Below are 102,291 nucleotides of genomic sequence, written 5' to 3'. Positions count from 1 at the left end.
AAACTCTCAATGAAATCTCACTATCCCGCATACGCGAGACAGATAAACTGGCGTGGTGTGTGTTTAGTTTTCAAGGAGCGACGCTGCCGTTCGAGGCAGCCCAATCAATATATCACAGCTTACACTTCATCGTCAACCGGTAAGTTTTGCATCGCTCACTCGCTGGCGAGAAACAGCTTCTTACCGACTGTGCTGCTTGGCGTCGCAAACTGCGCCGTCCGAAGCGGCATCGACTACTATACTACGCAGTCTCACGTTTGTCCACTAGAAGATGTTGGTGCAAAGCCATCATCTGAAGTGAACCTGAAGACGCGTAACTCTGCAAGATGAAGGCCGCTGAATCAGCGGCGAAAAGGATGTTAACACCTTTCGCCGCACGTGTCAAGAGGTCCAGCCAATCTCAAAGTATCACTCTGACCGCTCACGCATCAGCGGGAAAAGCAACACATCGCGAATAGACGGTTGCCCTGTAAGCAACATCACCAAGCGATCGATCCCGACACCAAGCCCCCCCGTCGGCGGCATGCCATGCTCCAGCGCGGTCAAAAAATCCTCATCGAGTTCCTGAGCTTCCTCGTTTCCGGCCTCTCGTTCCCTAAGCTGAGCCATGAAGCGCTCTCTTTGGTCAATCGGATCGTTTAACTCACTGAACGCATTCGCGTGCTCGCGGCCTACAATGAAGAGCTCAAAGCGATCTGTGAAACGCGGATCGTCCACGTTTTTCTTCGCAAGTGGTGAAATTTCCACGGGATGGCCATATACGAAGGTAGGCTGTATAAGCTTGTCCTCAACCCGTTGTTCAAAAAACTCGTTGAGGATGTGGCCATAGGTCATGTGCTCCTCAAAACGGACTCCATGTTCGCGGGCGATCGCGCGCGCAGCGTCGTCACCATGAATCGTTCTGAAGTCAACCCCTGTATGCTCAAGGACGAGGTCGAGCATATGAGCACGGCGCCATGGCGTCTCGAGGTCGATCTCATCTGCGCCGTACACAAGGTGCAACGACCCCGTCACGGTCAACGCCGCGTGGCGAATCATGGCTTCCGTCAGATCCATGATGTCATGGAAGTCCGCGTACGCTTCGTACAATTCAAGCATCGTGAATTCCGGGTTGTGTCGAGTCGACACACCTTCATTGCGATAGACGCGCCCTATTTCGTACACTCGTTCCAGCCCACCGACGATCAATCTCTTCAAGTGCAGTTCGATCGCAATTCGCAGATGAAGTTCCATGTCCAATGCGTTGTGATGTGTCAGAAACGGCCGTGCATGCGCACCGCTGGCAACCGCGTGCAGTGTCGGCGTCTCGACCTCAAGATACCCTCGATCCGCCAGGAAATCACGAATCGCCTGAATGATACGCGATCGCATGATAAAAATCTGGCGGACGTCGGGGTTTACAATCAAATCGAGATAACGCTGGCGATAACGGGTTTCAATATCCTTGAGACCGTGCCACTTTTCCGGCAATGGGCGCAACGCCTTTGCCAACACAGTGATCTGCTCCGCAAGCACGGTGACTTCCCCGCGATTCGTACGAAAGACTGTACCTTCGACACCGATGAAATCGCCTAAATCCAGCAACTGAAATATGTCGTACTGCGCCTCGCCCAAGACGTCGAGCTTCGCGTAGATTTGAATGTTCCCGGTGAGGTCGTTGAGTACAGCGAAGGTCGCCTTACCATGCCCGCGACGCACCATCATGCGACCGGCAATGCGAACACGCAACGACTCTGCTTCCAGCTGGTCTTTGTCCTTACCCTCGCCAAACGCGAGAATGTCAGCTGCATGGTGTGTTACGGCGTATCTTGTGCCAAACGGATCGACCCCGCGCTCGCGGAGCGCGTTCATCTTTTCCATACGCATTTGTACCAAATCGTTATCTTCCAAGATGCCACTCCCCTTGTATGTATCGTTGCACATAAATGGACGAGGCCAAGCCTCGTCCCGAGTCCATCGATCATGGCAAATGATTTAACGTTTGATATCGAGAATTTTGAACTGAATGACGCCTGCAGGGACATTGACCTCAACGATGGAACCAATCGTCTTGCCAAGCAGCGCCTTGCCGACAGGAGATTCATTGGAAATCTTGTTCTCCGCAGGATTGGCCTCTGCCGAGCCAACAATGGTGTATTGCACGTCCTCGTCAAACTCCACGTCGCGAAGTGTCACCGTCGAACCAATACTGACCACGTTGGTATCGACTTCGTCTTCATTGATAATTCGCGCATTGCGCAATTGCTTTTCGAGCGTCATGATACGCCCTTCAATGAACGCCTGCTCGTTCTTAGCATCCTCGTATTCCGAGTTTTCACTGATATCTCCGTAGCTGATAGCCACCTTGATACGTTCCGCCACTTCACGCCGCTTCACGCTTTTCAGGAGTTCCAGTTCTTCCTCGAGTTTCCTCAGACCCTCCGGCGTCAAAAGAACTTCTTTTTCTGCCATATGCCTTCTCTCCTTTACACAAGCCAGTGAACGATTCATATGCGACAAGCGTGCCTACCATGAATATGGCAGCACGCACATTCTAAGGGCCATCGCTGTCGAGAAGACGCCGTGCGAGAGGCTGTCGATGATCTATGCGCCATTATAGAGACGGCCCCACAGATTGTCAACGGACGTTCCGCCTGGCTTGAGTGTCATCATTGCCCACAACGTCCGATGCGGAGCGACCGAAAAGCTCATCTTCACTAACTTGCAAGATACGAGATATTTCGCCGACCAACTGCGGTGTGGGAACTCGCGTCCCACGTTCCAACGAACCTACAATGGCCACACTGACTGCCAACTTCTCAGCCAATTCGATCTGCGTCAGGTTTTTCAGTTTCCGGAATGCCCGTAGCTTTCTACCAAAAACGTCCGACATATCGCACCTCTTCTCCAACCTGCAAAGACTTTGCGAGTTGCCCCACGCGGATCCCCCCCAATCCAAGGCGGTCCGGCGTAAGATCGGCCAGCGGAACGATCACAAACGCTCGCTCCCACATTCGCGGATGGGGAATTTGCAAATCGGAAACGCAGTAGTAGTCGTTGTCGTACAACAAAATGTCGAGATCGAGCGTGCGTGGTCCAAATCGAATCGTACGCTCACGCCGCGCCTGCTGTTCAAGACGAGCAAGGTACTCGAGCAACTCACGCGGCTTTGCGGTGGTGCGCAGGTGCACGACCATATTGAGAAACTTGTCTTGGTTCGCATATCCGACGGGATCGGTTTCATATACAGGTGAACATTGCACAATTTCCCCAATATCACGCAATCCGCACACTGCGGCGTCGAGATGAAACAAGCGCTTGCCCACATTGGATCCTGCACCAATGTAAACATCATGTACCCCATCAGGCGCCTGAGGCATGAACAATCGCCTCCATCATCCGACACAAGCGAACCGTCTCGCGTACGTCGTGAACACGAACCATTTCCACACCTTGCGCTACGGCGTAAGCCACCGTCGCAAGACTGCCCTCGAGCCGTTCGTTCACCGGCAACCCCAACACGTTGCCAATCACCCGCTTTCGGCTCGTCCCAAGCAGGACTGGGTAACCCAAGCCGCGAAACTTGTCGATCTCGCGAATGCACTCGAGGTTTTGTGCTTGAGTTTTCGCAAACCCCACCCCAGGATCGACAATGAGCTGACTCTGCTTGACTCCTCTCTGCAGGAGGCGATCAATCCCGTAACGTATTTCCGCCAAGAAGATGTCGACGGTGAGCGATGGCTCAATCCCTGTACGATTGTGCATATACACGTACTGTAAGCCTGTCTCCCGTACCGTGCGGGCCATCTCCGGATCCGCAGCAGCAGACACGTCATTGATGATCTCAACGCCCATTTCAGCAGCTTGGAGCGCCGTCTGCGCGTGATAGGTGTCGACAGAAATGGGTACCGAGAGCTTGCCGCACAGCCGGGCAAGGACAGGCTTCAAGCGCTGCCACTCCGTGTCGGGATCGAGGGCCGTGAACCCTGGGCGTGTACTTTCCGCGCCAATGTCGATCACGCCAGCCCCTTCTTCAACCATAGCAAACGCTCGCTCACTCGCCGCGCCTGGATCGACATAGCGTCCCCCGTCGGAAAACGAGTCTGGCGTCACATTCAGGATGCCCATAACCAGTGTCATACGGTTCCTTCACCCGTCTCCTCGACACTTGCCTGCAATGTTGCAATCATCGATTCGAGTTCTTCCTCTTCGAACGTGTACACGTTCCCGCAGAAGTGACACGTGACTTCCGCAATGCCCTGTTCCTTCCGGATGGATGCAAGCTCGTCCGCACCTAAGCTCAGAAGAATTCGCTTGATGCGCTCATACGAACATTTACAGCGGAAGCGAACATCTTGCATGGCTAAAATCTGTGCGTCAGGACAGAGCTCATGCAGCAAGGCTTCCGCACTTGTATGCGACTCGAGGAAAGACGTGACGCTGGGTACTCGTTGCAACCCCTCTTCGATATAGGCAATATCCTCCTCACGGTGATCCGGCATCAATTGGACGAGAAAGCCCCCGGCAACGATTGGCGCATCATCTGTATCCACGAGCACACCCGCGCCAACGGCAGACGGCGTCTGTTCGGACGTTACAAAATAATACGTAAAATCGTCGGCGATCTCGCCTGATTGCAGTTCACTGCTGCTGGTGTAATAATCTCGCAGTCCAGTGTCCCGAATGACGTACAAATGACCGCTTCCGACAGCGCCGCCCACGTCCAGTTTGCCAGCCGCATTGAGTGGCAGATCGACATATGGGTTGTCCACATAGCCGCGAACATCCCCGTTTGGCAGAGCCTCCACCCAAATCTGGCCAACCGGACCGTCACCTGCGACTTTCACGGTAAGCGACTCTTCATTCTTCAATAACATGGCCATCATCGCCGAGATGGAGGCCGTTCGACCCAGCGCGGCTGTGGCTACAGGCCATGTGTCATGTCGTTTTTGTAATGTGCGAACAAGTTCTGTTGTTACACAGGTGAGCACACGCACACGGCCGTCGCGGGCGATAGCTCGAATGATTCGATCCGTCGTCATGGTATCTCTCCGCCTCCGCATCTTGGTCAGCACTTCTCGTTAAGATTCACAGGCTTCAATCCAAATATCAGCCACGTTTGCCAGGTCGATTTCATAGGGGGCAATCACTTGGCCATACTGGTCTTCGATGGCCCGGACAACCGGAAACTGAAGATTTTGCGAGGGCCGCACAACAACGGCAAGATGCCTATTCGATAACCGAACGGACATGCCGATTGGGTAAATGGAGATGGTCTCACGAAACGCCTGTACCGCCGAATCCGAAAACCGCCCCTTATCGTGATCCTGCTGAATCATCCTCAGTGCATCATGAGGCAAAAACGCACGCCGATACACCCGGTTTGCGGTCAGCGCCTCGTACACGTCAGCAACCGCAGACAACTGGCTGAATAGATGAATGTCCCTGCCCGCCAGCCCGCTCGGATAACCGCTGCCATCCATGCGCTCGTGATGCTGCAACGCAACGATGGAAGATCGCGCGGAGATGTCACCCTCCCGGGTAAGTATGTCATAGCCGAGCTGAGCATGGCGCTTGATTTCTTCGAATTCCTCATCCGATAAGCGCCCAGGTTTCTGAAGCACGCGGGAATCAACGCACAACTTACCCACATCGTGCAGTAAGGTACCGATACCCAGGTCAATCAACTCCGATTTTGTAAGCCCCATGTGCATCCCCAACGTAAGTGTATAAAACGTTACATTGACGGAATGGTGAAACAGTTCTCCATCTGCCACATACACCGAGCTGAGTTGATCGCCAGCACCGCCAGTTTCCTTCAATTGTGCAATGACATCCTCGACCACGGGAGCGAACGATTGGCGTAACCGTTTCGGCTGCACGCAAGGCGTGAATTGAGCCGTGGCCAGTTCGTGCAGCGTGTCGTACGTCATGCCGAGCAATTGTACTTTCGTGCGCTCATCGACGATTTCACGCACCAGAATGTCGTCAGTCGCCTGATTTTCGATACACACAGCTCGGACACCCACCTCACCGAGCCGACGAATCAGACTCTCGGTCAGCACAACGCCCCGTGCCAACAGGGTCCTTCCTCGCTTGTCCGCCACCCTTTGTGCTAACACAGAGTCTGGCTTAACGTATTGTAAGGCGACCCATCTCACGGGACAAACCCCTCCATCGCAAGATCATGATTGTTGTCGAATCCCATATGTATTTCACAAAAAAGCCTCCGAGTTCCTGCCTCGGAGGCACAATTTGTGATACAAATCAGCCGCAACTTTCCATAATTTCGCGAACCTCTTGTTCATCAATTGTCTCTTTTTCCAAGAGGCGTTCTGCCAACGCATTCAGGCAAGCACGCTTTTCCGTCAGGATCTTACGTGTACGTTCATGGCAGGCCTCGACAATGTCCCGCATCTCTTTGTCGATTTCAAACGCAACTTGATCGCTGTAATTCTGCTCGCCCTGCAAATCCCGGCCCAAGAAAATCTGGCCGCCTTGACGGCTCCCATACTGCAAAAGACCTAGTCGATCGCTCATGCCGTACTCGGTAATCATTTGACGAGCTACAGTGGTCACGCGCTCCAGATCACCAGAAGCGCCCGTACTGATTTCCCCGAAAACAATTTCTTCGGCGACCCGCCCGCCCAACGTCATACAGATTTCATCGAGCATTTGCTGCTTCGTAATGAAGTACCTGTCCTCTTTCGGAAGCGATAAGGTATAACCTCCAGCCATTCCGCGCGGCACAATGGTCACTTTATGTACTGTGCGCTCAGGCTGCACGAAATAACCAACCACCGCATGCCCTGCCTCGTGAAACGCAACCAACCGACGCTCCTGTTCGCTCATCACGCGGCTTCGCTTCTCAGGTCCCGCCATCACGCGGTCAATAGCTTCGTCGATGTCACCTTCGGTGATTTCCCGTTCCCGTCTCCGCGCGGCCAATAAAGCGGCTTCGTTCAGGACGTTTTCGAGATCGGCACCGGTAAAACCAGGCGTGCGTTTCGCGATTGTCTCTAAATTAATACCTTTGGCAAACGGCTTGTTTCGCGCGTGCACGCGCAAAATTTCCTCGCGTCCCTTGACGTCCGGTCGATTGACAACAATTTGCCGATCCATACGTCCAGGCCGCAGCAAAGCCGGATCGAGAATGTCGGGGCGGTTCGTCGCCGCAATAATAATAATTCCCTCATTGGCAGAAAAACCGTCCATCTCCACGAGCAGCTGGTTCAGCGTTTGTTCGCGTTCATCGTGTCCGCCGCCGAGACCCGCACCGCGATGACGACCCACGGCATCGATCTCGTCAATGAAAATGATGCAAGGTGCGTTCTTCTTGGCATTGTCGAACAAGTCACGCACGCGAGAAGCACCGACACCTACAAACATTTCGACGAAATCCGATCCACTGATACTGAAAAACGGTACGCCCGCTTCACCTGCAACTGCGCGTGCGAGCAGGGTTTTGCCGGTGCCCGGCGGTCCAACGAGCAAAACACCTTTTGGAATGCGGGCACCGAGTGTCGAGAAACGCTTCGGATCCTTTAAGAAATCGACGATCTCTTCGAGCTCGGCCTTTTCTTCATCCGCTCCCGCGACATCCGCAAACGTAACCTTCCGCTTCTCCTCAGAATAGAGGCGAGCCCGGCTCTTGCCGAAGTTCATCACGCGGCTGCCCCCGCCCTGGGCCTGATTAAACAAGAAGAACATCAGGATGAACAGGAACACAAACGGAACCACTTGCTCTAAAAACGAAATCCAGACGCTGCCACGAGGCTGCGGCGTCACGTTGTACGAAACATTGTGGTTTGTCAAGAAGGGACCGAGGTTATTGTCATACAGGGCTCGCGTCTCAAACTTTTGCCCATTTTTCAACGATCCATCGATGGTCGCGGTCAGCCCCTCCGGTGTCACCTGCACCGTTCCACTGATGTCTCCATCTTTCACGTACGTCACAAATTGCGTGTATGGAATTGGCCCGCGCGCCCGCTCTGAACCAGTCAGATATTGCACGACGCCAACGAGTACCAACAAAATCAGCACGTATAACAGGATGCTCCGGTAAAAACGGTTCATGCCTTACCTCCTCTCGGTCATGGCGCGACTATTGTACCATACCCATATGGGCGTTCCTAGCAATCGTCAAGCCTGTTTCGGCTCATCCGATTCGCCTGTCGCATAGATGTCAGATTTCAACACGCCGACGAACGGGAGGTTGCGATACCGTTCCGCATAGTCGAGTCCATAGCCGACAATAAATTCATTAGGCACGGTAAAACCGTAGTAATCAGGGACGATATCCACCTTGCGGCCGCCGGGTTTGTCGAACAAGGCTACGATGCGAACCGATGCCGCTTGCCGGCGAAGCAGCGTATCCCGTAAATAGGCAAGCGTAAGCCCAGTGTCGACAATGTCCTCGACAATAATGACGTCCCGCCCCTCAATCGGCTTGCCAAGGTCATTTAAAATGCGAACCGCACCGGAGGATTGCGTGGAAGCGCCATAGCTTGAAATCGCCATGAAGTCCATCTCCATCGGAACCGTTACCCGCTTGACCAAATCGGCCATGAACAGTGCTGCACCCTTCAAAATACAAATAAACAGCGGATTTTTATCGTAGTAGTCCGCGCTCAACTGTGCGCCTAACTGGCTCACTTTTTCTAGAATCGTTTGTTCATCAAATAGGATGCGTTCCAAGTCCGGATGCATGAGTGCCTCCCAAAACATCTGTGATTTCATTATCATACGCTGACCCTTTGCATCACATGTCCGTCCAGCGAGACCTAGTCCTGGAATCTCGATGGCCGCGCAAACAATGCGTATCCTCCGCCCGTGTCATCCCACCTTTGTACATCCGTACGCACAGCGCCTGGGATCCAGACAATCCTGCCGGCCACGCGAACTATGGGCCAGCCGGGACGGAGCCGACGCGGAATTTTGCTGTCGGAAAAAACGTCCTGCAATTTCTTGCTCCCTGCCAGGCCAAGCGGACGAACGCGAACACTGGTTGGCAGGCCGCAGACGATTTCCACAAAATCCACGTCGGGCACATATGCCCGCCAAGGCGATCTGCGTGGCTGTGGCGGAAGCTTCGCGATTGGAAGCGCGCGAAAACGCCAGAACACGCCTGCAGATGCAAATGACAACTGCCGCACGTGCACCAAGTCCCATTGTGCAATCGAGCGAGGACCTCGCGTCTCATGGTCATGCGGCAATGCCTGATGTCCTATGTATATGCGCCCGTACTCTCGCCAAGCGCCTAGACCGTGCGGCAAGCTCACGGCGGCCGAGGCGGTATCCTGGCGCAGGGCTAGCGTCCGAATTGACTCGACGTGTGAAAAAAGCCAATCCCGCGCGCAGAAACAATTCAATAGTATGTGAATAACCCTGCGTTGTAAAGAAAGGTGAAGCCCGGCAAACGCTTCGGTCGAGATTTCAACATCATGCCCGGATCTGCGCACGACCACCTGTTCCAGAGCACGCTCCGCCTGTTCCTGCAAAAACGACTCGTCTGCCTGTAATTGTTCGGTCAAATCAAGCGTTCTCGCTTCGACTGCAGGTTGCAAGGCTGCGAGCAATGGCAGCAGTTCATGCCGAACACGATTGCGAAAGAACCGCGTGTTCGCGTTCGTCTCGTCTTCGCGAAACGGGACATCCCACATGTTTGCGTATTGTACAATCTCGCTTCGCCTAACCCGTAGCAAAGGTCGAAGCAATGGTACGCCCTCCCGAATTGCGGCAGGGCGCATAGCTCCTAGACCCGCCAATCCCGATCCGCGAAGCCAACGCATGACAAACGTCTCCAACTGATCTCGACTGTGATGAGCAACCAAGCAGACACCATGCGGGTACGATCTCGCCCTTGCCAACAGGGCCTCGTAGCGAACGCGCCGCGCGGCGGCCTCGATCCCTTCGCCGTGGCAGTCCTTCACCTCAACGGGGACGACCTCACAGAAAACCCCTAAACGAGAACAATAGGACGCGACAAACTGCGCGTCGTCGGCTGAGGTTGGCCGCAGGCCGTGATCGACGTGTACGACAGAAAAGCCGCCCAAAAGCGGCTCACTTCCATGCATGGCGCGATGGCACAACTGAAGCAGTACCATGGAATCGACGCCACCCGAAACGCCAATCACCGCATGGGCGGACTGAAGTTGGTGTGTTTTGCAGAATTGCGCAAATTCGCGTTCAAGCTGGACGTTGTTCAATCGCTGTCCGCGCCTTTCGGTGTCATATCCATCATTGTAGCAAATACGCCGCCCGACTTCCTCGTCCGCCCGGCCAAAGCACTCTTTTATATCAGGCGCAAATACAGCGCCCATGCACAGGCAGTCGACAATGTTGCGCTCGCAAGGCTGCCCCACATCAACTTGGCAGACCAATCGGTTCCATCAGGCTCCTTCGGAAGCGGGATACTTTGAATGGCCCTTGCCAATGTAGGTGCATCTGTCACAGAACCGCGCAACACTTTTTGTAAAAGACTTCGCCACCCCGGCTCTGCCACTTGCAAGATGGCCTTATTGAGCCATGCTCGCCGCTGTTCTTGGGATTGACTGAACACGTTCGCAGGTGGTTTGACGTCAAGCGTCAAAGCCATAAGTGCGACGCCGATGAGATCGTACTGCGCCGAAGCGCGGCGCTCGCATACGCCCCAAAACGCGCCGTCCGAGGTTGGCGTGAACTGCCGCACGGCTTTGCCAAGGGGGGTAACACCCCCCGCATCGACAAAGCGTACGCGCATGTCGTCAGAGGAATCCACCAGGATGTTTTGTGCCTTCACGTCACAAAATGCATATCCGGTCTCGTGCAGATGGGCCAAGCCAGCGACGATCTCGTGCAACACGCGCTTGCGATCCGCCGGTCTCAAGCCGAGCCAGACCTTGTCCAGCGGCTTACCCCCGACGCGTTCCATGACGTAGAAATATTGCGCGTGTGGATGATCGCTATCGTCAATTTGCTGTGGCGCAGGAAACGAGGAACGGGCACCTTTCACACGCTCGAGCAAAGACCATTCGAACGCGACTTGCCCGGCGCCCTCACAGACTTTCATCGCGCCCGGCAGTCCGTCGTCGCGATCGACCGCGTAGACGACGCCATTCGCACCAACGCCCAGGCACCCGCGGATGCGCCAGCGACGGCCTGTCCACTTCCCGACGATCCAAGTGCCGCTTGGAATCTGCACTTGTGACTTATCGGTCATGCAAAGTCACGCCTTGGCCCATCGGCCTCATCTACGGTGCGCTGGCGGTCGATGATCAAGGATGCTGCATAGTCGATTGCCGGCCCCGTCGGCGTCCCCCCGCGCGCAACCAATGCCGATTCGAGAGAGGCCACATCGACCTTGTTCGAAAACGGCTGCACAAGTCTTGTCGATTCCTCTCCTTTCCCGGGAAAACTCAGCACAGCGACCTCAAGCGATCCTGTGCGAACCTGCAGAGATAAAGAAAGATCGCGTACAGCCTCGCGCACAGTGGGAATCTTGTCGCGCATGCTGGCACTCATGTCGAGCGCGACAACCAGTTGCAATGCGATCTCTTCCTCGAGTTTCGCCACAACCTGCATCACGCGCGAGCGTTCCGCGGGCGGTAGATCCTCGGTCGTCTTTCCCATCACCGACATGAGTTCCTGATTCACCACCTGCTGCAGCGTCATCTGCATCGTCTGATGCGTCATCATCTGCGCGGTAGCGGAAATGTCCGCCGGCTGGACGATCCGGCACATACCGCCACCGGCGTCCGCTATGGACTGTGCCTCTTCATACCCTTTTTGCGCCGCCTCGCCGTCGCCCACGATGCCAATCACGTTGACGACAATCCCTCGGCCATGGGCTCGCCTTGCGGCGTCCACCGGATCCGGCCCAATATTGGAGCACCCGTCGGTGATCACGAGAATTTGTCGAATCGTTGCCTCTTTACCCAACGAATCCACCTCCGTATTTCTAGCTAGTTGCCAGTATCGCCGATGAACGGGTGGTTCATTCCAAAAAAGAGAGTAGATTCGCTTGTAAAAAAAAGCGCGGCCTTTTAAGCGCCGCGCCTGTTCTTGTGTGGTTTGCGCAGACTCGGGATGTTCGGCAGTTTGATGGCCGCCCACTCCTCTTGACTGCGTTCGACAACGGCCACGACAACGGTCATATCATCGCGCACAAGCCCGTGATTCATCCGCACCGCGTGTTCAATGAGTTCATCGGCAATCGCCTGCGGTTCCATCACCGCAAGATCCGCAATCGCCTGCTTTAACCAGCTGTCACCGTCGTACCGATGCGGTGGAGCGTCGTACAGGCCGTCCGAGACGAGGATGAGGATATCGCCCGGATACAACTGCTGCTCAATCGCCTGCACCTCGATGTCCTGCAGAATGCCAATAGGTACGTTGCTGCCGGTAATTTCGATCACCTCGTCGCCCCGTTTCACATAGCTGGGGGCCGAGCCGACCTTTAAGAACTCCGCCTTCGCGTTGAATAGGTCGATCAACGCCATGTCCAGGGTCGTGAACATCTCGTCTCGAGATCGCAGTAACAGGGTCGAATTGACGGTGCGGATGGCCAGTTTCTCGTCAAAGCCAGCTTTCATCAACTTTTTTAACAGATCGATGGCCGCTTTCGATTCCTGGCGTGCGCGCTCGCCGTTGCCCATGCCGTCGCTGACAGCCACGGCGTAGCGCCCATTACCGAGATCGACAGTCGTATGAGTGTCCCCGGAAACCAAGCGACCGTCGCGGGCAACGGCAGCAACCGCGGTGTTCACCTGGAACAAGCGCGCCGAAGCGAAGACGCTCGTGCATGGTCCTCCCCCTTCGGACACATGCACATGGGAAACGGAGATGTGTTCGCCCAACACACCGGACAATAGCGGCGCAATCATCTTCGCTGCCGTCTCGTACGCCCCCTCGGTCGGCTGCACGACTTCGATCTCGACCTTGCCAGGTTCCAGACTGACGATGTGCACATCGTCAACGTATAGTCCGAGCTGTTCCAAAGCTCCTAAGATTTGCTCCTCATCGGACAATAGTGTCTGTTGTTCGGCATCCAGCTCACGAGCCATGGTGCGCACGACTTCTGCCACCCCGGAGAGTTGAGCCGATAGCAAGGTCCGTTGCTCGCGCAGCTTCTGTAACCACTTTGCGTCGCGGTGCGTGATGTCGAGGTTGTACCGCAGCGTACCAATCAACGGATCGAGACGGATGCATCGTTCGCGCAACTCTTGGCTGGGAACGGCGCGACGTCCGCCGGACATTTCGAGATTGCGCAGCGTATTGGCGATGGCGTGATACGTTTGCACGCTCTCTTTCTCCCAGCAGCGCGATCGCCTTGGACACAACGAACATACCGTCTGCCGAGTCGCCTCGACCATTTGTGTGACAAGCTGCTGAGCCGTCTGAAATTCGCTGTCGTTTGTATCGGCGAAGCTCTCCGAAAGTTCATCGAAAACCAGACTAACCTCGCTGATCTTCTCCGTCAGAAGAGCGTGAACGCGATGAGCGCGGGCACGCTCCTCCGCCGAGTGCTCCGTGGTGCCAGGCACGAACGAGCGCAATTCGCGAGACAGGCTTGCTGGTGTGGCCAGAAAACCGATGGAAGCGACAACAGCGGCCATCATCTGATCCAAAAGCAGCGTATATCCATGTGCATAGGTGAGTGTCAAAACGGTCGTCGCCAGCACAAACGACAACGCGATCAAAACCTTGTGCGTATCGCGCAACAACCCGCACAATAGCCCCGCAAATCCAAAGATCGCGACTTCTGGCAGCGAAGACTGGTGGTTCAGCAGCGTGAGCATGCTCACAGCAATGGCGCCCGCAGCACACATACCCATCCCACCAGCACTCATGACGAGCACCAACCAGTCGACGGCAACGAGCGCAACGGGTATTCCATGCACCTGCAGACCATCAAACCCCATGATCACGGAGGCAATCAAAATGATGACACTTAAGAGTTGTTCATAGCGCAATGTTCGCGAGGTTTCCTGACCGACAAACAAGTTCATGCACTGGATGAAGATCAGCGATAATATGGTGACCAAAGCGCCTTCGGCGAAGCTCACAAGCACTTCGAGCCCGGTGATTCCGGTGCCATACATCCCGAGTTTCGCCAAGAAGCCAACTCCGCCTGCGGCAATCGGGATCCACATGAAGTCGGTGGATGGACGGCGAATCACAAAGCGCCGAACGAGCTTGTACAAAACGAGAGAAACAAACATCAAAAAGCCACTGTCGATACCTGTGGTCAGCGCTCCGATGACGGCCGCATAGGCAGGCCAAGCGCGGCGTTGGCCTGCGATCTCGGCAAGTACGGCGAAATAAGCAAGGCCAAATGGGGAGACGACGTGATCGATGTTGGCTCGTCCGAGCAATAAGCCAAGTACAGCCAACAGGGCGACGCGCCGCCACGCCCGCCAAGTCCACCGTGGGGAGACCGCCGTACGAACGGGCGCTTGTTGGTTCTGATGGCGCTTATGAAGCGATGAGAGTTGGACCATGAGACGTAACTCCCTCCTCGAATGTGTATGGCCATTATACGGGTGGTATGCCTGAATAATTTGTCAAACGGCGTCCGTGGGGGGAACAAAAATTGTGACATGATGTGCGAAGGTTCGCATGAGAAAGGGAGAAAGCGACATGGAACAGACACCATCGCGCGAACGCATGGACTGGCACACGTTCTTCGCATCCCAGAGTCGGGTGATGGCGGCGAGATCGACATGCCCCCGACTCGCTGTGGGATGTGTTCTTGTGCGCGAAAAACGCATGATTGCCAGTGGCTACAACGGAAGCATCCACGGCGATGAACACTGTCTGGACGTCGGATGTAAAGTGATTGGGGGACATTGTGTTCGGGCTGTCCATGCCGAACAGAACGCGCTGCTGCAGTGTGCCCGCTTTGGTATTTCCACCGAAGGCGCAGACTTGTACGTGACACATACGCCGTGCCTACACTGCACCAAAAGCCTGATCCAAGCCGGAATTTCCAGGGTGTTTTATGAAGTTGAATATCGACCAGATCCCTATGCACAGGAACTGTTGAACAAAGCGGGGATTCTCGTCGAGCAGGTTGTAAGCAGGCTCGACCTTCTCGTCGACCTTCGCGAAGGGCACAGATGACGTCGATTTTCGGCGTTCGAGGTTGAAGAATGCGGATTCTGGGCGCAGATTCGAGGCATTGTGCGTAGACTAACAACAAACACCGAAGAACCGCGGCATACGCCGCGATGGGCGAGGTGAAGTGGAATGCCAGAATGGCTTCGCAGTCAGCTCAGGCGAGCGTTCCTCAATCGCGATCGAAAGTCCATCCTAATGCTCAATCAAGCGTTCTACCGTTACCGCCAGACGCGAACATAAAACGGGCGGCGGCATTTGGCCGCCTCACCCATTTTCATGTTTTTCACGTGAGCTGGCAATGCGGCCATTGAACTTGTTGACGATACGCGAAAAGACATCCTCTGTGACGGGGCCGAGTTGGGCTTTGTACATATCGAGCGATATGTGACACCCGTCGCGGTCGTTCTCTTCATCAAAGGCTAGGATCACGCGTTGGCCGTCGGACAACTCGTATTCTAAATAGTATGTATCCACAGTAAACCAACCTCTCCACAACAAAACACCGGGCCTTACTCCGAAGCCCGGTGTTTTGTTGGTGCATTAGCCGCGGCGTCCGCCGCGTCCACCGCGTTTACTCTCATTTCGACGAAGCGCTGAAAGGCGCTCTTCACTGTCTTTCAGAAACCGGTTCATGATTTGTTCGAAACCCGGTCGCCGCCCGTCGCCGCGATGGCCGCCTCCTCGCGGTCCGCCGTGTCCACGCCCCGATTGGCCGCTATTGGAAGACTCATTGGCCTGTCGAATGGAAAGGGCGATTTTCCCGTCCCCGCCGATACTGATGATTTTTACGGTGACTTCGTCGTCGACTTTTAAAAAGTCGTGGACGTCCTTCACGTAGCTGTCCGAAATCTCGGAGATGTGCACCAACCCAGTTGCGCCCTCGGGCAAAGTTACGAAAGCCCCGAACTTCGTGATGCCTGTAACTTTCCCTGTCACCTTGCTGCCGACCTCAATGGCCATAAAGACGTCTGTTCCTCCCTGTTCGCATAAGACGAAAGAATCATTTCTGATGAGTGCGAAGCTATCCAACGAGTCATCCTTGGATCAGGATATCCTCTTTGCAAGAATGGAACACAAGGACCGACTGCGAATTACGACAATCTTAGCCTGTATGACCATTCGGTTGCAAATCGAACGGAACTTGATTTGGCAACACCAAATTCTGATGCTCCGTTGCGTACTTTTCAATATACGATGGATCATTCAATTGTTGCTTCTCTTTTTGAAGGGTTTGCTGCTGTGTCTGTATGCGGTGCAGTTGATTTTGAAGCTCGACGCTTTGGGCCTGAAGTTGCTTCAACTGAGGACGCTCCGCATGTAGAAAGTACACTGCGGCCCAACCACAAATGACGATCATCGCAAGATAGCGTACGCGCATCCACGGATGCCGAACGATTCGGCTTCTAGGTTGTTGCTCGGCACCATAACGTTGACGGTCTGCTCGCACGAGTATACGCTCCCTCATGGACGTTGACAAAGCTGAGGACTACTGTATCGGCTTTCGAGTACGCCCTAACCATTTCGCTGTCAGATGCCAAAACTCCTCTTGCCACTGCAAAAGTTTTTTCCGCCAGCCGGCTTCCTTGCCCACATAGCGGCGGATCGGAAACGTTAGTACCAGGAGGATGATGAACAGGAGCTTGGCAATCGCGTCCTCCAACCGACAACCGAGCCCGTACAACAGCTTTGCCAAACCGCTCAACAAGCGCCAGGCCCATCGTGCAGGTAAACCGAACAGCATGTACAACGCGCGTCCAAAAATTACCACAACGACGCGCATCACGTGCAAAATGGCAAAGGCACTACCCACGACCCACCGCCTCAAAAGCAGGCGATACAAAGTGTACCCAGCGACAAGCAGCAAGAATGTCCAAATGCGAAACGTACCGGAGATGGTGCGATACGTGCAAACATATACGACAACAGCGGCGACAAGCCAAAAGGCGAGATCGAAAAGCGGCCGCAATCGGCGCAACCAACGCGATGCGCCCGTGATGGTGTTGTAAAAGTCGAACGTCGCCCCCATGGCCATGCCACACAGGACCATCCAGACGACATAAGTGGCGTTTTGCGCAGTATTCATCGCAACAACCGCCCCATCAAGCCCCTCTGCTTCCCATCGTCGTAGACAATGGCTCCGATCTCGCCCTCGATGCAGACTATGCCTGCATGCCTATCAAACTGTTTCATATGCAGCGACTGCCCTGCAATACGCATATTGCCTGCCGTGGTCGACAATTCAAACGCCTGGACGTCAAAGCTTTCGACGCGCTTGACTCCCGTGATTTGCAACTCACGGCGCCCCGTCAAGTGCACATCGTGTTCCTCCGCCGCAGCCATACCGCCACCCCCATCGACCCAAGTCGTCCATCTTCAGTCTATGAGAGCATTTGTGATATAGAACGGCGGTATATGCAAAAGGACCGATCCGTGTGCAACGGATCGATCCCCTGACTCAACGAGCGACGTCGTCTTCGTCGTCGACAAACGCGGCATCTACATGATCTTGGCGCGTCTCCACAGCGATGGTGTCATACAGCGAAGCAGCCTCATCCCGGCGTGGATTCTCGGCCAGTTTGCGAACGACGACCGTCATGGTCTTATTACCATAGCGAATGATAAGTTCGTCGTCGACCGCGACGTCTGTCGATGCTTTGGCTGTGCGCCCGTTGACACTCACACGTCCAGCGTCGCAAATCTGCTTCGCCAGCGTCCGACGCTTGATGAGACGCGATACCTTGAGAAACTTATCGAGGCGCAAGGCTTACCGCGTGCTCTCCTTCAGCTTGTTGCCTGGTTTAAAGGCAGGAACGGTAGACGCCGGGATCTCAATGACTTCACCGGTCTGCGGATTGCGGCCGGAGCGCGCCGCGCGCGAACGGGTCTCGAATGTACCAAAGCCGATGACCTGCACCTTTTCACCCGCAGCCAGAGCTTCCTCAATGGTGTCGAAAACGCTGTTGACGGCCAATTCGGCGTCCTTTTTCTTCAGACCGGTCTTCTCGGCCACCTTGTTTATCAGTTCCATCTTATTCACTCGCGAGATACCCCTTTCGTGGGAATGTCGGGAATCTAATTCGTCCTTCGCCGCAGGAATCCTGCTAGTTTTCCCTCGGAAGCGTTATTTTTGCTTCATTCCAGTAGCTATCGAGCGTTTCCGGCGATATCTCTGCCCAAGATTCGTTACCTTCCGCCACACGCCGCTCCACGTACTGAAACCGATGGATGAACTTACGCGTCGCCTCTGCCAATAACGTCTCGGCATCCAATTGGAGAAACCGGGCCACATTGACACACGCAAACAGCAAGTCCCCCAATTCTTCTGCCACCGCTGCATCACGCCTGCGATCGCGGACAAGCTCGATTTCAAGTTCATTCATTTCCTCTTTTATCTTTCCCCATACATCCTCGAGCTTTGTCCAGTCAAATCCGACTTTCGCCGCCGCAGTCTGAACAGCCTGTGCGACCATGAGCGCAGGTCCGGCAAAGGATACAGCGGCGAGCGTACTCTGCCGACTCTCTTGTTTTGCGTGCTCTTCCTCTTTTACACGCTCCCAAATGGCGTTCACTTCGTCCACGGATTGCGCGGTTCCCTCGCCAAACACGTGCGGATGGCGCCGTACCAACTTCTCCGATAACCGGGCGAACACGTCGCGGACGTCAAAGTCGCCCACCTCGCTCGCAATCTGCGCGTGCAATAACACCTGCAACAGCAAATCGCCAAGCTCTTCCGCCAGATGATCCGGATCTCGCTCATCGATAGCCGCAGCGACTTCGTACGCCTCCTCGATGACATACTTACGCAGCGATTCGTGCGTCTGTTTTCGGTCCCATGGGCAGCCATCCGGCCCCCGCAACGTCTCGACAATCTCGACGGCGGCAAAGGGATCGCGCCAGGTCAACTGCGCGTCCTGTACCGGTGGGACGTAGACTGTCGTCAAATGATCGATCCAATCGAGCCTGTCCAGTTCATATAATGGCACGGTCTCAAGCCGCTCTTCGCCTGCGACTCCGGCGGCACGAACCACCGTCACTTGGTAGTCGTCCGGGTAAACGTCCATGAGACTCAATTTCACATCAGTTGCCACCTGTCGTTGATAGACCTGGGCGATAAGCGTATGTACGCGCGGATTCAACAATCGACTCGCCGGTTGCGTGCCATCGAGCAACAACAGCCCTTCGATAGGATCGATCCGCAGACGGGACGCCGCAACATCGAGAAAGCTCTGCCCCGGTCCGATTTCGATCACAACGTCGGAATCGGTCGTTGTGAGCAGAAGCTGCACACTCAACTCCGCGATCAACGGGTGCCCTGGCACAGCGTAGATGACGTGATCGTGCGTTTTCGCGCGCTCCCGCACCCGCTTAGCCATGCGCGCGTAAGCCTCGTCAAACGTCTCGCTCGTTTCGTAGATGTCGTCGAGCGACTCATACTCGACGCCAAGTTCAGGCAACGAGGCAACGACCGGATGCACAGCCGTACGCAATATTACAGGCCATCCGGACTGTAACAAACGGTATGTGCCAACGGGCAAACCGTCCACATCCCCCGGACCGAGCCCTACCACATGCACGATTCCCACGACAAAACCGCCCTTTCCCTTCGTCGACATGTCATTGGCCAGTATAAACAATCCTTCACCAGAGTTGAAATCTCCATACGCTGAAAGGCCTGTTGCGGGAAATCCTGCAACAGGCCTTTTCAGAAAAACACCAGACGATTCCAAACTCCTGCGGGCAACTTCATTATTGCTCCATCTGTTTACCAAGAAAGCCGGCTGCCGTTTCGGCAAGCTTTGTTTCAGTCTCTCCCATCCGCACATTCTCTTCGCGCGTCACCAGGATGACTGCGCCAATTGGATCGCCAGCGGCAATGATGGGAGCGATGACGCGTGCGCCAAATCGTTCGCTTCGATCCTTGACAATCGAGTAATCGGCGGGTGTAGAGTTGATCACCGTTTTGCGATCCTCCATTGCCTGTTCGACGTCTTCGCTGACTTGCTTCTCAAGGAAGTCCTTTTTTGAAGCACCCGCAACTGCGATAATGACATCGCGATCGGCAATCATAGCGATATGTCCGGTCGTCTCCGCCAACGAATCGGCGTATTCCTTCGCAAAGTCGCCGAGTTCGCCAATCGGCGAGTATTTCTTCAAAATGACTTCCCCGTCGCGATCGACGAAGATTTCTAAGGGATCGCCTTCGCGGATCCGCAACGTGCGTCGAATTTCCTTCGGAATTACAACACGACCGAGGTCATCAATTCTCCGTACGATGCCTGTAGCTTTCAAGAAATGATCCCTCACCCTCATGAAGTTTGGTGCAACGGATGTCTGACGTGACTGTATTATGTGACACCATATGATCCTCTATGCACCAAGGAAGCATGAGGGTTGTCGTTAAACGCCGGCCACTTCCTCCTGCGCTTTGGACTGGCGAACCATCTCCAGATAATCGCGCAAAAATGCGGTAAGCTTGTTCAAAATCTCTTCTCCAGGCATACCCTTTGTGCGGAACGCCACGAAGAAAAGACCGTTGGGTCGGCTGGTCGGCTGCCCGTGATGCTTCATCGCCATCGCCAACGCTTTGCTGTAGTCCACGGGGCGCGACTCATCGTTGCCAAAGCGAACGGCCGTCTCCGCCCCATGCACAGAGATTTGATCGACGCCGGAGCTGGCGGCGAGGCTCTTTAGGCGCGTGACATTGAGAAGATTGCGCACCTCTTTTGGCAGGTCGCCATAGCGATCCTCCAGCTCTTCTTCGAGATCGTCCGCCTCCATCAATGTCTGAACCCCACGGAAACGTTTATACATGGCAATTTTCTGCGCGGAATCGGAGATATAGGTATCCGGAATATAAGCTTCAACCGGCAGATCGATCGTCGGTTCGACGCCTTGTGCCACTTTTTCTCCACGCAATTCGCGAACCGCCTGCGCCAGCATCTCGGTGTACATATCAAAGCCGACAGAATTGATAAATCCATGTTGTTCCGCACCGAGCAGGTTACCCGCGCCGCGAATGGACAAATCGCGCATGGCAATTTTAAAGCCGCTGCCAAGTTCGGTGAATTCCTTGATGGCGGATAGCCGCTTTTCCGCGACCTCAGTCAGCACCTTATCCCGCTGGTACGTGAAATACGCATAGGCAATTCGATTCGAACGGCCCACGCGGCCGCGCAATTGATACAGCTGAGAAAGCCCGAACTTATCGGCATCGTAAACAATTAACGTATTGACGTTTGAAATGTCCAGACCAGTCTCGATAATGGTGGTCGTGACGAGAATGTCGATCTCGCCTTCCAGGAAGTCGAGCATTACGCGCTCGAGCTCCGCCTCCTGCATCTGCCCGTGGGCAACAGTCACGCGGGCGTCCGGCGCCATCTCCTGTACCCGTTCGGCCATGCGGTGAATGTTGTGAACCTGGTTATAGACGAAATACACCTGACCGCCCCGCCCAAGTTCGCGCTCCAACGCCTCCCGTATCAGCCCCTCATTGTACTCGACAACATACGTTTGCACAGGAAAGCGATTTTCTGGCGGCGTCTCGATCACGGACAAATCGCGCACGCCCATCATCGACATGTGCAATGTCCGTGGAATAGGTGTCGCAGTCAAGGTAAGGCAGTCGACATTGGCGCGCAACTGCTTGAGCCGTTCCTTGTGCGTCACGCCAAAGCGCTGTTCTTCGTCGACGATGAGAAGTCCCAGATCCTTAAATTGAACCGACTTTTGCAACAGTCGATGGGTTCCGATCACGATGTCGACGGAGCCGTCCTGCAACCCCTTGACACAAGCCTGCGACTCTTTGCGCGAGCGAAACCTGCTCAACATATCGATGGTCACCGGAAACCCGGCAAACCGCTCTTTAAATGTCTCATAGTGCTGTTGCGCCAACACGGTTGTTGGCACGAGCACGGCCACCTGCTTGCCATCCATGACGGCTTTGAAGGCAGCCCGCACTGCGACTTCCGTCTTGCCGTATCCGACGTCTCCGCACAACAGCCTATCCATCGGCCTTGCCCGCTCCATGTCGCGCTTGATATCCGCAATCGCGCGCAGTTGATCCGGAGTCTCCTCGTACGGAAACATGTTCTCAAAATCGGCTTGCCACGGCGTATCCGGCGAGAATGCGTGTCCTGGCGTCGCCTCGCGCTGCGCATAGAGCTTGACGAGATCGGCCGCGATGTCCTTGACCGTCTTGCTCACGCGATGCTTGACCTTCTGCCATTCGCCGCTGCCGAGATGGTGCAGTTTGGGTTCCTTTTCACCAGAACCGACGTAGCGTTGAATTTGATCGATTTGATCGACCGGCACGTACAAGCTGTCGTTGCCCGCGTAACTCAAATACAAATAATCGTTGTGCCGCCCCTCGACTTCGAGCGTTTTGATGCCCATATACTTGCCAATGCCATGATTGACATGGACGACATAGTCGCCGACATTCAATTCCTGATAGCTTTTAATTCGCTCGGCGTCTGAGACGTTTGACCGCGTGCGCCGATGCTTGCGCTTGGCAGTAAACACCTCGGTCTCGACGATGAGGGCGATATGCTGCATCGGCAATTCAAAGCCACTCGACAGGTTCGCGACGACAATCTGCGGCACCTTTGCACCCGGCGTGAACGACTCCGCTTCGTCCGCGTCGATCCGGTAATCGTCCAACACCCGCGCGAGGTGCTCCGCCCGCTCCTTGGTCGCGGCCGCAAACACGACGTTCATCCCGGCGTGTTGCCAACGTGCGACCTCCGCCTTCAAGACGTTCATCTGGCCGTGGAAGTTCTGCATGCTTCGTGTCGTTAGATTGACTACCTGCCCAAAGCGTGCGCCGGCCTGGCTGCGGGTGAACGTCGAAAAGTGCACCTTCGCTTTCGACAATTCTGCAATCTTCGCGTCATAGTCGATGGCCTCGACGGTCCCAGATAACACTTCGCCTCGCATGAGTGCTCCTGACAGCCACTCGTTGAACTCCTTTTCGAGAGCCTGCGCGCGCTCGAGCAAGCGCGAGGTCTCGTCGAGGCAGACAAACGTCGGACCAGTGACGTGATCGAACAGCGTGTCGACGTGCCCATCAAGCAGCTTGCGGTAGCGGGCTAGCCCTGGAAATGCCTGACCGCTCTGCAATTTGCGCAGGTCCGCACCAATTGTCGTCTGCAGGCGATCGCGCACATCCGCATCCGTGGTCGTCCGCACGCGGGACTCCAAGTGTTCAGCGACGCGTTCCCCCACCTCGGCCGCGACACCAGCAGGAACTGCCAGGTCGATGGCAGGGCCAAAAGATACTTCGTTCAACTTCTCAAGGGAACGCTGTGTTTCGGGATCGAATGTGCGAATCGAGTCGATCTCGGTGTCAAACCACTCGATTCGATAGGGCTGTGTAGCCGCCATCGGAAAGACATCCAAAATGCCGCCGCGAACGCTGAACTGTCCGCGACTCTCAACCAAGTCCACGCGTTCGTAGCCGCCTTTTAGCAATTGCTCCGAGACAGCGTCAAGCGGCTGATCGGCCCCAACCTCGAGGTGAACCAGCGTTTGGATAAACTGACTGCGCTTCGTGATAGGCTGCCACGCGGCCAAAAGCGTTGTGATCACGACAACAGGGCCCTCCGCAACGAGGGCCTCCATGACGTGCAACCGATCCGACATCACGTCGGTTGAAGCTGCGATATAGTCGACCAAAGCGTTTTCGCGCTCTGGGAACAGATAAACGCGCGCATCTGGAAGATATTCTTTTAGGTCTTCCCAAATAGTTTGCGCCTGACTCGCCGTATGCGTCACCACGACCATCGACTCAGGCCCACGGGCATTGCGCAATGCGTACAGCGCGGCCATCGTCAGTTGGCGAGCCGCGCCCGTCACACCCGTGACGAGTGCGTCGTTGCGCCGTGGCCCCATCCCGCCGGCCAACGCTTGTAGCGCGTCATCAGCAGCCATGAGTTGGACGAGACCTTTCACGCTACTCCCCCTCCCAGTCCGCGCACAGATCTGGATCTATTGAATGATGCTGCCCTCTATCAAGAGCTCTGGATGCATAGCAACCGCTTGTTCGCAGGCGTCGCAAACGGTTTGAATCTCATACTTGTCCGGGCCCGCATGAATCACGTCGCGCTGATGTTCAACATCCAAATGGTGCAACCCAAGCCGTGAAACTGCGTCGGCATATGACCAAGCTTCGTGATCAACGACGCCGACCGGCTGCTTACAATACCGGCATACGTATTCAAAGCGCATCTGCGCCACCCCCGACAACGATGTCTGCCACTAGTATGGGGGTAGAACAAAATGGACATACGTCACAAGCCAAAATTGCATGAACAAGCCAATCCCTCTAAAACGAGACGCGGTTAAATTTGTTCATCGCCTGTTCAAAACCGTGCTCAACGGCATACACCGCCGCATCCCCAGCTGCCTCGGCCGCCTTTTCGACCCGTACGCGCTCCGCTTCGGGAAAGGTGCCAAGGACATAGGGAATGATGTCCGAGCCGGCCGGTGGACGCCCGATGCCGATGCGGATACGGCAAAACGAATCCGTTCCCAACGACTGTATCAGCGACTTCACACCGTTGTGTCCGCCCGCCGAACCGCGGGCGCGCAACTTGAGTTGGCCCGGCAGAAAATCCATGTCGTCGTACATCACCAAGATGTCCTGCTCAACGTCCAGTTTATAGAAGCGTGCAATTTCAGCAGCCGCAACTCCACTTACGTTCATATACGTCTGCGGTTTCACGAGCAGAACCGGTTCGCCCGCAACCCGCGCTTCGCCAATGAGCGACTGGAATTTGGCGCGATCGACAACGACGCCGAGCTTTTGGGCGGCGCGATCAATCGCCCAAAAGCCGACGTTGTGCCGGGTACGCTCGTATTTGAAGCCTGGGTTGCCAAGCCCAATGATTGCTTTCAAAAGACTGTATCCTCCTGTGGCGACCGCGCTCAGTCGAACAGTTGACTGATAGAGCGCTGCGTGTGCACGCGGATGATGGCTTCCGCAATCAACTCGGCGACAGACAACACGCGAATTTTATCGATCCGCTTGTGCTCCGGCAGAGCAATGGTGTTGGTGACCACGACCTCCTGGATCTCGGACTTCGCGATGCGCTCAACCCCGGCGCCAGACAATACCGGGTGAATGCAACAGGCGTACACGCCTTTCGCGCCCCGCGCCAACAACTCGCTGGCGCCGGCGGAGATGGTTCCGGCGGTGTCGATCATGTCGTCGATGAGAATGGCGGTCTTGCCCTCAATGTCGCCGATGATATTCATCACTTTTGCCTCGTTGACTTCGGGGCGCCGCTTATCAATGATGGCCAAGGGTGCCCCCAGCCGCTCAGCGAAGGCTCGCGCCCGCGTCACGCCGCCCATATCTGGCGATACGACGACCGGGTTATCGAGTTGCTTGTCCAGAAAATAATCGGCCAAAATCGGCATGCCGATCAGATGATCCAGCGGGATATCGAAGAAGCCTTGAATTTGGCCTGCGTGCAAGTCCATGCAGATGACGCGGGACGCCCCTGCTGTCTCGAGCAGGTTCGCGACCAATTTCGCCGTGATCGGATCGCGAGCCCTTGCCTTGCGATCCTGGCGCGCATATCCATAATACGGAATGACGACGTTGATGGTTCGAGCCGACGCCCGCTTGACGGCGTCGATCAAAATCAACAACTCCATCAGGTGCTCATTGACCGGCGCGCTCGTCGGTTGAATGATGAACACGTTGCTACCGCGAACGCTCTCGCCCAGCTTGATCTGCACTTCGCCGTCTTTGAAGCGGCTGACCTTGCACTCGGCCAAAGAGACGCCAATGTAGTCGGCAATTTCCTGTGCCAAGGCTGGATTGGCGTTTCCCGTGACAAGCTTCAAGTCGCTGTCAATGGCCACTATCGTCCCCGCCTTTCACGAGATTCTGGTTCTGTTTGCGCGCTTTCCAAGCTCGCACATAGTTCGGCTTGGTCGTTTGCGGCACGCGGGCGATGACAAATGCGTCATCCCCTACGTCATCCGTGACGGTCGATCCGGCCGTGATATACGCTCCCTCGCCAATGGCGAGCGGTGCGATGAGATTGACGTTAGATCCGACAAAACTGTTGTCGCCAATTACCGTCCGATGTTTGCGTTCGCCGTCGTAATTGACGGTGATGACGCCACAACCGACATTCACATGGCTGCCAACGTCCGCATCGCCGACGTAAGCCAGGTGACTCACCTTCGTATCATCGCCAATCCGGCTGTTTTTGACTTCGACGAAATCGCCAATCTTTACGCGCTTACCGACCCGTGAACCCGGTCGCAGATAGGCAAACGGTCCAACCTGAGCCTGCTCGCCGATTTCACTCTCCACCGCAACCGCATTCTGTACCACAGCGCCCGCCTCGACCCGCGTATCGACGAGTCGGGTATGCGGACCAATCACGGCTCCTTCACGAACGATGGTGCGACCGCTGAGCAATGTCCCGGGCAACAGTGTAACATCCGGGGCGAGGACAACGTCGGCGTCAATATAGGTATGATTCGGATCGACAATGGTTACACCTTCGCGCATCCACCGCCTGGCAATGTTGCTGCGACAAATCTGTTCAACCTGCGCAAGTTGCGCGCGATCGTTCACGCTGGCAATTTCCAAGGGATCCTCGACCGTCCGGGCGATCACGCGTTCACCGCCGGATCTCAGGATGGCAAGCGTGTCCGTCAAGTAATATTCGCGCTGGGCGTTGTCGGCCTTGAGCCGACCCACCGACGATTTAAGGGCATCGCGGCGATATGCGTAAATCCCTGTGTTGATCAACCGATGCTGCCGTTCTTCGGGAGACGCGTCCTTTTCTTCGACGATGCGAAGTACACCGCCCTCGCCGTCGAGAAACACGCGCCCCAAACCCGTTGGATCGGGAACAGAAGCCGTTAACACGACGGCCGCCGCATCACTCGTTTCTCGCGCCTCAAACATGCTTGCGATGGTTTGCGGGCGGATGAGTGGCGCATCGCCATACAACACGACCACCGTATCTGTATCCGAACGCAATGTGGAAAGAGCCGCCTTGACGGCGTCGCCCGTGCCGAGCTGGGCCGCTTGCACCGCGATATCCGCACGCCCAGCGACCGCTGCCGCCACGCGTTCCCGCTGCTGACCGACGACAACGACAATTTGGTCGACGCCCACCTCTTCCAGTGTGTCGAGAATATGGTGAATCATCGGTTTTCCGCAGACCGGATGCAACACTTTATGTGTCTGCGATTTCATGCGTGTGCCATGGCCAGCGGCCAACACGATGGCACTTCTCGTCATTCGGATCTCCCCCACAAAACGTAAACACTGCGGATCTTGACTCATGTTGTCGAAACCCAGTGTACCCGAAGGACATTTCCGATTTCAATTTGAAACGCCTCTGTAGACAAAAAAGCCCTGGCATTTGCCAGGGACTTTTCAAACAAGATTCAGAAGTTGTTCGAAAAGAAGCCCGTCCCGTCCTAGGGATGTGCTTCACCCGGTCGATTCACCGACCACTTGCTCTTCCGGTTGGATCACTGCGCCGGACTGTTGCGCATCACGGAAATACGCATCGAGGACTGCTTGTTGAATTTTTTGACGTGTCGATGCAGAGATGGGATGCGCGATATCCCTGAATTCGCCGTCTGGTGTCTTTTTACTCGGCATCGCAACGAACATCCCATTGTTCCCATCAATAATTCGAATATCGTGCACCACGAATTCGCTATCAATGGTAATAGAAGCAATCGCCTTCATACGGCCTTCTGTCGCAACCTTGCGAAGCCTTACATCGGTGATTTGCACCCTTTTCACCACCCTGATGTCGCGATTGGTCAGTTCTACCTAAACCACCAATTCAACATCGAGGCGGTAAACTCCTGCATCAAACGTCATACATTATTCAAAAATTTACGTGCATGTGGCAAATTAACCACGATACGCAATCAGTTCGATCTCAACTCTTGCGCCGCGCGGGAGTGCCGCAACCTGAACGGTTGATCGCGCAGGCCGATGCTCGCCAAAAAAGCTCGCGCAGGCCTCGTTGACGACCTGAAACTCTGCGAGATCGGTCATAAAAATAGTCGCCTTGACGACTTGCTCGCGCGTGGCGCCCCCAGCTTTGAGGACCGCGTCCAAATTCGCAAACACCTGTGCCACCTGCTCAGAGATACCGCCTTCCACCAGATTGCCTTCCTTGGTCAGCGGTATTTGTCCCGAGGTATACAAAAACGGGCCAACACGCACAGCCTGCGAATAGGGGCCGATTGCAGCAGGTGCGTCATGGGTTTGAATGATGTCCATCGTACATTCCTCCTAAAAGGGCTTACGGGCCCGTCGTCATGATTCAGATAACGGATACGGACAAACCTCGATACCAGCTTCACTGACTTGGTTCACTTGCAGCAGTGCCACGTATGAATCGACCATCTTTGCCACGGGCATTGCAGTCGCCATAAAGACTGCTGTGCCAACCACTTCCGCATCGAACTCGGCCAACAATTGCGCCACGGCCCGCGCGGTCGCCCCCGCCCGCATGAAGTCGTCGACTATGAGCGCACGGGCGTCACTTGGCACCAATCGCTTGCTGAGCGACATCGTTTGAATGCGCTTGGCAGAACCCGAAACATAGTGTGTCGTCAAGGAGGCCCCTTCGGTCACACGTTGATCGCGACGCACAATCGCAATCGGAACGTGCAGATAGCGAGCTACCGATGCCGCTAAGGTAATGCCCTTGGTTTCCACGGTGACGACGACGTTAACGCCGCTGTCTTGGAAGCGCGCACTGACAAGCCGCCCGACGAAATCGAGCACATCCGGATCTCCCAAAACGTCCGACAGGTAGACGAACTCGCCCGCCAACACCCTGTCCGGATCGGAAAGGCGCTCCGCAAGTTGCGCGAGAAATACGGCTGCATCGGCATTGGAGACGACCGGCCGATAGCGCACGCCCCCTTGAACACCTGCCATCGTCTCGACGTTCCCCGTCCCAGCACCAACAAACGTCTCACGAACGAGTGCGATGTCCTCGCTCAACGTCGATTTGGCGACGCCCCACCTATCGGCGAGTTGTGTCACATGAAGCGGCGCCGCAGGTTGCTCGACAAGGCGCTGGGTTAGGCGAATCAGACGTTCCTGCCTCTGCATGGCGACGCTCCTTTCCGCGAAACAGCGTTTCCCGTAATCTCACTCGGTGGCAGTTTGTCCCACTGCCTCCTCACCGCCGACAAAACGGCATATGTAGACGTCTTTCATGATGCCGCGCAAGGCGTTGTACATCCGCTGTGCCTGCCCGGACGTCACGGCGAGGCAAAACAAAGTCGGTCCGCTGCCCGACATGTGCACCGGATGGTGCGTCACCGCCTCGACTTTTTCGGCCAGCGCTCGTAACTCTGGATACATGTCGAACGTGACGCGCTGCAGTGCGTTGCGAACCAAAGGAGCCACTCCCTGTACGTCCTCCTCGGCCAAACACCGAACCATGGCGGCACTCGCCGGATTGCCTGTAAAGTCGTCCGGCCGGAGACCCTGATACACCTCGGCTGTCGACACAAACAGGCGTGGATGAATCAACACCGCAAACATTGGGAGCAGATAGGGGATGCGGGTTAACCGTTCGCCGCGCCCCCGCGCAATCGCCGTGCCGCCATACATGCAAAAGGGCACATCCGAACCAATGCGCGCCCCGATTTCTGCGAGCTCATCAAGCGACATACCGGTCCCAAACAGCTCGTTCAGCCCGCGCAAAACGGCGGCCGCATCACTTGATCCACCGGCCAATCCAGCGGCAATCGGAATGTGCTTCTCAAGCTGGATGTGCACACCTGCGGCTGTCCCCGTATGCTCAAAGAACCGCTGCGCTGCTTGCACAGCCAAGTTGCGGTCATCAACAGGAATGGCAGCCGATGTGCTTTCGATGGTTACCTCCCCCGCCGGGCGCCTATCCAGCCACACCAGATCCGACAGATCGATACTTTGCATGACCATGTCGACTTCGTGATACCCATCGTCACGACGGCCCAATACATCCAACGTCAAGTTGATTTTTGCGTACGCCCGCTTAAACAGCAAAATGCCCCACCTCGACTAGGACTAGCATGCCGAGGTGGAGCGGCAAAGTCAAGATCCGGTCACAGCATGGCGTAACTGGGCCCATCTGACGACACGACGAGTCCGTTCACGCGAAGAGCGCCCAATTGTGACAAACGTTCTTCAAGCGGAGCCAATTTTTCGTAGAAGACACACAGCACATCTCCGTTTTGCATGTCGCGCATCGCCGCCTCCATCGCTTGCACCTCCGACAAGACAACGGCCACCGGCTTGTGAGGTGCCGACTGCTTCATGGCAGTCTGTAAGATATGGGCGATCTCGCCCGGTTTACGGCCGCGCAAATCCTCGTCCTCTTTGACGACGAACTGGTCAAACCATGGTACCAACGCCTGTGCTGCCTGCTCGACAACGTGATCGGCCCTGTCGCCCGGAACCCCCACAACGGCTAACAGACGCTTGTGCGGTAGCCGTGCCAACCATTCGCCCACCCGCTGAAATCCGGCTGGATTATGCGCATAGTCGAGAATGACGTAGGCGCCATTCTGTAGTTGAAACATCGCGCATCGCCCTTGATTCCGATCCGGTTCGAACGTGCGCAACGCCTTTCCGACGATGCGCCTGGGAAGCCCAGCAGCGCGCATCGCCGCCGCCGCAATGACCGCATTTTCCACGTGAAAGCCGACCGTGCCACCCAAGGTAATGGGAATTTCGGCAACCGATACGACCGTCCGCCGCACGCGCCCAGTCACCTCGACAATCTGCCCGTCTTCCACGTAAAACGCGGTGCCGCCAGCTGCGACATGGCGGGCAATCCGTTCGTTGCGATGCGACGAAGACGTCAAATACGCCTCAGCCTGAAAGCGGGAACGCATCGCCATGACGCGATCGTCATCCGCGTTGAGTACGACGATACCGCCCGGGCGCACACGCTCGCCCACCAACGCCTTGACATGGGCGATGTCATCGATCGTGTCCAGGCAATCTTGGCCGACGTGATCGAGCGAGATATTCGTAATGACCCCGACATCTGCGAAGTCATACGCGAGACCGCCGCGGATGATCCCGCCCCGCGCAGTCTCGAGCACGGCAACCTCCACCTCTGGGTGGGATAGTACCAAGCGGGCGCTGCGCGGCCCCGTTGTATCGCCTGGCTGAACCAACTCGCCGCCAATGTACACGCCGCCCGTCGACGTATGACCGACCGTTTTGCCCGCCGTAGCAAAGCCGTGAGCAACCAAGCGGGACGTCGTGGTCTTACCGTTGGTACCTGTGATGGAGATGATCGGAATGCGACCGTCCTGACCGTTCGGGAACAGCGACTCGACAATCGCTTCGGCGACCCTGCGCGGCTCGCCCTGCGAGGGATGTTCGTGCATGCGGATGCCTGGCGCCGCGTTGACTTCGATCACGGCGCAATGGCCACGTCCGGCCGGTTCACTCGGCGAACCAATCACCATGTCGACGCCGCACACGTCGAGCCCGATGTGCATCGCGCTCCGTTCCGCAATACGTCGGTACGTGGGGTGAAGCAGCTCCGTGATGTCGCATGCCTCGCCGCCGGTCGACAGATTTGCGCTGTCCCGTACCATCACGCGTTCACCTTGTGGCGGTACGCTATCCAACGTGTAGCCGGCCTTCGCCAACGTCCCTTCAACGATCTCGTCGATCTCGATGCGCGTCAACGGCTTTTCGTGCCCCACGCCCCGCCGCGGATCCTGATTCACCCGCTCGATCAGCTCGCGAATGGTCGCCTTGCCATCGCCCTCTACCGTCGCGGGTTGACGGACTGATGCAGCCACACAACGGCCGTCGACAACAAGCAGGCGAACGTTTGCACCCGGAATGTACTCTTCAATCACGACACTCCGCGAAAACGCCGACGCGATCGCAAACGCCTTGCGCACCTCGTCTTCCGTCGTCAGATTCAACGAGACCCCCTGCCCCTGGCGACCATCGAGCGGCTTGACGACGACTGGCGCTCCGACATCGTGCAGCCAGTCGATGGCCTCCTCGGGGGTTGTCGCAACCCCGCCATAGGGCACCGGAATGCCAGCGTCCTCCAATAATCGTTTGGTAAACGCCTTATCGCATGCGATGTCAACACCTATGCAAGACGTCTTCTCTGTAATCGTCGCTTCGATCCGCTTGCGATGAACACCATATCCCAGCTCCAAGAAACTTCCTTGCAGGCGGCGAACCGGAATCCCTCGACGCTTGCATGCATCGACGATGGCCTGTGTGCTCGGCCCAAGTTGATTTCGCGCATGGATGTCGCTGGCCTCTGCAACGATGCGTGCGACGTCTGGCGCACGTTCGTTGCGAGCGAGTGCACGAACAAGTTCTACCGCTTGCAGAAGCAACCAGCGCTGCGTTTCAAAACACACACATTCGATGACAATGTCATAGCTACCCGGACCGTCGGCATACACTGTCTTGCCGTAGTGGACGTCGAGCCCGGCTAAGTGGGAAAGCTCGATGGCGACGTGTTCGCAGATGTGCCCGAAATATGTGCCGCCTTGAAGGCGCTCGACAAAACCGCCTGGGGCACCTTTGGCACAGTGGTGATCCGCAAGCCCTGGTAAAAGCGCGAGTAGGCGCTCGGTAAAGCCAGGGTAATCTACGCTCTCTTTTTCCGTCCATTCACCTAAGTGAATGCGCGCAACAAGTATGGGTTTATACAAATAGACGTTCGGGCCTTCAATGTGCCGAACTGTTTGAATGTTCATGAGGAAAGCTCCTTGCGATGAAGCCATTGTTCAAAATCGGGAATTGGTTTTCGATCGCGCAGTAAGAATCCGCATCCTTCTGGCAGCATGTGCAATTGCACGCCACACAAGGCCAGCGACTCGTCCCGCCGCACGCGATCCAGGTTGGAATAGGTAACCTTGCCTGCATCGACGATGCTCACGGCTCCCCTGCCAATCACTTGCAGGACGTGATCGCGCACAACCACTGCCGTGTCCTCGTCAATCCCAAGGCCAAGATGATGCGGATATTGCGCGACTGCTGACAACAATCTGCCGAGCCTGCCTCGCTGTGCGAAATGTTGATCGATCACGCAGCCGTCGAGAAACTCCATGCCCGGCGCCATATCGACGATCGATGGTCGCGGATTCGTTTCCGCCTGGCCATCGACAATCATCGTGCTCGACATCATCGATGCACCGGCGCTGGTACCGCCAAGTACAACGCCGCGGTGATGCGCCTCGTGCAGCGCTGCATCCACGCGTGTGCCACCGAGTAGCTTCGTGATCCGGAGTTGATCCCCTCCAGTAAAGTAAATGCAGGTCGCTTGCTCGATCATTTGAATCGCGCTCGCCGCATTGGCGGCATCGCGATGCGAGACGTCGAACGTGCGCACATCTTCCACGCCAATGCGCTGAAACACGTCGATGTACTCCGCCCCAACTTCCACGGGAAGCTTGGTTGCGACGGTGATGACGAGCACGCGCGCGTTCTTCCCGCCCCCGAGTTCGACGAATCTTCGTAGAATGCGGCACTCGCCCGTTTTATCTTCGGCGCCGCCGACAATAACCAATGGCCCCGATTGACCTGCCAAACGGTTCTCCTCCTCGCGTACTATGAGCGCCGCCCGCGATAGGCGATGCTAGTACTTTTTCCACGCAGGTTGGAGTATATTCCAACAAAAATGGCCGGGAACGCGCCCCGGCCATCGTCGTCACCTCTGCCCGGTTTTGTCTGCCATAGCTTGCTCTGCGATCTCGATGGCGCGTTTGACCATGTTCCCTGCATCTCTCGCTCGAATTCCGCCCCATCCTTCTTTCTGGACGGTGTCGTAAAACCCGAGTTCCTTCGCAAGTTCCACTTTCAACGCATCCGACATCGTTCCGCCATGCCTTGCCATGCCAAATCCCTCCCTGAGTCAGAGGACGACAGTGCTAATATGTCGCATTTGCGTTTCGTTTATCCCAACGCGGTACGGGTGACATAAAAATCCACAATCGACATGACAATCGAAACCAAAACAAAAGCGAGGCTCACGCCTCGCTTACAACGATGTCACATCGTAATATCTCATTGTTCAACAGCGAACTTTGCGGTGTTGCCGTCCTCTGTGCACAGCATGAGCTCGACGGTTTCCGTCAGCACGTCAGCGTAGCTATACGAAACGCGCTCAAACGATCCGTCAGGTGGGTCAAGCTTAACCACAAAGACAGACGGATACGTTTCTTCCAAAACCCCGAAGCGCTCAACCGTCTTACGACGCCCTCCGTTTGCACGAAGGAGAACACGTTCGCCGATGAGTCCATCCAGACTCTTTTTAATTTCGTGGAGCGCATTTTTGGCCAACACACACCACCTCTTTCCGCGCTTGATTATAGCACGGGTAAGAGGTTGTGTCAACAAAATTCAAACATTATATCAGCGTATGTTTTTCGTTGTCAATGGGTAATTTACGACGTTGACGCCCGTCAGTACGCTGATCTAGGCAACCCTAACCTATATTTTCCTCTCGACTCCAATCCCCCTATACCATCGGTTCCTGTGTAGGTGGATTTGACCACATCGTACAAGTTGACCGTTTCATGGATGGGCGTGAAGGCGATTTTCTCCGCGATGAACACCGGATCGAGCGCGTGAATCATGATTCGCTGCGGAGAAGACGCAAAATTGGCCCCGGCATCGAGGATGCCCTCAAAGTGAGACTGGCAGGCGCCCGCGATAATGACGAGATCGTCCATGTTGCGAACGTGTTTGCGTGCGTTGGAAACCGTCCTCACGAAGTTTTGCGAGTTGCGGTAATTGCGTATATCCGACCAGTCCTTGCCCTTTTTGATGACGCCGTCGTGACCAGTAATAATCAAGATATCCGGCTCATACTGTTCCAGCAAGCCGATGATCTTATCCGGCATCTGTGATTCCGCGACGTGTTGGCCAACCGCCCGGATCCCGAGTTCCCGATACATGGCCATGCACTTTTGCAAATACGATCCATCGCCGTCCAAGTGCAGAACCCGGCCGGGCCGCTCAAAAAAATCCGGGTTGCTTTGGAATCGGCTCTCGCGCCGCAACGCTCGCTTTTCATATTCGTGTGCGCGCCTCGACTGAATCAGGCGTAAACACTCGCCCTCAACCTGATTCCGGGCCGCTTCAAATTGGCGAAGTTCATCTTCGCTAACGCGCTCCAAATCGTCAAAAGGTGCGTCTGCCATCAGCCGTACGTCGATCCCCTTCAGAATCGCCGTTTCCGTGTCATGATCCACCTCGACGACGACAAAGCAGACGTCTTTGCCATAGGACTTACGCGTGACCATTTCGCCCGCTTTCCACATGCAACCACCCCTCACGAACGACTCTGCCATACGATATGCAAGGTCAGTTCAGTGTGACAGACGCGGAGGCCGCAGATGAGCAGAGAATCAAGACAAACCGCGGCAATCATCGCGGCGTGCAACGAAGCGAAGACGATTGGCAACGTGATGCGCCAGTTGCTGCGTGCAGGCGTGCATAAAGTCGTGATCGTCGATAACGGGAGTCATGACGCAACGAGCGAGAAGGCCTTGGCGGTCCACGGCATCGACGTGCGCATCGTCGGGTTTGACCGTCCACTCGGGCACGATGTCCCGCGCGCCATTGGCGCCGTAGCGGCTTTGCGTGCATGGCAAAAAGGGGGACTGGATGCGCTTTTATTTGTCGATGGAGACTGGGGAGGATCATTCGGGCCGATGCTGCAGACATTCATCGACGAAGCGCAAACGGGATCGGATTCGATTGTGGGTGTCGATGCGGATAACCTGCGCAACGGCCCCCTCGCACAAGCCATTCGATCCGCTTGGATTCCGGTGTTAGAAGGCGTTGGTACATGTGATAAGCCGATACCGTGCCTCTTGCCCCAATACGTTCCACGCGCTGTCTTCCAGGCCGTGTCTCCCATCTGGCTGGCTTCGCCCGGTACCTGGTTTGCTACGACCGTAGAAGCCGGCTGGGCGTGGCGGGGAGTTCGCGGCTGGAACATCGGACTTGTCGGCAACCGCTCCCGCTCCGCATCTCATCATCGGCGACTTGCCAACTTGATTCGCGCGGACGCCCGCATCGCGGCAGCCCACCTTGGCCTCACAGACGAGCGCGTTTCTGTCATGAAAGCCTTTCCCGAACGCGAGTGGGCTGTGCTCATCGATTATGCAAGCTCGTTTCAGTTGGGAGACTGGCTATGACTTTGTGTAACGATCCGCCACCTTGCTCGCGCCAAACGAATCCGGCTTGATGTGCGCTTCGTAGCCGTTGGCCTCAATCCAGGCGACAATTTCGCGAATCCACTGCTTGGTTTCGCCAGCTTCGCCGATATCGAGGTGCACTTCAATATGCCAATCATTTCTGTCCCGCTGGAGATGTTCGCTAAGAAGGCCGCCTGTTTGAATGGAGAGGGATGCTTCGGTGAACATGCGCTGCCGGAGCGCACGCATGTTGTCGTGGTGTTCCTTGTGGATGTAATATCGTGCGCCATGTCCCACGCGATGCAAGATCACTGCGGTGACAAACGTCGCCTCATGCAGCCGCTCTCGCGGCTGCGAATCCGTGCCGATGATCAAGCGATATCTGTCGGCTGCGTGTAACCGCCGTTCGCGGATGATGTCGTCCGCGACTTGCGCCAACGTCAACGTACCTAGCGTCGGACTTCGGAACATCATCATGCCCATCGCCCCCTATGCTATGAACTAGTATATTCTTCGCAAAAGCGATGGTCACGTATAAAGGCCAACGCGCAGCGGCCAAGGTTGTGCAAACGCGCGTCGCCATCGAAAGCGCTTGCATACAAAACTCTCGTTTCGCATAATAGAAACCGTATTTCCCAGATCACACAATATCCTGAGGGGTCCTCCATGATGAATATACATGACATTCCTGGCACCATGGCTGTACGATCCGAAGACGCATTCGACACAAAGGCGGTTTTGGCCTACCTCGTTCAACAACAACTCGTACCAGCTGACGCAAGCGCGAATCTGGAGGTCGTACAGTTTCCAACGGGCGCTTCCAATTTGACCTACCTGCTGCAGTGCGGATCGTGGGTGGCCGTACTGCGTCGACCCCCACACGGGCCACTGCCGCCGCGCGCCCACGATATGAAGCGAGAAGCCGCCTTTCTCGCGAAACTGCACCCACACTTCCCCAAAGCACCGCAACCGTACTCATTCTGCGAAGACACAAGCGTCATTGGAGTGCCCTTTTTCCTTATGGAATATCGCCCCGGCATTTGCATCGATATGGCTTTTCCGCCGCACGTGCCCTATACGCCAGCGAAGGCGAAAGCTGTTTCGGAACAAGCCGTGCTCGCGCTCGTCGATTTGCACAGTGTCGACGTCGCGGCGACAGAGTTGACTTCCTTCGGGCATCCTGAGGGATTTCTGCAGCGCCAAGTCGACGGTTGGATAGAACGCTTTCGACGGTCGGACATCGGCGAGCCCGTGCCAGGAGCCGACGCCCTAATGGCGTGGCTTACGCGCAAGATTCCAGACACCCACAGCTACACCGTCATCCACAATGACTTTAAGCTGAATAACTTGCTCTTCGATCCAAACTCACTTACGGAAATCGTCGGGATCGTCGATTGGGAAATGGCGACCATAGGCGATCCACTGTTCGATCTCGGCGTCATGCTCAGCTATTGGGTAGAGGCCTCGGATCCGGAACCGTTACGCAGCCTTCTGCCCTCGGCCACCGTCCTGCCTGGTTTTCTACGGCGCGACGAAATCGTTCAGTTATATGCTCGTACAAGCGGCCGCCCTGTCGATCATCTGGTGTTTTACCAGGTGCTCGGTACGTTCAAGTTGGCCGTAATCATCCAACAGATTTATGTTCGTTACAAAATGGGTAAGACCACCGATCCGCGGTTCGCTCAGTTCGGAGATGCCATACGCACACTGATGGACCACGCCGTACACACCGCGGGTTTATAGGCATCAAAACAAGGCGTCACACGTGCGCGGTGTGACGCCTGCTGCGATGGACCGTCAGTTTCATCAGGGAATAACTTGGCGTAGATCGTGTTCAGGCCGTTCCTCGGATACATCGTTATACGCGAAATGGCCCCGACGCGAGTCAAGTCCTCCTAACGAAACGTGCGAAAACGCGCGGTACCCTGAACGACTTTCTCGCCGCTGGGCGTTTTTTTCGCCCAAATATCGCAGGCTACGATTTGTCCGTCCGCATCTTCCTCGACTTCGGTGACGATGCCCTCACACGTGATGATATCGTCTGGTCTGACCATATCGATGAAGCGGATGCCGAAAGTCTCCAATTCCCCGCATTCGCCAAGTAAATCGGTCAGCATCTGCCCGACAAACGCCATCGTCAGCATCCCATGAGCGATCACGCCGCCAAGCCCCGCTTCCTGGGCGAACGACTCGACTGTGTGTATCGGATTAAAGTCGCCGGATGCCCCTGAGTACATCACTAACTGCGTGCGCGTAACCGGAGGTTTGGTGAGCGGCGCCAGCCTGTCGCCAACCGCAAAACGCATGCCTTCAGTCATGTCTGTTGTCTCCTTCCGGCCGATAAATCACTGTTGACGTCGACGTCTGAACCAAATCTCCCGCCTCATTCTCCACCTTGTAGGAAAAGACGAGTATAATCATGCGGCCAAGCTTCCCAGAGCGCTCCTTGACATCCACCAAGCCCTGACTGGCATAAAGTACATCGCCCGCTAAGATGGGACGGTGGAACACATACGACTGCTCACCGTGAATGAGTCCTGCCACCGGCAAAACCAAATGCGGAATTTGGCCATAATCAAAGGTACGGCTGAAGGTTGGCGGCGCCACGAGACGCCCGTAACGGCTTTTCGTTGCCGCCTCCTCGTCATGATAGAGTGGATTGCCATCTCCAATCGCTTGTGCAAACTTCCGGATCGCGCCTTTTTCCACCTCGTTTTTCACCGGTTTCGACCAGACGCCAACCAGTGGCAAAAAATCGCCCATATCCACGTCCATAGCTCGCTCCCTTCAGAATCAATACGCGGACACTAAATTGCCTTGTTCCCACCATTCGCGAAGCGTCTTTTTTGAAAACTTCCCAACACTCGTCTTCGGGATCTCCTCCAAGAACACCACTTCGTCCGGAAGCCACCACTTCGCCACGCGCCCGGACAGGTAGGAAAGGAGATCTTCTTTCGTCACCTTGCCGCGGGCCTCAGCGCGCAGCACGACACAGGCGAGCGGTCGCTCCTGCCACTTTTCATGTGGAATGGCAATCAGCGCCGCTTCGAGCACATCAGGATGGCCCATCAGCGCATTCTCCAAATCGACAGACGAAATCCACTCGCCTCCACTCTTGATCAAATCTTTGACACGATCGACAATTTGCAAGTAGCCATGCTGGTCTATGGTTGCGATATCGCCTGTTCGAAACCAACCATCCGTAAACGCCTCGCGCGTCTTTTCGGCATCTCGGTAATACGAATCGATGATCCAAGGACCTCGCAGCCACAACTCCCCCATCTCCTTGCCATCATGTGCAACATCGTTGCCCTCCGCATTGACAATGCGCATCTCAAGCCCAGGCACGAGCAATCCCGTTTTTGCCCGTAGCTGATACTTGGCCGGCTCGGGAAGGTTCTTTAGCGACGACTTGGGGAAGTTGACAAACGTAATGGGGCTAGTTTCTGTCTGTCCATAACCCTGATACAGCTTGACGCCGAGTTCCTTTTCATACGCCTGGGTCAACGTCGGCGATAACGCGGATCCACCCGACATCAGCAGGCGAACGCAAGAAAAGTCGTACGTCCCAGGATGCTCGCGCATGTGGTTGAGCACGGCCATCCAAATGGTCGGCACACCAGCACTAAACGTGACGCGCTCGTTGTGAATCAATTCGCAAAGATCTTGTGCTTGCGGACGCGGTCCCGGATAGACCTGTTTGGCTCCGATCCACGTGTCTGAATAGGGTCGGCCCCAGGCGTTGACGTGGAACATCGGAACCACAGGCATCGTCACATCCGCGTCGTCCACGCCAAGTTCCCCAATCAGCGACGTCAGACAGTGTAGGTACAGCCCGCGATGGCTATAGAGGACGCCTTTGGGATTTCCAGTCGTAGCGGATGTATAGCCAATGATGGCCGTGGTATGTTCATCGAACGTCGGAAATTCATAGTCATCGTGAGCCTGCACCAACAGTTCCTCGTACGAGTAGACAGGAGCGAGCGTGGTCTTGGGCAAGGTCTGAGCGTCCGTCATGATCACGTACGCCTTGACCGTGGTCAGTTCAGGCGCAATGCTTTCAATCAGGGGCAACAAATCTTCGTCGATGAACAAAACCTTGTCTTCTGCGTGATTGATGGTATACACAATTTGCTCTTGAAACAGACGGATATTGATGGTATGCAGTACCCGCTGTGCACACGGTACCGCAAAGTACAATTCCAAATGGCGATGGTGATTCCACGCAAACGATCCGACATGCTCGCCAGGCTTGACATCGAGCACTTGCTCAAGGGCGTGAGCGAGCCGACAGACCCGCTTGTACATGTCACGGTAGGTATACCGAAAGACGCCGTGAGACCCGCGCGAGACAATTTCTTGTTCGGGGAATACCGTGTTCGCGCGATACAACACAGACTTTAATAAAAGCGGATAATCCATCATGTTTCATCAACCTCTCAGCAAGAGATACCAGCATGGATGCGTCGCATCGTCCATCGCTCAACGACCATTGGCCTCGATCAAAACCGGCCGAAAATATGGAAGTACCACCCCGTCGTCACGTTCGCAAAACACCACTTCGACCCTATCTCCAATGTGGATGCCGTCGCCAGCGTCAACGATGCGCGTCATCATGCGGACGCCTTCGTCGAGATCGACAAGCGCCATGGTGAACGGAACTTCGTCTTGAAACGGCCCGAAGCCGCGATGTACAACCGTATAGGTATACACCGTGCCGACTCCCTTGGCGTTGATCCAGACGAGACTTTCAGACATGCAGTGCGGACAAACGGAGCGTGGGTAGAACACGTGCCGTCCACAGCCTTCGCACAACTGAATGCGCAGAACACCTTGACGGCACCCCTTCCAAAAAGGGCTTGAATCAGTGTCCTGAATTGGAATCGGCTTTGGTTGCATGGCCATGTCTAGTCCCTCCCCAAAACGACGGTTGCACTCGAGGATAACTGGACTCCCATCCCATGTACGAGTGCAATCCGCGCGTCTGGCACCTGGCGATCGCCACCGTCGCCACGCAATTGCAGTACCGCCTCAATCAGCAGGAAGATACCGTACATGCCTGGATGACAATGGGACAAGCCGCCCCCGTTCGTGTTCATCGGGAAATCGCCACCTGGCGCGATCCGCCCGCCACTTACAAACTCCCCGCCTTCCCCGCGTCGACAAAAGCCCAGATCTTCGAGCGTCAGAATCACCGTGATCGTAAACGAATCGTAAATCTGGGCGACATCGACGTCGTCGTGGCGAATGCCAGCCATAGCCATGGCGCGAGGGCCAGAAATGGCGGCACCGGTGGACGTCACATCCGGCATCGAGAGCAGCGTGTGATGCGTGTGCGTCTCAGCCTGACCGAGCACCCAAACCGGCTTCTGCCGACACTGTCGGGCAACGCGTTCGGATACGACGACCATGGCGCCGCCGCCGTCTGTGACCAGGCAGCAGTCATACAGGTGGAGCGGCTCGCAAATCATGCGCGAGGCGAGGACATCGTCGACGGAAAGCGGATCGCGCACAAAGGCACGGGGATTCCGCATCGCCCACTGGCGCGCCGCAACCGCCACTTCGGCCAGTTGTTCGGATCGCGTTCCGTATTCGTACATGTGACGCATCGCCGCCATCGCGTACGCGCCTACGGGCGTGGGCAATCCAAACGGAGCCTCGTACTGGTCGGTGAGACCCACTTCCACCGGGACCTTGCCGCGCAATCGCTGCGAACGCTGGGTACTGCCGTAGACGATCAGGGCAACCTCGAATAACCCGGCTTGAATCCCGGCGACAGCATGCCCAACGTGCGCCTCAAACGAAGAACCGCCAATGTTCGTTGAATCGGTATAGATGGGTTGTATGCCTAGATACTCTGCGAGCATCAGGTTGGTCCACGTGGTCCACGCCCCCGCGCAAAACAAAGCCTGCACGTCGCGCGTGTGCAATCCGGCATCAGCCAATGCTCGCACAGCCGCTTGTGCTTGCAGTTGCAGGACGGTTTTATCCGGCGTCGCGCCGATATCCGACTCCGCGATACCGACAATCGCCGCGATGCGATCTCGCCTCATGGCAACACCCCCCTAGCGCATTCTGCAGCCGTCGATGTAGATCACTTGACCCGAGACATAAGCTGCATCATCGCTCACAAGAAACGCGACCACATTCGCCACGTCCTCTGGTTTGCCGACCCGGCGCAGCGCGATCGATTGGACGGCCATCTCCTTAAACTGCGCGAAGTCCACGCCAACGCGATCCGCCGTTTGCTTCGTCATGTCTGTCTCGATAAATCCAGGTGCCACCGCGTTGACGCGAATGCCAAACGGCCCAAGTTCTAGTGCGAGCGTACGCGTGAATCCCTGAATTCCCGCCTTCGCCGCTGCGTAATTTGCCTGCCCCCGATTGCCCAGTGCCGAGGTGCTCGACGTGTTCACGATCTTCCCGGAACGTTGCTGAACCATGTACGTCTGAGCCGCTTTACTACACAGAAAGGCGCCTTTGAGGTGCACGTTCATCACGGTGTCCCAGTCGTCCTCCGACATCTTGAACAGCAGGTTATCGCGAATCACACCCGCGTTGTTGACAAGGATGTCGAGCCGGCCAAACCGCTCGACAACCGACTGCATGGCGGTTTCTACTGCTGTCGTATCTGTCACGTCACAACCGATCCCAATGGCCTCGCCGCCATCAGCTTGTATGGCTTTCACCGTTTCCGCGATCCACTCTTCTTTCAGATCAAACACAGCCACCTTGGCACCGTCCGCCGCCAACCGTTTGGCTGTCGCTGCACCAATCCCTCGCGCCGCGCCTGTCACCACTGCCACTTGCCCCGTTAAACGAGCCATACAAACGACTCCCTTCTGTTCTTTTCAAATTTGATTAGCATTCATCGGCAAGCGTTTTCAGCCGGATGAATCGAACTCCGTTCCGCAATCGCTGTAATCATCCCACTTCATTGCGAAACAACCATCAGATTTCATAAGTCAACAAACATCGCAACAGCTATCGCCAACGCTACTCAATGCGACTGCGCAGATACTCCTTGTGTAACTGTGCGGCGATAATGTTCTTTTGAATCTCGGAGGTTCCTTCATAAATGCGTGTGATGCGCGCGTCTCGATAAAATCTCTCGATTGGATATTCCGCGATATAACCGAGCCCACCGTGGATCTGTACCGCCTTGTCGGCAATTCGGTTGTACACCTCAGATCCATATAACTTGATCATCGCGGCCTCTTTCACCACATTCATGCCCTGATCGGTCATCCATGCCACACGATGCACGAAACTTCGCAACAGCTCGATCTCGGTCGCCATATCCGCGAGATAATGCTGGATAATCTGTTGTTCAAAAATGGGTTTCCCGAATTGCACCCTCTCGTGTGCATATTGGACAGATTTCTCGAGCAGATATTCACAGGAACCCAAACACCTGGCGGCTAAACCTGCACGACCATTGGCCAGGATTTTCAAAGCGTTCACATACCCATCCCCGACACTACCCAGCACGTTCTCTTCCGGAACCTCCATGTCGTCAAAGAACAACTGGGCTGTGTGCGATCCATGCAGACCCATCTTCCTTTCGATGTGCCCAACGCGAAAACCTGGAAAATCACGTTCGACGATGAACGAGGTAATCCCCTTTGCGCCTTTCTCTGGTTCCGTTACGGCCATCACGGTGAACACGTGTGCCAAAGGCGCATTGGTGATGTAAATCTTCTGCCCGTTCAGCACATAGCGATCCCCTTTTTTCACGGCCGTCGTTTTTAATGCCGCCGCATTCGATCCCGCCTGCGGTTCGGTCAATGCGAAGGCTCCAATCCACTCACCGCTGGCCATCTTGGGAAGGTATCTCGTCTTTTGTTCCTTTGTGCCAAACGAAACAATTCCGACGGAGCCAATGCCATTGTGGGCTCCGATGATGGATGTGTATCCGTTGATGGTCTTTCCCAACTCGGCAAAGAGCGTGCATTTACCGACCATATCAAGTCCTAGTCCGCCGAATTCCTCAGGAATGCTGAGCCCAAACAAACCAAGCCTTTTCGACGCTTCCATGATGTCGTCGGGAACCTGATCCTCATCCTCAATTTGCATCGCCCGCGGTTCGATCACGCCCTCGACAAACTCCCGAATTGCCCGCCGCAACATATCGAGTTCAGGCGTAAGCACAAAGTCCATCGGCTCACCTCTCCATTCCTGCAAGACACCGAGTTCATAACAGCATCGAGGATCTCCACAATCTTCATCGATCTCGCGGATCTGGTTCGATACCTTCCAACAGTATGGTTGCGAACGCATCCGCAACTTCTCGATCCGATAATTCGCCATCGGGATGAAACCATTGGTAACTCCAATTGGCAATGCCAAGCAGTGCAAACGCTGCAAGCTTGGGATTGATTTCGGATCGAAAAGCGCCTGCCTCCACTCCAGCACGCACCAACTGCTCAATGTTCAGGCGAAATTGGTTGCGCAAGGGCACGATTTTGGCTTTTCGCCCGTCGTTGAGGTGGCGCATCTCGCGGAAGAACACACGCCCGCGGGCACCGCGTTTCTCGATGTCGCGAATGAGCATATAGATGACGGCACGTACCTTTTCCCGGTAGGTCAAATTGTCGTCTTCCAAAATTCCCTTTTGCTCCTCGAGCAGTGTCACGATGTACTGCTCGTGGATATCCATGAGCAGCGTTTCTTTGCTGTCGAAGTAGTAATAAAACGTTCCCTTTGTGACACCCAGTTCATTGCAGATATCCTGGACGGACGTCTCTGTGAACCCCCGCTGCTCAAAGAGAGCAAGGCTTGCCTCCGCGATAAGTGTTTTCATGCCTGGTTTCTCTTCGTTCATGCACCGTCCACTTTCACTGTAGATTCTTCGCGCAGCGCACGCCGCAACAGCTTGCCGACGCTGCTCTTGGGAAGCTCATTGCGGAACTCAATCAGCTTCGGCACCTTATAAGCCGACAACCCGGCTTTGCAGTGCGCGATGATTTCGTCTTCCGTCACCTGGGCACCTGCCCTTCGCACAATGAACGCCTTTACCGTTTCTCCGCGGTACGCATCCGGAACACCGACGACAATGGCCTCCTGAACTGCTGGATGTTCGTAGAGAACCTCCTCGACCTCGCGCGGATAGATATTGTAACCACTTGCGATAATCATGTCCTTTTTGCGATCCACAATCGATACGTAACCGTCTTCGTCGACGGTCGCAATATCGCCAGTGTACAGCCATCCGTCACGCAGTGCTCGCGCAGTCTCCTCGGGCATGTTCCAATACCCCTTCATCACCTGCGGGCCACGTATGACCAATTCGCCGAGTTGACCAACGGGCACTTCCGTCACCCCATCTTCGAGATCGACGATTTTGTATTCGGTGGACGGATACGGCAGTCCAATTGTCCCCGGCTTGCGCGGCGCAAATGTCGAGTTGCAATGAGTCACCGGTGAAGCCTCCGACAGACCAAAGCCTTCGTACACGACGCTGCCCGTTTTCGCTTCAAATTCACGCATCAGCTCGACTGGCATCGGGGCGCCGCCACTGTTGCAAACGCGAATGCTGCGCAATCCATAGTCTTCGATATTCGGCAAGTGCAAGAGCGCAGTGTACATTGTCGGTACCCCGGGAAACATCGTCGGCTGCTCCGCCTTGATGATCTGCGCCACCTCTACCGGATCGAAACGCGGTATAAGAAGTAGGCGTGCACCATTGTAAATGGAGACGTTCATACAAACGGTCATGCCAAAGACGTGGAACAGCGGGAGGACGGTTAGACACGTGTCGTGGCCAGGGTTATAGCTGTCGCGAAAGAAATAATAGCATTGCAAGGTGTTTGCGACGAGGTTGCGGTGCGTGAGCATGGCTCCCTTTGAAAGACCTGTTGTGCCACCGGTATATTGGAGCACAGCGACATCCTCTGCCGGATGTATCGCAACTTCGTTTAAAGCCCTAGCCAAACCGCTTTGTATCACGTTCGCAAACGGAATCGCGCCGGGCGGTGTGCTATCTTGCGCCTGCAACGACACACTGATTGTGTGTTCCAAATCGGTTTGGCCCTGCACGCCCTGTACGCGGGGTACCAGCGCATCAAGCGTCACAATGACCTTTGCCCCAGAGTCGGCAAGAATGTGCTGAAGTTCACGGGGCATCGACATGGGGTTCATCTGCGCGACAATGGCACCGGCCGACAGAATTCCGTAATACGCAATCACGTATTGCGGACAATTCGGCAACATGATGGCAACGCGGTCTCCCTTGCCGACACCCATGCCTTGGAGACCCGCGGCAAATGCGTCCACCGCCTGCCGTAACTCACCGTAGGTCATCTGTTGACCGTAAAACCAAGTGGCAACGCAATCTCGATAGGTCTCCACCGATTGTAACAATACATCGCGCATCGAAATCTCCGGTACATCAATGCTCGTAGGAATGTGAGCGGGGTAATGCTGAAACCCATACCCTTGTAACATCACGCAACCTCCTTCACAATGGCGCGGCGACGCGAGCCGCAAGTCAGTGGTGGGCCGAAACGCCGCCGTCGATCGTCAGTACGGCTCCCGTCATGTAATCGGATGCGGCAGAAGCCAGAAACACAGCGGCCCCCTTTAAGTCAGAGTCGCCTCCGAAGCGCCCCAACGGCGTCTGTGCCAGGAGCGCCTCACCAGCTTGGGCGAGAACGCCCCTCGACATCTTGGTCGGAAAAAAGCCCGGCGCGATAGCATTGACTGTGACTCCGTGTCGTCCCCATTTGACTGCGAGATCTTTGGTGAATGTCAAAATGGCACCTTTGCTCGTGTTGTAGCCAATAGCATCCATGAGCCGGGGATCGACACCGCCAAAACCGGCGGTCGAAGCAATATTGATGATTTTCCCGCCGCCTTGCTGAATCATGACGCGCCCGACCGCCTGACTCATCAGGAATGTGCCTGTGACATTGGTGTCGATAACCTTTCGCCATGCTTCAAGTGGCATGTCAACAGCCGGAGCTCCCCAAGTCGCCCCACTGTTATTCACCAAGATGTCGATCCGGCCAAACTCCGCCATGGCCCGATCGACGACCCGCGCCACGTCGTCCGGTTGCACAATATCACACGACATGGCGACAGCCTTGACGCCGGTCGCAGCGGTGATACGATCCGCCACCTCGGCGCAAGCCTCCACCTTGCGCGAACACAAAAGCAGATCTGCGCCCGCTTCCGCGAGCGCCTCGGCCAACTGTTCGCCAAGTCCACGCCCACCCCCTGTGACAATCGCTACCTTCCCATGAAGGTCAAATAAGTCCCGAATATGCATGGAGTTCCCCCTCGCTTATGGCGCCTCGCGATATTTCCGCAATTCGTCGCGCGCAATTTGCATACGGTGCACTTCATCTGGGCCGTCCGCAATGCGCAGAGTGCGGGCGTTCGCCCAGAACGCGGCAAGCGGATAATCGTCGCTCACCCCGGCTGCGCCATGGGCTTGAATTGCGCGGTCGATCACGCGAAGCGCAATGGTTGGCGCAACAGCCTTGATCATCGCGATTTCGGTGCGAGCTGCCCGGTTGCCCACCGTGTCCATCAGGTATGCAGCCTTGAGCGTCAACAGCCGCGCTTGCTCTATGTCGATACGCGACTGGGCAATCCAGTCCTGAATGACCCCTTGGCTGGCAAGGGGATGGCCAAATGCCAAGCGCGATTGTACGCGCTTACAAAGGAGTTCCAGCGCTCGTTCCGCCGCGCCCAAGAGACGCATACAGTGATGGATGCGACCAGGCCCCAAACGCCCCTGCGCGATCGCGAACCCTTTTCCTTCGCCCCAGATGATATGGCTCGCTGGCACGCGCACGTTGTCAAACGCGATTTCGCCATGTCCATGTGGAGCGTGATCGTACCCGAAGACGGAGAGCATCCGTGTCACTCGCACACCTGGCGTGTCAAGGGGCACGAGAATCATGGATTGCTGCTCGTGGCGCGGTGCTTCCGGGTTTGTGCGCCCCATGACGATGGCGACTTTGCAACGCGGATCGCCAGCCCCGGTTGACCACCATTTGCGTCCGTTGACGATATATTCGTCACCATCGCGAACAATGCTCGCCCTGATGTTCGTGGCGTCGCTCGAAGCGACATCGGGCTCAGTCATCGCGAAACAAGAGCGAATGTCGCCAGCGAGCAACGGATGAAGCCATTTCTCTTTCTGCTCATCCGATCCGTAACGAGCGAGAACCTCGATGTTCCCAGTATCAGGTGCATTGCAATTGAAAATTTCAGGAGCGATGATAGATCTGCCCATCGTTTCACAAAGCGGCGCATACTCGAGGTTTGTCAGCCCCGCCCCATATTCACTGTCTGGAAGAAACAGATTCCATAGTCCTTGCTCTTTCGCCTTCGCCTTCAGCTCTTCCACGATAGGCGGAATACTCGACCAGCGCCTGGATTCGTCGGTAAGCGCTTTCAGTTGAGCGGCGTAAACAGCCTCGTTCGGATACACGTACGTCTCCATAAACTCCGTGAGCCTTTCCTGTAACCGAACAACCTTTTCTGAATAGGAGAAGTCCATGAGTCCCTCCTGTGTACTGACTGGTTGGTATGTTACAGGACTATTATAACGCAATGGTACCTGTTCAGGCTACGTCTGAGTGGCTTTTTTTGCGCTGCTTATGACCACTGCCGCCGTGCAAGGCACTTGGATCTGGCCACAAACGTCTGACTCCCTTGGCGGATGCAGGTAGACGCAAAGAGCTGCAGCAACATCAGGATGTTTTTGATCGTCGATGTTGCTGCAGAAACCGGTGAAATGAAATGGCACTTCACCCTAGGTCCCCATCTGCTCTGCCAAGCGTACAAAATCCGCGATAGATAAGGCTTCCGCGCGTACAGAGGGGTTGAGGCCTGCTCTTCGAATCAAATCGGCAGATTCCGACTTTGGCACGCCAAGGCCGCTCGCCAGCGCGTTTTCGAGTGTTTTTCGACGCGTGGAAAATGCCGCGCGTACGACCTGAAAGAACTTCTCCTCATCGGTTGCTCGGTCATCTGGGCGTCGCTCACAGTCGATGAGCACGACAGCCGACTCAACTCCTGGCTGAGGAAGAAAAGCGCTTGGCGGCACAACAAACAAGCGTTTCACGGCACCCCGATACTGCACGCCGACAGACAGAACGCCGTAGTCCTTTCCTCCCGGCTCAGCCACCATCCTGTCCGCTACCTCGCGCTGTACCATGACGACGGCACGGCGGAGCGGCAACTTGGATTCGAGCACGGCAAAGAGAATCGGCGTCGTGACGTAGTACGGCAGGTTGGCGGCAAAAACGAAATCGTCAACCGGTTGCAAAAAGGGAGACACCAGAGCCTCAATATCGACCTTCAAACAGTCGGCAAAGACGAGTTCTACATTCTCACGGCCAGCCAGCACGCCACCGAGCACCGGCCGCAATGTCTCGTCTTTCTCGATGGCGATGACTTGCCGCGCCCGATTCGCCAATTGTATTGTGAGTGCCCCAAGCCCAGGCCCCACCTCGAGTGCCACCGTGCGATCATCGGCGTTGACAGCGTCGACGATGCCCTCCAGCACCCGTGCATCGATCAGAAAGTTCTGCCCGAATTGCTTCTTTGCGATCACGCCGTACTGCCGCAGAAGCTCTTTCGTCGCCCGCGGCCCAAAATCGCCCCCAGCCATTAATCCGTCAACCTTTCCACCGCTCGTTCGAATTCGTCGCGCGTGACACCATAGGCGTTGAGCTTGTGCAAAAATGCCTTCCCGTTGCCGTAACCAATGCCCAGTGCATCGCCAACGCGCTGCCTTCGTAGCGCCGCTTGCGGGTGGCCTGTCAAGCCGTGCCGCAACAAATCATCGTACGTGAAGGCGTCCGATGTACCCATGCACGGTGCCACATCCGTCGACCTTGCCGCCAACAATGCCCGTCCTACATCTTCGGCTCGGGCGTGTTCAACGCCGAGCCCTCCGTCGGCAATGGCCTTCCCGCGCGGCAGATAAGCATGTTTGCATCCAGGTGCCAGGCTGTCGATGCGGCGCCTGATCCGCTCGCCAGCTCCATCTGGATCTGTGAGCAAAATTGCGCCTCGTACCGCGATCGCGCGGCGCAAAAGTGCGAGCACCCGTTTGCTCAACCTGTCCCCACCCAGGACAATGACATCTGCTTCAACAGCCTCATCGACACGCTGCTTATCGTGGATGCCCTCGACCACGACCACTTCCGACAGTTTCGGCCGTTCCCAAGTCATCTATGGCTTCACCTTCCAGAACAGCCGATGAGCGTTCTCCCGGGTCTGCTCGGCGCACGCTTGCACCGACTCGCCGCGTGCATAGGCGACCGTATCGGCGACCAACTTCACACGTGCGGGCTCGTTACGCTTGCCGCGAAACGGGTGTGGCGACAAATACGGACTGTCCGTTTCGATAAGCAGCCTGTCAGACGGCACCTTGGCCGCAAGTGCACGGAGGTCATCCGACTTCTTAAATGTGACAGGCCCCGCAAACGAAATGTACATACCGAGCTCCAGACACCGCCGGAGCGCCTCTTCGCGTTCGTTGAAACAGTGCATCACGCCGCCGACGCTCGTCCCGACCTGAGTTTTCGCAAGCAACGCGATGACGTCTTCCGTCGACTCCCGGTTGTGCACGATAATGGGCAACCCCACTCGCTTTGCGAGCTCGATCTGCCGCTCCATGACCTCCTGCTGGACAGACCGCGGTGCGCTATCCCAGTAGTAGTCGAGGCCAATCTCGCCAATCGCGACGACCTTTTCATGCCCGGCCAGGCGCTCCATTTCGTCATAGTCCTCGATCCTCGCGCTCGCGGCAGACTCTGGATGAATGCCGACCGCCGCATACACGCCTTCATGCGCCTCGGCAATGTGAATGGCTGCACGGGCCGTGGCGAGATCGACCGCCGGAATGACCATGCGATCGACCCCCTCCGCACGAGCACGGGCGATCACGCTGTCGAGATCGTCGCCAAACTGCCCATCCATCAAGTGGCAGTGCGTATCAAACAACCTCACTTGACAATCGCTCCGTTTGGCATGGATTCGGGTACGGAGACGATGGAGAGCTTGTCGCCCTCTGAGGCACAGAGAATCATGCCCTGTGATTCGACACCACGCAGCTTCGCAGGCTTCAGGTTGGATACGACAACGACCTTTTTACCGACGAGCTCCTCCGGCTGATAGTATTTCGCGATACCAGAGACAATCTGCCGCTTCTCGGCGCCGAGATCGATGTCGAATTGGAGGAGTTTGTCTGCTCCCTCCACTTTTTTTGCGGTCAAAACTTGGCCTACGCGAAGTTCGACCTGATCGAACGCGTCGATGCCGATTTGCGGCTTGCCACTTGGTGCAGCCTTTGCTGCTTTCTGCTGTTCTGCCTTCGCCGTCGTATTCTGGTTGGTCGTCATTTCAGTCAACGCTTCAATCTCCTTCTCTACATCAAGTCGCGGAAAAAGTGGTGCCACTTCGGCAACCTGCTTGCCAGCACCGCCCATGCCGATGACAGCGGCCGTCCAAGCGAATTCGTCCGCCGTCCAACCAAACTGCTGCCGGATGGCCTGTGGTGCGTCCGTCATAAACGGCTGTACCAGAATGGTCGAGACGCGAATGGCTTCGACCATGTGATACAGCACCGTCTGCAGGCGCTCCTTGTGTCCCTCTTTGTAAAGGCGCCACGGCTGACAGTCGTCGATGTACTTATTCGCGGCTCGCACAAGATTCCAAATCTCTGTCAGCGCAAGTGAAAACTGCATCTTGTCCATGTGTTCTTCGACTTTCGCCCGTGTCGACTCGGCCAATTCGGCCAAAGCCTCATCCTGTTCCGCGCGTGCGCCTGGCTCCGGCACGATCCCGTCCGTGAACCGCCCCAGCATCGCTGCCGTGCGATGCACTAGGTTGCCGAAGTCGTTGGCGAGATCGTAATTGAGCCGCTCGACCATCGCTTCCGGCGTGAAGACGCCGTCTTGGCCAAACGGGATCTCGCGCAACAAGAAATAGCGAAACGCGTCACGACCATAGCGATCAATCAAGCGCAGCGGATCAATCACATTGCCCTTCGATTTACTCATCTTTCCGCCCTTGGCCAAGAAGAAGCCGTGACCGAACACTTTCTTCGGCAGCGGCAACCCCAATGCCATGAGAATGATGGGCCAGTAAATCGTGTGGAAGCGGACGATGTCCTTACCTACGACGTGGACATCGGCCGGCCAGTACTTCTCAAACTTCGCCCGCTCCTCCACCTTGTCGGAGCCATAGCCAATGGCGGTGATATAGTTTGTCAGGGCATCGAGCCAAACGTAAACAACATGCTTCGGATCGCTCTTGACATGAACGCCCCAATCGAACGAGGTGCGTGACACGCACAGATCCTGCAACCCTGGCTCGATGAAGTTCTTCAGCATCTCGGTCTTGCGGCCAATGGGTTCAATAAACTCTGGATTCTCGTCGTAGTATTGCACCAATTTGTCCACATACTTGCTCATCCGGAAGAAATACGACGCTTCGCGAACATATTGCACTTCGCGGCCGCATTCTGGGCATTTGCCGTCCTTCAGCTCCCGCTCGGTCCAGAACGACTCGTCGGGTGTACAGTACCATCCTTCGTACTCAGACAGGTAAATGTCGCCCTGCTTCAGCAGGCGTTCAAAAATGTCGGCGACCACCTTGGTATGCCGATCCTCTGTCGTCCGAATGAAGTCGTCATATGAGATGTCGAGTTTCTTCCACAGCGACTGAATCCAGTCGATGATGGGATCGAGGAACTGTTTTGGTGGCAGTCCGGCCTGTGCAGCCCGCGTCTGGATCTTCTGACCATGCTCATCTGTGCCAGTCAAGAAGTATACGTCATAACCACGCAGCCGCTTGTAGCGCGCCATCGCGTCCGCCGCGACAGTGGTGTAGGCGTGGCCAATGTGCAGCTTGTCATTCGGATAATAAATCGGTGTCGTGATGTAAAACGTCGGTTTTGCCAACTCTTCTTCCCCCTTTGCATACTGGACCATCGCGATTTCATAAACACCGCGAAAAAGCCTCGTCCCCAGATTGGGACGAGGCTCGGCTCGTGGTACCACCCAACTTCGCCCGCAAACTCCATTCGAGTTTACAGGCCTTGTTGCGGACGCTCGGCAAAGCGCCCTGTTCGCTAACGGGAACGACCGCGCCCGGCTTAGCCCAACTGTGAGCCTCACCGAGCGATTCTCCAGAACCATACTCCCCAACCGCTCGTTACCGGCTTCCACCATCCCGGCTCGCTGTCAACCGCACTTTTGGGTACCATTCTTTCACCGAATCACAATGTGTAGTTGTGACTTGATTTGCCAATCATCATACGCGATCCGTCTGGCGATCGCAACTTGCCTGTAACTGCCCGGCACACGTTTTCCCGCTGGCGCGTGGATTGTAGGCGGAAGCGTGGCGTGTGTCGTGAAATGTGCAGAAAACTTTCATCCTGCAAGCACACGGAAATCTGAATCATCCGAACAGCTACCTTCAGAAATGTAAGGTCTTGCAAAAACCCTGATATCCAGTATAGTAAGACTATAGAAGTATTTGCATGGCGTGATAGTGATGGTATACGGTCACTGCCAAGCTGTGCGATATTTCAAAAAGACAAACATATTTTGATTGAACGGGGATGGTACAGTGAAGTCTACAGGTATCGTGCGCAAGGTTGACGAGTTGGGTCGTGTCGTGATTCCTATCGAGCTGCGCCGTACGCTCGGCATTGGCGAAAAAGATGCTCTTGAAATCTATGTCGATGGGGATCGCATCATTTTGAAGAAGTATGAACCAGCTTGTATCTTCTGCGGACAAGCGGACGAGATTATCCACTTCAAGGGCAAGAACATCTGCCCGTCCTGCATCTCTGAAATGCAACACGCGTAATGTGAGACGAGGATAGCCCAAGGCCGACGCAGGCAACGTCCTGCTGCGGCCTTTTTCGCGCCATTGACGTTCTGATATTCAGCTTTGCTCCTGTGCCAAAGTGGCATTGTAGAGTTCTCGGCGTTTCACGCCAAACCGCTCGCTCGCCTCGGCCACCGCTTGTTTGTGGGACATCCCCTGTTCCATGGCATGCCGGACTTCTTCGAGCGCACGCTGCCAGGCACATTCTGTCTCCTCTTCACGAACGCGCTCTGCGTCCTCGGCGGTCAGCCGATTGTCAATTAACACGACGTACTCGCCGCGCGGGTGTTCGGCAGCCACTCGTTCGCATAATGCCGACAGCGTTCCCCGCGCAAACGACTCATGTAGCTTGGTCAATTCTTTCGCCAGAACCGCTGGCTTGTCGCCGAGAGTATCACGTAAAAACGCGAGCGTCGCCTCGAGGCGATGCGGTGCCTCGTAGAGCACGAGCGTCGCTGGTGCACTGCGAAACGGTTCCAGCCAAAGCAAACGCTCAGACTGCGATCGCGGTGGAAATCCCAGGTAGACAAACGGTGTCATGGTGAGTCCACTGCCCACCAAGCCCGCAAGCACGGCGCTCGGTCCAGGAATGGGGACAACTGGCACCTCCATCGCGATGGCCGTCTCGACCACGACCGCACCAGGATCAGAAACCAGCGGTGTACCAGCGTCGGATACGAGCGCGATGCGCCTCCCTGCGGCAAACTGTTCGCGCAGCCAAGCCTGGCTTGCCCTCTCGTTATGCTGATGATAGCTGCGCAGTCGATCCGCAGGTATCTTAAAGCGGCTGAATAACTTACGGGTTTGACGCGTGTCTTCGCACAGCACAAGATCCACCTCGCGCAACACCTCGAGAAGCCGCAAGCTGACATCTGAAAGGTTGCCGATTGGGGTGCTACACACGTATAAACATGCTGACGGCGATACGGTACTTTCCAACACCACCATGCTCACCTGCCGAAAAAGGGTCTGCCGCCAAGCCACAATCCATCTTCCAAGACGGACGGCTTTACACCGACAGACCCCTGGTTTTCTATCGCAAAGGCACAGCCCGCCTGCAATTTCAGGCGCGATCGATGAACGAAAGGCAAAACAGACATTCTCCCTCTGTGCGCAAGCTCCCATACTTGACGTTGCAGATGTGGAATCCTTCTCGATAAATACGGCGCAAATTCTCCTGCGCAGAACTGGACTCCGGGTTGACCACCTTACCCAGCGACTCAGCCTGGTAATGCTCATTCTCCCGTTGCAATCGCTGGTTTTCCTCGATGAGTTCCTGGATCTTGTGCTTGAGCGATCCCAATTCCTCGTACAACTCGCCAATCCGCTCTTCCAAATTCGCAACTTGTACGAACAAAGATTGCTTGTCCATGTGCGGACACCAACCTCTTTTACGCCATCGCGTCTTGGTCTTGGTACGAATCGTTCTCAAATTTCAAACAACACATCAAACGGCCGCACAAACCCGAAATTTTGGACGGGTTAAGCGATAAACTTTGATCCTTGGCCATCCGAATGGATACGGGGTCAAATTCCCCCATCCACGTCGAACAACACAGCAGACGGCCACACGGCCCAATGCCGCCAAGGATTTTCGCCTCGTCACGGACACCAATTTGCCGAAGCTCGATGCGAACGCGGAATACGCTCGCCAAATCCTTCACGAGTTCGCGAAAATCGACGCGCCCATCCGCCGTAAAGTAAAAAATCAGCTTGTTTCGATCAAATGTATATTCAGCGTCGACCAACTTCATTTGCAGCCGATGTTTCGCGACTTTTTCGCGAAACGTCACCATGGCTTGTCGTGCACGTACACGGTTTTCCTCAACGGTCATCTCGTCTTCCGGCGTTGCCAAGCGCATCACTTGTTTCAACGGCAACACGACCGAATCCTCAGTCACCTGGCGATGATCGACGACCACACGGCCATATTCAATTCCGCGCGCTGTTTCGACAATGACGCGCGAATCCTTGTGAATCGGGAGATCGCCGGGGTCAAAATAATAAATTTTCCCGGCTGGCTTAAAGCGAACGCCGACAATGTCGTACATTAGGATGAAACCTCCCGCAAACGGATGCACATCTGCTCGAAGTTCAACAGAGCTGCGACGTGTGACTGCAACCGGAGACGGCTGTCCAGCACAATCTCTATCGCTTCGGCCCACTGATGAATCTCGAGGATGGGAGCGATGCGCAAAATGGCCTGTTCCCAGTCCCGAAACCGCCCACACGGCATTTTCGCCCGGGCATTCAGGACTTCGCGCAACCACTCTGCGAGTAGCAACAGGCTGTCCTCTGCGGGTATTTGTTCAGATAACGACTGCCACGCTGCCGCCAGCGTCCATGCTGGCGCGCGTTCGACGAGCCACATCTCCGTCCATTTTATCACTTGATCGACGAAGCCATCAAACGAAGGATCTTCCGTCGTATTCAGCAGGCGGCGAAGCTGTTCTGCTGCCCCCGGATCGGTGGCGGTGTAGGGATCTGCTGGAGCGAGATCATACGCAAATGCACGCGAACGAATGGTCGATAGCACGTTATGGCGATTCTTGGCCGTCATAATGGCATATACATTAGGCTCTGGCTCTTCCAGCGTCTTTAACATGCGATTGGCCGCTACGCCGGTCATGTGATCCACGCCGTGAAGTACATAGACCTTGCATCCGCCGTGTGCCTTCGTCCCTAGCCAGTCCTGTACCATCTCGACGTCGGCCGTCTTTAACCCTTCAGTACCTGCCTCAAGAAAGTCGGGATGCACCCCCGCCGCCATTTGCACGCAGGCACGACACGTCCCACAAGGTGTGTCGGCAGGCCGTTCACACAGCAAATAGCGCGCAACCATCATAGCCGCTCGCGCCGTATCCGTCGGCGTGCCGACAAGTAGCACCGCATGTAACAGGCTCTTGCCTCGCAATGATGTGATCAGCGGCTGCGGCAGACCGATGAGTGATCCATTCGCCATGTCCTCCGCTGCAGCCACATGCATTCCTCCGTCCAACTTTCTTTGGCGGTCCGTCAAAACTGGTCAAACTGCTCGATGTCAAGAACAAATACCGTCGCACCACCAACCTGGACATTGACCGGGTAGGGAATGTACGACTCCATGCTGGCGCCCATCGGCGACATCGGGGCCACGACCTGTTCCCGCGCCTTACAGGACTGCTGAATAATGCTCTTGACGCGATCCACCATGTGATCCTCGATACCAATCAAGAACGTGGTGTTGCCCGCGTGAAGGAATCCGCCTGTCGAAGCCAGTTTGGTCGCCCTGATATTTTCTTTTACCAAGTTTTGTGCCAACTTTGCACTGTCCTTGTCCTGTACGACTGCGATCATCAACTTCATGGGGGTCACCCGCCTATTCCAAGTCGTTGTTGATGTGATTCCATACGATCCGCCGGATTTCCTGCTGAATCGTTTCGACATCGCGACGCGCGTCGATCCGCTGGATACGCCGAGGTTCCGTGGTCTGCAGTACACGAAAGGCGTTTGCGACGCGATCGAAAAAATCCCTGCCACGTTGCTCAATCCGATCCAGTCTTCCCGCCCCGCGCCTTGCCAAGAGGCGTTCACTTGCCTGCGCCCAGTCGATATCAAACCACAAGGTTAAGTCGGGCATCAGATTTCCCAGCGCAAACGTGTTCACCTCACGCACAGCCTGTTCGCCAATCCGAAGCCCAGCCCCTTGGTATGCGACCGAGGCATCGACGAACCGATCACACAGCACAACGGCCCCATCCTCTATCGCCGGCCGAATGATTTGGTCAACTAGTTGCGCTCGCGAAGCCGCGTACAAGAGTACCTCGGTCCGTGCCGTCATCTCAGTATGTTCGGGGTTGAGCAGCACTGCCCGGACCGCGTCGCCGATGCGCGTCCCTCCAGGCTCGCGCGTGCAGACGACCCGCCGTCCCTGTTCCTCCAGCCACCCGGCCAGCCGCTCAATCTGCGTCGTCTTGCCAGCCCCGTCGATGCCCTCGAACGTGATGAATCTCCCTCGTCTGTCAGTCATCGCACACCTCAATCTGATCCTCCAGTTCGAGGCCAATCAGCGTCTGTCCTGTCGCCCGCAAACGCATAAGGATGGCGACCGCATCCCCACTCAAGGTCTGCCCCGGCCAAAGCGCCGGAACGCCCGGTGGATAGGGCGCGATCGCGCGCTTGAGCACGCGACCTGCCGCCTGTGCAAGTGGCACCATCCGACCCGTCGTCTCGTCAACCTGGCGCGGGCACAGCGCATGCTCGCTCGTACCGAGTTCGTACAAGGCCTCGAGACTATCCGTATGACGACGCACCATCGGCCATGCTTCAGATTCCTGCCAATTGCGCAAGACGGCAAAGAACTTGGCCAATTCGCGCTCGTGTTGACCAAAGCCGAAAATGGCGAGGGCCCCCGCCGCATCAGCGTATTCGAGAAACATCCCATGTCTAGTCAGCCCATCCGCCAACCGCTGGCTGGCCGCAAAATCGCCCGTAGGTATCCAAACGCGCATCGGATCCCGATTTGGCTCGAGTTCCCGGAACTTTGCAAGTGTCGCTAGCGTGGCCTCCACCGTATCGCGTCCGGAAGTCAACCAGGCCTGAGCCGCGTCGAGCGAGGCAAGCAACAGATAGGACGGACTGGTGGTTTGCAAGAAGCTGAGCGCATCGCGAACCGCGCGACACCGTGCCGCATCACCTGTCACATGTACCCATGCCGCCTGTGTCAAACAGGGCAACGTCTTGTGTGGACTCTGAATGACGATATCTGCTCCCTGCGAAACGCTATGCGGTGGAAGCATCGGGTGAAGTCCAAAGTGAGCCCCGTGCGCTTCATCTACAACAAGCGGTACACCTGCGTCGTGACAAGCGGCAGCAAGGCCCGCGACGTCTGCGACAAAGCCTTGGTATGTCGGCGATGTGACCACGACACAGGCGACATGGGAATGCTTCTTTAGGGCCGTGTACAGCGCATCTGGATGCGGGCACTCAAAAGCCTGCAAGTCCGATCGCCAAGGAGATGGCAGCCACACCGGTTCTGCGTCCGCATGCACAAGGCCGCGCCAAACACTGACATGACAGGGGCCCAGCAGGATAACCCGCCTCCGCTTCGGCGTCACACACGCTCGAATCGCGGCCATCATACATGCTGTCGCGCCGTTGACGCTAAAGTAAGTGGCGTCAGCGCCATAATGGGTCGCGGTCAACCGCTCGGACTCGAGAATGCAGCCCTCTGCCGCATGCAGGTTGTCCAATCCGGGTAGTTCCGTCAGATCGATGCGCAATGCTTGGCCAAGCCAGGGGGACAAACCGTCGTAAAACAGGCGACCACTGTGATGACCCGGTACATGCAGCGACGTCCGTTCGACCTTAGCATGCCTCTCCAACGCATCGAGAATTGGAGTATGACCCAGGCGACCGCCGTACCCCCAAATGTGATCCAGCAACGCACTCGTTCTCCTCTCCACGATCAGCGCAGGCCTTGCACGCTCCTGTACGAATGATGGAGCCACCGCTCTTCCAGAACCCACGCCATGAATCAACGCCTTTTTTTCCACTCATACCGCACGAGCGCCACAAAGGTGACGACGCTTGCCAAAGCATAGACGACGCCCCATAACGGCCAAATGACTTTCGTCACGCCGAATCTCTCCTTCTTAACGCAGAAAACATCTGCCCATATAGTAGCATATGAAGAAAAGCGACATCGTCCGAAGCGATGCATGGCAAGTTACAAGGGTACACCATATATGTATCAAAGCGCATGCCCACCATATTTACGCGAAAAACGCACCTCGAAGCGGCGAGATTCGTTTTCTCCACCGTTTTCCGACGTGCGCCCTCCATGATTATGTTTGGAAATCTCGCATGCTATAACGACAACGCAGACAACCAAATACGTTTCATTCCCTCGACATAGTGCGCATACGCCTCGTCCTCGACGTTGGAATGGACAATCGCGCGCTCACAATCAAGACAGATTAATTGGCCACAAACGTGTATGCCATACAACTTTGATTTGTGACAGATGATGCATTCCGCCAGCGGCGGCTGCATACTTTCCACTGGATCCATCATCATACATCACCTTCTTCGCTCTATACCGACAACACGGTGAATGTCCCTTGTTCTAGTTTGTCTCAATTTGCTCTTGCCCATACCTACCACACCTGGTGGATGCCAATCAGAATCAGCAAGACTCCCGCAATGTACGTCGCCTTATCACCCAAAGCCTGTGCTGCGTAACGGCGGCCGAGATAAGCGGCGAGACCCAGTAGGATAAAGGAAAACACCGTCACCGATGCGACCGTTGCCCAAATGCTCAAATGCGTCACGCCTGCGTCAAAACCACCTGCAAATGCATTCAACGCAAGCGCAACACCAAGGATCGACGCTTCTGTCAAACTGATCGATTGCGAATTGTCGAAGTCAGCCGCAGCAGGATCGTCCAGAATCCGCCCAATCACGCCGCTATTTCGGCGGCGCCGCTTGCGCCGCGAGCGGATGGGCTCTGTGATGACCCAAATACCCACCGCCATAATGACGACGGCGCCTAACCAGTTTGAAATCTGTGGGTGAACATAACGGCTCACGGTATTGCCCACCCAACCAGATAAAAGTGTCGCGACGCCGCTGATGGCCGCGATAAGCAGATTTGCGATTGTGGAAATTTGAATTCGCCGCACGCCGTATGCAATACCGACGCCCGCATTATCCAAGTTTGCCGCAATACCAAGCCCTAGTAGCGTCAATATCGTTGCGATTGTCACACGTCGCCACCCCCGGTCTTCTCAGACACCTTATGTGCATGGCCAGTCCTTGTTTCTGCACCGAATGGTGGCTTTCCGCGGTGATTTTCGGGCTGTGCTATAATCTCATCGAAATGGAGGTGGAGAGGTGAGTCGACCGGGAACGTCCAGCCTCGCCCGCGGAGCCTCTCTCTATGTGATTTGTGTCGCCCTCGCCAAAGTTTTAGGGCTTGTTTGGATCATTCCGGTAACTGCCATCATTGGTCAGACCGGAAACGGCATCTACGGAAATGCGTACGCCATTTACAATATCCTTCAGCAGTTGGCGACAGCCGGCTTTCCGCTGGCCATGGGGAAATTGATCAGTGAACGACGTGCCAACGGCGAACGGCCGGTTGTCGAACACATCTACCGCGTGACGATGAGATCGCTGTTGGTCTTTAGCATCTGCGCGTTTCTCATCATGTGGTTTGGCGCACCCATGTTCGCCCACGTCATTTCGCTCAAAAGCGGACAGGCGTCGATGGCGCAAAACGTGCCGTCCATTCGAGCCGTATCCTTGATGCTCCTCGTCGTGCCCGCAATGAGCGGTTTGCGAGGCTACTTGCAAGGCTTTCAGAAGCTGGAGGGCCCCGCGTACTCGCAGACTTTTGAACAACTCTTTCGCGTCATTGCGATGGTGGTCGGAGCCTATCTGGTTGTCGACGTCTGGCATCGCGATCGCGCCGTGGATGGGGCTGCGGCAGCCACGTTCGGTGGATTTGTGGGGGGCGTCGCAGGACTTCTGTTGCTCATTGGCTTTGCTTGGAAGTTGCGGCGCAAGGAACGCGCCTATGGATATGAGGACAGCCCGTTTCGCGACGGGCAAATTCTGCGCATGGTGTATCGACTGGCGCTGCCGGTCAGCCTTGGTGGCCTGGTCGTGCCAATCGCGAATCTCGTAGACTCTTGGACTGTTACCAACCTACTTCAGGCAACTGGGCAAAGTTATTTGCAAGCAGTGGCCAATTACGGCATTCTAACGCGGCAAGCTATGTATTTAGTCATGTTGCCGATGGCGTTCGCCTACGCCATCGGCGTCTCTGTGCTGCCCGCAGTATCGGCTGCCAGAGCCAAGCGCAGTCATCAAGAATTACAGGGCAGTATTGTGTTCACGCTGCGCAGTATGTTTCTCATGAGCTTCCCGACGTCTGCGGCATTGCTCGTGTTAAGCCGACCGATTAACGAGGCACTGTTCGGAACAACGGCGGGATCGGCCATTATCTCGACGGTGTCGTTTATGAGCATCTTTGCGAGCATGGAGCTCATATCCACGTACATCTTACAGGGTCTCGGCAAAATGTACCGGCCGGTACGCAACATGTTCATCGGCGTGGCCATCAAGACGGCCCTCAACTTTATACTCATCCTGGGTACACACTCGGTGATTGGCGCTGCACTCGCCACCACCATTGGCTATCTGTTCTCATCGCTGTTGAACATCGCGGCTGTCCGCAAATACAGCCAGGTATACTTTTCGGTGAGACGATTGATGAGCCCGTTTTTCCGGGCATCGCTCGTTGTCGCCGCAATCATGTTTGGGGTCAACCGGTTCATTCACTGGGCATATACGACCGTTTTGCCGACAGCGCCTTGGCGGCTTTGCGCCATTGTGCAGCTGCTCGTAGCAGGCGGCGTCGGCGCGCTCCTCTATCTCCTGCTCATTGTTCGATCCGGCGCTCTCGGCGACGATGAACTGCGGAGCGTTCCTGGCGTTGGTCGCTACCTGGCCCGATTTGGTCGGCGCTTTCGGAAACCCCGCCGCAGCGGCACCATTCGCTCACGCAAATATCCATAATTTCATCGCAACCAACGCAGCCACACCAGGTACACCGAGAATACCTGCGGTCAAAGCTGTGACAGGGTTAAATGGAACGTGGAAGTGCAGGTAGCTGCCAATCCAATCGACGGCGAAGACAAACAAGCAACCAAGGGCGACGTTGCGAACGATACGCCACGCCGCCCTGCCCGGCTGCTGAAAGAATTGACTGACGATGAGCACCCCAAGTACAATAGCTCCACCCCAAAGCCATACCGATGAAATGTGCACTTGCATCACCTCCCCGCACCAGTGCAGGATCCCTTGGCGTCGTCCAAGCCATCCGCTAATCGATCCGCCATTCGTCCGACGTCCAGTCCCATTGCTGTCCGTCAAATGAGATCCCATGTTCCCGCGCAAGTCGAAACAAGTAGTTCAACTGGCGCTCGGCGGCCCCGATGCGGAACACAATGTGATCAATCAAGAGCGGATCAGAGACGTATTCAAATTGCCTGCGGGCAATTTCCAACTCGCGATGGCTCTTCAGGATTTCACGCAGAAATTTCTCAGGATTGATAGGATCAATATCGAGGTCGTGTCTGCTAAGGACGGCATCGTGATCGGCGTGCGGGGCGTGATTTGCTTTCGCTGCCACGGGCAACATGGGTGTCCTTGTCGCACCGTCCACGGCGACTGGTCTGGTTTCCGAGTGCGTCACGGTCCAGTCCCTCCCTTGTCCAAGTTAGTACATCATAGGCGGGAGAAACGGCGAATATGACTGGATGGTTATAAACATCTGGACGCCGGGAACGCAAAAAAGGCGGCCAGCGGCCGCCTGGATTCCGTTTGATACAGTTTGTCTTTTTGTACCCGATTGCTCACAAAGCTCGCCGGCCCTCGAGCGCCTTGGCGAGGGTGACCTCGTCCGCATACTCCAAATCGCCGCCAACTGGCAAGCCATGCGCAATACGCGTGATCTTGACATGAAACGGCTTGAGCAGGCGCGAGATATACATCGCCGTGGCCTCGCCCTCGACATTCGGGTTGGTCGCCAAAATGACCTCGTCGATGTCTCCTTCGCCCACGCGCACAACCAGCTCCTTGATGCGAATGTCCTGCGGACCGATGCCCTCCATCGGCGAGATGGCACCGTGCAGAACGTGATACGTGCCATTGTACTCGTGTGTCCTCTCCATGGCCATGACATCTTTCGGCTCTTGGACGACACAAATGACGAGCTTGTCCCGGCGCGGATCCTGACAGATGGAGCACGGGGACGACTCCGTGATGTTGCAGCATATGGCACACTCGGTGAGCTGGGTCTTCACGTCCTGCAGGGCCTTGGCGAATGCGAGCACGTCCGTCTCCTCCATAGTCATCACGTGAAATGCCAGCCTGGCTGCGGTCTTGGGGCCGATACCGGGAAGCTTCATGAACTGCTCAATGACCCTTGCCAGCGGTTCCGGGTAACCCCACATCTCAGAACAACCCCGGGATGTTCATTCCCTTGGTATACTTGCCCATCGTTTGTTCCGTGAGTTCGTTCACCTTCGTCGATGCATCCTGGAACGCCGCCATAATGAGGTCTTGCAACATGTCGACATCCTCCGGCGTCACCACGTCAGGGCTGATGGAAACGCCCGTAATCTCCTTATGCCCATTCATGGCGATTTTCACCGCACCGCCTCCCGCCGTGCCTTCGACAATCTGCTCACCCAAGGCCTCTTGCGCCTTGAGCAGCTCCTCTTGCATCTTTTTCGCTTGCCGCATCAATTGATTCATATTTTTCATTCCGTCGATCCCTCATCTTCCGTAGTCACTACTTTATCAGGTCCAAATAGCCGTACGGCCAGTTCGACCAAATTCGGCTCTTCGGCTGTGCCAGGTTCAGGGGGAGCCGCGTCCGTCAACGATGCCAGATACTCGTCCCAATCTGCCTTCAACAAGGCAAACAACTGCATATCCCGCTCTAAAATCACCTGAAACGCCGCTTCAATCGTCTGCCTATCCGCAGGCTTCATCACGGCTTCACGGTGGATCCGACTGAGAAACGACATGACAACGGCGCGTTCCGTCACAAATGCGACGTCGCCATGGGCCAGCCAAGCATGCGTCTGAATCCGATCCGCCTTGACCTTATGCAGTACGTCCGGCCAACGCTCGCGAACCATCGCCTCGACGTCGGGGCTGCGTTCGGCATACAGGCGTGCCAGCGTCTCCCGTTTCCGATCCGGCCCCGCTGCGCGCCTTGTGGCACGAGCCGTCTGTGTCTGCTGGCCCCGGTTGCGCGCCCCAGGCTGGAGTGACGTTTCGTTGACGGAAGCCATCTGCACCCCAGTGGTGGCCGTCTGCGCTGCAAACTGCGATGCCGTTGAACTCATCGGCGCTTGCGACGCCACTTGCGCAGAAGCTTGAACAGGCGTTTGCGGTGTCACCGCTGCCGCACTCGGCAAGACCATGCTCAGCAATGCAGCTTCAAGCGCAAGCCGAGGTTGGTCAAGATAGCGCAACTGCGTATAGAGTTCACCAAGCTTGTGCACAGCTCCAAGCAACCACTCGCTCGTCACGCGGTTGCTCTCGGTCACCGCTCGGTATGGCGCTGTCGGCTTCCCGCCCAGCGCATCGTCCGTCGGCGACAGCTTGACGATAAACAAATCGCGAAGGACTTGCAACAAGTCGTGAACAATGCGGGTCGCATCCTTCCCCGCTGCATACCAGGCGCCCAGGCGGCGCAGAGCATCAAGGTGCTGTTGTCCGGCAAGATCAGAAACCAACGCGAGAAGCCCTGCCGTATCGACCCCACCGACGACGTTCGCCACCACCTCGTCGTCGATCTCACCTTGGCCAAAGGCGGCTGCCTGTTCCAAGAGGCCAAGTGCATCGCGCAAACCGCCATCGGCGGCTTCGGCCAACTTCCACAGTGCACTGTCCTGTGCAGTCCAATCTTGATGGCAGACGACCTCCTGCAGCCGCTTCACGATGGCCTCTGTCGCGATGCGGTGAAAGTCGAACCGCTGACAGCGAGATATGATGGTATGGGGAAGCCGGTGCGGCTCTGTCGTTGCGAGCAAAAACAACACATGCGCCGGTGGCTCTTCCAGCGTTTTTAGCAACGCATTGAACGCCTCAGTCGTCAACATGTGGACTTCGTCGACAATGTACACTTTTTTCCGAACGCTTGTAGGCAGGTAGTGAACCTTGTCACGCAGTTCGCGAATTTCATCCACACCGCGGTTGGATGCCGCGTCGATTTCCTCGACATCGACATTGTTGCCACGAGTGATGGAGATACAAGCCGTACATTCGTTGCACGGCTCAACTCCGCGCGGCGCGAGACAGTTGACGGCCTTGGCAAACAATTTTGCCGCGCTTGTCTTACCCGTACCACGCGGCCCACAGAACAGATACGCGTGCGCGATCTTACCGCTTTGCAAGGCGTTCATCAACGTTTGCCGCACATGCGGCTGACCGATGAAATCCGCAAACGTTTGCGGCCTCCAGGTGCGATACAAAGCCTGGTACGACATGCGAGGCCCCCTCTCTGTTTTACACTACCACAGAAGGGAGCCCTTTTCACGGCCTGTCAGCAGCTGCGCCGTACGGCCAAATGATGTAACGATGACGCACGTTTAAGTGGCAACGACACGGTGAACGTGGTGCCAAACCCTTTTGATGACACCCGGATTTGCCCACCGTGATCGGCAACAATTCGCTGACATATGGCCAATCCCAGACCCGTTCCCTTTTCCTTGGTCGTGTAGAATACATCAAAAATGCGATCAAATAAATAATATGGAATCCCAGGACCCGTATCCGCAACTTCGATTTCGACTCTGCCATCGATCTCCCGGGCATCGATGCGCAGTTTCCCACCTTTATCCATCGCCTCAATGGCGTTCTTCACCAAATGTAAGAGCAACTGTCGGATCATGTTGCGATCCGCCTGTAAGGCAACGCCGTCCGCAATCCGACACTCCGCCTGAATCCCTGCGTCGTCAGCGACAGCCTCGGCCCACGGCAAAATTTCGCTAAACAGCCCTTGGAGATCAAAGGTCGACCATTCCATGTCCTGCGGTTTGGACAATAACAGCAGCTCTGTGACAAGCGCGTTGACGCGTTCAATTTCCCCCATCATCACCTGCACATAGCGGATTTCTTCATCCATCATCCCGCTGTTGAGACGCTGTTCAAGCAGCTGTAGAAAACCTTTGACCGTCGTTAACGGATTGCGGATTTCGTGTGCAATTCCGGCTGCAAGCCGACCTACGGTCGCGATCCGTTCCGCCCGCTGCGTGTTTTGATTCAGCAGCGCAAAATTCCCCATGTCTTTCATCACAATGTACATGCCGCCAGCACCGTCTTCGTCCTCATCGTGGAACGTATCGACCAGCACGTGGCGAACCAGACCGCCAACTTCCCACTTGAGGATGGCGTCTCGATACTCGTATTCATTTTCGACGACATGGACCATAAACTGGTATTCTTCTGAATTGACGTCAAACGCTTCAGACAGCGGAAATGCCTGGTTGGTACCACGAGGAACACCAAGGAGATCGCTCGCCATATCATTTTGAACTGACAGCTCCTGCCCTTTGGAGAGGTAGAAGATCCCCGCATTGAGCAATTGCGCGTCAAACGTATGCTTGGGGTGGCGACGGGCGTTGTGTGGTTTCCGCAGGGTTTTCACCAGAATCACCTGTCCTATGTGCAGTGTTGTCCTGGGATTATTCGCACGTGAAAGCGAGAATCCTGCACGCCCGACAAAACTTCCATTCGCTCGACAGAAGCCGACACTGAGCACCCATGCGCAAACTTGATGAGGATTCACCAATGCCCTGAGATGCAAAAAGCGCGATCTTTGACCAAACCCCGACCAGGCACCCCCACGTCGCCCGAAAGGTCTCCCTTAGTGCTGCTTCCGTCAGGACCTGACACGGTTCGGGAGTTTTCGCCGCATGGGACCCAGTCAGGGCTTGGTCAAAAACCACGCTCAAACAGGTGTATGCTCAGGGAAATAGCGATGTCCGACAAGACCTACGCCCCATCGGACATCGCAAACATGGCGGAGAGAGTGGGATTCGAACCCACGAGCCCCTTGCGGAGCTACTCGCTTTCGAGGCGAGCTCTTTCGACCACTCAGACATCTCTCCGCGGTCGAATTCTGGAATGCTCACGAGCGCAAAGCCCGGAAGAAATCCCTTAATATATTAGCACACTCATCCCGCAAAACGCCAGAGGTAATTTGTGGAGTATGATTCCACAAGCCCGGCTCGCACAGGCGAATTTTCGATTCCATGGCGCCGCCTTTAGGGTCGGTTGCACCATAAATCACGTGGCGAACGCGCGACAACACAATGGCCCCCGCGCACATGGGACAGGGCTCTAGTGTTACATATAAATCGCATTCTGTCAAGCGCCAGCCACCGAGGCGTCGGCTCGCCTCGCGAAGTGCAATGATCTCTGCATGCGCCGTACCATCCCGCCAAATTTCCCGGCGGTTGAAGCCTCGGCCCACGACCGTATCGTCACGAACGACGATCGCGCCAATCGGCACCTCACCGAGCTCTGCCGCCAACTTCGCCATGTCCAAGGCTTCCTGCATCCAACGTCGATGACGCAACTCAACGTCCGCCGTCACTGCGTATCAGCCGCCTTTGACGTCTGTGCGTGATGAGGGTGGTTTGCCACTTGCAAGGCTGAGCGCGTCAACTCTGTCACAATATCTGACTGCAACTGCGGTTGTAAGTAATAGTTCACGTTGACAAACACACGTCCCGCGTCTGTGGTCACGTACCGAGCCGGCAATCGATTGAGCGTCATCGCAAGTACATCACTGATGCACTGCTCACATTTGCACTTGAGCAGATCGTAAATCTCTGAGTCCTGCAGTATTTGCATCGCCAGTTGCTCAGTGACATTGACAATCGGCATGAACAGTCCTCCACAAGGTCATCGTTCGGCACGGTAGCATACGTTGGCAAAGTGAGAGGTGAATCTGGGTGCCAAGGCCAACGCTAGATGAACAGCGGTACTTTTTGGACAAATGGCAAATGTACCTGGCTATGCAAGAGGCACATCTTAATGGCCTTCATTTGCCGAACACCTATCTTCTTCCCCAAATCTCCATTCAACTTTTGGAGCAATTTTCAAGTTGGTACATCAAACCTGTTGAGACGTGGGGCGGCAACCAAATCGCTCGCGTCACCAGGCATGCCTCAGGTCTGTGGCGATTCGAATCAAGCGACGGTGAATCACGCGCATTCTCGCATCCTGTAGATTTACTTTCAGTTTTATTGACCATGTACGTGCCCGAACGAACCATCGTTCAGCAGACAGCGCCTGTACTCACCTTGTCGGGGCGTCCGTTCGATATTCGGACACTCTGTCAACGAGATCATCTCGACGCTTGGATAGTAGCCGGACACTTGGCACGGGTTGGCAGTGTCAACAGTATCGTCTCCAATATCGGTACAGGTCACGGCGAAGTGTTACCTACAATACAGCTTCTCCGACAAGTATATCAAAATCGCGATTTGTCCGGCCGTGTATTGCGTCGTTTACGGCGTGTCAGCCTCGATATCTGCCGTGTCCTCGACACATATGCCGAGTTCGACGAAGTCGGTATCGACTTTGGACTTGACCGCCATGGACGCATCTGGCTGTTCGAGGTCAATACCAACGATCGCCTCGGCAAACCGAGCCACGAATTGTTTTTACAACTGCCAGATCGAAGACTGTATGACGCGATCGAAGAGCGTGCCAAACGCCGCCAGGAACGCTGGTTCCGCCGCCTCTTGCGAGATGTTGGGCGATTTCACCCGTCATAAGGCACCATTCGCCTATTTCACGCATAAGGTATGGAGATTTTGCCTCGCCTCGCCATGGGCGGGCAGTTCCCTGAAGGAGGATGAGCGCATGTGCGGTTTCACTGGTTGGGTCGACTGGTACCGCGACCTCACATCGGAAACGCAAACCATCAAAGCCATGGGTGACACACTTGTTGCCCGCGGGCCGGACGCCGACGGACTATTCGTAGATCCACACGCGCTCTTTGCGCACCGCCGACTTGTCGTCGTCGATCCCGAAGGCGGTAAACAACCGTTGACGCGTCGATTTGGAGAACGCGCCTACACCATCGCCTATAACGGCGAATTGTACAATACCGAAGATCTCAGGCAACAGTTATTGGCAGAGGGATTCACATTTCACGGTTATTCCGACACAGAAGTGCTGCTCGTGTCCTATGTGGCATGGGGTGAGGATTGCGTATCGAAATTCAACGGCATCTTTGCTTTCGCCATTTGGGACGCCGCAAATCAACGACTGTTCATGGGACGCGATCGCCTTGGTGTCAAACCGCTCTTCATTAGCCGTGTCGGCCAAGGTATCGTCTTTGGATCTGAGCTCAAGGCACTGCTTCGTCATCCGGAGATTGAACCGGTGATCGACGAGCAGGGCCTGGCCGAAATTTTCGCCATCGGTCCCGCCCGAACGCCTGGTGTCGGGGTCTTTGTTGGCATCGAGGAAGTGCGCCCTGGTCATATTCTCATTGGTACTCCGAATGGCATTCAAACCAAGCGCTATTGGCAATTGCAGAGTATCGAGCACAGCGACTCGTTGGAAAAAACAGTAGAAACGGTGCGAGATCTGATGATCGACACAGTTGAGCGTCAGCTCGTATCCGACGTCCCCCTGGCCACATTCTTGTCCGGGGGCCTCGATTCGAGCGTGGTGTCAGCCATTGCCGCACGCTACTATCGGAAAAAGGGCAGGCCGCCTTTGCATACGTACGCCATTGAGTTTCAGGACATGGAGAAGCACTTTACGGCGAACGCGTTTCAAAAGAGCCTCGATGGACCATGGGCGCAGATGATCTCCGAACACATCGGGAGCGTCCATCACCGGATCGTGTTTGACACCCCGGATCTTGAACGGCATTTGCTCGATCCGCTGTTGGCCAGGGATTTGCCTGGAATGGCTGACATTGACACATCGCTCTTTCTGTTTTGCCGACGGATCAAAGAAGATGTCACGGTCGCCCTGTCCGGCGAGGCAGCGGATGAAGTGTTTGGCGGGTATCCTTGGTTTCATCGGGAGGACGCGCTGGCAGCAGACACCTTCCCATGGTCATTGCGCCTGCACGAGCGCATGGGCGTGATGTCCGACGCGTTAAAGCAGGCGATCCGCCCGCAGGAGTACGTGCAAGAAAGGTATCTTGAAGCCTTGTCGGAAGTGCCAAGACTCCCCGGGGAATCGGGGCGTGAAGCTCGTGTACGCGAGATTGGATACCTTTCGATCACGCGGTTTATGCCGACACTGCTCGATCGCAAGGATCGTATGAGCATGGGCTCCGGACTTGAGGTGCGAGTACCGTTTTGCGATCATCGCCTCGTCGAATACGTATTCAACATACCGTGGGCCTTGAAAACGGCCGGTAACGAAGTCAAGGGCGTGTTGCGCCAAGCGATGGCCGACTTTCTGCCACACGAGGCGCTGTATCGCAAAAAGAGTCCATATCCCTCGACGCCAAATCCAGCTTACTTGGCTCTCGTTCGCAGTAAGGCGCTCGACATGTTAGGCGATTCATCGTCCCCCATCCTGCCGTTTATCGATGCGAATGCCATACGCGCATTGGCCCGCATGAGTGAACAGCCGTCGGAACACCGCCCCTGGTTTGGGCAAATCATGGGCACGGCACAGATGTTCCACTATCTGTATGAAGTCAACGAGTGGCTTCGCAGGTACAACGTACGTGTCAAATGACGGATCGCATACCCCCTTACATTCAGCGAAAACTATGTTTGAAGGGGGTTGACTGCCGTGATCCACGACTGGGTTTGGGGTGTTGCATTTCTCGTTGGAGTTGGCGCCGTGTGGGCGTATGTCGACCTTCGCTTCCGCCGCCAAGACTAACTGTTTTGGTGCCTGGCGGCAAAAAAGGCTGCCCCAAAGCCAACGTATACCGTTGATTGGGGCAGCCTTTTTGCTTACAAGCGCGGATCGTCGATGCGAGCCTCTTGCAACACCTTTTCCCGTCCCCGCATGAAGTGATCCCAATAAATCATGGCAGCACCTGTCGCGACCACGATGAAAAACGAAATGATCATCCATATAACCGTGTCCGTATCCACATCCTGAAACCAAGACGCCATCTCCGCACCCATGTGCACACCGCCCTTCGGCTTTTGGCGTTAGTATCTGCCGAGGCGGGCGGATCAAATACGGCGTTTTATGGAGCTACAAAGCCGGCTGCACGGATCAACTCCAGCCTATATACATACTCACAAAGGAACTCCACAGCCTCCAAGTGGCGACGTGCAGCATCCGGCGTTTCGCCAAATGCGTACACGCCATGCGCCCGCACCAGCACAGCCGGCACGTCAGCTTGGGCAACATCCGCCACAGCTTGACCGAGTTGGTTTAAATCCGACCAATTCGGAACGATTGGGATTCTTACAGATGCGTTCTCCTCCCAATGGCCAAGTGCCTTGAGCAATTCGTGATGTGCAATCTCGACATATCCCTGGCGAGCGAACAGCTCGCTAACCAAATTATTATACACCGTGTGTACGTGCAGGATGCTGCCGCACGGCAGTTTGTGATACAGCGCCACATGGACGGTCGTCTCAGCAGATGGTCGATATGGCGTATCGCCTTGTACCTGCATGTGAGCGTCAACGAGCAACACGTCCTGATCGGTCAAGCGCTGCTTGTCCGCACCGCTGCGCGTGATCGCAAATAAAAGGGGATCGCGCTCGACCAAGACTGAGAGATTTCCGCTGGTTGCAGGCAACCAACCTTTTTCCGACGCAAAGCGTGCGAGTTCGATCACGCCCTCCGCCTGTTCATTGTATGTGGGCATGAAGTGGCCCCTCCTTGTCGTCGATAGCAGCTATGATATCGTCAAACGTTGCGAACGGCAGATGTGGGATCCTGCGCTCCTCGACAAGCTTCAAGAGTTGAGCCCGCGCAAACACGAAATCTGCCATCTTTGCGGCTTTAAAATCCGTTACACCATCGCCGATGACGATCACGCCGTCCCCTGAATGAACTCGTTGCCGAATGACGCTCGGTTTACAAAGTCCACAACCACCTTCACACGCCTGATCACAAGGATGTGACCACTGCACACGCAGGCGTGGGCCGCTCGTATCAAGATGGTTACAATAGATGTCCACAGCATCTGTGGAGAACTTGTGGATAACCGGCATCACAAAAAAGTCGAATCCACCGCTGACTACGGACAATTTCCACCCAAGTTGTACACAGGTGTGGATGAATTGTGGAAAACCTCGCCGAACTTGTGTGTGCTCCTGTGCATAACGAGCGACCTCGTCGTAATGATTTGACGGGATCAGTTCAAACATCGCTTCGACGCCTTCCTTGACCGTTTGTCGGCCCGCCTTGACTGCGTCGATGATCGGCCGGCTTTCCTTCGGCACGAATCGCTCCATAATCGCTGTGATCATGTCGCGTTGAGAAATCGTGCCGTCGAAATCGCAAATGACATGAACCGTCACGCCCGTGCCCCCCATTTCGCGATGGCGGCGGCAAGAGCCGGTTTATCCACAGCCGCGGCTTGGAGTGATTGCCCTTGTTGAACTGCCGAAATGGCATCGAAAAACGCCTGTCCCCCCATACTTGCACCACCCGGGTGACCGTGGATACCACCGCCTGCGTTCAGAATCAAATCGATGCCGAAGTCCCGGTACAGCTGCGGAACGAGCCCCGGGTAAATGCCTGCCGAGGGTGCGGGTAAGACCTTGCGATGGACGCCATCCTTACGCAAATGGGCAAGCAATTGCTCCGTCGCCTCGCCTCCCAATGTGACGCTGCCGTACATCGACGGGAAAATGCCCATGTCAGCCCCCGCCAAGCGCATGAGTTGACCCAGAACGATATCAGCGGCGATGCCGTAGTTCGGCGAACCGTACAAAGCCCCGGATACCGCAGGATGCGCCAATATCGGCACGGAGATGTCGGGATCGCGTGCGAGATCGGCAAGGACGTCAAATCCGTAGGCAACGACGTTAACCAGGAGGGCACCGGCGCCAAGTTCGGCAAGGCGCTTGGCCTTATCGCGCAATTGGTGAACAGGCCCCGTCAGATTGACGGCATATGCTGTCTCACGCCCTGTTTGCGCCGCCACCTCGCGCGCCTTTTCCCGATACGCCACAACGCGCTCAGCGGCAGAGGCATGTACCTCGCTAAAGAAAATCTCATCGTCTTTGACCAGATCGACCCCACCAGCCGCCTGTTCTCCAAATTGATCCACCAGCTCATCCAACGTGAGGCCCGCACAGGCCTTGAAAATACTCATCACCAGCGGCCGGCCGTATACGCCAAAGCGTTCGCGAACGCCACTGACGCCAAACTTGGGCCCTGGATATGCACGCTCCAAGTCTTCCGGCAGATGCAAACGCTGTAAACGAATTTCGCCGTCCATCGACAACTTGCCAAAGACAGTCGTCAGCAATGACGCGAAGGTGGTGTCCAGATTCGCCACAGGATACGCGATGTCAATTTCCGCGATCACGCCTCCTGGCGCCGCTTCGTCGATGACGCGAATCCCTTCCACGCGACCGCAATGTGCTGCCACCTGCGCTTTGCGGGCGTTCGGCAAATCTGTCCACGTGCCGATGGTGAGCCCGATGGCAATCCCTTCGGCACGAGCTTCCAATGTATCGGCGCGATCGCGCAACCGATATGTGGCTACCACATACCGTGAATCGGTATCAGTACCCGCATGAATGGTATCGTCCATCTATGTACACCCCTTGTGCAATCCACATCGCCAACCAGCTTATCCACAAGCCTGTTGATGACTCAATCGACATTATACACAAGCCAAGTTTCAGCAGCACTGCAGTTCTCCACAGTTTGTTGTGGATAAATGGGGATAAGCTGTGGACAAGTTAGACTAGCCTTGTGGACAAGTTGATTTGCAACACGGACCGATTTACGTTAACGTAATGAGTGTAACGTCACGTTGCAACGCTGAATTCCCGTCCAGGGAAGCGGGGGACCCATACCTGGGGTGAAACGCATGTATCGCGTGGGGCGCCTTTCAGCCCTAACCCGTCAGCTAACCTCGCAAGCGTCATGAAAGGAGTGTTATACCCATGTTGTATACCGCGTTTGCCTTCCGTGCTGCCCTGCAAAAACCTTCTTACGAAACGTCATCTGCAGATCCACCGTCCAACCCCTAACCCAGAGACCAAGCACCGTGCACAAACCGCCAGCATTCACGTTTGGGCGCACAGGCGCCTGGAAAAATGTATACTCCTATATTTCGCCAAACGAAAATTTCGCATCAAAATCCAACTCCAGGCGAACTGTGTCTGCACATGTTTGGGCCTCCCGTCGACGTCCGGTTGCCGATTGACGAAAGGGGATGGCAAGTTTGTCTGCAAAAACCACCAATGTGGTGGAGGACGCGAGCTTTAGTCCGTTTCACCTAAAACTCACCGTCTATTCGTCGGGCGGTCCCTTTCTCGACGGATACATTCTCAGCATCATCGCGATCGCGCTCACGCAAATCACGCCCCAATTGCAGTTGAACGCAACTTGGAGCGGCTTGATTGGCGCGTCTGCATTGATTGGGATCTTCATAGGCGGATTTCTCGGCTATATAACCGACAAATTTGGCCGCCAACTGATGTACACCATCGACTTCATCTTGCTCATCGTCGCTTCCGTTCTCCAGTTCTTCGTCCACAATGCGTGGGAGTTGTTTGCCCTACGCATCATTCTGGGGATTTCCGTCGGTGCGGATTACCCAATTGCCACATCGCTGCTAACCGAGTTTGCGCCGCGTCGGCATCGCGGAATGATGCTCGGCGTGACATTAGTCGCGTATTATGTCGGATCGACCGTCGCCTATCTGGTCGGCCAATGGATGCTCGCCATCGGCCCGGAGGCTTGGCGCTGGATCTTGGCCAGCAGTGCAGTGCCGGCGGTCATCTTGGTACTTTTACGCATGGGCACGCCGGAATCCCCTCGTTGGTTGTTACAACAGGGGCGTAAACAAGAAGCACTGAAGGTTCTGCAGGCGGTCTATGGCCCGGAGGCTTCCCTCGAAGATATCGAGGTACCAACCGAAAGCCAGGGTAGAACCAGTTATCTAAAGCTGTTCTCGCGCGCCTACGTCAAACGCACATTGTACGTCGGCCTGTTTTACATGGCGGCCGTCGCCCCGCTGTTCGCCATGCTCACGTTCGGGCCGGAAATGCTGACATCCTATCACCTCTTCACAGGTGCATCGGGATATGGTGCGGCCATCATCAGCGCGCTGTTTCTGATTGGTTGTATTCCAGCCCTCTTTCTTGTCAATCGCTGGGGACGGCGGCGATTGATCATCATCGCTTTCGCCGGTATGACGGTCGGGATTGCCTTGCTAGGATTCTTCCCGAGCGGACCGCTTGCCGTCATCTTGCTTGGCTTTATCTTGTACGCACTGTTCTCGGGCGGCCCCAACGTGATGGAGTGGCTGGCGCCAAACGAGTTGTTCCCAACCGAAGTGCGTGGTACAGCCGTCGGCATCACGACGTGCATCAGCCGCTTCGGGGCGGTGTTCGGAACCTACTTGTTCCCATGGGGCTTGTCACGCTTTGGCATTGGACCCACCATGCTCGTCGGTGCGCTCGTGACCTTGGGAGGTCTCGTCGTCTGTGTCCTCCTTGCGCCAGAAACCACACAACAAACGCTCAACGAAGCCAGCGTTGCTCCACAAGCGAGATCGCATCGCCATCCTACTGCAGGGACCAGTCGATCCCGATCCATTCACCACGTCTCACGATGATGTACGAATAGACAAACGTTGACGCCAATTTTAAGATAGCGTTAGGTATGGGTGGCCCATCGGCCGCCCTTGCTAGCGTAAAGGAGGAATCGTCAATGGCTGTCATTCGCGTTCGCGACACCGGCGAAGAAATCCGCGGCGAAGCCGAGGTCCGCGCATTTCTCACCGAGAACGACGTGTACTATGATCACTGGGACGTGCAAGCAAAGATGCCCGTGCACTTACAAAACAAGTTCACCTTGAGCGACAGCGAAAAGGACGAGATTCTCGCAGCTCTCAACGAGGATATTCAAGATCTCAGTCAGAAGCGAGGATACGTGAAATGGGACGTGATCGCCCTGTCGGACAGCACGCCCAATATTGAAGAGATGCTCAAGAAGTTTGAACAAGTGCATACGCACACGGAGGACGAAGTTCGTGCCATCGCGGCCGGCAGCGGCATTTTTGTGATCAAGGGCAAGGATGGCTACTTTGACGTCGTCCTCCAAGCGGGCGACGTGATTTCCGTGCCGGAAGGCAACCCGCACTTCTTCACCTTGACGGACGAGCGCAAAGTTGTCGCGGTTCGCCTCTTCATCGATCCAGCAGGTTGGGTCGCACACCCTTACGCCGATCCCGCCTTTCAGCAAGCTTAATCCAGCCGCTCACTCCTCACGAAACAAAAAGCGACGGCCACTTCGGGCCGCCGCTTTTTGTTTTTCGATCAGCAGGTTGTCGTCGCAACCGGAGCTGCCGGAACGAACAGGAAGAATAACACGAAGATAATGAGGAACACAACCGCCCAACGCGTATACCCACCGAAGACACCGTACATGTATCGTCATCCTCCTTTATGATGGTGGATTCGATATACGATATGTCGCCCGCTGGGCGGTGCCAAGGACATCCGCCCGGGAGCCCGCATTTTGGGCGATTCATACTCCGCACCGAAGATCCTGTGTCATTTCAGTGATCGCGGAGGCCATACCAAAGCAATGAGACCACCTCGTCCGTGATAGCCTGTACGTCGGCAGTCGCACCCAAGCGCTCCATTTCACCCCTCCCGATAACCAACAGGGACAAAAAGGCACGCGCAATGAACTCTGGCGATGCTTTGCGAATACTGCCTGCACGCATCTCTTCTTCAAATGCATTCGCCAAGACCTCAACCAAACGCTCCTCGGCCGAACGCAGCTCTCCCAATTGCTCTGGCGATAAAATCTCTTCGCTACCGCGCATGATGACGTTCATATCGAGGGTGACATCAATACTCAGTCGCGTTCGTGTAAGCTTTTCAAGACGGCTGAGCAATGGCTCTGAGCTCTCAAGGATGGCAACAGTCCGCTGCCTGGCAATCTCCATGACATACAATAACGAGCGCAGAAACAGCTCCGCTTTGGATGCGTAGTAATAATACAAAACGGCTTTCGTGACGCCAGCTTGATCCGCAACGTCACTCATGCTCACACTGTCAAACCCCGACTTTATAAAACACCTTGCGGCCACCTGCAGAATGCGATCCGCGGTCGGCACCTCCACGGAATCTGCCGGCGGTCGCCCAGGACGCCGTGACGGTGATGGCCCTTTTCGCACGCCACAGCCCCCCTTTCTGGAACCCGTTCAGTGCACAAGATACATGTCAGTATAGCATGTTCGCCCGAACGCTTGAGTCCTCATGACTGTGTAGACACATTAATTAACTATCCGGTATATTTAATTTTGCACCAACAATATCCGCCATAAGGAGTGTCTACGTGTGGAACGTACTGAATACGCAGGTTACCTGAGTGTACTTTCCAAATGGACCACCGGTCCACGAAGCAAGTGGGTTACGCTTTTCATATGGATCGCCTGCACAATCATTGCATCTTTAGCATGGCCAGCGGCAAATCGTATGGACCGTGACAGTTCCTCCTATCTGCCGCATTCAGCTCCCAGTGTGCAGGCGCAACGAAACATTGAACAAAGCTTTCCGTCGGCAACTGGGACACCCGCGCTCGTGGTGTGGTACAACAGTCAAGGAATCACAAGCAAAGATGTAAAGATCATCACAAGCGTCTCTCAGACACTCCTCGTTCACCCAGTTACATCTCAAGTCGCAGTACCACCGCTCGCGTCCATGCCTGCAACAGCACTCTCATCGTTGATGTCGAAGGATAAAACGACACTGGTGCTACCCGTCACACTGAAAAGCAACGCCACTCAAGCGCAATTAAACCGCGCAATCGCGCAGATAAAGCGCATTGTGGAAGCCCAAGCGGGCCCTCAGGCCATCACTGGGTCACTTAACACCCACGGGCTCCATGTACGAATTACAGGCCCTGCTGGTATCGCGGTCGACGCCGTAAGCTTATTTCAGCACGCCGACTTCACCTTACTTATGGCAACCACCTTGCTCGTCCTGGCGCTTCTGATTATCCTCTATCGTTCACCAATTCTGGCATTCGTACCACTCGTCACCGTCGGGATCGCATACGGACTCATCAGCCCAATCCTCGGTGAATTGTCTGCACAACACTTGGTCACCTTTGACGCGCAAACAACGTCCATCATGACCGTACTGTTGTTCGGTGCCGGCACCGACTATTGCTTGCTCATGGTCGCTCGCTACCGGGAACAACTGTATCGATTTCAAAGTAAGGACAGCGCCATTCGTGAAGCCGTTGGAGGAGCCGCTGGAGCCATCGCCTTGAGTGGGCTCACCGTCGCACTTGCACTTGTATCGTTGCTGCTGGCACAGTACGAGTCGTACCACGAGTTTGCCATTCCATTTTGCTTGGCCATCGTGATCATGGCGCTGGCCGGCGTAACACTATTGCCGGCTCTGCTTGCCATCCTCGGGCGCGTCGCCTTCTTTCCATTCATACCGCGTCCAGAAGCGAGTGCTGGTGCGACATCCGCGCGTCGTCGCAGTCGTCGCGGCGAACCTGGCGCTCTAAGCAACTGGATTGCACGCACTGCCACTTCGCGATCCGTCATGGTCACGACCATCGGCATCCTCATATTGATTTGTTTGGGATTATTTACGTTCCAAATTCGAACGACCTACAGCCTGATTTCCTCGTTCCCAACATCCATGCCCTCTCGCGAAGGTTATGCGATTCTGTCCAAGCATTTCGAGCCAGGCGAACTTGCTCCCGTGGAGTTACTCGTACCAAACCAGGCTGCACAATCGGTAACCCATGCACTCAAGGACGAGCCCTGCGTCGATACGGCGTACGTCGTTCAAACCAACGGGCACACCCACTTAGCACTTGTCGACGTCACGTTGGCGACCGATCCATACAGCAACACAGCCATTGCCGATCTCGCCAAAGTGAAAGACGCCGCGGAAAAGGCAGTGGACTCGCAGCGGCCCGGCCTGCAACATGGCCAGGTGTGGATCAGCGGGCCAACAGCCACTGAAGCCGACACCGCAGCCCTCACAAGCCGTGATACACACGTCGTGGTACCGGTTGTGATCGCGATCATTGCACTTGTACTACTGTTGTATTTACGCTCGATCGTGGCGGCGCTGTACCTTATCGCCACCGTCATCCTATCGTATCTAGGCGCGCTTGGGGCAGGATGGCTGATCATTCACTACGTACTCGGCTCCGCAGCCATGCAAGGAGCTATACCTCTCTACGCATTTGTGTTCCTGGTCGCACTCGGCGAAGACTACAACATATTCGTCGTGTCGCGCATATGGCAAACAAAAGGACGTTTGTCCCATAAGGAATCCGTTGCACAGGCAGTGGCGTCGACAAGCGGCGTCATTACGTCGGCTGGGCTCATTCTGGCTGGCACCTTCGCAGTTTTGGCAAGTCTACCGATTCAGGTGCTGGTTCAATTCGGTATCGTATCCGCCATCGGCGTGCTCTTGGATACATTTATCGTCCGACCGTTTATCGTTCCTGCGATCACGTCGCTTTGTGGACGTTTTGCTTATTGGCCATCGCGCCCATCCATGGCTGTTGAGAAGTGATGGTGATGGCGAGGATGACGGCGAACTTTCTCGCCGACGGGTCTTGTTGTGCGTATAAGGGGGCGACCATTCGAGCACAACGCTACACTTGGTTTTGCACCTTTGCGTAAAATAAAAACCGCCGCTTCAGATGTTCTGAAACGGCGGTTTCATCTTCTTGGCGGAGCCGACGGGATTCGAACCCGCGATCTCCTGCGTGACAGGCAGGCATGTTAGGCCTCTACACCACGGCTCCATGTGGTTGCGGGGGCAGGACTTGAACCTGCGACCTTCGGGTTATGAGCCCGACGAGCTGCCAACTGCTCCACCCCGCGTTATTCAACTGGTGGGTCATGAAGGACTCGAACCTTCAACCTGCCGATTAAGAGTCGGATGCTCTACCAATTGAGCTAATGACCCAAGTGCCCGGCGAACGCTTATAAATATAACACACGGACTTGCCCTTGTCAAACAGAACTTGCATCTTCGACTTCAAATTCGTGAAGTTCCGGGACAAACGGGCGATTTTCAGCCCTTCGTTCCTCAAGAAACCTACGAATAAGCTTTTTGACATCCTGCATGGCATGACCTTTATTTTTGCGTAACACCTGACACATTGGAATTTCTGCGCAGGTCGCAACGTACATGCCGTCTGGCAACTGGAACAAGGAAATATGCAGCTTCATCAGTATTCCTCCCAATTCCATTGTAATACGCCAAACGCTGTTCACAAAACGGACGATCACGCCTTTGCGACAAGCACAATATCCTCTGCCACAACATCGCACCATGCCAGCGTATCACGAATATCGCGCACAAGATCCGGGACAATATCGCTCAATTCTTCGTTGGATATGCCGTCCTCAACCGCCACGGTCTGATGCACGACGAGATGGATGGAATCGACATTGGCTGGCCGAATCCGAAACCTCCGACCGAGCCGGCGATGAAGATGGTGCACGCAGATTCGCTGTACCAAACACGCGATCAGCTTTTGTTCCTTCTCCGTTAAAGCGATTCCAGGATGCTTCACTTGAATTTGCAATAGATCGGCCATACGCAACTATGCCCCTCGAGCAGCCGACAATCGACTCTTCATTCGTCCCTATTGTACATGCGAAAAGTTCAATTGTCGTTGGAGAGTGTTGCTAGGGCAAGCGCTGTTTGGTTGCCATTGGCCGATCACACTGCGCAGCCGCGTCACGCGTGATATGCCCCCGCACCGATGATCAGCAGCACAAGAGCGATAATCCAACCGGCAATCCGGCGCGATCGCGCGTACCGAAGTGATGTCATCACATGCAGGATGATCACTGCAACAATCATCAGAATCGGATGTCCAATGAATTGCCAATGCGGACGCCGCACAATCCAAGTGATGATTCCCAAAATCACCTGTAAGTCGAACAAACCGATGACAATCCCGCGAAACGGTTTTGGCAGTCCGGATTTGCTCGCAATTTCCCATGCTGTCGCGACAATGGCGAGCAGAATCAAGATGACTCCGTAAATCATGTGTACGTGCCCCATGTCTTCCCCTCCTTTTCGCACATCAACTGCATATTTTCGCGCAACACTCAAACACTACCTGATGCATGATCAAAACCCTGGAGGGATGACGATGAAGTCGGTGGCAGTGGAACAAGGTCTGACACCTGTGAAAGAATACCTGCGGCAACAAGGGTGTCAAGTGGTCGATATGACGGGTGAACGACAAGAGCCCGGCGTTTGTGCGGTCGTCATCACCGGATCGGATAAAAACATCATGGGCATCCAGACCGTTGTCAACAACGTCCCGGTCATTTCAGCCGACGGCTTGTCCCCCGAGGACGTATACCAACGCGTTAAAGAGTACATCCACTGACGCGGCGGGCGACAGGCGAAACCGCCTGTCGCTCACCTTACACTGTCTCGATTTCCTGAAGAACGAGGCGCGCTGCCCCAAGAACGCCCGCCTGGGAACCGAGTTTGGCTGGAACAATCGTACAGGCTCGCGCCACGCGGGCCAAAGCCTCGTGATTGAACTCTTTCCGTAAGGGCTGAATCAGTGCATCACCGGCATTGACAACGCCGCCTGCGATCACAATGACGTCCGGATTCAGGATGTTGGCTCCGATCGACAACCCGACGGCAAGCCAGTGAATCATGTCATCCACAACCGCTTTCGCCTTCGCGTTGCCCGCTTCTGCCATCTCAAAGATCTCTTTCGAGGTCAATTCACGGCCCTCTTTACCGACGAGTCCGGCTTGCTCAGCGTGACGGGACAATGCCGTCGCCGACGCGAGGGTCTCCAAACAGCCATGATGCCCGCAATTGCACAACTCACCGTCGTTCTTAACCATGATATGGCCAATTTCACCCGCCATATTGGTTACGCCTCGATGAATGCGGCCATTGATGACAATCCCGCCGCCGACGCCCGTACCCAGTGTCACACACAGGGCCGTATTCGCATTGCGACCAGCGCCTAACCATACTTCACCAAGCGCGGCGACATTGGCGTCGTTGTCCACGCGGACCGGCTTGCCCAGTTCCCTGGTGAGCATCTCTCCTAACGGAACGTCCCGCCAATGGAGATTGACGGACTCTTCAATCCATCCTCGTTCGACATCAAGAAAGGCCGCCATGCCAACGCCAACACCGATGACTGCCTCCCAGGCGATTCCCGCCTGGGCAGTCATCTTCTTGGCCGTCGCAGCAACTTCTCGACAGAACGCCTCCGCTCCCCGCTCTGGCTCCGTCGGTACGGATTCGCTGGCGATGACCTCACCAGCTTCGTTGACGAGCGCCAACTTGACGTTCGTGCCGCCGATGTCGATGCCTAAAGCCAACTTTCCACTCATCCCGTTGCCCCTTCTCCCTTAGTTCGTCACTTCTGCAAGCGAGCCCTCATTTCGCTCTTGTATGCTTCCACGCCAGGCTGGTCAAACGCATTGATACCGAGCAGGTAACCGCCAAACGCACAAGCAACTTCAAAGAAGTATACCAGTTCCCCATAGAGCGATTCCGCATCACCGCGAGCTTCAATCCGGATGTTCGGGACGCCCGCTTCACTGTGAGCGATCATGACCGACTCAACGGCAACTTCCTGCAGCTTGTGGAATGATACGTTCTCCAAGTAGCGGTTCTTTTCATCCAGGCCCACTGGCACCTGTAATTCCGGCGCATCATCAATGAATGCATCCAGTACTGTCTCGACGAGCACCTTGCGCGAGTCTTGAACGTATTGACCCATGGAGTGTAAATCTGTCGTATATTGCAGCATCGTCGGATACAGCCCGATGCCATCTTTGCCTTGGCTTTCGCCGAACAACTGTTGCCACCAGCCGGCAAAATCCGCCACGCGCGGCTCATAGGTGACCAGGGCTTCGGCGACAAAACCTTGTTGATACAACACATGGCGTGCCAACGCGTATTGTACCGCTGGATTGGCGGTGATCGCTACTTTCCCAAGCTGATCCCGCATATTGGCAGCTCCCTGCATAACCTTGCGGTAGTCGACGCCGGCGAGGGCCATCGGCAACAATCCTACAGCCGACAAAACGGAATAGCGCCCGCCGATATCGTCCGGAATGGGCAACGTCACGTACTTCTTCTCGTCCGAGTACGCACGCAGGCTGCCCTTTTGTGCGTCCGTGATGGCGCAAATGCGAGAGGATGCTTCCGCCTCCCCGTAGCGCTTCTCCAAATAGTCGCGGAATGTATGGAACACCGCCGAAGGCTCGAGGGTCGTACCGGACTTTGAAACAACCACCAAAGTAACCTCGCGGCTGTCGAGGTACTTCAACAGATGAGCATGGTATGTAGGGCTGAGTTGTTGTCCTGCGAAGATAACCTCGTGCTTGCCTTCTTTCGTAAACTCAGGCTGCACCATCGACAAAACAGAGCGAGCCCCGAGATACGATCCGCCGATGCCAATCACCACGGTCACGTTCGACTTCGAACGGAAATCGGCAGCAATTTTATCGATACCGGCATACAGCGATTCGTGGTTATCGACGGGCCACGACATCCAGCCTTTGCCGAATGCGTCGCGCTCGCGGTTTTGCAACTCCCCGTACGCAAACTCCGCAAGTGGAGCCAGACGCTTTTCATGTTCTTCCGTAAACCACTTTCTCGCCTTTTCTAAATGCAGTTGAATCATATCTGTCCCTCCTAGACCTAACGAATCTCCCTCAGTATCTTACCACAGTCGACACCTATCCATTAGATTGCAAGGCGATTCACCGCATGGATACGCACACCGGATGCTTCCGAATATTCAATGATGTTCATGCACGCGTTCTCTTGGACGATCCGCCGATAGTGCCGCGCCTCGCTGCCAAGCAGGCCAACCAGCAGCAGACGATTGATGGTATTGTGGGCAACCACCGCGATGTCGCAATCCGCGAACCGCACCAGCAGCCGAGAAAACGCCGACAATACCTCCTGCTGACGCTGCGTGACGTCGTCCCCGCCCGGAATACTGACATGTGCCGGATCGGCAAGCCATTGCGCGTACATGTCTGGATAACGCTTGTTCACTTCAGCGCGCGTCAGTCCCTCCCAGGAACCAAACCCCACCTCGCGAAAGGCGGGTTCGACATGTAACCTCGCACCGGCCAACTGCGGTTGCGACTCTTGAATGGCCTTCGCCGTCTCGGCCGCTCGGCGTAGGCCCGAGTGCACAAATGCATGCAAACGCACCCCCGACAGCATTTGTGCGGCACGGCGCGCCTGTTGCCAGCCTAGTGCAGTCAGGCCGACGTCGGACGTTCCACAAAACCGTTCGCCATCGGCGTTATAAACCGTTTGGCCATGGCGAAACAGGTAAATCATCATGCCCAAATCCTCCTTACACCCGTGCATAGGTGTCCGCCGGCTGCTCGGCAATCCACCGATTCGGATTCCCCACGCAGGCAATTCGCAATTCGTGCATCGCGCGCGTACACGCCGTGTAAAACAACTGCCGCTCAAACTCGCGTCGATACGCCGACGCGGATCCGTCGGCAACAATCACACCGTCAAATTCCACACCTTTAGCTAGATACGCCGGAACGGCGACAACTCCTGCAGCAAATGTCCCTGTCGTTTTATCCATGCACCGGACATCACAACCGGCGCGGTTCAATTGTTCAGCCAATCGATTCGTCTCCTGCTGGGTCCTGCATATGACCGCGATCGACTGATACCCCGCAGATTGATAGTCCCCAATCCAGGTGCGAATGAGCTGCACCTGCCCATCAGATGCGACCTGTTGCACCAGGGGTAAAGGCCCTTCGCGATCGAACGCCACGATGGCCGCCCCTTCCCTTGCCATACCGCGTGTGAAGCGAACGATGGGCGCCGTCGAGCGGTAACTTTGGGTCAATTCGATGGATGTAAAACCCGGAAAGCTGTGCCGCAATTCACTGATCACAGCCATCCCTGGATCATGCGCGTAGATCGCCTGGTTTGGATCGCCAAGCAGCGTCAGGCGACTGCGTGGAAACAAACGCCGGATCACATGCAATTGCAGCGATGAGTAGTCCTGCGCCTCGTCGATGAACACGTGGCGCATCGCCGTGTTGACTGCCTGACCGAGCAACAACTCTTTCATATACAAATAAGGCGTGGCGTCTTCGTAAGGCAATCGCTGTGCCTCGAGCGCGCGAATGGTGTTCGCGCATACGGATCGCCAAAGATTGATGTCCACCCCGGACGGAGTCGGGACGTTGCCAGCCAGTGCTTGCTCAAACCATTGTTGGTAGATGGCTGGTACGTCGACAAACGCGAGGCGTTGGATGAAGCGGCGCACAGGCTTCAGGCGGCGATTCAGCAGCAACTGGGCAAGTTCGTTGCGCTCCGCTTGAGCATCGTCGAATAAATGCTTGGCATGCCGCCGCCTCTTTTCCACCTTTTGATGTACCCGTTGATAATCCTCGTCAGACATCAACTCCAACTCGTCTTCGACCCATGCGGCGCTCAACTCCTCCTGTGCAAACGCATCAACACGCGCCAGCAACTCTTTTTGCACCGCCTCGATGCGAAGCGGCATGCGCCAGTGCGCCTCCGTCTGTGCAAAAATGGCCGCCACTTCATTCGCAGTCATGATGGTCCGGTCCATGAAGCGGATCGGCAAGAATCGCATACCGGATGGAGCCAGTTGTGACACATATTCATGGATGGCGTCCGCGAAGGCTGACGATGCCTTCCACGAGGCGGAGAACATCTGGATGTCCGCTTGTGTCCCGTCCTCAAGGTTCAAGAGACGTTCCAATTGGTCAAATCCATCCTCCACAACAAATTCGCCCTGTAGCCTCCGTGCGAGATACTCGTAAAACGTCGTCTGCTCGATGCTTTGCTCACCAAGTTCAGGTAACACGTTGGCCACGTACGAGCTGAACAGGGGATTCGGCGAAAACAGGAGCATTTGGCTGGCCTGCAAGCGCCCCCTGTGCTTGTAGAGCAGATATGCCGCCCGTTGCAGCGCGGCCGACGTTTTGCCGCTGCCAGCGGCACCGCGCACCACCAAGACTGGACTCGTGTCGTCGCGAATGACGCGATTCTGTTCACGTTGAATCGTCGCCACAATGTTCTTCATCTTTGCGTCGGCACGTCCGGACAGGGCATACATCAGCAATTCGTCGCCGATGGTAATCCCCGCATCGAACATGGCGAAAATGTTGCCGCCGCGAATGACAAATTGACGCTTCAGCGTCATCTCCCCGCGAATCTCCCCTCGCGGGGCTGCAAACGAGACTGGCCCAGGCGTATGATCGTAGTACACACTTGCAATCGGAGCACGCCAGTCGTACACCAAAAAGTCGTCCGTCTCTTCGTCGCGGAAAGACGCAATGCCGATGTACACGCGCTCGGTATCCGCCTCACCTTGCTCCCGAAAATCGATCCGGGCAAAAAACGGCGTGGATTTTTGTTTTTCAAGAACCTGCGCCGCCTCCGCTGCGCGATGCCATCGCCGCTCACGTTCCGCCAAGATCTCGGCTTGCTGACGGATCGCAAAATGGGTTTCGACCAAATCGTCCGGATTGCTGACGTTCACCGTCACATCGTCCCAGAAATGCCGACGAATGTCGACGACTTCGCCACGGACCAGAGATACGTCAGCCTGCATCTGAATCAGCTTCGCTTCCATCTTCTGTACAACCCGGTCGACATACGCCTGTTCGCGCTCCCACTCCGGATGACGGTTTTCTTGGTTGTTGTCTTGCATCGGATATGCCTCCTTCTGCAAATGAACATCAACCGTCTCCTCGACGATGCCAAGAGACGGTTGAACAACTTCCTGTGCGATCACGCTTCCAAAGCGGCTGCTTTGCCTGTCGTCGTCCCTTTGTACTGCCTGCGATACATGACAGCAAAAAAGGCAAACGAAAGGACCAAAAACACAACTCCGTAGGCCGTCAAACGCCAGATGTCTGTCGTCATGGCCGCAGAATTGCCGCCGCCGATGATATATCGGAAACCATCCACTGTGTAATGCATGGGCAGCCAGGGCCCCAATTTTTGAAAGAACGTTGGCGACAGAACGACCGGATAGGTTCCGGAACTGCTCGTCAACTGCAAAATCAACAGAACCACTCCGACAAATCGGCCCGGATTTTGCATGGCTGCGACAAAGAACAACAGGATCGCAGCAAACACCAAACTCGTCAAGAGCGAGAACAACACGAACCAAAGGGGATGACTCGTATGCACGCCTAAGCCTGCCAACAGCACGAAATCGGCAATACCAGCTTGCACAATCGCCATGCCGCCAATCATGAGCCACTTTGAGGAAAACCACGAGAGACCGGACGACGGGATTGCCGGCGGATCGCGAAACGATATGATCACGCTCATCAGCAAGACGCCGACATAGAGCCCCAGTGACAAGAAATATGGCGCAAATCCATTCCCATACGTGTTGATGTTGCCCGCCTCGACCTGATGTACGCCCACCGGATTGGCAATTGCATTGACGAGCTGTGTATGGTGTATGGCAGGCATCGACTGTGCAGCCGTGTGCAAACGTGAAGCAAGTGTTTCGGCACCGGATGCCACCGACGCAACGCCACTCGTATAGCGCCCAACGCCCTGTTGCAGACCCTGAGTGCCAGCAGCCAACTGCACCGCTCCGCGCTGTAAACTGCTGATGCCAGCGGCAAGCTGGTTTGCACCAATGGCGATCCGCTGCTCACCCAATGCAAGTTGTTGTGCGCCAGAAGCTGCCTTGGCGGTACCCGCGCTCAACGCCTCGCTTCCCTGCGCCACTTGTTCCGCGCCGCCAGCCAACTTTTGGGCACTCGTGGCAAGCGACTGGTTTGCCGCCGCCACTTGGGCAGATCCGGCTGCAACTTGCTGGCTTGCTGTGAGCAACGTCTGAAACTGAGGAGACGAGGCCAATGCTGGATTTGCCTTGGCCAGTTCCGCAAGGCCGTCCGCAACCTGTTTGGCGCCTCCAGCAACTTGGTTGGCTCCCGTCGCCGCGCGATTTGCACCGGACGCCAAGGCTGTCGATCCTGATTGCAACTGCCCGACTCCCGTCTGAACCTGGGCTGCACCTCGTGACAACTGCACCATGGAATCTGCTAACTGTGCCGCCGCATGCTGCGTTTGAGCGACCCCTGATGCCAACTGACCTGCGGCCGTGGTTGCGGTTTGCAACTTGTTAGCAAGTGTAACGCCCCCACTGGCCACCTGCTTGGCACCACGTACAAGCGATCCCCCCGCCGCCTGAAGCTTGCCGGCTCCAGCGGCAACCTGGGAAGCCCCCGTGCTCGCGGCGCGAAGCCCCGACTGCGCCGAAACGAGACCACTCACCACATTCTCTGCATACGATCGTGCCAGTTGGCTGGCCGTTTGTTCTTCCAGCTTCACCATCGCGTTACGCCCAACAATGCCCGCAATATAGTTGTGCCTGTCATTGGTGACGCTTTCGATGGTCGGCTGTGGCGCGCCCGGCGTCGTTGCAGCATTTGCTGCGTCCTGCGAGAAATCGGGTGGAATCGTGATCGCCATGATATAGGTACCGTTCAACATACCTTGTTGTGCCTGCTTTGCATCGACGATCCGCCAACCTAAGTTATGATCGGTTTGAAGACGATTCACCATTTGTGCACCGGCGTCAATACGATGTCCATTGAACGTCGCGCCGCGGTCTTCATTCACAACCGCTACAGGCAATCGTTCCAGGTGCCCGTATGGATTCCAAAACGCCCATAAAAATGTGGCGGCATATAGTACAGGGATCAAGAGAATCCCGACAACTTGAATTCGATTGCGCCAACTTGCAAGGTTCCACGATAGCTCTCGTCCGATGGTGGACCAGAAACCGAATCCTTCCGTTTCCATGCTCGCCCTCCCCCGTTCCTCGTCATCGAATCTTCGCCATTTTGGATGGATTGCGCAGACCGTCGGCAAAAAGTTGATGGAACAGGGCAATAAGGCTCTCGTTGGACAACGGTTCGTGCGCATCAGCCCAATCGTTGACCAACGCCGTATACGTCCGCAAAAGCACGAACGCAACGACCTCCGGATCACACGTCCTGACATCCCCTTCTGCGATGCCTCGTTCCAAATACCCTTTCAAATAGTCGACGATCGACCGCTCGACCTGTCGCAACCCAGAACGAGCCGGCTCCGTGCCGAACTGGCGCACCTCCTGCGCAAGTTTCGCAAATACGGCATGTTCCTTGCGAAAGGCGACCACACGGCGTAAACCGCGCTCCAGGTTATCGAAAAAATCGGCGTCTTCCCGCAACTCGGCTTCTACGGCCTCGCGCAGGCGCACGATTAATTGTTGCAACATGTTCCCAAATAACGCTTCTTTGCTTGGGAAGTGGATGTAAATAGCCCCTTTGCTGATACCCGCAAGACGGGCCACTTGTTCCATTGTCGTCGCTTTATACCCGAATTCGGAAAATGCATGTGTTGCGGCCGCCTCAATTTTCTCGCGCAACTCCACCAAGTTCACTCCTTTATGCTTCGCAATGACCAAAATTCCAATTCAGTCAACCAGTCAGAAAAAGTATACGACGGGACATGGATAAGGTAAAGCGCGGTTGCCCAAAAAGGGATTACAGCCTGATTCAAGGAATATAGTCATGAGGAGGGATGCGGATGGAAACCGTTTTATTGACAGGATTTGAACCGTTTCAGGGAGAGGCCCTCAATCCCTCGTGGGAAATTGCCCGCACGCTTAGCGGCGAAACGGTCGCAAACCGTTTCCGCATTGTAGCCAAACGCCTGCCGACGGCATTTTCCACGGCGGCTGACGAACTGTACAGCGCGATCGAAAACGCTCGCCCACGTGCCATTATCTGCCTCGGCGAAGCCGGCGGCCGGACACAACTTACGCCAGAGCGTGTCGCGGTAAACATCATTGACGCGCGAATTCCGGACAACGCGGGCGCACAGCCTCAGGACGAACCGATTGCGCATGACGGACCTGTCGGATACTTCTCTTTGCTCCCGCTTCGGTCTATGGTCGATGCGATCCGGGCTGCAGGCGCTCCAGCCGAGATTTCCGATACAGCCGGAACGTTTGTGTGCAATTATGTGTTTTACAAGTTGTTGCATCACATTCACACGTACAACTTGCCCATCACCGGGGGGTTTCTGCATGTGCCCTACATGACGGAGCAAGTGCTCATGAAAAAGGCGCCCGGCCTGCCGCTTGACTTGATGGCGAAAGGCGTGCGTGCCGCCGTCGAAGCCGTCGTGCAGAGTTTTCCCGAGCGCCCGACTTTGATGTGTTAAGGGTTGGTTGAAGTTTGCTTATAAAATGGAAATGGCACCGTCCGTACGCGGCTCCGTCCCGCCTGCCAGCACACCCTGTGTGTCGCGCCAAATGATTTGACCGCGTCCAAAGGGCGTGGGATCATCGGTCACTTCAACATCGTGCCCTCGATCCACAAGCGCCTGAATCGCCTCAATTCCCACTGCCCGCTCCACCAGCACGCGCTTCCCGGTCAGCCACTGCCAGCGCGGCGCATCGAGAGCGGCTTGGGGATTGCGGCAGAGATCGAGGGCTTGGCTTACAACCTGAACATGCCCCTGTGGTTGCATAAACCCACCCATGACGCCAAACGGGCCGACTGCCTGACCCCCTTGCGTCAAGAAGCCAGGAATGATGGTGTGATAAGGGCGCCTTTGAGGTGCAAGAGCGTTTGGATGGTTTGGATCCATCGCGAAGTTGTGACCTCGGTTCTGCAGCGACACGCCCGTACCCGGTACGACGATACCGGATCCAAAGCCCATGTAGTTGCTTTGGATGAAGGACACCATGTTACCCTCGCCATCTGCCGTGCACAGATACACGGTGCCACCTGGCTGTGGCCGCGAAGGCGGCAGAATCAAGGCCTCGTCGCCGATGCGTGAGCGCAAGCCGGCGATGAAATCATCTGCCAACAACTCGCTTGGCGGGCGGCGCATCGCTGCCGGATCGGCAATCTCCGTAAGGCCTACTGAAAAAGCGAGTTTCACAGCTTCGATCTGCACATGGGTGCGAGTCTCCGGCGACATGCCGGCGACATCGAGTCCCTCCAGAATCGCGAAGGCCATGAGGGCAACAATCCCCTGGCCATTGGGCGGAAGCTCCCAAACGTCATAGCCTCGATAGCGAACAGAGAGCGGCTCGACCCATTCCGGTGCGAACGCCGCAAGATCAGAGGCGCGCAACAATCCACCTGTATCCTTTGCAAACTGGTCGATCCGCTCGGCAATCTCGCCTTCGTAAAACGCTCGCGCCCCGCTCTCCGCAATGGCCTTTAGCGTTTGTGCTGCATCAGGATTGCGAAAACACGCACCGGCTTGCGGCGACTCCCCATTGGGGGCAAAAAGTTTAAAAAATGGATCATGTTCAGTGCCAGAGAGATGGTTCTTGTAAAGTTCCATCGCACGACGCCAGTTGGCCGACGTGACAGGGGCCACAGGAAATCCGTCTTCAGCATACCCAATGGCTGGTGCAAGCGCTTCCTGCAAGGGCACTCGGCCAAAACGTTCAGACAGTGCCGCCCAAGCGCCGGGGGCACCTGGCACAGTGACCGGCAACCAACCATGCATCGGCAGTTCGTGGAGCCCCCGCTCCGCAAGTGCATCAAACGATAGCCGCCGCGGCGACCTACCACTGCTATTTAAACCGTACATTTTCCCCTCGTGCCAGACGATGGCGAAGGCATCGCTGCCAATGCCGTTCGACGTCGGCTCGACAATGGCCAGCGCAGCCGCGGCGGCAACCGCCGCATCCACGGCGTTGCCACCACGGCGCAACACCTCCACACCGGCTGCAGATGCCAGTGGCTGTGACGTCGCGATCATGCCGCCGCGCGCATAGACGACCGTACGCCGCGACGGATATGGATACTGTGTGCTATCAAAAGAAAGACTCCCCATCCCTATGCCTCCCGACAAAACGGTCTTTCAGACGGCCCCGTTTGCCCAACGCCCCTTGCGAAAGACGGGTACCGTGCTGCCATCGAACAACTCCGCATCGATATCGAGATCGGCTGAGCCAATCATGAAATCGACGTGCATGAGACTATCGTTAAGTCCTCGGCCTTCCCATTCGTTTGCGGCCAGATCGTGACCACCTGCGACGAGCGGATACGCGCGGCCAATCGCAAGGTGGCAGGACGCATTCTCATCGAACAGCGTGTTGTAGAAGATTTGATTCATCTCAGCGATGGGGGAATCAATTGGCACCAAGGCAACCTCCCCAAGATAGTGACTGCCTTCGTCCGCCTCGATGATGCCCTGCAGCGCATCCTGTCCCTTTTCCGCACTGTACTCGACAATACGCCCCCGCTCAAAACGCAGGCGAATTCCCTCGATGAGCGATCCATTATGGTTCAACGGCATCGTGCTGGTCACCGTACCATGAACACCGGTCTTCTTCGGTGCGGTGTAGACTTCTTCCGTTGGGATGTTGGCGACAAAACGTACACCCTTTCGATCCGGATGTCCGGCCGCCGCAAAGTAATGGCCTTCCGCAAGCTCAATGGCCAAATCCGTACCCGGTGCACGATAACGCAATGTCCGAATGCGCAAACCATTCAACCATTGCGCGCGGCGCTGCAAATTCTGAATATGGTTCTCCCAATCGGCAATCGGGTCATCACCAGTGGCCCGCGCCGCTTTTAGAATGTCTTGCCATAAAGCGTTTAGCCGCTCTGTCTTCGGCAGTTCACCGTGCACGGCATCCGCCCATGCAGTCGTCGGCGCCGATGCCAATGTCCAACGATGAATGTCACTCGTGCGCTCGTTGTCAAATGCACGGAAGGTTTCACGAATCGCTCGTTCCGCCGTTTCCACGCGATCCGCAGGTACACCGTTGTACAAGTTCGGATCGCTTGCCGGAATGGCGATATACGCGGCACCGAGTTTGGCGAGCTTCTCGACCCAGGCCAACTGCCACTTCGCACGCTCGCGCAAGAGACTGAGATCGCCCCGTGCCACCGTTTCACGCTGCCACCATTCGTCTCCCCAATCGACCTGGACGAAGCTGGCACCGGCATCGTAAGCCGCCGCAACCAGCTTGCGCGCAAACTCAATGTGTTCCGGGTACACCTGCCTACGTCCAAAGCCAATGACCAAGGGCTGCCCCGGCTGCAAATTCACACCGATGCGAACGATGAGATCGGCGTACTTCCGCTGTAAGTCTGTCAAGATGTGTCCGCCCCTTTTACCGATGCTGAAATGCTACATTTCAAGAACGCCCTGCACTCACTATAACAAATTCGCCTATTTTACGAGACCTTTACTGAAACGCAATCGATGGTTGATAACCATTTCAAAAACAACGCGTACACTCAAGGCCGGATCGGTCTTGATAACCATTTCTCTTGCTATGCCTAAAGGAGGGGTATCGGGTTGAGCAGAGCTCTCACAGGCGTCCTTGCCAGTCAGCCGCGAGTGCGCCGGCAGATTGCGCGGCAAATCCAGTCTTCGACTCAGGGCTGGTTCATGATGTTGCCCGCTCTCGCGTTCTTGACACTGTTCGTGTTCATCCCCATGGCGTATGTGGTCTATCTGAGCATGTTTCAATCAAATCTTCTCACTCCAAAGCCAAGGTTTGTCGGCTGGGAGAACTACATTCACCTGCTGACCGCACCCGATTTTGCCCAAGCGCTGACAAACACCGCAGTGCTCGCCGCGGGCATGTTGCTGTTGTCGTTGCCCCTTGCACTCATCCTGGCCATGTTGGTGAACATGCGACTTTGGGGAACAAGAGTCTACCGCACCGTCCTCTTCGGCCCGTATGTCATTCCATTGGTCGGCTCGGGTCTCATGTTCACCTTGCTGTTCAATACGGACGGTGGGCTTGTCAACCGGATCGTCGAGATATTTGGGGGACAACCCATCGATTGGCTTGGTGGCCGCCGATCCGCACTCGCGGCGGTTCTCATCCTCTCAGTTTGGCAGTACACGGGATACTACATGCTCGTCTTTCTTGCGGGTCTGCAAAATGTGCCACAACACCTGCGGGAATCCTGCCAGGTCGACGGAGGTGGCCGCTGGTCGACATTGCGCCATGTGACACTTCCCGCAATGGCCCCAACTGTGTTCTTTGCCATCGTCATCTGCCTCATTCAGACCTTTCAGACGTTTGACCAAGTCTACGTCATGACCGCCGGCGGCCCCGATGGTGCCTCCACCACGCTTGCCTATTACATCTTCGAGAAGGGATTTCAAATGTACGACATCGGCACTTCTTCTGCTGCTTCTGTCGTCCTACTTGCCATGCTGGCACTCTTAACCTGGCTGCAAGTCTACATGCGCTATCGCTGGGTGGGGGAGGAATCGTGATGCACACCAAACGCCTGCGTAGCACAATGGCTCGTGGCGGAGCGCACATCGTATTGATCATCCTCTGCGTGATGTGTGCAACCCCGTTGTTCTGGATGATTCGCACGGCGCTCGCACCGAACGCCGACATCCTCTCGGCACGTTTGTGGCCAAAGCACCTGGTCTTAGGCAACTTCGCCACAGCGTGGCACGCGCAACCGTTCCTCTTGTTTTTATGCAACAGCCTGATCACCAACCTGGTGATTGTGGCTTGTCAACTTGGGACATCAGCCCTCGCGGCCTATTCGCTCGTCTTCATTCCCTATCGGGGCAAGCGACTGCTCTTTTTCGGCATTCTGCTCGCCATGATGGTGCCCATGCAGGCGACCTTCGTCCCCATCTACAGCATGCTTTCGGCATTCCATCTCATCAATACGTACGGCGCGCTGATCCTTCCCTTCGCCGGTTCTGCATTCGGCGTCTTTCTCATGCGTCAAGGGTTTCTGTCAATCCCGAAGGATATGGTGCAAGCGGCGCGCGTCGACGGTGCAAACGAATGGCGGATCCTCGTAAACATTGTCCTACCGCATGCCAAACCCACCATCGCAACCCTCGTGCTGCTTGATTTCGTGTACCACTACAACAGCCTGTTTTGGCCGCTCATCGCGACCAACACAAACAACATGCGGGTCGTTCCAGTCGCATTGTCGTACTTCCTGACACAGGACGCGGGCCAAACTCTGCAATGGAACCTCGCCATGGCGTTTGACGTATTTGCGATCGTCCCTGTCGTCATCCTATTCCTGCTTGGCCAACGTTATTTCGTGCAAGGCGTGGCAGGCGTTTCCCTGAAGGGCTGAAGAAAACGACACGCCCGCATATGAACACATAGAATAAGGAGTGTATTGGTAAATGAACAACTTACGACGTCCCCTCGTCTATTTGGGAGTGACATGCACAGCGGGAATCCTGGCCACGGGTTGTGGTGCAACGAACTCAACGCCTTCAACGATTACGCGATCCGCAGCGCATAAATCGGACCAATCTGCCACGGGAGCGGCGAGTCAGACCCCCATCACCATCGCCTTCTGGTACGGCGTCAGCAACAATCTGAGCAACGACATTCAACAAATGGTTGCCGAATTCAACCGCACACATCCAAACATTCGAGTCGTCGCCACGTATGAAGGTAGTTATTCAGGAGGTGGTGAGGAACAGCAAAAACTTCTCGCGGCCATCAAAGCGGGCGACCCGCCTGCCATCGCACAAATCGAAGTTCATGCCATGCCTTTGTTTGCTGCGAGCGGTCAGCTGCTGGATCTCACTTCGCGATTGCAGACGAGTCCTATCGACAAGCCCAGCAACTTCCTTGACGGCATTCTCGTCTCAACACAGTACCAAGGCCGATATTTTGGCGTGCCATTTAATCGCAGCGTACCCGTGCTGTATTACAACGAGACGCTGTTTCGGCAAGCAGGCATCGCCCACCCACCGACGAACTGGTCGCAACTAATATCAGACGCCAAAGCGCTGACGAAGGGCACAGGCAATCACAAGATATACGGTTTTTCACCACTGGTCGACTGGTGGTCCTGGGAATATGCGGTCGGGTCAAGCGGCGGATCCGTGCTCTCGACGAACTTGACGAAAGCGACATTTGCCAAACCCAATGCGTTGACCATCCTGAATGCACAAGCCCAGTTGGTCAAGGATGGGGATGCCAAGGTCGAGACCGGCCCAAATACATGGGATCTCATGACGCAGGATTTTATCAATGGCGAAGTAGCTATGGATATTGATTCGATTGGAAGTGCTGGCAAGGTTGCGTCGGGCGTCGGATCGAAATTCACATGGGGAACGGCGTTGCTGCCACGTGGAAAGACCCTCGCTGTGCCTCCCGGAGGTGGCGATCTCGCCATTCTCAAGGGCGTTTCCCCGGCCCAACTACAAGCCGCCTGGACGTTTATCCAATGGTGGACGGCTCCGGCACAGTCCGTCAAGTGGTCGATGGAAACAGGGTACCTGCCTGTGCAGAAAGCTGACTTGTCGAACCAAACGTATGAGTCGTTCATCGCCAATCACCCGCAATACAGAACGGCGATCGATGAATTGAAATACGAGCAACCCTCGCCTGCATCGCCAGCGTACCTCGCGGTGCTGGAACAAGTACAGCAAGCACTGGAAGGCATCTTTGACGAGGGGAAACCTGTCGCTCAAACCATGGAGCAAACGGCGGAACAAGTGGACCAAAACTTGCGCTGACGAAACGTTGTCAGCCTATGGAGGATGGACGATGAACATAGAGGCATTGCTTCAAGCGGACGACATGCTGTGGATCGCACATCGCGGGGCAAAGTCGGAGTGTCCCGAAAATACCTTACCTGCCTTCATACGAGCTGTGGAGATGGGGGCCGATATGATCGAGCTCGACGTGCGCTTGGCCGGCGACGGCTCGCTCGTCATTCTCCACGATCCAACCCTGAACCGGACGACCAACGGCAAAGGTGCTGTCAGCGACATGACGCTCGCACAAATCCGCCAATACGACGCCGGCGCATGGTTTGACCTACGCTTTCAAGGGACGCTCGTCCCGACGCTGGACGAAGTGCTCGCGGCCCTCCCCAACACATGCTTAAACATCGAACTGAAAACCGATTCGACCGCTCGCGCCCAAGCCCTCGTCCGCCGCGTATTGGGCTGCATCTACCGTCACGGCGCAGCAGGACGCGTCCTTCTGTCATCGTTCGATCACGCCGCGCTCGCCGATGTACGTGCGCTCGATCCGACTATTGCCTTAGGCGCCCTCTTCGTTGGCCGCCCCTGGCCCCCCTTCGATCTCGCCGAGACCTTGCGCCTTTCCAGTCTGCACCCTGACGTCGAACACCTCGATCCTCATTTTGTCGCACAAGCCAAAGGGCAAGGCTATGCCGTGTTCGCTTGGACTGTGCGCAGCAAAGAAGATTTATCACACTGCGTGCAAGCAGGCGTCTCCGGTGTCATTCTTGACGACTTGACCTATCAACACGCCGCATCGTCACCCATCTGAGACAATGAACTCGAATCTCGTACCATCGTAAAACGAGAAGCCATGAAGCACAGACAGCAGGGGATGACTCGATGCACAAGCCGTCGCCAAGGAGCGATATGCTACTTTAACGGCAGCGGCCATTCGGGGCACGTCTCACGATGATTCGCGCACCAAGATCAGGGCGGCTGGGTCACAGCCGCCCGAGCAACTGCCTCGCGACGTGCACACCGCTGCTCGCCGCCTGCGAAATGCCCCTTGAAATACCCGGCCCATCTCCGGCGCAGTACAGTCCATCGATGCGCGTCTGCAGGTCCTTGCCAACATCCGCCCGCGCGGCGTAAAACTTCGCCTCCACCCCGTAGAACAAGGTGTGATCGCTCGCAATACCCGGCGTCACCTGATCGAGAGCCTCAATCATCTCTTGCAATGCCAGCATCGTCTTGTACGGCAGAACAAGGCCGAGATCGCCCGGTACCGCTTCCTTCAGAGTTGGTTCGACGAAACCTTCCCGAATGCGCTGTTCTGTACTGCGGCGCCCTTTGCGAATATCGCCATACTTCTGAACGATAATGGAACCGTTGGATAGTTCGTTCGCTTGATGACAGATGCTTTTCGCAAATTCATTCGGTCGGTCAAACGGTTCTGTAAAGCGATGGCTGACCAGGAGTGCAAAGTTCGTATTGCGGGACCCGAGCGCCGGATCATGGTACGCGTGACCGTTTGCAGCCATCACACCGGTGTGATTTTCGACGACGACGTGACCAGACGGGTTGCTGCAGAACGTGCGCACCATTAGCCCCGTCGCCGGCGATTGGTAAAGGAATTTCCCTTCATAGAGATGATCGTTAATCTCTTGCATCACAACGTTGCTCGTCTCGACACGAACACCGATGTCCACCTGATTGTTTGTCATACGCAATTTGTGTCGCCGGAACAAATCGGACAACCAGGTCGCCCCATCGCGTCCTGGCGCGAGCAGGACGAATCTGGCACGGACTTCTTCGCCGCCACGGAGGACGACCCCCGCAATTCGCTCCTCTTCGACAAGCAAATCGTCCACAAACGTCCGGAAGCGAAGATCTATGCGCTGTGCGAGGTGATGAAAAATGGCGTTCATCAACTCGAGATTCATGTCTGTACCAATATGGCGCACTCGCGCCCGCAGCAATTTAAGCCCCGCCGCCATCGCACGCCGCTCGATGGCGGCAACGGCCGGCGTCGACGGATCTGTGATGACATCTGGCGCACCGTGCTTCAAATTGATGGCATCCACGTATTCGATCAGCGACAGAACTTCGGACGACGGCAGATATTCTGTGAGATACCCGCCAAATTCGGCCGTAATGTTAAACTTCCCGTCGCTGAAGCTACCCGCGCCCCCCGCACCGTTGATGACTCCACACGCCGGCCAACAACTTGCATATGTCTTGATTTTGTTCGCTGGTGGGCATTTGTCGATGCGCCCCTCCATAATTGGACAATGCCTGTACTTCGCTTCGACGCCTTTATCGATCATCAGCACCCGTGCTTGCGGAGCTTTCTCCGCCAGTTCATACGCGGCGTAAATACCCGCAGGCCCAGCACCGACGATAATCACATCATAGTTATCCGCCATCCAAACCCCTCCTGTTCGGAGACTGACCATCCGCAGTGATGAACCATAGCATCCCGAACATTAATGTTCAAACGTTGTGCATCGTTCGGATGAACAACCTTCGTCATTATAGCGGTTACAGCTTTAAGGTCAAGAGGGAGTCGGCAGTTTGACACACGAACATATGTTCTGTATAGTGATTTGCATCCAGCGAAACGGAGGTCATTGGGAATGAAACGAGTGTATCTATCTGGACCCATGACAGGGTTGCCTGACTTGAACCGTCCAGCGTTTTTCGAGGCCGCCACGAAACTGCGCAAGTACGGGCACGAGGTTATGAATCCTGCCGAATTGTGTGGTGTCGACGAAGCATGGACGAGCGCAATGCGCAAAGACATTCGTCTGCTCATGGATGCCGACTGTGTCGTTACGTTGCCTGGTTGGGAACATTCGCGCGGTGCACGGCTTGAAGTGTATGTGGCGAGCCAACTCGAGATGCCAGTCTATTCAATATCGACGTTTGTACGCCTTTGTGCACATACCATTGAGGATGTTGGCGTGCGCCAACTGGCGCTGGATGTCTAGAAAAGGGAGACGCCAGTCATGCGGATTATAAGTCAGGGGCCCGCATCAGCCCATCGATGTCTGGATGGAAATAATGTTTGCGGCATACAGACTTGTACAAATCATTGCCCCCGACTTCGATTTGTTCCCCAGCGTACACCGGTTTGCCGTCTTTAAACTTTAAAATCATCGTCGCCTTGCGGTCACATCCAGGATTCGCACATATGGTCTTGATTTCCTCGATGCGATCCGCCCATAAAATGGCCGCCTCGCTACCTTCAAATAGCTGATTGCGATAGTCTTTCAAGAGGCCGTACGCAATCACGGGAATATCGAGATCGTCCGCGATGCGTGCTAGTTGGCGAACGTGGTAGGCACGCAAAAATTGTACTTCATCCACGAGAACACAATCGGGGGGATCGCACTGTACAACTTCGTACAGATTCGTGTCATCGTCAACGACGATGGCCTGCTTCGCAATGCCGACACGCGAAGCAATCACGCCTCGCCCATAGCGATCATCCAAAGCAGGCGTGAACAATGTGACTCGCTTCCCCTGTTCCTCGTAACTGTGGGCAACGGTCAACAATTGAATTGATTTGCTGGCATTCATCTGCCCAAATCGGTAATACAGTTTTGCCAAGTTGCAAGATCCCCTTCTGTTTCAAGCTACATGTCATCCGCCAGTGCAATCCAATCGTCCACGTCGATATTCGAGAGCTCGAGGGACACATCCCAGAGACATTGGGCGGCATCGACATCATAAGAAGCCTCGCTCGAGCGAACAACGCCTGGATAGCCGCGCATACCACCCAAGGGGCCGATGTATTCACCACCGACCAAGTCGGGATACGTCGCCGCGTACAGTGTTGGCAAGGCGCCCATATCACTCGGTTGAGCAAAACGATTCGCAAAGCGTGCAAATGGACGAACCCATCTGGAACGTGCAAACATGCCATTGTCCAACAGCGACGTCGCGGCGAAGCCGGGATGCGCTGCCATACTTTGTATTGCCAATCCTCGTCTTTGCACGCGCCGTTGCAACTCATAGGTGAACAACAAATTGGCCAACTTGCTCTGCGCGTAACTGGTAAACCGCCGATATCTACCATGCCCACGAAGATATGAAATGTCCAGAGCTTTGGCCATCGTATGCGCCATGCTGCTGACCGTAACCACACGTGCACCACGGCCGCTGCACAACGTGGGCAAGAGCCGTAATGTGAGAGCGAAATGACCAATATGGTTGGTACCAAACTGCAACTCCAGGCCTTGCCGCGTGGTTTGATAGGAAGGCGCCATGACACCCGCGTTGTTGATGAGCAGGTTTACCTTTACCTCTTGCGCCGTCACGTCTTCGGCAAATGCCTGTACCGAGCGTAAATCCGCGAGATCGAGCCGCTTCACGGCGACGTTCGCGTGCGGAATCTCCGAAAGGATGCGATTTTTGGCCATTTCCCCGCGATCCAAGTTGCGCACAGCAAGAATGACCCTCGCGTGGCGTGCGGCTAAGGCCTTGGCCGCTTCCCACCCAATACCACTGTTCGCACCTGTCACAATCGCGGTTGTCCCCTGCATGCTTGGCATGCGATCTATTGTCCAATCCATAGCGGCCCTCCCGTCTTGCGGGCACTTACAAATCACCATCTAATACTACTGCAATCCATCCCTGGCGGATAGACTGGAAAATGAACAACCATGCGTACTGCATTCATCCGCGCTACAATGACGACTATCCACACAAAACCCGGAAAGGAGGACTGCGGCCATGTATGATTGGTTGACAATCGTTCTCGTCGGATGTGTCATCATCTCTGCTGTGCTCGGTTTCGCGCGGGGCTTCACCCGCGAACTACGAACGACAATCGCCCAGATCATGAATATCGCGATCGCTTGCTTTTCCGGTTGGCTCGCCTGGCGTCTTAGCGGCTACGTTCAACAGTGGATGATCCATCCTGCCCGCACCGCCCACT

At 55.7% G+C, this 102,291-nt stretch carries 106 protein-coding genes, 4 tRNA genes, 1 other RNA gene, 1 pseudogene and 1 riboswitch (1 of these 113 cut by a window edge); of the genes and pseudogenes, 19 read left to right on the top strand and 93 right to left on the bottom strand.

The features are described 5' to 3' along the window. Window positions 1–408 precede the first annotated feature (408 nt). The 13 genes from lysS to spoIIE form a co-directional block, all read right to left on the bottom strand. Window positions 409–1,923: a lysine--tRNA ligase gene (gene lysS, locus C7445_RS09000; RefSeq protein WP_166669061.1), complete on the bottom strand. Its 1,515-nt coding sequence runs from the start codon at window positions 1,921–1,923 to the stop codon at window positions 409–411. Between the two features lie 51 nt (window positions 1,924–1,974). Then, on the bottom strand, window positions 1,975–2,451 hold the full coding sequence (gene greA, locus C7445_RS08995; RefSeq protein ID WP_134159718.1) for a transcription elongation factor GreA: 477 nt from the start codon (window positions 2,449–2,451) through the stop codon (window positions 1,975–1,977). A gap of 166 nt (window positions 2,452–2,617) precedes the next feature. Then, the gene (locus tag C7445_RS08990) at window positions 2,618–2,872 is read right to left on the bottom strand and encodes a helix-turn-helix domain-containing protein (RefSeq protein ID WP_134159717.1); all 255 of its coding nucleotides are present in this window, start codon (window positions 2,870–2,872) and stop codon (window positions 2,618–2,620) included. Next, entirely contained in the window at window positions 2,853–3,359 is a 507-nt protein-coding gene (gene folK, locus C7445_RS08985) for a 2-amino-4-hydroxy-6-hydroxymethyldihydropteridine diphosphokinase (protein WP_134159716.1), read from the bottom strand. Before folK ends, C7445_RS08990 begins: the two co-directional genes overlap by 20 nt. Next, window positions 3,343–4,119: a dihydropteroate synthase gene (gene folP, locus C7445_RS08980; protein WP_134159715.1), complete on the bottom strand. Its 777-nt coding sequence runs from the start codon at window positions 4,117–4,119 to the stop codon at window positions 3,343–3,345. Before folP ends, folK begins: the two co-directional genes overlap by 17 nt. Next, entirely contained in the window at window positions 4,116–5,021 is a 906-nt protein-coding gene (gene hslO / locus C7445_RS08975) for an Hsp33 family molecular chaperone HslO (protein WP_134159714.1), read from the bottom strand. The genes folP and hslO overlap by 4 nt, the downstream gene beginning before the upstream one ends. 39 nt (window positions 5,022–5,060) lie before the next feature. Further along, window positions 5,061–6,059: an HD-GYP domain-containing protein gene (locus C7445_RS08970; protein ID WP_243835085.1), complete on the bottom strand. Its 999-nt coding sequence runs from the start codon at window positions 6,057–6,059 to the stop codon at window positions 5,061–5,063. Window positions 6,060–6,246: 187 nt separating this feature from the next. Then, window positions 6,247–8,055, bottom strand: a complete 1,809-nt coding sequence (gene ftsH, locus C7445_RS08965; RefSeq protein ID WP_134159712.1) for an ATP-dependent zinc metalloprotease FtsH — start codon at window positions 8,053–8,055, stop codon at window positions 6,247–6,249. A gap of 66 nt (window positions 8,056–8,121) precedes the next feature. Next, entirely contained in the window at window positions 8,122–8,688 is a 567-nt protein-coding gene (gene hpt / locus C7445_RS08960) for a hypoxanthine phosphoribosyltransferase (protein WP_134159711.1), read from the bottom strand. Window positions 8,689–8,762: 74 nt separating this feature from the next. Next, window positions 8,763–10,301, bottom strand: coding sequence for a tRNA lysidine(34) synthetase TilS (tilS, locus tag C7445_RS08955; RefSeq protein WP_134159710.1), 1,539 nt, complete (start codon window positions 10,299–10,301; stop codon window positions 8,763–8,765). Then, window positions 10,274–11,179 carry a protein kinase domain-containing protein gene (locus C7445_RS08950; protein WP_134159709.1) on the bottom strand — a complete coding sequence of 302 codons (906 nt, stop codon included), beginning with the start codon at window positions 11,177–11,179 and terminating at the stop codon, window positions 10,274–10,276. Before C7445_RS08950 ends, tilS begins: the two co-directional genes overlap by 28 nt. Continuing rightward, complete coding sequence (locus C7445_RS08945; protein WP_243835084.1) at window positions 11,176–11,907, bottom strand: VWA domain-containing protein; 732 nt, start codon at window positions 11,905–11,907, stop codon at window positions 11,176–11,178. Before C7445_RS08945 ends, C7445_RS08950 begins: the two co-directional genes overlap by 4 nt. Before the next feature lie 95 nt (window positions 11,908–12,002). Then, window positions 12,003–14,459, bottom strand: coding sequence for a stage II sporulation protein E (gene spoIIE, locus C7445_RS08940; protein ID WP_243835083.1), 2,457 nt, complete (start codon window positions 14,457–14,459; stop codon window positions 12,003–12,005). A gap of 139 nt (window positions 14,460–14,598) precedes the next feature. Here spoIIE and C7445_RS08935 point away from each other — a divergent pair, with 139 nt between their 5' ends. Together C7445_RS08935 and cmpA are read left to right on the top strand one after the other, a co-directional pair. Then, window positions 14,599–15,081, top strand: a complete 483-nt coding sequence (locus C7445_RS08935; protein ID WP_134159707.1) for a deoxycytidylate deaminase — start codon at window positions 14,599–14,601, stop codon at window positions 15,079–15,081. A gap of 126 nt (window positions 15,082–15,207) precedes the next feature. After that, window positions 15,208–15,318 carry a cortex morphogenetic protein CmpA gene (cmpA, locus tag C7445_RS08930; RefSeq protein ID WP_100218561.1) on the top strand — a complete coding sequence of 37 codons (111 nt, stop codon included), beginning with the start codon at window positions 15,208–15,210 and terminating at the stop codon, window positions 15,316–15,318. A 24-nt stretch (window positions 15,319–15,342) separates the two neighbouring features. Here the strand turns inward: cmpA and C7445_RS08925 are convergent, their stop codons facing one another. From C7445_RS08925 to yabG, 23 genes are all read right to left on the bottom strand, one after another. Beyond that, window positions 15,343–15,552: a hypothetical protein gene (locus C7445_RS08925; protein WP_134159706.1), complete on the bottom strand. Its 210-nt coding sequence runs from the start codon at window positions 15,550–15,552 to the stop codon at window positions 15,343–15,345. 66 nt (window positions 15,553–15,618) lie between these two features. Continuing rightward, window positions 15,619–16,038, bottom strand: coding sequence for a S1 domain-containing RNA-binding protein (locus C7445_RS08920; RefSeq protein WP_058094670.1), 420 nt, complete (start codon window positions 16,036–16,038; stop codon window positions 15,619–15,621). Between the two features lie 142 nt (window positions 16,039–16,180). Beyond that, entirely contained in the window at window positions 16,181–16,525 is a 345-nt protein-coding gene (locus tag C7445_RS08915; RefSeq protein ID WP_243835082.1) for an FtsB family cell division protein, read from the bottom strand. A gap of 39 nt (window positions 16,526–16,564) precedes the next feature. After that, window positions 16,565–17,161: a spore cortex biosynthesis protein YabQ gene (gene yabQ / locus C7445_RS08910; RefSeq protein ID WP_134159705.1), complete on the bottom strand. Its 597-nt coding sequence runs from the start codon at window positions 17,159–17,161 to the stop codon at window positions 16,565–16,567. After that, window positions 17,158–17,418: a YabP/YqfC family sporulation protein gene (locus tag C7445_RS08905; RefSeq protein WP_134159704.1), complete on the bottom strand. Its 261-nt coding sequence runs from the start codon at window positions 17,416–17,418 to the stop codon at window positions 17,158–17,160. Before C7445_RS08905 ends, yabQ begins: the two co-directional genes overlap by 4 nt. A 115-nt stretch (window positions 17,419–17,533) precedes the next feature. Beyond that, window positions 17,534–17,839, bottom strand: coding sequence for an RNA-binding S4 domain-containing protein (locus tag C7445_RS08900; RefSeq protein WP_134159703.1), 306 nt, complete (start codon window positions 17,837–17,839; stop codon window positions 17,534–17,536). 3 nt (window positions 17,840–17,842) lie between these two features. Next, on the bottom strand, window positions 17,843–18,115 hold the full coding sequence (locus C7445_RS08895; protein WP_006445656.1) for an HU family DNA-binding protein: 273 nt from the start codon (window positions 18,113–18,115) through the stop codon (window positions 17,843–17,845). 64 nt (window positions 18,116–18,179) lie between these two features. After that, the gene (gene yabN, locus C7445_RS08890; RefSeq protein ID WP_208320876.1) at window positions 18,180–19,691 is read right to left on the bottom strand and encodes a bifunctional methyltransferase/pyrophosphohydrolase YabN; all 1,512 of its coding nucleotides are present in this window, start codon (window positions 19,689–19,691) and stop codon (window positions 18,180–18,182) included. A 133-nt stretch (window positions 19,692–19,824) separates the two neighbouring features. Further along, window positions 19,825–20,367, bottom strand: a complete 543-nt coding sequence (gene spoVT, locus C7445_RS08885) for a stage V sporulation protein T (protein ID WP_134159701.1) — start codon at window positions 20,365–20,367, stop codon at window positions 19,825–19,827. A 108-nt stretch (window positions 20,368–20,475) separates the two neighbouring features. Continuing rightward, window positions 20,476–24,027: a transcription-repair coupling factor gene (gene mfd, locus C7445_RS08880; protein WP_134159700.1), complete on the bottom strand. Its 3,552-nt coding sequence runs from the start codon at window positions 24,025–24,027 to the stop codon at window positions 20,476–20,478. A 36-nt stretch (window positions 24,028–24,063) separates the two neighbouring features. Further along, complete coding sequence (locus C7445_RS08875; protein ID WP_134159699.1) at window positions 24,064–24,303, bottom strand: anti-sigma-F factor Fin; 240 nt, start codon at window positions 24,301–24,303, stop codon at window positions 24,064–24,066. Window positions 24,304–24,400: 97 nt separating this feature from the next. Further along, entirely contained in the window at window positions 24,401–24,973 is a 573-nt protein-coding gene (gene pth / locus C7445_RS08870) for an aminoacyl-tRNA hydrolase (protein WP_134159698.1), read from the bottom strand. A gap of 29 nt (window positions 24,974–25,002) precedes the next feature. Beyond that, window positions 25,003–25,947 carry a ribose-phosphate diphosphokinase gene (locus C7445_RS08865; RefSeq protein ID WP_134159697.1) on the bottom strand — a complete coding sequence of 315 codons (945 nt, stop codon included), beginning with the start codon at window positions 25,945–25,947 and terminating at the stop codon, window positions 25,003–25,005. Continuing rightward, complete coding sequence (glmU, locus tag C7445_RS08860) at window positions 25,937–27,349, bottom strand: bifunctional UDP-N-acetylglucosamine diphosphorylase/glucosamine-1-phosphate N-acetyltransferase GlmU (RefSeq protein ID WP_134159696.1); 1,413 nt, start codon at window positions 27,347–27,349, stop codon at window positions 25,937–25,939. The genes C7445_RS08865 and glmU overlap by 11 nt, the downstream gene beginning before the upstream one ends. Window positions 27,350–27,544: 195 nt before the next feature. Beyond that, the gene (gene spoVG, locus C7445_RS08855) at window positions 27,545–27,856 is read right to left on the bottom strand and encodes a septation regulator SpoVG (RefSeq protein WP_134159695.1); all 312 of its coding nucleotides are present in this window, start codon (window positions 27,854–27,856) and stop codon (window positions 27,545–27,547) included. Between the two features lie 123 nt (window positions 27,857–27,979). Then, window positions 27,980–28,354, bottom strand: a complete 375-nt coding sequence (locus C7445_RS08850) for a RidA family protein (protein ID WP_134159694.1) — start codon at window positions 28,352–28,354, stop codon at window positions 27,980–27,982. 36 nt (window positions 28,355–28,390) lie between these two features. After that, window positions 28,391–29,197, bottom strand: coding sequence for a pur operon repressor (gene purR / locus C7445_RS08845; RefSeq protein ID WP_134159693.1), 807 nt, complete (start codon window positions 29,195–29,197; stop codon window positions 28,391–28,393). Between the two features lie 39 nt (window positions 29,198–29,236). Next, complete coding sequence (gene ispE / locus C7445_RS08840) at window positions 29,237–30,121, bottom strand: 4-(cytidine 5'-diphospho)-2-C-methyl-D-erythritol kinase (RefSeq protein ID WP_166669060.1); 885 nt, start codon at window positions 30,119–30,121, stop codon at window positions 29,237–29,239. A 59-nt stretch (window positions 30,122–30,180) separates the two neighbouring features. Further along, entirely contained in the window at window positions 30,181–32,826 is a 2,646-nt protein-coding gene (cphA, locus tag C7445_RS08835; RefSeq protein WP_134159692.1) for a cyanophycin synthetase, read from the bottom strand. Next, window positions 32,823–33,659, bottom strand: a complete 837-nt coding sequence (locus C7445_RS08830) for a cyanophycinase (RefSeq protein WP_134159691.1) — start codon at window positions 33,657–33,659, stop codon at window positions 32,823–32,825. The genes cphA and C7445_RS08830 overlap by 4 nt, the downstream gene beginning before the upstream one ends. A 120-nt stretch (window positions 33,660–33,779) precedes the next feature. Further along, the gene (locus tag C7445_RS08825; protein WP_040288436.1) at window positions 33,780–33,965 is read right to left on the bottom strand and encodes a small, acid-soluble spore protein, alpha/beta type; all 186 of its coding nucleotides are present in this window, start codon (window positions 33,963–33,965) and stop codon (window positions 33,780–33,782) included. A gap of 170 nt (window positions 33,966–34,135) precedes the next feature. Continuing rightward, window positions 34,136–34,411, bottom strand: a complete 276-nt coding sequence (veg, locus tag C7445_RS08820) for a biofilm formation stimulator Veg (protein WP_040288486.1) — start codon at window positions 34,409–34,411, stop codon at window positions 34,136–34,138. Window positions 34,412–34,533: 122 nt separating this feature from the next. Beyond that, window positions 34,534–35,394 (bottom strand): sporulation peptidase YabG, encoded by an 861-nt coding sequence (yabG, locus tag C7445_RS08815; protein ID WP_134159690.1) that lies wholly within the window; start codon window positions 35,392–35,394, stop codon window positions 34,534–34,536. A gap of 75 nt (window positions 35,395–35,469) precedes the next feature. On the opposite strand from yabG, the gene C7445_RS08810 reads away from it, so the two are divergent. Beyond that, the gene (locus C7445_RS08810; RefSeq protein WP_134159689.1) at window positions 35,470–36,276 is read left to right on the top strand and encodes a glycosyltransferase; all 807 of its coding nucleotides are present in this window, start codon (window positions 35,470–35,472) and stop codon (window positions 36,274–36,276) included. Here the strand turns inward: C7445_RS08810 and C7445_RS08805 are convergent. Beyond that, on the bottom strand, window positions 36,271–36,753 hold the full coding sequence (locus C7445_RS08805) for a ribonuclease H-like YkuK family protein (protein ID WP_243835081.1): 483 nt from the start codon (window positions 36,751–36,753) through the stop codon (window positions 36,271–36,273). The genes C7445_RS08810 and C7445_RS08805 overlap by 6 nt on opposite strands. Before the next feature lie 192 nt (window positions 36,754–36,945). Between C7445_RS08805 and C7445_RS08800 the strand changes: the two genes are divergently transcribed. Next, window positions 36,946–38,019, top strand: coding sequence for a phosphotransferase family protein (locus tag C7445_RS08800; RefSeq protein WP_134159687.1), 1,074 nt, complete (start codon window positions 36,946–36,948; stop codon window positions 38,017–38,019). A gap of 152 nt (window positions 38,020–38,171) precedes the next feature. Here C7445_RS08800 and C7445_RS08795 read toward each other — a convergent pair whose 3' ends face one another. The 15 genes from C7445_RS08795 to metG form a co-directional block, all read right to left on the bottom strand. Further along, on the bottom strand, window positions 38,172–38,594 hold the full coding sequence (locus C7445_RS08795) for a MaoC/PaaZ C-terminal domain-containing protein (RefSeq protein ID WP_243835080.1): 423 nt from the start codon (window positions 38,592–38,594) through the stop codon (window positions 38,172–38,174). Then, the gene (locus C7445_RS08790) at window positions 38,587–39,051 is read right to left on the bottom strand and encodes a MaoC family dehydratase N-terminal domain-containing protein (protein ID WP_208320874.1); all 465 of its coding nucleotides are present in this window, start codon (window positions 39,049–39,051) and stop codon (window positions 38,587–38,589) included. The genes C7445_RS08795 and C7445_RS08790 overlap by 8 nt, the downstream gene beginning before the upstream one ends. Window positions 39,052–39,069: 18 nt before the next feature. Then, window positions 39,070–40,701 carry a long-chain fatty acid--CoA ligase gene (locus tag C7445_RS08785; protein WP_134159686.1) on the bottom strand — a complete coding sequence of 544 codons (1,632 nt, stop codon included), beginning with the start codon at window positions 40,699–40,701 and terminating at the stop codon, window positions 39,070–39,072. 57 nt (window positions 40,702–40,758) lie between these two features. Next, on the bottom strand, window positions 40,759–41,181 hold the full coding sequence (locus tag C7445_RS08780; RefSeq protein ID WP_134159685.1) for a Zn-ribbon domain-containing OB-fold protein: 423 nt from the start codon (window positions 41,179–41,181) through the stop codon (window positions 40,759–40,761). 2 nt (window positions 41,182–41,183) lie between these two features. Further along, complete coding sequence (locus tag C7445_RS08775; protein WP_134159684.1) at window positions 41,184–42,329, bottom strand: acetyl-CoA acetyltransferase; 1,146 nt, start codon at window positions 42,327–42,329, stop codon at window positions 41,184–41,186. 12 nt (window positions 42,330–42,341) lie between these two features. Beyond that, window positions 42,342–43,103: a beta-ketoacyl-ACP reductase gene (locus C7445_RS08770; protein WP_134159683.1), complete on the bottom strand. Its 762-nt coding sequence runs from the start codon at window positions 43,101–43,103 to the stop codon at window positions 42,342–42,344. Window positions 43,104–43,272: 169 nt separating this feature from the next. Further along, on the bottom strand, window positions 43,273–44,436 hold the full coding sequence (locus C7445_RS08765) for an acyl-CoA dehydrogenase family protein (protein ID WP_134159682.1): 1,164 nt from the start codon (window positions 44,434–44,436) through the stop codon (window positions 43,273–43,275). 64 nt (window positions 44,437–44,500) lie between these two features. After that, entirely contained in the window at window positions 44,501–45,100 is a 600-nt protein-coding gene (locus C7445_RS08760; protein ID WP_243835079.1) for a TetR/AcrR family transcriptional regulator, read from the bottom strand. Next, window positions 45,097–46,722 carry a long-chain-fatty-acid--CoA ligase gene (locus tag C7445_RS08755; RefSeq protein WP_134159681.1) on the bottom strand — a complete coding sequence of 542 codons (1,626 nt, stop codon included), beginning with the start codon at window positions 46,720–46,722 and terminating at the stop codon, window positions 45,097–45,099. Before C7445_RS08755 ends, C7445_RS08760 begins: the two co-directional genes overlap by 4 nt. Before the next feature lie 43 nt (window positions 46,723–46,765). Then, on the bottom strand, window positions 46,766–47,545 hold the full coding sequence (locus C7445_RS08750) for an SDR family oxidoreductase (protein ID WP_134159680.1): 780 nt from the start codon (window positions 47,543–47,545) through the stop codon (window positions 46,766–46,768). A gap of 15 nt (window positions 47,546–47,560) precedes the next feature. After that, window positions 47,561–48,787, bottom strand: coding sequence for an acyl-CoA dehydrogenase family protein (locus tag C7445_RS08745; RefSeq protein ID WP_134159679.1), 1,227 nt, complete (start codon window positions 48,785–48,787; stop codon window positions 47,561–47,563). A 255-nt stretch (window positions 48,788–49,042) separates the two neighbouring features. Then, on the bottom strand, window positions 49,043–49,903 hold the full coding sequence (rsmA, locus tag C7445_RS08740; RefSeq protein WP_134159678.1) for a 16S rRNA (adenine(1518)-N(6)/adenine(1519)-N(6))-dimethyltransferase RsmA: 861 nt from the start codon (window positions 49,901–49,903) through the stop codon (window positions 49,043–49,045). Next, window positions 49,903–50,469, bottom strand: coding sequence for a ribonuclease M5 (gene rnmV / locus C7445_RS08735; RefSeq protein WP_134159677.1), 567 nt, complete (start codon window positions 50,467–50,469; stop codon window positions 49,903–49,905). The genes rsmA and rnmV overlap by 1 nt, the downstream gene beginning before the upstream one ends. Then, entirely contained in the window at window positions 50,470–51,249 is a 780-nt protein-coding gene (locus C7445_RS08730; protein WP_134159676.1) for a TatD family hydrolase, read from the bottom strand. Beyond that, window positions 51,246–53,234: a methionine--tRNA ligase gene (gene metG / locus C7445_RS08725; protein ID WP_134159734.1), complete on the bottom strand. Its 1,989-nt coding sequence runs from the start codon at window positions 53,232–53,234 to the stop codon at window positions 51,246–51,248. Before metG ends, C7445_RS08730 begins: the two co-directional genes overlap by 4 nt. Window positions 53,235–53,874: 640 nt before the next feature. Between metG and C7445_RS08720 the strand changes: the two genes are divergently transcribed. After that, window positions 53,875–54,117, top strand: a complete 243-nt coding sequence (locus tag C7445_RS08720; RefSeq protein WP_040288444.1) for an AbrB/MazE/SpoVT family DNA-binding domain-containing protein — start codon at window positions 53,875–53,877, stop codon at window positions 54,115–54,117. A 78-nt stretch (window positions 54,118–54,195) separates the two neighbouring features. On the opposite strand, the gene rsmI is transcribed toward C7445_RS08720, so the two are convergent. The 9 genes and pseudogenes from rsmI to ytaF all read right to left on the bottom strand — a co-directional run bounded on the left by rsmI (window position 54,196) and on the right by ytaF (window position 60,884). Next, window positions 54,196–55,122 (bottom strand): 16S rRNA (cytidine(1402)-2'-O)-methyltransferase, encoded by a 927-nt coding sequence (gene rsmI / locus C7445_RS08715; RefSeq protein WP_243835078.1) that lies wholly within the window; start codon window positions 55,120–55,122, stop codon window positions 54,196–54,198. Between the two features lie 79 nt (window positions 55,123–55,201). Beyond that, window positions 55,202–55,510 (bottom strand): initiation-control protein YabA, encoded by a 309-nt coding sequence (locus C7445_RS08710; protein ID WP_134159675.1) that lies wholly within the window; start codon window positions 55,508–55,510, stop codon window positions 55,202–55,204. A 40-nt stretch (window positions 55,511–55,550) separates the two neighbouring features. Further along, window positions 55,551–56,189 (bottom strand): annotated as a pseudogene (locus C7445_RS08705) (PSP1 domain-containing protein); the annotation flags it as partial. After that, window positions 56,189–57,118 (bottom strand): DNA polymerase III subunit, encoded by a 930-nt coding sequence (locus C7445_RS08700; RefSeq protein ID WP_243835077.1) that lies wholly within the window; start codon window positions 57,116–57,118, stop codon window positions 56,189–56,191. The pseudogene C7445_RS08705 and the gene C7445_RS08700, both read right to left, overlap by 1 nt. A 35-nt stretch (window positions 57,119–57,153) precedes the next feature. Further along, window positions 57,154–57,483: a cyclic-di-AMP receptor gene (locus tag C7445_RS08695; RefSeq protein ID WP_134159673.1), complete on the bottom strand. Its 330-nt coding sequence runs from the start codon at window positions 57,481–57,483 to the stop codon at window positions 57,154–57,156. Window positions 57,484–57,496: 13 nt separating this feature from the next. Further along, window positions 57,497–58,147, bottom strand: a complete 651-nt coding sequence (gene tmk / locus C7445_RS08690) for a dTMP kinase (protein WP_134159672.1) — start codon at window positions 58,145–58,147, stop codon at window positions 57,497–57,499. Further along, window positions 58,140–59,561 carry an aminotransferase class I/II-fold pyridoxal phosphate-dependent enzyme gene (locus C7445_RS08685; RefSeq protein ID WP_243835076.1) on the bottom strand — a complete coding sequence of 474 codons (1,422 nt, stop codon included), beginning with the start codon at window positions 59,559–59,561 and terminating at the stop codon, window positions 58,140–58,142. The genes tmk and C7445_RS08685 overlap by 8 nt, the downstream gene beginning before the upstream one ends. Window positions 59,562–59,985: 424 nt before the next feature. After that, the gene (locus tag C7445_RS08680; RefSeq protein WP_243835088.1) at window positions 59,986–60,171 is read right to left on the bottom strand and encodes a sigma factor G inhibitor Gin; all 186 of its coding nucleotides are present in this window, start codon (window positions 60,169–60,171) and stop codon (window positions 59,986–59,988) included. Between the two features lie 104 nt (window positions 60,172–60,275). Then, window positions 60,276–60,884, bottom strand: coding sequence for a sporulation membrane protein YtaF (ytaF, locus tag C7445_RS08675; protein WP_134159670.1), 609 nt, complete (start codon window positions 60,882–60,884; stop codon window positions 60,276–60,278). Between the two features lie 127 nt (window positions 60,885–61,011). Between ytaF and C7445_RS08670 the strand changes: the two genes are divergently transcribed. Beyond that, the gene (locus tag C7445_RS08670; RefSeq protein ID WP_134159669.1) at window positions 61,012–62,700 is read left to right on the top strand and encodes a putative polysaccharide biosynthesis protein; all 1,689 of its coding nucleotides are present in this window, start codon (window positions 61,012–61,014) and stop codon (window positions 62,698–62,700) included. On the opposite strand, the gene C7445_RS08665 is transcribed toward C7445_RS08670, so the two are convergent. From C7445_RS08665 to C7445_RS08620, 10 genes are all read right to left on the bottom strand, one after another. Further along, complete coding sequence (locus C7445_RS08665) at window positions 62,683–62,958, bottom strand: pro-sigmaK processing inhibitor BofA family protein (protein WP_134159668.1); 276 nt, start codon at window positions 62,956–62,958, stop codon at window positions 62,683–62,685. The two genes, C7445_RS08670 and C7445_RS08665, sit on opposite strands and share 18 nt — an antisense overlap. A gap of 49 nt (window positions 62,959–63,007) precedes the next feature. Then, window positions 63,008–63,379 carry a YaaL family protein gene (locus C7445_RS08660; protein WP_243835075.1) on the bottom strand — a complete coding sequence of 124 codons (372 nt, stop codon included), beginning with the start codon at window positions 63,377–63,379 and terminating at the stop codon, window positions 63,008–63,010. Window positions 63,380–63,539: 160 nt separating this feature from the next. Next, window positions 63,540–64,139, bottom strand: coding sequence for a recombination mediator RecR (recR, locus tag C7445_RS08655; RefSeq protein ID WP_134159667.1), 600 nt, complete (start codon window positions 64,137–64,139; stop codon window positions 63,540–63,542). A 1-nt stretch (window position 64,140) separates the two neighbouring features. After that, complete coding sequence (locus C7445_RS08650; protein ID WP_134159666.1) at window positions 64,141–64,452, bottom strand: YbaB/EbfC family nucleoid-associated protein; 312 nt, start codon at window positions 64,450–64,452, stop codon at window positions 64,141–64,143. Beyond that, on the bottom strand, window positions 64,449–66,188 hold the full coding sequence (gene dnaX / locus C7445_RS08645; protein ID WP_134159665.1) for a DNA polymerase III subunit gamma/tau: 1,740 nt from the start codon (window positions 66,186–66,188) through the stop codon (window positions 64,449–64,451). The genes C7445_RS08650 and dnaX overlap by 4 nt, the downstream gene beginning before the upstream one ends. 56 nt (window positions 66,189–66,244) lie before the next feature. Further along, entirely contained in the window at window positions 66,245–67,348 is a 1,104-nt protein-coding gene (locus C7445_RS08640; protein WP_243835074.1) for a two-component system sensor histidine kinase NtrB, read from the bottom strand. 139 nt (window positions 67,349–67,487) lie between these two features. Continuing rightward, an RNA gene (gene ffs, locus C7445_RS15000) (signal recognition particle sRNA large type) lies at window positions 67,488–67,710 on the bottom strand. Window positions 67,711–67,721: 11 nt separating this feature from the next. Continuing rightward, a tRNA-Ser gene (locus C7445_RS08630) sits at window positions 67,722–67,811 on the bottom strand. Window positions 67,812–67,831: 20 nt separating this feature from the next. After that, window positions 67,832–68,299: a tRNA adenosine(34) deaminase TadA gene (gene tadA, locus C7445_RS08625; protein ID WP_279586210.1), complete on the bottom strand. Its 468-nt coding sequence runs from the start codon at window positions 68,297–68,299 to the stop codon at window positions 67,832–67,834. Continuing rightward, the gene (locus C7445_RS08620; RefSeq protein WP_134159663.1) at window positions 68,296–68,592 is read right to left on the bottom strand and encodes a late competence development ComFB family protein; all 297 of its coding nucleotides are present in this window, start codon (window positions 68,590–68,592) and stop codon (window positions 68,296–68,298) included. The genes tadA and C7445_RS08620 overlap by 4 nt, the downstream gene beginning before the upstream one ends. Before the next feature lie 68 nt (window positions 68,593–68,660). Here C7445_RS08620 and C7445_RS08615 point away from each other — a divergent pair, with 68 nt between their 5' ends. Together C7445_RS08615 and asnB are read left to right on the top strand one after the other, a co-directional pair. Further along, entirely contained in the window at window positions 68,661–69,488 is an 828-nt protein-coding gene (locus C7445_RS08615; RefSeq protein WP_134159662.1) for a YheC/YheD family protein, read from the top strand. A gap of 88 nt (window positions 69,489–69,576) precedes the next feature. Continuing rightward, on the top strand, window positions 69,577–71,424 hold the full coding sequence (gene asnB, locus C7445_RS08610; RefSeq protein ID WP_134159661.1) for an asparagine synthase (glutamine-hydrolyzing): 1,848 nt from the start codon (window positions 69,577–69,579) through the stop codon (window positions 71,422–71,424). A gap of 224 nt (window positions 71,425–71,648) precedes the next feature. Here asnB and C7445_RS14600 read toward each other — a convergent pair whose 3' ends face one another. The 4 genes from C7445_RS14600 to C7445_RS08595 form a co-directional block, all read right to left on the bottom strand. After that, window positions 71,649–71,825 carry a hypothetical protein gene (locus C7445_RS14600; protein WP_208320872.1) on the bottom strand — a complete coding sequence of 59 codons (177 nt, stop codon included), beginning with the start codon at window positions 71,823–71,825 and terminating at the stop codon, window positions 71,649–71,651. A gap of 65 nt (window positions 71,826–71,890) precedes the next feature. Further along, window positions 71,891–72,523, bottom strand: a complete 633-nt coding sequence (gene mtnB / locus C7445_RS08605; protein WP_134159660.1) for a methylthioribulose 1-phosphate dehydratase — start codon at window positions 72,521–72,523, stop codon at window positions 71,891–71,893. Continuing rightward, window positions 72,507–73,181: an MtnX-like HAD-IB family phosphatase gene (locus tag C7445_RS08600; protein WP_134159659.1), complete on the bottom strand. Its 675-nt coding sequence runs from the start codon at window positions 73,179–73,181 to the stop codon at window positions 72,507–72,509. The genes mtnB and C7445_RS08600 overlap by 17 nt, the downstream gene beginning before the upstream one ends. Further along, complete coding sequence (locus tag C7445_RS08595) at window positions 73,178–74,425, bottom strand: 2,3-diketo-5-methylthiopentyl-1-phosphate enolase (protein WP_134159658.1); 1,248 nt, start codon at window positions 74,423–74,425, stop codon at window positions 73,178–73,180. Before C7445_RS08595 ends, C7445_RS08600 begins: the two co-directional genes overlap by 4 nt. A 221-nt stretch (window positions 74,426–74,646) precedes the next feature. Then, a riboswitch (cyclic di-AMP (ydaO/yuaA leader) is annotated at window positions 74,647–74,775 on the top strand. 289 nt (window positions 74,776–75,064) lie between these two features. Here C7445_RS08595 and C7445_RS08590 point away from each other — a divergent pair. Then, window positions 75,065–76,462 (top strand): MFS transporter, encoded by a 1,398-nt coding sequence (locus C7445_RS08590; RefSeq protein ID WP_424923000.1) that lies wholly within the window; start codon window positions 75,065–75,067, stop codon window positions 76,460–76,462. A gap of 95 nt (window positions 76,463–76,557) precedes the next feature. Further along, window positions 76,558–77,097: a 1,2-dihydroxy-3-keto-5-methylthiopentene dioxygenase gene (locus C7445_RS08585; protein ID WP_134159656.1), complete on the top strand. Its 540-nt coding sequence runs from the start codon at window positions 76,558–76,560 to the stop codon at window positions 77,095–77,097. A gap of 310 nt (window positions 77,098–77,407) precedes the next feature. Here the strand turns inward: C7445_RS08585 and C7445_RS08580 are convergent, their stop codons facing one another. Beyond that, on the bottom strand, window positions 77,408–78,034 hold the full coding sequence (locus C7445_RS08580; RefSeq protein WP_243835073.1) for a TetR/AcrR family transcriptional regulator: 627 nt from the start codon (window positions 78,032–78,034) through the stop codon (window positions 77,408–77,410). Window positions 78,035–78,197: 163 nt separating this feature from the next. Here C7445_RS08580 and C7445_RS08575 point away from each other — a divergent pair, with 163 nt between their 5' ends. After that, window positions 78,198–80,408: an MMPL family transporter gene (locus C7445_RS08575; RefSeq protein ID WP_134159655.1), complete on the top strand. Its 2,211-nt coding sequence runs from the start codon at window positions 78,198–78,200 to the stop codon at window positions 80,406–80,408. A 158-nt stretch (window positions 80,409–80,566) separates the two neighbouring features. On the opposite strand, the gene C7445_RS08570 is transcribed toward C7445_RS08575, so the two are convergent. From C7445_RS08570 to C7445_RS08545, 6 genes are all read right to left on the bottom strand, one after another. Further along, a tRNA-Asp gene (locus C7445_RS08570) sits at window positions 80,567–80,643 on the bottom strand. A gap of 3 nt (window positions 80,644–80,646) precedes the next feature. Next, window positions 80,647–80,722 (bottom strand) — tRNA-Met (locus C7445_RS08565). A gap of 9 nt (window positions 80,723–80,731) precedes the next feature. Further along, window positions 80,732–80,807 (bottom strand) — tRNA-Lys (locus tag C7445_RS08560). Between the two features lie 47 nt (window positions 80,808–80,854). Then, window positions 80,855–81,073 (bottom strand): type II toxin-antitoxin system HicB family antitoxin, encoded by a 219-nt coding sequence (locus C7445_RS08555; protein ID WP_134159654.1) that lies wholly within the window; start codon window positions 81,071–81,073, stop codon window positions 80,855–80,857. Between the two features lie 56 nt (window positions 81,074–81,129). Next, window positions 81,130–81,444, bottom strand: a complete 315-nt coding sequence (locus C7445_RS08550) for a hypothetical protein (protein ID WP_134159653.1) — start codon at window positions 81,442–81,444, stop codon at window positions 81,130–81,132. A 143-nt stretch (window positions 81,445–81,587) separates the two neighbouring features. Continuing rightward, window positions 81,588–81,917 (bottom strand): hypothetical protein, encoded by a 330-nt coding sequence (locus tag C7445_RS08545; RefSeq protein ID WP_134159652.1) that lies wholly within the window; start codon window positions 81,915–81,917, stop codon window positions 81,588–81,590. Between the two features lie 91 nt (window positions 81,918–82,008). Between C7445_RS08545 and C7445_RS08540 the strand changes: the two genes are divergently transcribed. Beyond that, on the top strand, window positions 82,009–82,251 hold the full coding sequence (locus C7445_RS08540) for a YkuS family protein (protein WP_134159651.1): 243 nt from the start codon (window positions 82,009–82,011) through the stop codon (window positions 82,249–82,251). Between the two features lie 37 nt (window positions 82,252–82,288). Here the strand turns inward: C7445_RS08540 and C7445_RS08535 are convergent, their stop codons facing one another. The 6 genes from C7445_RS08535 to C7445_RS08510 form a co-directional block, all read right to left on the bottom strand. Further along, complete coding sequence (locus tag C7445_RS08535) at window positions 82,289–83,230, bottom strand: ROK family protein (protein WP_134159650.1); 942 nt, start codon at window positions 83,228–83,230, stop codon at window positions 82,289–82,291. A 26-nt stretch (window positions 83,231–83,256) separates the two neighbouring features. Then, a complete protein-coding gene (locus tag C7445_RS08530; RefSeq protein WP_134159649.1) occupies window positions 83,257–84,531 on the bottom strand; it encodes a glucose-6-phosphate isomerase in 1,275 nt (424 codons plus the stop codon). Between the two features lie 62 nt (window positions 84,532–84,593). Beyond that, entirely contained in the window at window positions 84,594–85,208 is a 615-nt protein-coding gene (locus tag C7445_RS08525; protein WP_134159648.1) for a histidine phosphatase family protein, read from the bottom strand. Between the two features lie 13 nt (window positions 85,209–85,221). After that, window positions 85,222–87,579: an RNA polymerase recycling motor HelD gene (gene helD / locus C7445_RS08520; RefSeq protein WP_134159647.1), complete on the bottom strand. Its 2,358-nt coding sequence runs from the start codon at window positions 87,577–87,579 to the stop codon at window positions 85,222–85,224. A gap of 80 nt (window positions 87,580–87,659) precedes the next feature. After that, window positions 87,660–89,699, bottom strand: a complete 2,040-nt coding sequence (locus tag C7445_RS08515; protein ID WP_134159646.1) for a YhgE/Pip family protein — start codon at window positions 89,697–89,699, stop codon at window positions 87,660–87,662. A gap of 22 nt (window positions 89,700–89,721) precedes the next feature. Continuing rightward, entirely contained in the window at window positions 89,722–90,312 is a 591-nt protein-coding gene (locus C7445_RS08510; RefSeq protein WP_134159645.1) for a TetR/AcrR family transcriptional regulator, read from the bottom strand. A 155-nt stretch (window positions 90,313–90,467) separates the two neighbouring features. On the opposite strand from C7445_RS08510, the gene pcp reads away from it, so the two are divergent. Then, on the top strand, window positions 90,468–91,106 hold the full coding sequence (gene pcp / locus C7445_RS08505; protein ID WP_134159644.1) for a pyroglutamyl-peptidase I: 639 nt from the start codon (window positions 90,468–90,470) through the stop codon (window positions 91,104–91,106). A gap of 18 nt (window positions 91,107–91,124) precedes the next feature. Here the strand turns inward: pcp and C7445_RS08500 are convergent, their stop codons facing one another. Then, window positions 91,125–92,741 carry a gamma-glutamyltransferase family protein gene (locus tag C7445_RS08500; RefSeq protein WP_134159643.1) on the bottom strand — a complete coding sequence of 539 codons (1,617 nt, stop codon included), beginning with the start codon at window positions 92,739–92,741 and terminating at the stop codon, window positions 91,125–91,127. A gap of 27 nt (window positions 92,742–92,768) precedes the next feature. After that, complete coding sequence (locus tag C7445_RS08495; RefSeq protein WP_134159642.1) at window positions 92,769–94,013, bottom strand: aminopeptidase; 1,245 nt, start codon at window positions 94,011–94,013, stop codon at window positions 92,769–92,771. A 204-nt stretch (window positions 94,014–94,217) separates the two neighbouring features. Between C7445_RS08495 and C7445_RS08490 the strand changes: the two genes are divergently transcribed. Genes C7445_RS08490 through C7445_RS08475 form a run of 4 tightly spaced genes read left to right on the top strand, consistent with a single transcriptional unit; the run spans window position 94,218 to window position 98,178 of the window. Next, window positions 94,218–95,153, top strand: coding sequence for a carbohydrate ABC transporter permease (locus C7445_RS08490; RefSeq protein WP_243835072.1), 936 nt, complete (start codon window positions 94,218–94,220; stop codon window positions 95,151–95,153). Next, window positions 95,153–95,992: a carbohydrate ABC transporter permease gene (locus C7445_RS08485; RefSeq protein ID WP_243835071.1), complete on the top strand. Its 840-nt coding sequence runs from the start codon at window positions 95,153–95,155 to the stop codon at window positions 95,990–95,992. The genes C7445_RS08490 and C7445_RS08485 overlap by 1 nt, the downstream gene beginning before the upstream one ends. A 52-nt stretch (window positions 95,993–96,044) precedes the next feature. Continuing rightward, window positions 96,045–97,394: an ABC transporter substrate-binding protein gene (locus C7445_RS08480; RefSeq protein WP_134159641.1), complete on the top strand. Its 1,350-nt coding sequence runs from the start codon at window positions 96,045–96,047 to the stop codon at window positions 97,392–97,394. Between the two features lie 31 nt (window positions 97,395–97,425). Then, window positions 97,426–98,178: a glycerophosphodiester phosphodiesterase gene (locus C7445_RS08475; protein WP_134159640.1), complete on the top strand. Its 753-nt coding sequence runs from the start codon at window positions 97,426–97,428 to the stop codon at window positions 98,176–98,178. A 172-nt stretch (window positions 98,179–98,350) separates the two neighbouring features. Here the strand turns inward: C7445_RS08475 and C7445_RS08470 are convergent, their stop codons facing one another. Then, entirely contained in the window at window positions 98,351–99,775 is a 1,425-nt protein-coding gene (locus C7445_RS08470; RefSeq protein ID WP_134159639.1) for an NAD(P)/FAD-dependent oxidoreductase, read from the bottom strand. A 210-nt stretch (window positions 99,776–99,985) separates the two neighbouring features. Between C7445_RS08470 and C7445_RS08465 the strand changes: the two genes are divergently transcribed. Beyond that, entirely contained in the window at window positions 99,986–100,339 is a 354-nt protein-coding gene (locus C7445_RS08465) for a DUF4406 domain-containing protein (RefSeq protein WP_134159638.1), read from the top strand. Between the two features lie 25 nt (window positions 100,340–100,364). Here the strand turns inward: C7445_RS08465 and C7445_RS08460 are convergent, their stop codons facing one another. Further along, window positions 100,365–100,961: a thymidine kinase gene (locus tag C7445_RS08460; RefSeq protein WP_134159637.1), complete on the bottom strand. Its 597-nt coding sequence runs from the start codon at window positions 100,959–100,961 to the stop codon at window positions 100,365–100,367. A 26-nt stretch (window positions 100,962–100,987) separates the two neighbouring features. After that, a complete protein-coding gene (locus C7445_RS08455; RefSeq protein WP_134159636.1) occupies window positions 100,988–101,926 on the bottom strand; it encodes an oxidoreductase in 939 nt (312 codons plus the stop codon). A gap of 160 nt (window positions 101,927–102,086) precedes the next feature. Between C7445_RS08455 and C7445_RS08450 the strand changes: the two genes are divergently transcribed. Continuing rightward, window positions 102,087–102,291, top strand: partial view of a transglutaminase-like domain-containing protein gene (locus C7445_RS08450; protein WP_134159635.1) — the start only. Its footprint extends 923 nt past the window's final position; only the first 205 of its 1,128 coding nucleotides appear in the window; it begins with the start codon at window positions 102,087–102,089; its stop codon lies beyond the right edge, outside the window.

The sequence above is a fragment of the Alicyclobacillus sacchari genome, from assembly GCF_004366795.1.
Taxonomy (GTDB): Bacteria; Bacillota; Bacilli; order Alicyclobacillales; family Alicyclobacillaceae; genus Alicyclobacillus; species Alicyclobacillus sacchari.
The sequence above is the reverse complement of the archived record's forward strand: the minus strand, read 5'-3'. Positions and strand labels throughout refer to the sequence as shown.

Bases quoted from the DNA above. Each gene is read 5' to 3' on its own strand.
- lysS (WP_166669061.1), bottom strand. From the start codon at position 1,923: ATGTGCAACGATACATACAAGGGGAGTGGCATCTTGGAAGATAACGAT.
- greA (WP_134159718.1), bottom strand. From the start codon at position 2,451: ATGGCAGAAAAAGAAGTTCTTTTGACGCCGGAGGGTCTGAGGAAACTC.
- C7445_RS08990 (WP_134159717.1), bottom strand. From the start codon at position 2,872: ATGTCGGACGTTTTTGGTAGAAAGCTACGGGCATTCCGGAAACTGAAA.
- folK (WP_134159716.1), bottom strand. From the start codon at position 3,359: ATGCCTCAGGCGCCTGATGGGGTACATGATGTTTACATTGGTGCAGGA.
- folP (WP_134159715.1), bottom strand. From the start codon at position 4,119: ATGACACTGGTTATGGGCATCCTGAATGTGACGCCAGACTCGTTTTCC.
- hslO (WP_134159714.1), bottom strand. From the start codon at position 5,021: ATGACGACGGATCGAATCATTCGAGCTATCGCCCGCGACGGCCGTGTG.
- ftsH (WP_134159712.1), bottom strand. From the start codon at position 8,055: ATGAACCGTTTTTACCGGAGCATCCTGTTATACGTGCTGATTTTGTTG.
- hpt (WP_134159711.1), bottom strand. From the start codon at position 8,688: ATGCATCCGGACTTGGAACGCATCCTATTTGATGAACAAACGATTCTA.
- tilS (WP_134159710.1), bottom strand. From the start codon at position 10,301: ATGGGCGCTGTATTTGCGCCTGATATAAAAGAGTGCTTTGGCCGGGCG.
- C7445_RS08950 (WP_134159709.1), bottom strand. From the start codon at position 11,179: ATGACCGATAAGTCACAAGTGCAGATTCCAAGCGGCACTTGGATCGTC.
- spoIIE (WP_243835083.1), bottom strand. From the start codon at position 14,459: ATGGTCCAACTCTCATCGCTTCATAAGCGCCATCAGAACCAACAAGCG.
- C7445_RS08935 (WP_134159707.1), top strand. From the start codon at position 14,599: ATGGAACAGACACCATCGCGCGAACGCATGGACTGGCACACGTTCTTC.
- cmpA (WP_100218561.1), top strand. From the start codon at position 15,208: ATGCCAGAATGGCTTCGCAGTCAGCTCAGGCGAGCGTTCCTCAATCGC.
- C7445_RS08920 (WP_058094670.1), bottom strand. From the start codon at position 16,038: ATGGCCATTGAGGTCGGCAGCAAGGTGACAGGGAAAGTTACAGGCATC.
- yabQ (WP_134159705.1), bottom strand. From the start codon at position 17,161: ATGAATACTGCGCAAAACGCCACTTATGTCGTCTGGATGGTCCTGTGT.
- C7445_RS08905 (WP_134159704.1), bottom strand. From the start codon at position 17,418: ATGGCTGCGGCGGAGGAACACGATGTGCACTTGACGGGGCGCCGTGAG.
- yabN (WP_208320876.1), bottom strand. From the start codon at position 19,691: ATGTCGACGAAGGGAAAGGGCGGTTTTGTCGTGGGAATCGTGCATGTG.
- C7445_RS08875 (WP_134159699.1), bottom strand. From the start codon at position 24,303: ATGCGCTTTGAATACGTATGCCGGTATTGTAAGCAGCCGGTCGGCGTC.
- glmU (WP_134159696.1), bottom strand. From the start codon at position 27,349: ATGACGAGAAGTGCCATCGTGTTGGCCGCTGGCCATGGCACACGCATG.
- C7445_RS08850 (WP_134159694.1), bottom strand. From the start codon at position 28,354: ATGGACATCATTCAAACCCATGACGCACCTGCTGCAATCGGCCCCTAT.
- purR (WP_134159693.1), bottom strand. From the start codon at position 29,197: ATGCAGAGGCAGGAACGTCTGATTCGCCTAACCCAGCGCCTTGTCGAG.
- cphA (WP_134159692.1), bottom strand. From the start codon at position 32,826: ATGAACATTCAAACAGTTCGGCACATTGAAGGCCCGAACGTCTATTTG.
- C7445_RS08825 (WP_040288436.1), bottom strand. From the start codon at position 33,965: ATGGCAAGGCATGGCGGAACGATGTCGGATGCGTTGAAAGTGGAACTT.
- yabG (WP_134159690.1), bottom strand. From the start codon at position 35,394: ATGTGGAAAGCGGGCGAAATGGTCACGCGTAAGTCCTATGGCAAAGAC.
- C7445_RS08810 (WP_134159689.1), top strand. From the start codon at position 35,470: ATGAGCAGAGAATCAAGACAAACCGCGGCAATCATCGCGGCGTGCAAC.
- C7445_RS08805 (WP_243835081.1), bottom strand. From the start codon at position 36,753: ATGATGATGTTCCGAAGTCCGACGCTAGGTACGTTGACGTTGGCGCAA.
- C7445_RS08800 (WP_134159687.1), top strand. From the start codon at position 36,946: ATGAATATACATGACATTCCTGGCACCATGGCTGTACGATCCGAAGAC.
- C7445_RS08795 (WP_243835080.1), bottom strand. From the start codon at position 38,594: ATGACTGAAGGCATGCGTTTTGCGGTTGGCGACAGGCTGGCGCCGCTC.
- C7445_RS08790 (WP_208320874.1), bottom strand. From the start codon at position 39,051: ATGGACGTGGATATGGGCGATTTTTTGCCACTGGTTGGCGTCTGGTCG.
- C7445_RS08785 (WP_134159686.1), bottom strand. From the start codon at position 40,701: ATGATGGATTATCCGCTTTTATTAAAGTCTGTGTTGTATCGCGCGAAC.
- C7445_RS08780 (WP_134159685.1), bottom strand. From the start codon at position 41,181: ATGGCCATGCAACCAAAGCCGATTCCAATTCAGGACACTGATTCAAGC.
- C7445_RS08775 (WP_134159684.1), bottom strand. From the start codon at position 42,329: ATGAGGCGAGATCGCATCGCGGCGATTGTCGGTATCGCGGAGTCGGAT.
- C7445_RS08770 (WP_134159683.1), bottom strand. From the start codon at position 43,103: ATGGCTCGTTTAACGGGGCAAGTGGCAGTGGTGACAGGCGCGGCGCGA.
- C7445_RS08765 (WP_134159682.1), bottom strand. From the start codon at position 44,436: ATGGACTTTGTGCTTACGCCTGAACTCGATATGTTGCGGCGGGCAATT.
- C7445_RS08760 (WP_243835079.1), bottom strand. From the start codon at position 45,100: ATGAACGAAGAGAAACCAGGCATGAAAACACTTATCGCGGAGGCAAGC.
- C7445_RS08755 (WP_134159681.1), bottom strand. From the start codon at position 46,722: ATGTTACAAGGGTATGGGTTTCAGCATTACCCCGCTCACATTCCTACG.
- C7445_RS08750 (WP_134159680.1), bottom strand. From the start codon at position 47,545: ATGCATATTCGGGACTTATTTGACCTTCATGGGAAGGTAGCGATTGTC.
- C7445_RS08745 (WP_134159679.1), bottom strand. From the start codon at position 48,787: ATGGACTTCTCCTATTCAGAAAAGGTTGTTCGGTTACAGGAAAGGCTC.
- rsmA (WP_134159678.1), bottom strand. From the start codon at position 49,903: ATGGCTGGGGGCGATTTTGGGCCGCGGGCGACGAAAGAGCTTCTGCGG.
- rnmV (WP_134159677.1), bottom strand. From the start codon at position 50,469: ATGACTTGGGAACGGCCGAAACTGTCGGAAGTGGTCGTGGTCGAGGGC.
- metG (WP_134159734.1), bottom strand. From the start codon at position 53,234: ATGGTCCAGTATGCAAAGGGGGAAGAAGAGTTGGCAAAACCGACGTTT.
- C7445_RS08710 (WP_134159675.1), bottom strand. From the start codon at position 55,510: ATGGACAAGCAATCTTTGTTCGTACAAGTTGCGAATTTGGAAGAGCGG.
- C7445_RS08695 (WP_134159673.1), bottom strand. From the start codon at position 57,483: ATGAAGTTGATGATCGCAGTCGTACAGGACAAGGACAGTGCAAAGTTG.
- tmk (WP_134159672.1), bottom strand. From the start codon at position 58,147: ATGACTGACAGACGAGGGAGATTCATCACGTTCGAGGGCATCGACGGG.
- C7445_RS08680 (WP_243835088.1), bottom strand. From the start codon at position 60,171: ATGCAGCCGCCGCTGGCGGAATGCATCATCTGTCACAAATCAAAGTTG.
- C7445_RS08665 (WP_134159668.1), bottom strand. From the start codon at position 62,958: ATGCAAGTGCACATTTCATCGGTATGGCTTTGGGGTGGAGCTATTGTA.
- recR (WP_134159667.1), bottom strand. From the start codon at position 64,139: ATGTGGGGTTACCCGGAACCGCTGGCAAGGGTCATTGAGCAGTTCATG.
- C7445_RS08650 (WP_134159666.1), bottom strand. From the start codon at position 64,452: ATGAAAAATATGAATCAATTGATGCGGCAAGCGAAAAAGATGCAAGAG.
- dnaX (WP_134159665.1), bottom strand. From the start codon at position 66,188: ATGTCGTACCAGGCTTTGTATCGCACCTGGAGGCCGCAAACGTTTGCG.
- C7445_RS08620 (WP_134159663.1), bottom strand. From the start codon at position 68,592: ATGCCGATTGTCAATGTCACTGAGCAACTGGCGATGCAAATACTGCAG.
- asnB (WP_134159661.1), top strand. From the start codon at position 69,577: ATGTGCGGTTTCACTGGTTGGGTCGACTGGTACCGCGACCTCACATCG.
- C7445_RS14600 (WP_208320872.1), bottom strand. From the start codon at position 71,825: ATGGGTGCGGAGATGGCGTCTTGGTTTCAGGATGTGGATACGGACACG.
- mtnB (WP_134159660.1), bottom strand. From the start codon at position 72,523: ATGCCCACATACAATGAACAGGCGGAGGGCGTGATCGAACTCGCACGC.
- C7445_RS08595 (WP_134159658.1), bottom strand. From the start codon at position 74,425: ATGGACGATACCATTCATGCGGGTACTGATACCGATTCACGGTATGTG.
- C7445_RS08585 (WP_134159656.1), top strand. From the start codon at position 76,558: ATGGCTGTCATTCGCGTTCGCGACACCGGCGAAGAAATCCGCGGCGAA.
- C7445_RS08555 (WP_134159654.1), bottom strand. From the start codon at position 81,073: ATGAAGCTGCATATTTCCTTGTTCCAGTTGCCAGACGGCATGTACGTT.
- C7445_RS08550 (WP_134159653.1), bottom strand. From the start codon at position 81,444: ATGGCCGATCTATTGCAAATTCAAGTGAAGCATCCTGGAATCGCTTTA.
- C7445_RS08545 (WP_134159652.1), bottom strand. From the start codon at position 81,917: ATGGGGCACGTACACATGATTTACGGAGTCATCTTGATTCTGCTCGCC.
- C7445_RS08540 (WP_134159651.1), top strand. From the start codon at position 82,009: ATGAAGTCGGTGGCAGTGGAACAAGGTCTGACACCTGTGAAAGAATAC.
- C7445_RS08535 (WP_134159650.1), bottom strand. From the start codon at position 83,230: ATGAGTGGAAAGTTGGCTTTAGGCATCGACATCGGCGGCACGAACGTC.
- C7445_RS08530 (WP_134159649.1), bottom strand. From the start codon at position 84,531: ATGATTCAACTGCATTTAGAAAAGGCGAGAAAGTGGTTTACGGAAGAA.
- C7445_RS08525 (WP_134159648.1), bottom strand. From the start codon at position 85,208: ATGATGATTTACCTGTTTCGCCATGGCCAAACGGTTTATAACGCCGAT.
- helD (WP_134159647.1), bottom strand. From the start codon at position 87,579: ATGCAAGACAACAACCAAGAAAACCGTCATCCGGAGTGGGAGCGCGAA.
- C7445_RS08515 (WP_134159646.1), bottom strand. From the start codon at position 89,699: ATGGAAACGGAAGGATTCGGTTTCTGGTCCACCATCGGACGAGAGCTA.
- pcp (WP_134159644.1), top strand. From the start codon at position 90,468: ATGGAAACCGTTTTATTGACAGGATTTGAACCGTTTCAGGGAGAGGCC.
- C7445_RS08500 (WP_134159643.1), bottom strand. From the start codon at position 92,741: ATGGGGAGTCTTTCTTTTGATAGCACACAGTATCCATATCCGTCGCGG.
- C7445_RS08485 (WP_243835071.1), top strand. From the start codon at position 95,153: ATGCACACCAAACGCCTGCGTAGCACAATGGCTCGTGGCGGAGCGCAC.
- C7445_RS08480 (WP_134159641.1), top strand. From the start codon at position 96,045: ATGAACAACTTACGACGTCCCCTCGTCTATTTGGGAGTGACATGCACA.
- C7445_RS08475 (WP_134159640.1), top strand. From the start codon at position 97,426: ATGAACATAGAGGCATTGCTTCAAGCGGACGACATGCTGTGGATCGCA.
- C7445_RS08470 (WP_134159639.1), bottom strand. From the start codon at position 99,775: ATGGCGGATAACTATGATGTGATTATCGTCGGTGCTGGGCCTGCGGGT.
- C7445_RS08465 (WP_134159638.1), top strand. From the start codon at position 99,986: ATGAAACGAGTGTATCTATCTGGACCCATGACAGGGTTGCCTGACTTG.
- C7445_RS08455 (WP_134159636.1), bottom strand. From the start codon at position 101,926: ATGGATTGGACAATAGATCGCATGCCAAGCATGCAGGGGACAACCGCG.